The sequence below is a fragment of the Hymenobacter monticola genome, from assembly GCF_022811645.1.
GTDB lineage: Bacteria > Bacteroidota > Bacteroidia > Cytophagales > Hymenobacteraceae > Hymenobacter > Hymenobacter monticola.
On sequence record NZ_CP094534.1, the window covers coordinates 4,818,025 to 4,933,367 of the forward strand.

General features: G+C 62.1%; 98 protein-coding genes, 1 other RNA gene and 1 riboswitch (2 of these 100 only partly in view). Of the genes, 59 read left to right on the top strand and 40 right to left on the bottom strand.

Going from position 1 to position 115,343, the window contains the following annotated elements; all coding sequences use genetic code 11:
• From pseH to MTP16_RS20205, 7 genes are all read left to right on the top strand, one after another.
• A protein-coding gene (gene pseH, locus MTP16_RS20175; RefSeq protein ID WP_243513160.1) for a UDP-4-amino-4,6-dideoxy-N-acetyl-beta-L-altrosamine N-acetyltransferase crosses the window boundary here: on the top strand, positions 1-211 show its 3' portion. It extends 335 nt beyond the left edge of the window; only the last 211 of its 546 coding nucleotides appear in the window; its start codon lies off the left edge, out of view; its stop codon occupies positions 209-211.
• Positions 212-253: 42 nt separating this feature from the next.
• A complete protein-coding gene (locus MTP16_RS20180; protein WP_243513161.1) occupies positions 254-664 on the top strand; it encodes a MaoC family dehydratase in 411 nt (136 codons plus the stop codon).
• A 54-nt stretch (positions 665-718) separates the two neighbouring features.
• Positions 719-1,762, top strand: coding sequence for a pseudaminic acid synthase (gene pseI / locus MTP16_RS20185; protein WP_243513162.1), 1,044 nt, complete (start codon positions 719-721; stop codon positions 1,760-1,762).
• A 123-nt stretch (positions 1,763-1,885) separates the two neighbouring features.
• Complete coding sequence (locus MTP16_RS20190; protein ID WP_243513163.1) at positions 1,886-3,211, top strand: glycosyltransferase family protein; 1,326 nt, start codon at positions 1,886-1,888, stop codon at positions 3,209-3,211.
• A 30-nt stretch (positions 3,212-3,241) separates the two neighbouring features.
• Positions 3,242-5,320 (top strand): LamG-like jellyroll fold domain-containing protein, encoded by a 2,079-nt coding sequence (locus MTP16_RS20195; protein ID WP_243513164.1) that lies wholly within the window; start codon positions 3,242-3,244, stop codon positions 5,318-5,320.
• Between the two features lie 30 nt (positions 5,321-5,350).
• Entirely contained in the window at positions 5,351-6,757 is a 1,407-nt protein-coding gene (locus tag MTP16_RS20200; RefSeq protein WP_243513165.1) for a DUF7033 domain-containing protein, read from the top strand.
• Positions 6,758-6,833: 76 nt separating this feature from the next.
• On the top strand, positions 6,834-8,324 hold the full coding sequence (locus MTP16_RS20205) for an oligosaccharide flippase family protein (protein ID WP_243513167.1): 1,491 nt from the start codon (positions 6,834-6,836) through the stop codon (positions 8,322-8,324).
• A gap of 48 nt (positions 8,325-8,372) precedes the next feature.
• On the opposite strand, the gene MTP16_RS20210 is transcribed toward MTP16_RS20205, so the two are convergent.
• The 6 genes from MTP16_RS20210 to MTP16_RS20235 all read right to left on the bottom strand — a co-directional run bounded on the left by MTP16_RS20210 (position 8,373) and on the right by MTP16_RS20235 (position 19,052).
• Positions 8,373-11,522: an efflux RND transporter permease subunit gene (locus MTP16_RS20210; RefSeq protein WP_243513168.1), complete on the bottom strand. Its 3,150-nt coding sequence runs from the start codon at positions 11,520-11,522 to the stop codon at positions 8,373-8,375.
• 211 nt (positions 11,523-11,733) lie between these two features.
• Entirely contained in the window at positions 11,734-14,895 is a 3,162-nt protein-coding gene (locus MTP16_RS20215; protein WP_243513169.1) for an efflux RND transporter permease subunit, read from the bottom strand.
• A 114-nt stretch (positions 14,896-15,009) separates the two neighbouring features.
• Positions 15,010-16,089, bottom strand: coding sequence for an efflux RND transporter periplasmic adaptor subunit (locus MTP16_RS20220; RefSeq protein WP_243513170.1), 1,080 nt, complete (start codon positions 16,087-16,089; stop codon positions 15,010-15,012).
• Positions 16,090-16,200: 111 nt separating this feature from the next.
• The gene (locus MTP16_RS20225; protein WP_243513171.1) at positions 16,201-17,508 is read right to left on the bottom strand and encodes a TolC family protein; all 1,308 of its coding nucleotides are present in this window, start codon (positions 17,506-17,508) and stop codon (positions 16,201-16,203) included.
• 124 nt (positions 17,509-17,632) lie between these two features.
• Complete coding sequence (locus tag MTP16_RS20230; RefSeq protein ID WP_243513172.1) at positions 17,633-18,469, bottom strand: DUF937 domain-containing protein; 837 nt, start codon at positions 18,467-18,469, stop codon at positions 17,633-17,635.
• Positions 18,470-18,713: 244 nt separating this feature from the next.
• A complete protein-coding gene (locus MTP16_RS20235) occupies positions 18,714-19,052 on the bottom strand; it encodes a tetratricopeptide repeat protein (RefSeq protein ID WP_243513173.1) in 339 nt (112 codons plus the stop codon).
• Between the two features lie 153 nt (positions 19,053-19,205).
• Between MTP16_RS20235 and MTP16_RS20240 the strand changes: the two genes are divergently transcribed.
• The 4 genes from MTP16_RS20240 (at position 19,206) to MTP16_RS20255 (ending at position 22,506) form a co-directional block, all read left to right on the top strand.
• On the top strand, positions 19,206-19,946 hold the full coding sequence (locus MTP16_RS20240; protein ID WP_243513174.1) for an electron transfer flavoprotein subunit beta/FixA family protein: 741 nt from the start codon (positions 19,206-19,208) through the stop codon (positions 19,944-19,946).
• 118 nt (positions 19,947-20,064) lie between these two features.
• On the top strand, positions 20,065-21,042 hold the full coding sequence (locus MTP16_RS20245) for an electron transfer flavoprotein subunit alpha/FixB family protein (RefSeq protein WP_243513175.1): 978 nt from the start codon (positions 20,065-20,067) through the stop codon (positions 21,040-21,042).
• 216 nt (positions 21,043-21,258) lie between these two features.
• On the top strand, positions 21,259-21,891 hold the full coding sequence (locus MTP16_RS20250; protein WP_243513177.1) for a bifunctional nuclease family protein: 633 nt from the start codon (positions 21,259-21,261) through the stop codon (positions 21,889-21,891).
• Positions 21,892-21,975: 84 nt separating this feature from the next.
• The gene (locus MTP16_RS20255) at positions 21,976-22,506 is read left to right on the top strand and encodes a YfiT family bacillithiol transferase (protein ID WP_243513178.1); all 531 of its coding nucleotides are present in this window, start codon (positions 21,976-21,978) and stop codon (positions 22,504-22,506) included.
• A 101-nt stretch (positions 22,507-22,607) separates the two neighbouring features.
• Here MTP16_RS20255 and MTP16_RS20260 read toward each other — a convergent pair whose 3' ends face one another.
• Together MTP16_RS20260 and MTP16_RS20265 are read right to left on the bottom strand one after the other, a co-directional pair.
• Entirely contained in the window at positions 22,608-23,423 is an 816-nt protein-coding gene (locus MTP16_RS20260; RefSeq protein WP_243513179.1) for an ABC transporter ATP-binding protein, read from the bottom strand.
• A 96-nt stretch (positions 23,424-23,519) separates the two neighbouring features.
• On the bottom strand, positions 23,520-24,251 hold the full coding sequence (locus MTP16_RS20265) for an MlaE family ABC transporter permease (protein WP_243513180.1): 732 nt from the start codon (positions 24,249-24,251) through the stop codon (positions 23,520-23,522).
• A 100-nt stretch (positions 24,252-24,351) separates the two neighbouring features.
• On the opposite strand from MTP16_RS20265, the gene MTP16_RS20270 reads away from it, so the two are divergent.
• Complete coding sequence (locus MTP16_RS20270; protein WP_243513181.1) at positions 24,352-25,074, top strand: SDR family oxidoreductase; 723 nt, start codon at positions 24,352-24,354, stop codon at positions 25,072-25,074.
• A gap of 102 nt (positions 25,075-25,176) precedes the next feature.
• On the opposite strand, the gene MTP16_RS20275 is transcribed toward MTP16_RS20270, so the two are convergent.
• Complete coding sequence (locus MTP16_RS20275) at positions 25,177-25,920, bottom strand: GIN domain-containing protein (protein WP_243513182.1); 744 nt, start codon at positions 25,918-25,920, stop codon at positions 25,177-25,179.
• 81 nt (positions 25,921-26,001) lie between these two features.
• On the opposite strand from MTP16_RS20275, the gene MTP16_RS20280 reads away from it, so the two are divergent.
• From MTP16_RS20280 to gldG, 4 genes are all read left to right on the top strand, one after another.
• Positions 26,002-26,697 (top strand): SDR family oxidoreductase, encoded by a 696-nt coding sequence (locus tag MTP16_RS20280; RefSeq protein ID WP_243513183.1) that lies wholly within the window; start codon positions 26,002-26,004, stop codon positions 26,695-26,697.
• Positions 26,698-26,785: 88 nt separating this feature from the next.
• Entirely contained in the window at positions 26,786-27,694 is a 909-nt protein-coding gene (gldA, locus tag MTP16_RS20285) for a gliding motility-associated ABC transporter ATP-binding subunit GldA (RefSeq protein WP_243513185.1), read from the top strand.
• Between the two features lie 150 nt (positions 27,695-27,844).
• Positions 27,845-28,570 carry a gliding motility-associated ABC transporter permease subunit GldF gene (gldF, locus tag MTP16_RS20290; RefSeq protein ID WP_243513187.1) on the top strand — a complete coding sequence of 242 codons (726 nt, stop codon included), beginning with the start codon at positions 27,845-27,847 and terminating at the stop codon, positions 28,568-28,570.
• Complete coding sequence (gene gldG, locus MTP16_RS20295) at positions 28,570-30,300, top strand: gliding motility-associated ABC transporter substrate-binding protein GldG (RefSeq protein WP_243513189.1); 1,731 nt, start codon at positions 28,570-28,572, stop codon at positions 30,298-30,300. Before gldF ends, gldG begins: the two co-directional genes overlap by 1 nt.
• A 4-nt stretch (positions 30,301-30,304) precedes the next feature.
• Here the strand turns inward: gldG and MTP16_RS20300 are convergent, their stop codons facing one another.
• The gene (locus tag MTP16_RS20300; protein ID WP_243513191.1) at positions 30,305-30,742 is read right to left on the bottom strand and encodes a BLUF domain-containing protein; all 438 of its coding nucleotides are present in this window, start codon (positions 30,740-30,742) and stop codon (positions 30,305-30,307) included.
• 242 nt (positions 30,743-30,984) lie between these two features.
• Between MTP16_RS20300 and dnaN the strand changes: the two genes are divergently transcribed.
• Positions 30,985-32,109: a DNA polymerase III subunit beta gene (gene dnaN, locus MTP16_RS20305; protein WP_243513193.1), complete on the top strand. Its 1,125-nt coding sequence runs from the start codon at positions 30,985-30,987 to the stop codon at positions 32,107-32,109.
• A gap of 120 nt (positions 32,110-32,229) precedes the next feature.
• Positions 32,230-32,565 carry a gliding motility protein GldC gene (gene gldC, locus MTP16_RS20310; protein WP_196288272.1) on the top strand — a complete coding sequence of 112 codons (336 nt, stop codon included), beginning with the start codon at positions 32,230-32,232 and terminating at the stop codon, positions 32,563-32,565.
• A 118-nt stretch (positions 32,566-32,683) separates the two neighbouring features.
• Here gldC and MTP16_RS20315 read toward each other — a convergent pair whose 3' ends face one another.
• The 5 genes from MTP16_RS20315 to MTP16_RS20335 form a co-directional block, all read right to left on the bottom strand.
• Positions 32,684-33,232, bottom strand: coding sequence for a hypothetical protein (locus MTP16_RS20315; RefSeq protein WP_243513195.1), 549 nt, complete (start codon positions 33,230-33,232; stop codon positions 32,684-32,686).
• A 131-nt stretch (positions 33,233-33,363) separates the two neighbouring features.
• On the bottom strand, positions 33,364-33,903 hold the full coding sequence (gene dcd, locus MTP16_RS20320; protein WP_243513197.1) for a dCTP deaminase: 540 nt from the start codon (positions 33,901-33,903) through the stop codon (positions 33,364-33,366).
• A 143-nt stretch (positions 33,904-34,046) separates the two neighbouring features.
• Positions 34,047-34,946, bottom strand: a complete 900-nt coding sequence (locus MTP16_RS20325) for a hypothetical protein (RefSeq protein WP_243513199.1) — start codon at positions 34,944-34,946, stop codon at positions 34,047-34,049.
• Positions 34,947-35,079: 133 nt separating this feature from the next.
• A complete protein-coding gene (hemL, locus tag MTP16_RS20330) occupies positions 35,080-36,381 on the bottom strand; it encodes a glutamate-1-semialdehyde 2,1-aminomutase (protein WP_243513200.1) in 1,302 nt (433 codons plus the stop codon).
• A gap of 131 nt (positions 36,382-36,512) precedes the next feature.
• Positions 36,513-38,261 (bottom strand): ABC transporter substrate-binding protein, encoded by a 1,749-nt coding sequence (locus tag MTP16_RS20335; protein ID WP_243513201.1) that lies wholly within the window; start codon positions 38,259-38,261, stop codon positions 36,513-36,515.
• A 145-nt stretch (positions 38,262-38,406) separates the two neighbouring features.
• On the opposite strand from MTP16_RS20335, the gene MTP16_RS20340 reads away from it, so the two are divergent.
• Entirely contained in the window at positions 38,407-39,084 is a 678-nt protein-coding gene (locus MTP16_RS20340) for a DUF1361 domain-containing protein (RefSeq protein WP_243513202.1), read from the top strand.
• Here MTP16_RS20340 and MTP16_RS20345 read toward each other — a convergent pair.
• The 3 genes from MTP16_RS20345 to MTP16_RS20355 all read right to left on the bottom strand — a co-directional run bounded on the left by MTP16_RS20345 (position 39,079) and on the right by MTP16_RS20355 (position 40,657).
• Positions 39,079-39,540: a hypothetical protein gene (locus MTP16_RS20345; protein WP_243513203.1), complete on the bottom strand. Its 462-nt coding sequence runs from the start codon at positions 39,538-39,540 to the stop codon at positions 39,079-39,081. The two genes, MTP16_RS20340 and MTP16_RS20345, sit on opposite strands and share 6 nt — an antisense overlap.
• Before the next feature lie 91 nt (positions 39,541-39,631).
• Positions 39,632-40,147, bottom strand: coding sequence for a DUF1648 domain-containing protein (locus tag MTP16_RS20350; RefSeq protein WP_243513204.1), 516 nt, complete (start codon positions 40,145-40,147; stop codon positions 39,632-39,634).
• A gap of 90 nt (positions 40,148-40,237) precedes the next feature.
• The gene (locus MTP16_RS20355) at positions 40,238-40,657 is read right to left on the bottom strand and encodes a DUF1810 domain-containing protein (protein WP_243513205.1); all 420 of its coding nucleotides are present in this window, start codon (positions 40,655-40,657) and stop codon (positions 40,238-40,240) included.
• 289 nt (positions 40,658-40,946) lie between these two features.
• Here MTP16_RS20355 and MTP16_RS20360 point away from each other — a divergent pair, with 289 nt between their 5' ends.
• Positions 40,947-43,967 carry a M1 family metallopeptidase gene (locus MTP16_RS20360; protein WP_243513207.1) on the top strand — a complete coding sequence of 1,007 codons (3,021 nt, stop codon included), beginning with the start codon at positions 40,947-40,949 and terminating at the stop codon, positions 43,965-43,967.
• A 62-nt stretch (positions 43,968-44,029) separates the two neighbouring features.
• Here MTP16_RS20360 and MTP16_RS20365 read toward each other — a convergent pair whose 3' ends face one another.
• The gene (locus MTP16_RS20365; protein WP_243513209.1) at positions 44,030-44,401 is read right to left on the bottom strand and encodes a hypothetical protein; all 372 of its coding nucleotides are present in this window, start codon (positions 44,399-44,401) and stop codon (positions 44,030-44,032) included.
• 147 nt (positions 44,402-44,548) lie between these two features.
• Between MTP16_RS20365 and dgt the strand changes: the two genes are divergently transcribed.
• Complete coding sequence (dgt, locus tag MTP16_RS20370; protein WP_243513211.1) at positions 44,549-45,934, top strand: dGTP triphosphohydrolase; 1,386 nt, start codon at positions 44,549-44,551, stop codon at positions 45,932-45,934.
• Between the two features lie 300 nt (positions 45,935-46,234).
• On the opposite strand, the gene MTP16_RS20375 is transcribed toward dgt, so the two are convergent.
• Both MTP16_RS20375 and guaA read right to left on the bottom strand, forming a co-directional pair.
• On the bottom strand, positions 46,235-46,921 hold the full coding sequence (locus MTP16_RS20375) for a type 1 glutamine amidotransferase (protein WP_243513213.1): 687 nt from the start codon (positions 46,919-46,921) through the stop codon (positions 46,235-46,237).
• Between the two features lie 171 nt (positions 46,922-47,092).
• Complete coding sequence (guaA, locus tag MTP16_RS20380; protein ID WP_243513214.1) at positions 47,093-48,628, bottom strand: glutamine-hydrolyzing GMP synthase; 1,536 nt, start codon at positions 48,626-48,628, stop codon at positions 47,093-47,095.
• A 217-nt stretch (positions 48,629-48,845) separates the two neighbouring features.
• Here guaA and ffs point away from each other — a divergent pair.
• The 9 genes from ffs to MTP16_RS20425 all read left to right on the top strand — a co-directional run bounded on the left by ffs (position 48,846) and on the right by MTP16_RS20425 (position 54,819).
• Positions 48,846-48,943, top strand: an RNA gene (gene ffs / locus MTP16_RS20385) — signal recognition particle sRNA small type.
• Between the two features lie 162 nt (positions 48,944-49,105).
• A complete protein-coding gene (gene fsa / locus MTP16_RS20390; RefSeq protein WP_243513216.1) occupies positions 49,106-49,762 on the top strand; it encodes a fructose-6-phosphate aldolase in 657 nt (218 codons plus the stop codon).
• A gap of 83 nt (positions 49,763-49,845) precedes the next feature.
• Entirely contained in the window at positions 49,846-50,049 is a 204-nt protein-coding gene (locus MTP16_RS20395; RefSeq protein WP_196288256.1) for a fructose-6-phosphate aldolase, read from the top strand.
• Between the two features lie 4 nt (positions 50,050-50,053).
• Positions 50,054-50,737, top strand: a complete 684-nt coding sequence (locus MTP16_RS20400; RefSeq protein ID WP_243513217.1) for a cell division ATP-binding protein FtsE — start codon at positions 50,054-50,056, stop codon at positions 50,735-50,737.
• A 51-nt stretch (positions 50,738-50,788) separates the two neighbouring features.
• Positions 50,789-51,682 (top strand): glycosyltransferase family 2 protein, encoded by an 894-nt coding sequence (locus MTP16_RS20405; RefSeq protein ID WP_243513218.1) that lies wholly within the window; start codon positions 50,789-50,791, stop codon positions 51,680-51,682.
• Positions 51,683-51,724: 42 nt separating this feature from the next.
• Positions 51,725-52,873 carry a DegT/DnrJ/EryC1/StrS family aminotransferase gene (locus tag MTP16_RS20410; protein WP_243513219.1) on the top strand — a complete coding sequence of 383 codons (1,149 nt, stop codon included), beginning with the start codon at positions 51,725-51,727 and terminating at the stop codon, positions 52,871-52,873.
• Between the two features lie 69 nt (positions 52,874-52,942).
• Positions 52,943-53,215 (top strand): hypothetical protein, encoded by a 273-nt coding sequence (locus tag MTP16_RS20415; RefSeq protein WP_243513220.1) that lies wholly within the window; start codon positions 52,943-52,945, stop codon positions 53,213-53,215.
• Positions 53,216-53,228: 13 nt separating this feature from the next.
• The gene (locus MTP16_RS20420) at positions 53,229-54,269 is read left to right on the top strand and encodes a Gfo/Idh/MocA family protein (RefSeq protein WP_243513221.1); all 1,041 of its coding nucleotides are present in this window, start codon (positions 53,229-53,231) and stop codon (positions 54,267-54,269) included.
• A complete protein-coding gene (locus MTP16_RS20425; RefSeq protein WP_243513222.1) occupies positions 54,262-54,819 on the top strand; it encodes a hypothetical protein in 558 nt (185 codons plus the stop codon). Before MTP16_RS20420 ends, MTP16_RS20425 begins: the two co-directional genes overlap by 8 nt.
• A 240-nt stretch (positions 54,820-55,059) precedes the next feature.
• Here the strand turns inward: MTP16_RS20425 and MTP16_RS20430 are convergent, their stop codons facing one another.
• Positions 55,060-56,004 carry a DUF3078 domain-containing protein gene (locus MTP16_RS20430; RefSeq protein WP_243513223.1) on the bottom strand — a complete coding sequence of 315 codons (945 nt, stop codon included), beginning with the start codon at positions 56,002-56,004 and terminating at the stop codon, positions 55,060-55,062.
• Between the two features lie 161 nt (positions 56,005-56,165).
• On the opposite strand from MTP16_RS20430, the gene MTP16_RS20435 reads away from it, so the two are divergent.
• From MTP16_RS20435 to MTP16_RS20460, 6 genes are all read left to right on the top strand, one after another.
• Entirely contained in the window at positions 56,166-56,618 is a 453-nt protein-coding gene (locus MTP16_RS20435) for a BLUF domain-containing protein (protein ID WP_243513225.1), read from the top strand.
• 51 nt (positions 56,619-56,669) lie between these two features.
• Positions 56,670-59,666: a PD-(D/E)XK nuclease family protein gene (locus MTP16_RS20440; RefSeq protein ID WP_243513227.1), complete on the top strand. Its 2,997-nt coding sequence runs from the start codon at positions 56,670-56,672 to the stop codon at positions 59,664-59,666.
• Positions 59,667-59,682: 16 nt separating this feature from the next.
• Positions 59,683-60,699: a hypothetical protein gene (locus tag MTP16_RS20445; RefSeq protein WP_243513228.1), complete on the top strand. Its 1,017-nt coding sequence runs from the start codon at positions 59,683-59,685 to the stop codon at positions 60,697-60,699.
• 31 nt (positions 60,700-60,730) lie between these two features.
• Positions 60,731-61,192, top strand: coding sequence for a nucleoside deaminase (locus MTP16_RS20450; protein ID WP_243513229.1), 462 nt, complete (start codon positions 60,731-60,733; stop codon positions 61,190-61,192).
• A gap of 431 nt (positions 61,193-61,623) precedes the next feature.
• A complete protein-coding gene (locus tag MTP16_RS20455; RefSeq protein ID WP_243513230.1) occupies positions 61,624-62,163 on the top strand; it encodes a TetR/AcrR family transcriptional regulator in 540 nt (179 codons plus the stop codon).
• Positions 62,164-62,308: 145 nt separating this feature from the next.
• The gene (locus tag MTP16_RS20460) at positions 62,309-64,099 is read left to right on the top strand and encodes a chloride channel protein (RefSeq protein WP_243513231.1); all 1,791 of its coding nucleotides are present in this window, start codon (positions 62,309-62,311) and stop codon (positions 64,097-64,099) included.
• Between the two features lie 117 nt (positions 64,100-64,216).
• Here the strand turns inward: MTP16_RS20460 and MTP16_RS20465 are convergent, their stop codons facing one another.
• The gene (locus tag MTP16_RS20465; protein ID WP_243513232.1) at positions 64,217-65,407 is read right to left on the bottom strand and encodes a cation:proton antiporter; all 1,191 of its coding nucleotides are present in this window, start codon (positions 65,405-65,407) and stop codon (positions 64,217-64,219) included.
• A 112-nt stretch (positions 65,408-65,519) separates the two neighbouring features.
• Here MTP16_RS20465 and MTP16_RS20470 point away from each other — a divergent pair, with 112 nt between their 5' ends.
• Positions 65,520-66,746, top strand: a complete 1,227-nt coding sequence (locus MTP16_RS20470; protein ID WP_243513233.1) for a BaiN/RdsA family NAD(P)/FAD-dependent oxidoreductase — start codon at positions 65,520-65,522, stop codon at positions 66,744-66,746.
• A 107-nt stretch (positions 66,747-66,853) separates the two neighbouring features.
• Here the strand turns inward: MTP16_RS20470 and MTP16_RS20475 are convergent, their stop codons facing one another.
• Entirely contained in the window at positions 66,854-67,126 is a 273-nt protein-coding gene (locus tag MTP16_RS20475) for a hypothetical protein (protein ID WP_243513234.1), read from the bottom strand.
• Positions 67,127-67,315: 189 nt separating this feature from the next.
• Here MTP16_RS20475 and MTP16_RS20480 point away from each other — a divergent pair, with 189 nt between their 5' ends.
• From MTP16_RS20480 to MTP16_RS20520, 9 genes are all read left to right on the top strand, one after another.
• Entirely contained in the window at positions 67,316-68,764 is a 1,449-nt protein-coding gene (locus tag MTP16_RS20480) for a diadenylate cyclase (protein ID WP_243513236.1), read from the top strand.
• Positions 68,764-69,666 carry a class I SAM-dependent methyltransferase gene (locus MTP16_RS20485; protein ID WP_243513237.1) on the top strand — a complete coding sequence of 301 codons (903 nt, stop codon included), beginning with the start codon at positions 68,764-68,766 and terminating at the stop codon, positions 69,664-69,666. The genes MTP16_RS20480 and MTP16_RS20485 overlap by 1 nt, the downstream gene beginning before the upstream one ends.
• Before the next feature lie 49 nt (positions 69,667-69,715).
• Entirely contained in the window at positions 69,716-70,153 is a 438-nt protein-coding gene (locus tag MTP16_RS20490; RefSeq protein ID WP_243513238.1) for a hypothetical protein, read from the top strand.
• A gap of 12 nt (positions 70,154-70,165) precedes the next feature.
• Positions 70,166-70,846, top strand: coding sequence for an SCO family protein (locus tag MTP16_RS20495; RefSeq protein WP_243513239.1), 681 nt, complete (start codon positions 70,166-70,168; stop codon positions 70,844-70,846).
• 88 nt (positions 70,847-70,934) lie between these two features.
• Positions 70,935-71,327: a c-type cytochrome gene (locus MTP16_RS20500; RefSeq protein ID WP_243513240.1), complete on the top strand. Its 393-nt coding sequence runs from the start codon at positions 70,935-70,937 to the stop codon at positions 71,325-71,327.
• 221 nt (positions 71,328-71,548) lie between these two features.
• Positions 71,549-72,490: an enhanced serine sensitivity protein SseB C-terminal domain-containing protein gene (locus MTP16_RS20505; protein ID WP_243513241.1), complete on the top strand. Its 942-nt coding sequence runs from the start codon at positions 71,549-71,551 to the stop codon at positions 72,488-72,490.
• Between the two features lie 204 nt (positions 72,491-72,694).
• Positions 72,695-74,053, top strand: coding sequence for a M20/M25/M40 family metallo-hydrolase (locus MTP16_RS20510; protein ID WP_243513242.1), 1,359 nt, complete (start codon positions 72,695-72,697; stop codon positions 74,051-74,053).
• 62 nt (positions 74,054-74,115) lie between these two features.
• Complete coding sequence (locus tag MTP16_RS20515; protein WP_243513244.1) at positions 74,116-74,961, top strand: hypothetical protein; 846 nt, start codon at positions 74,116-74,118, stop codon at positions 74,959-74,961.
• A gap of 83 nt (positions 74,962-75,044) precedes the next feature.
• Positions 75,045-75,815 (top strand): slipin family protein, encoded by a 771-nt coding sequence (locus tag MTP16_RS20520; RefSeq protein WP_243513246.1) that lies wholly within the window; start codon positions 75,045-75,047, stop codon positions 75,813-75,815.
• A 95-nt stretch (positions 75,816-75,910) separates the two neighbouring features.
• Here MTP16_RS20520 and MTP16_RS20525 read toward each other — a convergent pair whose 3' ends face one another.
• Entirely contained in the window at positions 75,911-76,768 is an 858-nt protein-coding gene (locus MTP16_RS20525) for a DUF2911 domain-containing protein (RefSeq protein ID WP_243513248.1), read from the bottom strand.
• A 128-nt stretch (positions 76,769-76,896) separates the two neighbouring features.
• Between MTP16_RS20525 and MTP16_RS20530 the strand changes: the two genes are divergently transcribed.
• From MTP16_RS20530 to MTP16_RS20540, 3 genes are all read left to right on the top strand, one after another.
• On the top strand, positions 76,897-78,402 hold the full coding sequence (locus tag MTP16_RS20530; RefSeq protein WP_243513250.1) for an SDR family oxidoreductase: 1,506 nt from the start codon (positions 76,897-76,899) through the stop codon (positions 78,400-78,402).
• Positions 78,403-78,578: 176 nt separating this feature from the next.
• The gene (locus MTP16_RS25935) at positions 78,579-80,453 is read left to right on the top strand and encodes a prolipoprotein diacylglyceryl transferase family protein (RefSeq protein ID WP_262922647.1); all 1,875 of its coding nucleotides are present in this window, start codon (positions 78,579-78,581) and stop codon (positions 80,451-80,453) included.
• Positions 80,454-80,509: 56 nt separating this feature from the next.
• On the top strand, positions 80,510-81,202 hold the full coding sequence (locus tag MTP16_RS20540; protein ID WP_243513252.1) for a hypothetical protein: 693 nt from the start codon (positions 80,510-80,512) through the stop codon (positions 81,200-81,202).
• Positions 81,203-81,205: 3 nt separating this feature from the next.
• Here the strand turns inward: MTP16_RS20540 and MTP16_RS20545 are convergent, their stop codons facing one another.
• Entirely contained in the window at positions 81,206-83,791 is a 2,586-nt protein-coding gene (locus tag MTP16_RS20545) for a type IA DNA topoisomerase (RefSeq protein WP_243513254.1), read from the bottom strand.
• A gap of 102 nt (positions 83,792-83,893) precedes the next feature.
• A complete protein-coding gene (locus MTP16_RS20550) occupies positions 83,894-84,523 on the bottom strand; it encodes a hypothetical protein (RefSeq protein ID WP_243513256.1) in 630 nt (209 codons plus the stop codon).
• Between the two features lie 175 nt (positions 84,524-84,698).
• Here MTP16_RS20550 and MTP16_RS20555 point away from each other — a divergent pair, with 175 nt between their 5' ends.
• Positions 84,699-85,118, top strand: a complete 420-nt coding sequence (locus MTP16_RS20555; RefSeq protein WP_243513258.1) for a secondary thiamine-phosphate synthase enzyme YjbQ — start codon at positions 84,699-84,701, stop codon at positions 85,116-85,118.
• A 241-nt stretch (positions 85,119-85,359) separates the two neighbouring features.
• A complete protein-coding gene (locus MTP16_RS20560; protein ID WP_243513260.1) occupies positions 85,360-90,786 on the top strand; it encodes a beta strand repeat-containing protein in 5,427 nt (1,808 codons plus the stop codon).
• An 80-nt stretch (positions 90,787-90,866) separates the two neighbouring features.
• On the opposite strand, the gene MTP16_RS20565 is transcribed toward MTP16_RS20560, so the two are convergent.
• The 3 genes from MTP16_RS20565 to MTP16_RS20575 form a co-directional block, all read right to left on the bottom strand.
• Positions 90,867-91,505 (bottom strand): HD domain-containing protein, encoded by a 639-nt coding sequence (locus tag MTP16_RS20565; protein ID WP_243513261.1) that lies wholly within the window; start codon positions 91,503-91,505, stop codon positions 90,867-90,869.
• A gap of 53 nt (positions 91,506-91,558) precedes the next feature.
• Complete coding sequence (locus tag MTP16_RS20570) at positions 91,559-92,278, bottom strand: hypothetical protein (protein WP_243513262.1); 720 nt, start codon at positions 92,276-92,278, stop codon at positions 91,559-91,561.
• A 172-nt stretch (positions 92,279-92,450) separates the two neighbouring features.
• Positions 92,451-93,308: a hypothetical protein gene (locus MTP16_RS20575; protein ID WP_243513263.1), complete on the bottom strand. Its 858-nt coding sequence runs from the start codon at positions 93,306-93,308 to the stop codon at positions 92,451-92,453.
• A 265-nt stretch (positions 93,309-93,573) separates the two neighbouring features.
• On the opposite strand from MTP16_RS20575, the gene MTP16_RS20580 reads away from it, so the two are divergent.
• Entirely contained in the window at positions 93,574-94,272 is a 699-nt protein-coding gene (locus MTP16_RS20580; protein WP_243513264.1) for a hypothetical protein, read from the top strand.
• A 292-nt stretch (positions 94,273-94,564) separates the two neighbouring features.
• Here MTP16_RS20580 and MTP16_RS20585 read toward each other — a convergent pair whose 3' ends face one another.
• Positions 94,565-95,287, bottom strand: a complete 723-nt coding sequence (locus MTP16_RS20585) for a hypothetical protein (protein WP_243513265.1) — start codon at positions 95,285-95,287, stop codon at positions 94,565-94,567.
• A 363-nt stretch (positions 95,288-95,650) separates the two neighbouring features.
• Here MTP16_RS20585 and MTP16_RS20590 point away from each other — a divergent pair, with 363 nt between their 5' ends.
• From MTP16_RS20590 to MTP16_RS20600, 3 genes are all read left to right on the top strand, one after another.
• On the top strand, positions 95,651-96,085 hold the full coding sequence (locus MTP16_RS20590) for a YsnF/AvaK domain-containing protein (protein ID WP_243513266.1): 435 nt from the start codon (positions 95,651-95,653) through the stop codon (positions 96,083-96,085).
• A gap of 59 nt (positions 96,086-96,144) precedes the next feature.
• Positions 96,145-97,092 (top strand): YsnF/AvaK domain-containing protein, encoded by a 948-nt coding sequence (locus MTP16_RS20595; RefSeq protein ID WP_243513267.1) that lies wholly within the window; start codon positions 96,145-96,147, stop codon positions 97,090-97,092.
• A gap of 98 nt (positions 97,093-97,190) precedes the next feature.
• Positions 97,191-97,673: a hypothetical protein gene (locus tag MTP16_RS20600; protein WP_243513269.1), complete on the top strand. Its 483-nt coding sequence runs from the start codon at positions 97,191-97,193 to the stop codon at positions 97,671-97,673.
• A gap of 89 nt (positions 97,674-97,762) precedes the next feature.
• Here the strand turns inward: MTP16_RS20600 and MTP16_RS20605 are convergent, their stop codons facing one another.
• The 4 genes from MTP16_RS20605 to MTP16_RS20620 form a co-directional block, all read right to left on the bottom strand.
• Positions 97,763-99,211, bottom strand: coding sequence for an amino acid permease (locus MTP16_RS20605; protein WP_243513279.1), 1,449 nt, complete (start codon positions 99,209-99,211; stop codon positions 97,763-97,765).
• A gap of 143 nt (positions 99,212-99,354) precedes the next feature.
• Entirely contained in the window at positions 99,355-100,374 is a 1,020-nt protein-coding gene (locus tag MTP16_RS20610; protein ID WP_243513280.1) for an LLM class flavin-dependent oxidoreductase, read from the bottom strand.
• 140 nt (positions 100,375-100,514) lie between these two features.
• Positions 100,515-101,510 carry an ATP-grasp domain-containing protein gene (locus MTP16_RS20615; RefSeq protein ID WP_243513290.1) on the bottom strand — a complete coding sequence of 332 codons (996 nt, stop codon included), beginning with the start codon at positions 101,508-101,510 and terminating at the stop codon, positions 100,515-100,517.
• 360 nt (positions 101,511-101,870) lie between these two features.
• A riboswitch (SAM riboswitch) is annotated at positions 101,871-101,965 on the bottom strand.
• Positions 101,966-102,056: 91 nt separating this feature from the next.
• On the bottom strand, positions 102,057-104,021 hold the full coding sequence (locus MTP16_RS20620; protein WP_243513291.1) for a TonB-dependent receptor plug domain-containing protein: 1,965 nt from the start codon (positions 104,019-104,021) through the stop codon (positions 102,057-102,059).
• A 200-nt stretch (positions 104,022-104,221) separates the two neighbouring features.
• Here MTP16_RS20620 and MTP16_RS20625 point away from each other — a divergent pair, with 200 nt between their 5' ends.
• The gene (locus tag MTP16_RS20625; RefSeq protein WP_243513292.1) at positions 104,222-106,699 is read left to right on the top strand and encodes a M1 family metallopeptidase; all 2,478 of its coding nucleotides are present in this window, start codon (positions 104,222-104,224) and stop codon (positions 106,697-106,699) included.
• A 121-nt stretch (positions 106,700-106,820) separates the two neighbouring features.
• Here the strand turns inward: MTP16_RS20625 and MTP16_RS20630 are convergent, their stop codons facing one another.
• The 5 genes from MTP16_RS20630 to MTP16_RS20650 all read right to left on the bottom strand — a co-directional run bounded on the left by MTP16_RS20630 (position 106,821) and on the right by MTP16_RS20650 (position 112,327).
• Positions 106,821-107,570, bottom strand: a complete 750-nt coding sequence (locus tag MTP16_RS20630; RefSeq protein WP_317244077.1) for a carbonic anhydrase — start codon at positions 107,568-107,570, stop codon at positions 106,821-106,823.
• Positions 107,571-107,803: 233 nt separating this feature from the next.
• A complete protein-coding gene (locus MTP16_RS20635) occupies positions 107,804-109,453 on the bottom strand; it encodes a SulP family inorganic anion transporter (RefSeq protein WP_243513296.1) in 1,650 nt (549 codons plus the stop codon).
• A 266-nt stretch (positions 109,454-109,719) separates the two neighbouring features.
• The gene (locus MTP16_RS20640; protein WP_243513298.1) at positions 109,720-111,114 is read right to left on the bottom strand and encodes a sensor histidine kinase; all 1,395 of its coding nucleotides are present in this window, start codon (positions 111,112-111,114) and stop codon (positions 109,720-109,722) included.
• A 233-nt stretch (positions 111,115-111,347) separates the two neighbouring features.
• Positions 111,348-112,028: a response regulator transcription factor gene (locus MTP16_RS20645; protein WP_243513300.1), complete on the bottom strand. Its 681-nt coding sequence runs from the start codon at positions 112,026-112,028 to the stop codon at positions 111,348-111,350.
• A gap of 104 nt (positions 112,029-112,132) precedes the next feature.
• On the bottom strand, positions 112,133-112,327 hold the full coding sequence (locus tag MTP16_RS20650; RefSeq protein ID WP_243513302.1) for a hypothetical protein: 195 nt from the start codon (positions 112,325-112,327) through the stop codon (positions 112,133-112,135).
• Positions 112,328-112,766: 439 nt separating this feature from the next.
• Between MTP16_RS20650 and MTP16_RS20655 the strand changes: the two genes are divergently transcribed.
• The 3 genes in view from MTP16_RS20655 to MTP16_RS20665 are tightly spaced (at most 24 nt apart) and all read left to right on the top strand, a layout consistent with a single transcriptional unit that may run on beyond the window.
• On the top strand, positions 112,767-113,360 hold the full coding sequence (locus MTP16_RS20655; RefSeq protein WP_243513303.1) for a (2Fe-2S)-binding protein: 594 nt from the start codon (positions 112,767-112,769) through the stop codon (positions 113,358-113,360).
• A gap of 24 nt (positions 113,361-113,384) precedes the next feature.
• Positions 113,385-114,410: an FAD binding domain-containing protein gene (locus tag MTP16_RS20660; RefSeq protein WP_243513304.1), complete on the top strand. Its 1,026-nt coding sequence runs from the start codon at positions 113,385-113,387 to the stop codon at positions 114,408-114,410.
• Positions 114,407-115,343, top strand: the 5' portion of a protein-coding gene (locus MTP16_RS20665; RefSeq protein WP_243513305.1) for a xanthine dehydrogenase family protein molybdopterin-binding subunit. The gene runs 1,304 nt beyond the window's last position; the window shows 937 of its 2,241 coding nt (coding positions 1-937); its start codon is at positions 114,407-114,409; its stop codon lies beyond the right edge, outside the window. Before MTP16_RS20660 ends, MTP16_RS20665 begins: the two co-directional genes overlap by 4 nt.

The window sequence follows — 115,343 nt, forward strand, 5'->3', positions numbered from 1 at the left end:
GCGCAAGCTGAACAAGCTGCTTTGTGAGGTATTTGTGAGCAACGACAAGGTGATTGCCATGCACGAGAAGTTTGGCTTTCGGCGCGAGTCGTATTTTCGCCAGCACATCTACAAAGACGGCGCCTTTCACGATGTAGTAGGCCTGGCCATGCTGCAGCGCGAGTGGCAGCAGTTGCGCGAGGGCCTCAGGGCCCGGTTTTTGCGGGCCTGAGCGCGGTCCCGGCCCGCTTCCGTTTCTCCCCAACCTCGCGCCATGCCCCTGGCTCCCGGCGATACCGCCTCCCTCAGCAAAACCATCACCGAAGCCGACGTGCAGCAGTTCGCCGCGCTCTCGCTCGACACTAACCCGCTGCACCTCGACGAGGAGTACGCCCGGGAAGCACGGTTTGGGCGGCGCATCAGCCACGGCATGCTCTACGGGGCGCTGGTGAGCGCCGTGATTGGCACGCAGCTGCCCGGGCCGGGCACCATTTACATCAGCCAAAGCTTCACCTTCCTGAAGCCGGTGTTTCGCGAAGACGTCATCACGGCCACCGTGACCGTGACGGCAGTGGAAGCCGCCCGCCGGCAAGCCGTGCTGCGCACCGACTGCCACAACCAGCACGGCACCCTGGTGCTCACCGGCGAAGCCCGCGTGCTGCTGCCCCCTGCCGCAGGCCAGTAAGCGCCGAATGGGCGGCGCGGCGCCCGTTACCTTTGCGTTCTTGCTTTTTTGCTCATGACTGAGATTACCATTGGCGGCCGCTTGGTCGGCCCGGCCCACAAGCCGTTCATCATCGCCGAAATGTCGGGCAACCACAACCAGAGCCTCGAGCGGGCCCTGGCTTTGGTCGATGCCGCCGCCGCGGCCGGCGTCGATGCCCTCAAGCTGCAGACTTACACGGCCGACACCATTTCGATGGACACCGGCTTTGCCATTGCCGAGCAGGGCCAGTCGCTGTGGGAGGGCCAGAACCTCTACAAGCTCTACCAGGAGGCGCACACGCCCTGGGAATGGCACGCCGAACTGTTTGCCCGCGCCCGGCAGCACGGCCTGCTAGCCTTCAGCTCGCCGTTCGACGAGACGGCGGTGGACTTTCTGGAGACGCTCGACGTGCCGGCCTACAAAATTGCCTCTTTCGAAAACGCCCACTGGCCGCTGCTGCGCAAAGTAGCCGCTACCGGCAAGCCCGTGATAGTGAGCACCGGCGCCGCCACCCTGGCCGAGATTGACGACGCCGTGCGGGTGCTGCGCGGAGCCGGCTGCCGCGAACTGGTGCTGCTCAAGTGTACCAGCACCTACCCCGCCTCGCCCGCCAACACCAACCTGCGCACCATCCCGGTGCTGGCCGAAACCTTCGGCTGCCCCATCGGCCTGAGCGACCACACCATGGGCGTGGGCGCGAGCGTGGCGGCCGTGGCCCTGGGCGCCTGCGTCATTGAGAAGCACTTCACCACCAGCCGTGCCGAGGGCGGCGTCGATTCCGCCTTCTCGCTGGAGCCGCACGAGCTGAAGCTGCTGGTGGAAGAAACCGAGCGCGCCCACCAGGCGCTGGGCGGCGTGCAGCTCTGCGTTCAGCCCAACGAGGAGAAAAGCCGCCTCTACAAGCGCAGCATCTACGTGTCGAAGCCCATTGCGGCCGGCGAAGAATTCACCACCGATAACCTGAAAATCATTCGCCCCGGCGACGGCCTCTGGCCCCGGCACTGGGACACCGTGCTGGGCCGCCGGGCGGTGAAGGACCTCAAACCCGGCACGCCGCTTACGTGGGAAGCCATTTAGGGTAAGAGGGTATGAGGGTATGAGGGTAAGAGGGTAAGAGGGTAAGAGGGTAAGAGGGTAAGAGGGTAAGAGGGTAAGAGGGTAAGAGGGCTTACTTTAACCAGGATTTGAGGTTTTGCACGCATGTCGACTACGCCAACAGAAACAACTCCTACCCCCATACCCGCCCACCCTCCTACCCTAGTCAAGCGCCTGCGCGACATCCTGCAGCTGCGCTTCTCCGACGTGTATGCCGACCTGCCCGCGGCGGCCATGGCCAGCATTTCGCCCGCCAACCCACTGAAACGGCTGGCGCGAGTGCTGGCCTACGCGAGCTTGCGGCTGGTGGGCAACGTGTTTCGGCCCATCCGCAACCCCGACAACCTGCACGGCCAGGTGTGGCTCTACGTGGTGAGCGCCAACAACTATGATGCGCTTTCTTTCATTAAAGCCGCGCGGACCGATGCTGTGCTGCTAGCCGGGCAAGCCAAAAACATTGGGCGCTACAACGGGGCCGTAAACCGGCTATCGCTGCGCCGCAAGCTGCTGTACTACTGGCAGTTTCCCTGGGCTTTCATCGGGCTGCTGCGTTCGGAAGGACGGCGGGCGTGGCGGTACTTCGATTTTATTTTCTACGCCATTGGCTATTACGAGGTGTACCGGCGGGCTTTGCGCCATTACCGCCCGCGCGCCGTGGTGTTTTCCAACGACCACAACGACGACTCCCGCTCGCTGCTGCTGGCCTGCCAGGCCGAGGGCGTGCCCACGGCCTACATTCAGCACGCCAGCGTGAGCACGAGCTTCCCGCCCCTGGGCTTCGACCTCAGCCTGCTCGAAGGCCAGGACGCCCTGGACAAGTACCGCCAGTGCGGCCCGGTGCGCGGCCGGGTGGAGCTGGTGGGCATGCCCAAGGCGGACGCTTTTTTGGGCCAGAAAAACACGCAACCGGCCGTGAAGCGGGTAGGCTTGGCCTGCAACGTGCACGACCCCGTATCGGCTCTCACCGAAACCCTCTCCTACCTGATGGCGGAGCTGCCGGGCCTGACCTTCACCCTGCGCCCGCACCCCAGCGACCCGCGCGATTTTCAGCCGCTGCGGCGGGCGCTGCCCCTGCTGCAATGGTCTGACTCCAAGCAGGAAAACGTGTTTGCTTTCCTGCAAAAACACGACGCGCTGATTGCCGCCGATACCTCAACCCACCTGGAAGCCATCCTGCTGAATCTGGCCAGTATCTACTTCCAGTTTAGCGGTAATGCTGCCATCAACGATTACTACGGCTATGTGGCCCACGGCCTGATTGACGCGGCGCAGGACCTGCCCGCGTTGAAAGCCCTATTGCTTCAATACCAGGCAAGGAAGCCGACCGACCTGTTCCGGCGCGCTTCCTATTACAACGCCACGGTAGGAACGGAGCACGAAGACCGCAGTCAGGAACTAGCGGCCGATATTATTACGAAATGGATGCGGTAGCTTTAGCATTTCCACCGCTGCCCCTGCACCGTGCTTCTACCATTCTTCTACATATCGGCCACCGGTTGGGTCCGAGGGCTGTGCGCCATTGCACTGCTATTGCTTTGTGTGCTGCGCTTTGGCTGCCCGCAGGCGTGGGCTCAGGCACGGTCGTTGCCAGGCTCCGGCAACTCGCTGTTTTTTAACGGCATCGACAGCTACGTGGATTGCGGCCCCACCAATCGGGCAATTCGGGACCAACTGGTCCTCACCGTCTGGGTAAAGACTCAGAATTCAGGTTATCAATGCGTGGTCAGTAAGTTTTCGGACGGCCCGGCCGAGGACAAAGGGTTTTTCCTGTACACCTCGGGCGGCAAAGCGGGCTTTAGCGGCCGCAACGGCTCGGGACGGCTCATGAGTTCGGGCCTGTCCACCTCGCGCATCGACGACGGACGCTGGCACCACTTGGCGGGCATTTGCAGCGGCAACCCTTGGCGGTGGCAAATTGTGGTCGATGGCATTCTGGAAAACACGGGCAACTACTCGAACGCGGGCACGTTGGAGTTAGCGAGCACCGCGCCGCTGCTCATCGGGTGTGACTACGTAGCAAATGGACACTATTTCGAGGGAGAGATTGATGAACTAAAAATTGCTTCGGCTCCATCTAACGATTACAGTATACGCCTGTCCATGTGTTCCAAGTACACCACGGCACCGCAGACTATGTGGTTCAACTACCGCTTTGACATGAGCGCCGGCACCACCCTGGTCGACAACGGGTCGAGACCGGCCGATGGCACCCTCCACAACTTTGGCAATAACCCGTGGCGCACCTCGGGCGCCCCGATTGGGGACCGGACGCTGGCGGTGTATGGAGACTTATTAGCACCGCTTCCGCTTAACCAGCCCTGGCGCATGGAAACAGCGGAGGGCGACAGCATCATTATTGATAACATTTCACCTTCCACCCGAGGAATCCATATCTACCTGGTCGACGAGCCGCCTTCCATCCTGCCTTCGGGCCCCTCGGGCGGAGCTTATTTCGGCGTTTTCACGGTTGGAGACCCAAGCGCCAATAGCTACACCCTCAGCATCAGGCCTGCCGGCGGGGCGGGCTGCCGCAATGCTTACACCCGGCTGAGCAACGACAGGCAGTGGTCCTTGCCTGCCCAGCTGCCCTCCAGCCGCGACCGGCTGCTGATACCCACCACGGTCTACCGCAGCGAGCATATTCTGACGCGTGGGCCTGAAACCCTGGCAACCATCAGCGGTGATTCCGTGGCCTGCGCGGGCGGCCGCGCAACGCTGGCCGTAGCGGGCGCAGGCATCACGGGCATTCGGTGGAACACCGGCGCAACCACTCCTACCCTCAGCGCGGGGCCCGGCGCCTACACGGCCGTTGTCACTTTTGCCTCGGGCTGCTCGCGGGTGTTGCAGCACATCGTGCGGAGCATCACCCCGGGCTTAATCATCACCGGAGATTCCACCCTCTGTCCGGGCCGGGCTACCTCCTTAACGGCGCTAGCCGCCCGCGCCACTTCCTACCGCTGGAGCACCGGGGCCACCACGGCCACGGTGCAATTAACCCAGTCCGGCACTTACACGGTGACGGCAACCTACCCTGGGGGCTGCACAGTATCGGCCCGACGCACCGTGCGCCTGAATACAGAACTGGTTCCAACATTCACCCTCGGCGTCGATACGACCCTGTGCGAGGGCGAACAAGTGCTGTTGCAGGGGCCGGCCGGTGCTTCCTACCGCTACCAGTGGTCGGACGGCTCGACCAACCGGCAACTGCTGGCGCAGGCAGCCGGGCGCTACACCTTGCGGGTGAGCACGGCCTGCGGCGAACAAAGCGCCAGCCGCACCGTGGCTGTGGCCTCCTGCCTGAAAGTGCCCAACATTATAACCGCCAATGGCGATAAGCACAACGACCGGTTCACGGTGCAGGGCCTGAAGGGCGAGGGCTGGGTGCTGGACGTATACAACCGTTGGGGCCGGGCCGTGTTCCAGACGGCCAACTACCACAACGAGTGGGGCGCCGACGCCGCGCCCGGCGTGTACTATGTGCTGCTGCGTCGGCCCGCCACGGGCTTCGTGTACAAGGGCTGGCTGGAAGTAGTCCGCTAGCCGCACACCTGGCGGCTATCTTCGCGCCCTATGGCAGCCCCGGCACTTTCCGCACCACCGCTTCCGGCCACGCCGACGGTTACGCCCGCGGTGCGGCTGGCTTACGTGCTGCAGCATTTCTGGCAGGCGTACCCAGCCGCTCAGCAAGTGCCCATTGGCTACGAGCCCGCGCCAGCGGGCGTGACCGTACTTGCCGGGGCAGGAGCCTTTTTTTCCGGAACGAACCCCTACCCGCCCGCTCCGCATTGGCGCGATTGGGCCGGTCAGTCCATCCCTTTTTTCTTCGATGCTGCTCCTGGTGCGCCGTTGTTCACGCTACACCCCGGTGCTGTCACAGTGCATACCGACCTTATTTCGGCGGCTTTCTACCTACTCAGCGGCTGGCAGGAATACTTCTCGTCGGAGCGCGACCGGCACGGGCGCTTTCCCTATGCCGCCAGCGTGCAAAAGCAGTATGACTTCGTGACCGTGCCGGTGGTGAACTACTACTTTGACGTGCTGAAAACCGCCGTGGAGCACGTTTCGGGGCAGAAGCTGCCGCCGCGCCGCTGGGCTGATGATGCGCCATTTGGGGCCTTTATCACCCACGACATCGACAACCTGCACAGTGCCTGGAAAGCCCCGGCGAAAGCGGACCTCAAGCGGGGGAATCTTTGGGGTTTCGCACGAAAGATGTGGCAGCATGTCACGCAGCCCGATGCCTGGGACAACCTGGAAGCCGTGGCCGCTGCCGTGGCGGCGGACGGAGCGAAGTCGACTTTTTTCGTGCTGCCCGCCCGCCAGCCGGGTGCAGACGGCACACCCAATGCCGATTACCGGCTCGACGACGCCCTTTGGAACCGCTTTCACCGGCTCGCCGCTGCTGGTCGGCACGAAATAGCGTTGCATGGCAGCATTGGCACGGCTGTGAGTGCGACGCAGCTTGGTGGGGAAGCACAAGATTTCCTGCAAGCCCGCGCGCTTTTTCCCTTCGGCAACCGGTTTCACTACCTCCGCTGGGAGCCCCGGCTGACCCCGCAACTACTGGAAGCGGGCGCAGACGCGCTGGAAATTGGCCCCAAATACGATTCTACGCTGGGCTTTGCCGAGCATTTTGGTTTTCGACACTCTTATTGTCACCCGTTCTACCCCTTCAATTTTTCTACGGCCGAGGCACATAGCTTCTTGGAAATTCCGCTGAATGTGATGGATGCCACGCTGCACCACCCCCACTACCTTCAGCTTCAGGCCGATGAAATTTTGCCTGCCCTCCGGCCCATGCTGCAGGAAATCGAGCGCTTCGGGGGGGTAGCCACGGTGCTGTGGCACAACGACCATTTCGACCCTGCCAACGACACCACCGGCCCGCGCCAGTTTGCCGAGATTGTGAAGCACCTGCGGCAGCGCGGCGCGGCGTTTCTGACGGGCTGGGAAATATGGCGGCAGTTTGAGAGTTAAGCATGGCGGTGGAACTGCACCGCCATTGCCGCGTTTGCTCGGCAGTCATTTATTTGTTCACTTACCTACATACCGCTTGGGCATCGTTCTTCGCCAGGGTATCCGCAACACCCTGATTTCCTACGTCGGCCTGGCCATTGGCTTCGTCAACACCATTCTGATAATGCCGCGGCTGCTTTCGCCGGCCCAGATTGGCCTGACGGCCAGCGTGCTGCTGCCGCTGGCCACCGTGGGCGCGCAGGTGGCGTCGTTTGGGTTTGCCAACATGGGCATCCGGTATTTTCCGTTTTTCCGCAACCAGGGGCGCAATCACGCGGGCTTTTTTCCTCTGCTGCTGGGGCCGCCGTTGCTGGGGTTCGTGGTGGTGGCACTGGCGCTGCTGGCGGGCAAGCCTTTGCTGCTGCGCTGGTACGACGCGGCCGATGCGGCCCTACTGGCGCCGCACTACCTGGCCGCCATTGCGCTAGCGGGCTGCATCATGCTGGGCTCCTTGCAGGATGCCTACCTGCGCTCGCTCTATCACACCTCGTTTTCCTCGTTTTGCCAGGAAATTCTGCTGCGGCTGGTGCTGGTGGGCGCCGCCGTGGCCTACAGCCAGGGCTACCTCAGCTTCCACGGCTACGTGCTAGCCTATGTAGGGGCCTACGCGCTGGTAGCGGTGCTGCTGGCCATTTACCTCGCGGCCATAGGCGAGTTGCACCTACGGCCCACGCGGGCGGCGCTGCGCATCAAGCCCCTGCGCGAGATGCTGGGTTTTGGAGCTTTTGTGCTGCTGAGCAACATCTCAGGCACAGTGCTGCTCAACATCGACAGCCTGATGGTGGGCGCCAAAGTGAGTTTGGCGGCAGCCGGTATCTACCTCATTGCCACCAACGTGAGCACGGCGCTGGTGCTGCCCTTTCGGGCGCTCTACAAAACGGCCTTTACACTCATTGCCGAATACTGGAAAGAAGGCGATATGGCCAAAATGGCCGACTTCTACCGGCGCAGCACCCGCATCAACACGCTGCTGGGCTGCTACCTGGCGCTGGGCATCGGGCTGAATTTGCCGTTCATCTACGGTCTCATTCACAAGCCCGAGTACGCGGCCGGCACCGGCGCCGTACTATTGCTCCTGGCCGGCCGGCTGTTCGACGGCATCACCGGCGTCAACGGCATCATCGTGGCCACCTCGCCGCGCTACCGCTTCGATTTGGTGTTCAATGTCTCGCTGGCCGCCGCTGTGGTAGTGCTCAACTGGCTGCTGATTCCGCGCATCCAACTGGAAGGCGCGGCCCTGGCTTACTGCATTGCCCTGGTTAGCATCAACACGGCCCGCACCTGGTTTGTGTGGCGCAGCTACGGCATGCAGCCCTTCGATGGGCAGGTTCTGCGCATTCTGCTGGTGGCAGCTGGGGCCGGCTTTGTGGCCTGGGCCCTGCCCGACACCGGCAACGCCTGGCTCACCCTGCTGCTGCGCGGCGGCGTGCTCACGGTGCTGTATGGCGCCGGCGTGCTGCTCACGGGCACCGCCCCGGAGGCCGTGGCTCTGCTGAACAAGATGCGCGGCCGGGACCTTACCCCCTGACTCCCCGCTTTTTGGGAGAGGAGTCAGAGGGTGAGGTCCCCCGCCAGGTTAGGCCCCTACCAACACCGGCTCCGCCTTGCGCCGCCGCTTGGGCGAGGGCCCGTTCTGGTTCATTTCGCGGTAGAAGAAGGCGAAGATGAGCGGGAAAATGAGCAGCGTGAGCACCGTGGCCGTCACCAGTCCTCCGATGACGACGATGGCCAGCGGCTTCTGCGTTTCGGAACCGATGCCGGTGCTGAGGGCGGCCGGGAACAGGCCTATCATGGCCATGAGGGCCGTCATCACTACCGGGCGCACGCGCGAGGCCACGCCGGCCAGCAGGCTGTCGGTCAGGCTCATCTTCTTGCGCAGATTTTCCTTGAACACGGTGATGAGCACAATGCCGTTCTGAATACATATCCCGAGCAGGGCAATGAATCCGATGCCGGCCGAAATGGAGAAGTTGACGCCCGTGATGTGCAGCGCTGCGATACCGCCGATGAGCGCAAACGGCACGTTGGCCAACACCAGCGCCGCGTCCTTGCCGTTGCCGAAGGTGATAAACAGCAAAATGAAAATGATAACCAGCGACACCGGCACCACCTGGCCCAGGCGCTTGGTGGCCCGCACCTGGTTCTCGAATTCGCCGGCCCACTCGATGCGGTAGCCCTTGTCGAGCTTGATGGCCTGTTCCATTTTCTGCTGCGCCTCGGCCACGGTGGAGCCCATATCCCGGTCGCGGATGCTGAACTTCACGGCAATGAAGCGCTGGCCGTTGTCGTGGTACACAAACGCCGGGCCGTTGCTGGTACCAATGTCGGCTATTTCCTTCAGCGCCACCTTGCTGCCACGGATGGTGGGCACGCGCAGCTCGCCGATTTTGCCTTCGGTGTCGCGGGCGTCCTTGGGGTAGCGCACGGTCACGTCGAACTTACGCTCGCCCTCGTAAATCTGGGTGGCGGCCTTGCCGCCCACGGCCATTTCCACCACGGTTTGGGCGTCGGCAGTTTGGACGCCGTAGGCGGCCATGCGGGTCTGGTCGAGCTTCACGCTCATTTCGGGCTGGCCCAGGTTGCGCAAAATGCCCAGGTCCTTCACGCCGCGCACGCTGCTGAGCACCCGCATCACCTCGTTGGCCTTGCCATCAAGCTCCTTGAGGTCGTTGCCGAAAATCTTCACCGCCAGCGCCGCGTTGATGCCGGCCACGGCCTCCTCCACGTTGTCGATGATGGGCTGCGAGTAGTTGAAAATGATGCCGGGGTATTCCTTCAGCTTCTTGTCCATCTCGTCAATCAGCTGCTCCTTGGTGATGTTGCGCTTCCACTCCTCTTTAGGCTTGAGGTTGACCTGCGCCTGCACGTAGTAGATGCCCGAGGGGTCGGTACCGTCGTTGGAACGGCCCGTCTGGCTCAGCACCGACACCACTTCCGGGAACGACCGCAGGATGCGGCGGTAGTTGGCCGCCATCTTGTTGGTCTCGGTCAGCGAGGACGACATCGGCAGCTTGGTTTCCACCCACAGCGCGCCCTCGTTTAGCTCCGGCAGAAACTCCGAGCCCAGGAATTTAAACGAATACAGCCCGGCCACCACCAGCCCCATCGCCACCCCGAAACTCAGCAGCTGGTGGCGGTAGGTGAAGCCAAAGGCCTTGGTCACAATGTTGTCGAAGAAGGTCACAACGGGGTTGTGCTTCTCCTTCACGTTCTTGTTCAGCAGCAGCGAGCACAGCACCGGCACCAGCGTCAGTGTGAGAATAAGCGCGCCAATCAGCGCGAAACCCAGCGTGTAGGCCAGTGGGCTGAACATCTTCCCCTCCACCTTCTCAAAAGCGAAAATGGGCAGCAAGCAGGTCAGAATGATGAGCTTGGAGAAAAACACGGCCTTGCCCAACTCGCCGCCGGTCTTGCGAATGAGCCCGAGCTTGGCCAGCTTATTAAACTTCTCCATGCCCACCTTTTCCGCTTTGTGGTCGAGCACCACGAAAATGCCCTCCACCATCACCACCGCCCCGTCGATAATAATGCCGAAGTCGATGGCGCCCATGCTCAGCAAGTTGGCGCTCATGCCCTTCAGGCGTAGGCACACAAAGGCAAACAACAATGCCAGCGGCACTACCACCCCCACCGTGAGCGTGGTCCGCCAGTCGGCCATGAAAATCAGCACAATGAACGTCACCAGCACAATGCCCTCAATCAGGTTGTGAATCACGGTGTGCGTGCAGTGGTCCATCAGCACGTCGCGGTCGTAGAAGGTTTTGAGGTACACGTCGTTGGGCAGCACCTTTTCGTTGAGCTCCGCAATTTTGGCTTTCACGCGACTCAGCACCTCGGCGGGGTTTTCGCCCTTGCGCATAATCACGATGCCCTCCACCACGTCGCTCTGGTCGTCGAGGCCGGCCTGGCCCACGCGGGGGGCGTTGCTTTCGGTCACCTGGGCCACGTTGCGCACCAGCACGGGCACGTTGTTCACGTCCTTGACGATGATGTTGCCGATGTCTTCGGGCTTGGTGAGCAGGCCGATGCCGCGCACCACGTAGCTCTGCGAGTTCTTCTCAATCACGTCACCGCCCACGTTCAGGTTGCTCTTCTGCACGGCGTCGTACACTTCCAGCGGGGTCATGTCGTACTTGACCAGCATGGCGGGGTTCACGCTGATTTCGTACACTTTACGCGTGCCGCCGAAGGCCGCGATGTCGGCCACGCCGGGCACCGATTTCAGCTGCCGCTCCACCGTCCAGTCCTGAATGGCCAGCAACTCGTTGGTGCTACGGCCGGCGCGGCTCTGCACCGTGTAGCGGAAAATCTCGCCCGTGGGCCCGTACGGCGGCTGCACGTGGGAGTCGCAGCCGGACGGCAGGTTCACGCCGCTCAGCAGGTTGTTCACCTGCTGCCGGGCGAAGAAATCCTCCACGTTGTCCTCGAAGTTTATCTTGAGCACCGACAAGCCGAACATGCTGATGCTGCGCATGTTGCTCTTCATCTGCACCGAGTTCATGGCCACCTCAATCGGCGTGCTCACGAAGCGCTCTACCTCCTCGGCCGAGCGGCCGGGCCAGAGGCTCACGATAATCATCTGGGTGTTCGTCACGTCCGGAAACGCCTCGATGGGTGTGTGCACGTAGCTGTAGGTGCCTCCGGCCACCAGCAGCGCCGTCATGAAGAAGACAAAAAAGCGGTTCTTCAGCGAGAAGGCAACAATGCCGGAAATAAACTTATTCATGAACGAAATCGGGTGGGACCAGGCAGAGAATGAGAATCTGGTGAAAAGTTGATGAAAAATCCATGAGGGTTAGATGAAGCCGCGGGGCATAAAAAAGCCCGCTGCCTGATGAGGCAGCGGGCTTTTTCTTGTAGCGTGGACTCTGCGAGTCCGCGCATCGTTCGCGAAAATCAGGTTGCATAGGGCGCGGACTCGCAGAGTCCACGCTACACTAAGCACCTACTGTTTGGCGGCTGCCGGCACGTTCGGCCGCCAAGTCGTCGCCATAGTGCGTGTGCTCAGCGCGGTAAAAGCGCTCGAACACCAGCGGGAAGATGAAGAGAGTGAGAATGGTACCCGTTATCAGCCCGCCAATCACCACAATGGCCAGCGGCTTGCTCGTTTCAGAACCGATGCCGGTGCTGATGGCGGCCGGCATCAGGCCGATGGTGGCCATTAGCGCCGTCATCACCACGGGCCGCACCCGCGAAATCACGCCTTCGTTGATACTGTGGTCAAGCGTGTGCTTCTTCACCAGGTTTTGCTTGAACACGGAGATGAGAATAACGCCGTTCTGAATGCAGATGCCGAACAGCGCGATGAAGCCAATGCCGGCCGAAATTGAGAAGTTGGTGTGGGTGAGCAACAGTGCCGCGATGCCGCCGATGATGGCAAACGGCACGTTGAGCAGCACTAGCCCGGCGTCTTTCAGGTTGCCAAACAGAATGAACAGGATGAAGAAGATGAGGCCCAGCGAGATGGGCACCACCTGCGTGAGGCGCTGCGTGGCGCGGCGCTGGTTCTCAAAGTCGCCGGTCCATTTCTGCTCGTAGCCGGCGGGCAGTTGCACGTGGCGATTCACCTTTTCCTGCGCCTCGGCAATGGTGGAGCCCATGTCGCGGCCGCGGATACTGAACTTGACGGCGGCAAAGCGGCGGTTGTCGTCGCGGTAAATGAGGCTGGGGCCCGTTACGGAGCCGATGTTGGCAATTTCCGTGAGCGGAATGGTTTTGCCCGACTGCGTGGGCACCATCAGGCCGCTGATTTCGGTGGGCGTCTGGCGGAACTGGGGCTCATAGCGCACGCGGATGGGGAATTTGCGCTCGCCCTCGTAAAGCTGGGTGGCCTCTTTGCCGCCCACGGCCATTTCCAGCACCGCCGCCGCGTCCGACTTGCTCACGCCGTAGCTGGCCATGCGGCTTTCGTCGAGGTCGACGTGGAACTCGGGCTGGCCGATGTTGCGCAGCACGCCCAGGTCGTCGATGCCTTTCACCGTTTTCAGCACCTCGTACACCTCGCGGGCCTTGGCTTCGAGCGTGGCCAGGTCGGTGCCATAAATTTTCACGGCAATGGAGCCCTTCACGCCCGAGGCAGCCTCTTCCACGTTGTCGGTGATGGGCTGTGAGAAGTTGAAGTCCACGCCGGTATACTTGTCGAGCTTGGCCTTCATGCGCTCCACCAAATCCTCGCGGTACACCTTGGATTTCATCTTCTTCTCCACCTCCGGCGTGTGCTTAAGCTGCACCAGGAATTCGTTGTTGTAGAAGCCCGTCGGGTCTGTTCCGTCGTTGGGCCGGCCGGTCTGGCTCACCACGTCGCTCACCTCAGGGAAGCTCAGGAAGTCGCGCCGCATTTGGTTGCACAGCTCATTGCTCGATTGCAAGCTAATGCTCAGCGGCAGCTGGGCCCGCACGTAAATCGAGCCCTCGTTCAGCTCCGGCAAAAACTCTGAGCCCAGAAAGGAGAACGAATACAAGCCCATTGCCGTCACGGCAAAGGCAATGACCAGGCTGGCCGTTTTGCGGGCATAGGTGAAGGCGAAGAAGCGCGCCGCGCCCCGATTCACGGCCCGCACGAAGAAGTTTTCCTTCTCCTTCACGTCCTTTTTCAGCAGGATGCTCACCAGCACCGGCACCAGCGTGAGGGTGAACAGCAGGGCGCCCAGCAGAGCAAAACCCAGCGTCCAGGCCAGCGGGCTGAACACCTTGCCTTCTACTTTCTCAAAGGAGAAAATGGGCAACAAGGCCGTGATAATAATGGCTTTGGCAAAGAAAATTGATTTGCCCATGTCGCGGCCCGACTTCTTAATCAACCCGAGCTTGGAGAGCTTGTTGAACCGCTCCATGCCCATTTCGTGCGCCTTGTGGTCGAGGGCCACAAAGAGGCCTTCCACCATTACCACCGCGCCGTCGATGATGATGCCGAAGTCAATGGCGCCCATACTCAGCAGGTTGGCGCTCATGCCGCGCAAACGCAGGCAGATGAAGGCAAACAGCAGCGCCAGCGGAATAATCACCGACACAATCACCGTCGTGCGCCAGTCGGCCATGAACAGGAATACAATGAGCGTCACCAGCACTATTCCTTCCAACAGGTTGTGAATCACCGTTTCCGTTGAGAAGTCGATGAGCTGCTGCCGGTCATAGAAGGTTTTCATCTTCACGTCGGGCGGCAGGATTTTCGCGTTCAGCTCGGCCACCTTGTCGTGCAGGCGGGAAATGACCTCCGAGGGGTTTTCGCCCTTGCGCATCACCACGATGCCTTCCAGTTTGTCGTCCTCAAAGCCGCGGCCCACCTGGCCCAGGCGGGGCAGGGCGCTTTCGGTCACCTTCGCCACATCGCGCACCAGAATGGGCACGTTGTTCACGTTCTTAATCACCGTGTTGTTGATGTCGCCAATGTTATTGAGCAAGCCGATGCCGCGCACCACGTAGTTCTGCTGGCCCTGGTTGATGACGTCGCCGCCCACGTTGATGTTGGAGCGTTGCACGGCGTTATACAGGTCAAGCGGCGTGAGGCCGAAGTCCTGCAGCTTACCGGGGTTCACCGCGATTTCGTAGGCCTTCACCTCGCCGCCGAAGCTGTTCACGTCGGCCACGCCGGGCACGGCCTTCAGGTTGCGCTCAATCACCCAGTCCTGCAGGGTTTTCAGCTCGCGCACCGTTTTCGTCTTGCTTTCCAGCGTGTAGCGGTAGATTTCGCCGGTGGGGCCATACGGCGGCTGCACGTCGGGCGTGATACCGTCGGGCAGGTCCACCTCGCGCAGCAGGTTGTTTACCTGCGGCCGGGCGAAGGCGTCATCCACGCCGTCGTCGAAAATCACCTTCACCACCGACAAGCCAAACAGGGTGGTGCTGCGCACCGAGGCCTTTTTCTGCACCGGGTTCAGCGCGATTTCGATGGGCACGGTCACGAACTTCTCCATCTCCTCGGCCGAGCGGCCGGGCCACTGCGTGATGATGGTGATTTCGGTATTGGTCACGTCCGGAAACGCCTCGATGGGCGTGTTCCGGTAGCTCACCACGCCCATGATGACGACAGCCAGCGTCAGCAAAAAGACGAAGCCTTTGTTCTTGAGCGAGAAAGCAATGATGCCTTGAATGAACTTATTCATTTTCAGTTCTTAGCAATGAGGATATGATGAAGAAGGAGTCGACTTTAACGGCAACAGTGACCCTGGGCATGGCCGCAAAGCCTGCCCAGAATCACTGCCGAATGGGGAGTTGGGTTAGTCGTTCAGCTCGTCGTACACGAGCAACTGGTCTTTGGCAATGACTACATCACCGGGCTTGAGGCCGGTGCTCACGTAGCTGTAGTCGCCCACGGTTTTGGTGAGCGTTACGGGGCGGGTTTCCACGTGGGTGCGGTCGCGGTACACCATCACGAAGTTGCGGTCCTTGTCAAACACCACCGATTTGGCGGGCACGGCCAGGGCCTTGGCGCCTTCGGTGTTTTCTACGCGTACCTGCGCATACATTTCGGGCTTAAGCAGATAGCCGGGGTTGTCGAGGCGCACGCGCACCTTCATCACCTTGCTGTCGGGGTCCAGCACGTTGAACACCTTGTCGATTTTGCCCCGGAAATGCTTGTCCGGGTAGCTCAGCGTGGTCACGTCGGCGTCGTAGCCCACCTTCACCTTCGAAATGTCCGACTCAAACACGTTGGCCATAATCCAGACGTCATCCAGGTTGCTCACCGTGAACAAGTTGCCCACGTTGTCGTTGTTGAACTGCTCGTGCTCCGTCGCGTTTTTCTCGGTGATGAAGCCCGAGATGGGCGCCTTCAACTCGTACACGCCGTCCTTGCCCACGCCGTACACGCTCAGCTGCTTGCGGTTTTTGCCCACCGTGCCGCGGGCCTTGGTCACTTCGGCGCGGGCCAGCACCACGTCGCGCTCCGAGTTGAGCCCGGCTTTGTACATGTCCTCGGCCACAGCCAGGTTTTTTCGGGCAATGTCATAGTCAGAAGTAGCGGCCGTGGTCTGGTTCTGCACATCGGCAATCTCGCTCGACTTGATAACCGCCAGCACCTGGCCCTTGGTCACCTTGTCGCCGAGCTGCACTTTCAGCTGCTCCACCACGCCGCCCACCAGCGGGTACACCTTCACGGTGTTGTCGCCGTCCGATTGGATTTCGCCGGTCAGCACCAGTTCGTCCTGCACCGGGCGCAGGCGCACTGTGTCCAGCACAATCTGCGACATCATGGTGTCGGAAAGCTTAAAGCCCTCCTTCTTCTCTTCTTTGACTTCGGGTTTGGAGCAGCCAACCAGCGAAACGGCGGTGAGCAATGCAAGAAAGGTGCGGTTCATTATTTGAAGCTGTTAGCTACTAGCGCTTAGCCGTTAGCTTTTGATGAGGTACAGGAAAATGGATTGGCAGAAAAGCCAACGGCTTAAGGCCATCAGCTAATCACTCCCGCCTTATTGGTCGGCCCGGAACACCGGCTTGCCAACGGCAAAATTCAGCTGCTCGAAGGCCCGCACGCGGTTAGCTCGTAGGGTGTTGAGCTGCACCAGGTTGTTCTTATAGGACTCAAAAAAATCGAGGTATTCCACCACGCTCAGGATGCGTTTGGCGTAGCTCTGCTCGATGCCCACCATCAGCCGCGCAAACGGGGCAGTGTCGCGGTCAGTGTTCTGGAAAAGCTCGTCGTTTCGGGCCGCCAGTTGATAAGCCTGGTGCACTTCGTTTTGCACCACCAGCTGCTGCTGGTCCACTTGCAGCTTGCTGGCCGCCACCTGGGCCTTTGCCGCCTGAATGTTGCCCTGGTTGCGGTTGAAAACCGGCACGGCCACGCCCAGCGTCAGGGCGCTGTAGTTGTTGATGTAGTTGCCGGCCTTGTCGTAGGTGTAGCCCACGGTGAGGTCGGGCGCGGCCAGCTTCTGCTGCAGGCGCAGGCTAAGGTTTTGCTGCTCCAGGGTGGCGCGGCGGGCGTTCAGGTCGGTGCGGCGCACCAAGGCCGTGTCCACCAGCGCCTGCTCCGGGTAGCCGTTCAAAGTCAGGTCGCGGGTGCGGCGCGTATCCACCAAAGGCACGTACTGGCTGCCGGTGGCATCGCGCAGCAGCACGTGCAGGTCCGTCTGGTCCGAGGCCACGTCGTTCAGCAACGTCTGTCGCTCACTCTGCAGCGTGAACAAGAAGGCGCGCAGGCGAATCACCTCTTTCAGCGCAATGTTGCCCTTTTCATACTGCGTCTGGTACAAGCCCACGGTGCGCGTCAGCGAAGCTATTTCGGTGGCGTAGGCCCGCAACGTCTGCTGTTTGAAGAATAAGTCGTAGTAGGTAGTGCGCAACTGGTAGCGCAGGTTGCGCAGCAGGTCCTGCAGGTTGTACTGCTCCACCACGGCGCCCTGCTGGGCGGCCTGGCCGGCCGCCTTGCGCCGGCCGGCCAGCGAAAACAACTGCTGAACACTTACCACCGCCTCGCTGGCGGCGGTGCCTTCGGGCACCGTGGGCCGGGTGATGCGGCGTCGCAGCACGTCCTGCTCCACATATATCGTTGGGTTGTCGATGAGCCGGGCCTGCACGGCTTGTGCTTGGGCCACGGTCACATTGTACTGCTGGGCCAGCACGGCCAGGTTGTTCTGGAAAAAGCGTTGCTCGGCATCGGGCAGCGAGAGCCGCACGGTATCAGCTGGGGCGGTGGCCGCGGGCTGGGCTTGGGCCGCTGCCGAACCGGCGGTCAGTAACACGGCCCCCAGCAGGGCAATAAAATGTAGACGAAACATACTCAGCGTTGATTACCCGACAAAGATGAAGGGGCACGCATGAGGATAAAATGAATGATTCTATAGGGCCGCGAACAGGCATAGATACTCGGTGAACCACCCGTTTTGCGGGGCCAAAGCGTGCTTAGAACAACCCCAGCTCCTTTGTTTCGAGCGGGCGGGGCCCGGTTTCGCCTTCCATCTCCTGGCTCACGGCGTTAGCCGGCAGCTGCACCATGGCCGGGTGCGCTGGGGCCTCGTTACCGGCTGCAGTTTCGGCCAGCACGAAACAGAGCATTACCACCCCTCCCACCAAGGCCACCAACGCGCCGTAGCGGCGCACGGTCCAGTCCACCGCCGAACCGGCCCGTTCGCGCATCACCGATGTCAGACTCCGCGCAGGAGGCACCGGCTGCTTTGCCCCGGTAGCCAGGCCGCTCAACCAAAGCAAGCTTACCAGCCCCTGCAGCCCCGCAGGCAGCATGGCCCGCACCGGCCCTTTCAGAGCGGCCAGCTCGGTTGCCAGTCCGGCCGCTTGCAGCTGGCGGCTGGCAGCATATTGGCCCAGCAGGGCCGGCAGCACCGTGCCCACCAGCCGCAGCAAGGTATCGGCCGATTCTGCCCGGATGCCCGCAAATGCTGTAATCGGCTCCACCAGCACCCGGCTGCCGGTGCCAAACAGTTTTTCCAACACGTCGTGGCCCTGCACCAAGCCCGTGGCAGCGCTGCTCCCCATCACCCCCAGTACGCCGGTGGTGGTACTCACATTATAATGCGTGCCCAGCCAGGCCTGGCGGCTTAGGTTGAAAACGGCCTGACGGGCCCCGGCCCCGGCTTGGTTTACCAATCCGCAGAGCACCAGGGGCACTATTCCTCCCAACGCCTTGCTTACGCTCGACTCTGCTTCCCCAAGCCGGCTCGCCACATGACGAACCAGCTCGCGCGAAAAAGCAGCTTTGACGATGTCGAGCAAGCTGGGCATTCTTTATGAATTAGAATGTATCGTGAATAATTTTAACCGAACTTATTTCAAGTAAAATAACTACAGAAAAAATGCACATTCGCGCTTTTCCCGTTGAATAGTACGCTTTGGCGGCCCAACAGTTGAATATAGCCGCCTAAACCTCTTTTCACCCTGTTGAAAAACCTTGCCCGAGGCGCAAAAGGCTGTCAAGCCAATCAACAACTGTTCAGGTTTAAGTCAGCCTTGGGGCGAACCTTGTCGTTTAATCGTCTTCATAGTCCAGCCCCAGGCAGCTGTTTAGTGCCTGCAGCAGTTCGCTGGCGGCGTGCTGCTGGCCGGCCTTGCGAGCCACCACGAGGCCCGTGCGATACACTTTTTCAGCTTCATCTTTCCGGCCAAACTGCTCCAGCAGCTTGCCGGCGTGGTAGTAAGTGCCCACGTAATCGGGGTGCTCGGCCAGTAGTTTCTGGTAGAATTCCCAGGCGCGCTCCGGCTCCTGGGCCCGGTATTCGGTGGCCAAGGCGTAGATGGTGAAGGCGTCGGTGGGGTCGTCCTGGTAGAAAGCGAGCAACTGTTGCAAACGGGTGGGTGGCGTGTTCATCAGGGAGGGAGTTTTGTTTACCTTTGGGGCAAAAATGCGGCTTTTCTACGGCAATTCTGCTTTATTGATTGGCTTTTGGAAACCGTAGAGCCCCTGCTGGTTGTTATGCATGCAGCCTTTTTTCACTGATTCCGCCACCCAAACCCTCTTTCAATGAAGTTTCTGGTTTGTATTTCCAACGTGCCCGACACGACCACCAAAATCACCTTTACGCCCGATAACAAGGAGTTCAACAAGGCCGGGGTGCAGTTCGTGATTAACCCCTGGGACGAATACGCCCTCACCCGCGCCATCGAGCTGAAGGAAGCGGCCGGCAGCGGCACCGTCACCGTCCTCAACGTGGGCGAAGCCGACACCGAGCCCAACATCCGCAAGGCCCTGGCCATTGGCGCCGACGACGCCATCCGGGTGAACGCCGCGCCGACCGACGCCTACTTCGTGGCCGAGCAGATTGCCGCCATCGCCAAGGAAGGCGCCTACGACGTGATTCTGATGGGCAAGGAAAGCATCGACTACAACGGCTTCCAGGTGCACGGCATGGTGGGCGAGATGCTGGGCATCCCGACCGTAGCGCCGGCCATGAAGCTGGACCTGAGCGGCAACACCGCCACGCTGGAGCGCGAGATTGAAGGCGGCAAGGAGATTGTGACCGTGAACACGCCTTTCGTGGCCTCGTGCCAGCAGCCCATGTGCGAACCCCGCATCCCCAACATGCGCGGCATCATGACGGCCCGCACCAAGCCCCTGAAAGTGGTGCCCGCCGTGGGCGAGCCCGCCCGCACCCAGGTGCAGGAGTACGCGCTGCCGCCCAAAAAGCAGGGCGTGAAGCTCATCGATGCCGAAAATGCCGGTGAGCTCATCAAACTGCTCCGCAACGAAGCCAAAGTAATCTAGTTTAGACACGAGACAGTGAGACACGAGAAGTGAGACAGCGTCAGCTTGCTCCTCCTCCAAAGCCGACAAAGTCCGCTTGTCTCACTTCTCATATCTTACCATCTCACTTCTCTAAGAAATGTCTGTATTAGTTGTAGTTGAATGCGCCGATGGCGAAGTAAAAAAGTCGTCGCTGGAGGTGGCCTCCTATGGCGCGCAAGTGGCCGCGCAGCTGGGCACCACCGCCACGGCCATTGCCGTGGGCGAGGCCAATGAAGCCAACCTGGCCAAGCTGGGCGAGCAGGGCATCGCCAAAGTGCTGTACGACGCCGAGCCCCGCCTCAAGGATTTCGTGAACAACGCCTACACCAAGCTCATCGCCACGGCGGCTGAGCAGGAGCAGGCCAAGGTGATTGTGCTGGCCAACAGCAACATCGGTGCGGCCGTAGGCTCGCGCCTGTCGGTGCGCCTCAAGGCCAGCCTGGCTACCAACGTGGTGGAACTGCCCAAGACGGATGGCGGCCAGTTTGTGGTGAAGCGCGGTGCTTTCTCGGGAAAGGCGTTTTCGGACGTGGTGCTGAGCGGCGACCGCAAAATCATTGCCGTGAAGAAAAACTCGACCGAAGCCCAGCACGAAGCCGGCAAAACGGCCGAAGTAGCCAGCTTCTCGGCCCAATTGTCGGACGCTGATTTTGCCGATGCCCCCAAGCAGGTGGTGATGCAGGACCAGGCCGGCGGCGTGCTTCTGCCCGAAGCCGAGCGCGTGGTATCGGGTGGCCGCGGCATGAAAGGCCCCGAGAATTGGAACCTGATTGAGGACCTGGCCAAAGCCCTGGGCGCGGCCACGGCTTGCTCCAAGCCGGTGAGCGACGTGGACTGGCGCCCCCACCACGAACACGTGGGCCAAACGGGCATCACCGTGTCGCCGAACCTGTACATTGCCTGCGGCATTTCGGGCGCCATCCAGCACCTGGCCGGCGTGAACAGCAGCAAGGTCATCGTGGTTATTAACAAAGACCCCGAAGCTCCGTTCTTCAAGGCCGCCGACTACGGCATCGTGGGCGACGTTTTCGACGTGCTGCCCAAACTGACGGCCGCGGTTAAGGCGCTGAACTAAATTGCATTTGATGGATTTGGGGGCCTGAGCCACTGCGTTTCGTCAGAAATTCAGGGCTTGGGCCCCCAATCTTTTTTCGGCTTTCGCGTATTACAAGGCAGGTTTTGGGCGGTCAATGCCCGGACTTTTCTTTATTTGCACGTACATTCTTCCTACCGGCCGCGGCCGGGCCCCTGCCCTCTCTCCAACGCCCCGAAGACACACCGCACCATTCCCTTGAAAAAAATCCAGCTTGAAATCCTGGGCCTGTCGTCCAGCCAGTCGCAGTCTGGCTCCTTTGCCCTGATTCTGGGCGAAAAGGGCGGCAACCGCCGCTTGCCCATCATCATTGGCATGTTTGAAGCCCAGAGCATCGCCATTCAAATCGAGAAAATCAGCCCCAACCGGCCCCTCACCCACGACCTGTTCAAGTCGTTTGCGGAGCACGTGCACGTGGTGATTCTGGAAGTGATTATTTCCGATTTGAAGGAAGGCGTGTTCTACTCGCGCATTGTGTGCTCCGACGGCGCCACTACCTTCGAAATCGATGCCCGGCCTTCCGATGCCATCGCCATTGGCCTGCGCTTCGGCGTGCCGATTTATACCGTAGAGAGCGTGCTGAGCGAAGCTGGTATCATCCTCTCCGACCTCGACGAGGCCGAGGGCGAAGCCGACGACGAGGACGATGAAGACGAAGAAGACGACGACGATACGCCCCGCTCTGGCAGCCGCGCTCAGCTTGAGCCGCGCGAACCCAGCGGCCAGGTGTCGCTTGATGAGCTGACCAAGATGCTGGCCCAGGCCTTGGAAAAAGAAGACTACGAGAAAGCCGCTAAGATTCGCGACGAGTTGAATAAGCGCAACGGCTAGTCCTCCCTCGTTTAAATTGATTGCGCTTCCGTGTAAAAAAGCGCCGCCTCTGCCCGAGGCGGCGCTTTTGCTTTATTTGCGGCCATGAATCCAACCGACGACGCCCTCAAGTACCCCATCGGCCGGCCGCAGCTCCCGACCGCCCCCCTAACCGCCGCTGAGCGCACGGACCTCATCCAGCAAATTGCTGATTTGCCGACCCAACTCACCGCCGCGGCCAAGGCCGTGGACGGCGTGGGCCTGGAGCGCCCCTACCGCCCCGGCGGCTGGAACGGCCGCCAGGTTATTCACCACGTGGCCGACTCGCACATGAACGCCTATGTGCGCTTCCGGCTGGCACTCACGGAAGATAACCCCACCATCAAGCCTTACGAAGAAGCGGCCTGGGCCGAGTTGCCCGACGTGGCGGCCTCGCCCATCACCGTGTCGCTCACGCTGCTGGAGGCGCTGCATTCGCGGTTTGTGAGCTTGCTGCACCACCTCACCGATGAGCAGTGGCAACGCACGTTTTATCATCCGGGCAACCAGCGCACGTCCACGCTGGAGCAGACGCTGGCGCTGTATGCCTGGCACGGACGGCACCACCTGGGGCATTTGCAACTGCTGTTGGCGTAAAAGCGAGTACCCCGAAGCTCCTGCTTCGGCCCGTTGAACAATTGATGTTCAGGCGGGCCGAAGCAGGAGCTTCGGGGTACTTGTTTTAGTGGCGCAGACTTTTAAATGCCGCCGCCGGACTCGCTTTCTTCGGCGAAAGCGGCCATGCCGCCTTCGGTTTCTTCATCCACGCGCTTAGCGGCGCGTACCAGACTGCTGCTGAAGATGAAGTCGCGCAGTTCGGGCACAGTGGCATTGAGGATTTCGTCTTTGGTGCCGTCCCAGAGTTTTTTGCCCTGGTGTAGGAAAATGATGTGCTCGCCGATTTCAATCACCGAGTTCATGTCGTGGGTCACGATGACGGTGGTGATGTTGTATTCGTGCGTGATTTCGTGAATCAGCTCGTCAATCTTGATGCTGGTGGCGGGGTCGAGGCCGGAGTTGGGCTCGTCGCAGAACAGGTAGGTACACTGCGGCGCAATGGCGCGGGCAATGCCGACGCGCTTTTTCATGCCGCCCGAAATTTCGGCAGGCATCTTTTTCCCGGCATTCTCAAGGCCCACGCGCTTGAGGCAAAACTCAACCCGCTCGCGGCGCTCCTCCGGGCTCATTTCGGGCGTCAGCATCTGGAGCGGAAACTCCACGTTTTCGGCCACGGTCATTGAGTCGAACAGGGCCGAGCCCTGGAACAGCATGCCGATTTTGCGGCGGATTTCCTGGCGGATGTCAATCTTGCTGTTGGTGTATACGGTGCCATCGAAGGTGATGGAACCGATGTCCGGCTTCATCAGGCCCACGATGCACTGCAGGAGCACGCTTTTGCCCGTGCCCGAACCGCCGAGCAGCAGGTTGCACTTCCCCGTTTCGAACGTGCACGTTACGCCCTTAAGCACTGGCGTGCCGTTGAATGATTTTTCGAGGTTGGATACTTCAATCATGGTAGTTGACAGTATGTGGTTGTCAGTTTTTATAATTATTCGAGTTCAATTGCCTATACCTGAATGAAAAACGGCAACGAACAACTGACAACTAAATCAGAGCAGCAACGCCGCCAGGGCGAAGTCGGCGATGAGGATGGCGATGATGGAGTTGGTCACGGCACCGGTGCTGGCCGCGCCGACTTCGAGGGCGCCGCCGGTGGTGAAATAGCCTTTGAAAGACGAGATGCCCGATACGAGGAAGGCAAATACTACCGCTTTGATAAGGGCAAAAAGGATGTTATAGGGAATGAAATCGGTGCGAATGCCTTCGATGTAGTCCTGGGCCGTCATCACGCCGGTGAGGGTGCCGGCCAGGTAGCCGCCCATGATTGATAGCAGCATGGCCATGATGACCAGCATGGGAAACATCAGCAACGCCGCTAGAATGCGCGGCAGCACCAGGTAAGACGTTGAATTAATGCCCATTACTTCGAGGGCTGAAATCTGCTCGGTGATGCGCATGGTGCCCAGGCCGCCGGCGATGCTGGAACCCACTTTGCCGGCCAGCACGATGCTGGTGATGGTGGGCGCGAGCTCCAGAATGGTCATTTCGCGCACCATGTAGCCGATGGTGGACTGCGGAATGAGCGGGTTGGTGAGGTTGTAGGCAATCTGCACGCAGGTAACGGCCCCGATAAAGGCCGACACGATGGAGACGATGAACACCGAATCGACCCCGATGAGAATGGCTTCGTCGATGGTGCGGTTCCAAAGCACCCGGAACCGCTCGGTGCGCGTGACCATGCCGCGCAGGAAAAGGACGAACGAGCCGAAAGTTGTTAGCATGAGGTATTGTTGAGAATTAAAAACCGAAGTTTGGGCCTTGGGGTTGCCACTAGAGACGATTACGGCGGCCCGGGACTTTACGTAAAACCAAGCGAAAACAGTGCAAACGAACGAAAAATTAATTGTCGTGACTGGCGGCAGCAAAGGTATTGGCCGCGCCATCGTATCGCGCTTTCTGCGGGCCGGCTACCCGGTGGCCACGTGCGCCCGCTCGGCCGCCGACCTGGCCGCCCTCACAACCGAAATGGCAGCCGATGTTCCCGGGGCTGCCCTGCACACGCAGCCGGCCGACCTCAGCCAGCCCGCCGACTGCGTCCGCTTCGCCGCTTTTGTGCTCAGCCTGAACCTGCCCGTGGAGGTGCTGGTGAACAACGCCGGTGCTTTCGTGCCCGGCCGCCTGCAGGACGAGCCCGCCGATGGCTCGCAACTACGCCAGATGCTGGCCGTGAACCTGCTCAGCGCCTACGACGTGACTTTGCCCCTGCTGCCTGGCTTCATTGCGCGCGGGCGCGGCCACATTTTCACCATCTGCTCCACGGCCAGCATCACGGCCTACCCCAACGGCGGCTCCTACGGCATTGCCAAGCACGCCCTGCTGGGCTTCACCAAAAACCTGCGCGAGGAGCTGAAGCCGGCCGGTGTGCGCGTGACGGCCGTGCTGCCCGGCCCCACCCTCACGGCCAGCTGGGCCGGCGTGGAGTTGCCCACGGAGCGGTTTGTACAAGCCGAGGACGTGGCCGAAGCGGTGTTTGGCACTTATTCACTCTCGCCCCACGCCGTGGTAGAGGAATTGCTGATTCGGCCGCAGCTGGGGGATTTGTAGAGACGCATAATTGCGTCTCGTGGTTGAACGATGACGTGTGAACGGTGCGGTGCCAGTCGTTCAACGACGAGACGCAATTATACGTCTCTACATTGTGCTGCCTTATTCCGCCTTCTTGCTGCCCCGGCCCGTCACCCGGATGTCGGTGGTAGCGGGCGGACCGCCGTAGTAGAGGGTGCCGTTGCCGGCCACGGTGCCGCCCACGATGTCGAGGGCGCGCACGTGGGCATCGCCGTCACTGTCGCGGGTCATGGTGAAGAAGCAGCGGCGGGCCGTCAATCCTTGCGCAAACAGGCGGCCGGAGCCGCCGAGGGTGAAATTCGTTTCGGTGGTGGAGCCGCGCACGGTGAGGTCGCCCAGCTCGTACTGGTCAAGGAAGAGCTGCTTGGCACGCACGGTGAGGTCGTAGTCGCCAGCGCCAATGAGGTGGAAGAAAATGGTATCCTGCACGAACTCGCCCACGGTGCTGCCGTTGCCCTGGCCGCGCAGAAACACGTTGGTGATGTGCGGCAGGTGCAGCGTCACTTCACGCGGCGAGTCGTAGCTGCGGGCCCAGTTGCACTTGCTGGTGTTGGCGATTTCGAGGCTGTTGCCCTTGCGGGTGAATTCGATGTCGCCAATCAGGTTCTCGCCGGCGCGCACTTCGGCGTAAGTTTGGCTGTCTTGCACCAGGCGCAGGTCCACATTGTCGAAAGCGGTGACGGTGGTGAGCCCGTCGGCCACTTCGCGGCGCTCGGTGATGATGGTGCCCGTGCTTTTCAGGCAATCGGTGCCGTGGCCAGGGCCGCAGGTGCTCAGGCCCACCGCCAAGGCTATGCCCAGCGCGCCTCGCAGCAGCCCGCGCATACTTCCAAACCCACCCAGGCCGCTAACTTGCGGCCGCAAACTCACGTTGCGCATATTTAGCCTTACTTTTCTCAAAGATAAATGGACCTAACCGGTAAAGTTGCCATCGTGACCGGCGCCAGCAAAGGAATTGGCCGCGCCACCGTCGAAGCCCTGCTGGCCCGCGGCGCGGCCGTGGCCGGCTGGGCCCGCAGCGCGCCTGAGGGGCTGGTGCACGACCGTTTCCAGTTTTTCGAGTGCGACGTGCAGGATGAACATTCCATCGCCGAAGCCTTCACCAACACCCAGCGCGAACTGGGCCCCGACATTCACGTGCTGGTGAACAACGCTGGCCTGGGCATCATGGGCGACGTGGACGGCTTCAAAACGGAAGACTGGAAGACGATGTTTAATACCAATGTGCTAGGCACTTTCCTGTGCACCCGCGCTGTGCTGCCGCAGATGAAAAAGCAGCACGCGGGCCACGTCGTAAACGTGGCCTCGCTGGCCGGCACGGCGGGCACCGCTGGCATGAGTGGCTACTGCGCCACCAAGTTTGCGGTGCGCGGCTTCTCAGATGCCTTGTTTAAGGAGCTGCGCCCGGCCGGCATCCGCGTGACCTGCGTTATGCCTGGCTCGGTCGAAACCAACTTCAACGGCAACGACCCCGGCCCCGCGCCCGACCCGCACAAGATGCAGCCCGAAGACATTGCCGCCGCCATTGTGCACGCCATCGAAGCGCCGGATACGACCATGATTTCGGAAATCCAGCTGCGGCCGGCGCAGGTCAAAAATTAGTGCTTGGTGCACGGTGCTTCGTGCTTGGCACCAATAAGGCAAGCACTAACAAACCAAGCACCACGCACCAACAACCAAGCACCAACCTATGGTAGAAATCGAAAACCTGACCAAAACCTACGGCACTCAAAACGCCGTGGACAACATCAGCTTCACGGCGGGCAAGGGCGAAATTGTGGGCTTCCTCGGGCCGAACGGCGCGGGCAAGAGCACCACGATGAAAATTGCCACCGGCTACCTTCCCCCCACCGCCGGCACCGTGCGTGTGGCCGGCCACGACGTGCTCACCGACAGCCTGGCCGTGCGCCGCCACGTGGGCTACCTGCCCGAGCACAACCCGCTCTACCTGGACATGTACGTGCACGAGTACCTTGAATTCATCGGCTCGGTGCACGGGCTAAGCGGGGCGGGCCTGCGCAACCGTGTGGCCGAGTTGGTGCGCCGCGTGGGACTCAGCCGGGAGCAGAACAAGCAAATTGGCGCGCTTAGCAAGGGCTACCGGCAGCGCGTGGGCCTGGCCCAGGCCATGATTCACGACCCTGACGTGCTCATCCTCGACGAGCCCACCACCGGCCTCGACCCCAACCAGATTTTGGAAATCCGCCAGCTCATCCGCGAAGTGGGCGAGGATAAAACCGTCATTTTCAGCACCCACATTCTGCCCGAAGTCACGGCCCTGTGCTCCCGCGTGCTCATCATCAGCCGCGGCAAGCTGGTGGCCGACAGCCCGGTGGCCGAGCTGGCCGCCCGCGCCGCCGGCGAAACCATTGTGCGCGCCGAGTTTGAAGGCGCGGTTGACACCGCGAAGCTGGCGCAATTGCCCAATGTGCGCAACGTGGAGCTTGGCCCCGGCGGCGCGGTGCTGCTACGGACGGCCCCGGGCACCGATGTGCGCGCGGCCGTTTCGCGCCTGGCAGGCCAGGAAGGCTGGATTCTGCTGGGGCTGCGGCAGGAGCACCAGAGTTTGGAAGAAGTGTTTGGGGAGTTGACGAAGTAGAACAATTTAATCGCCTGTCATCCTGAGCTTGCGAAGGACCTTACGACGGGCGTACAGCTTGCAGTAAATCATTTGATTTATTTGACATCAGCCTGAAAAAGCAGACTTGACAAGGTCCTTCGCTGCGCTCAGGATGACAAACGATTAAAGATGCTTACCATCCTTCAAAAAGAATTCAATGCCTTCCTGAACTCCCCCGTGGCCTACGTGGTACTGGGGGTTTTCCTGGTGGCAACGGGCCTGTTCGTCTGGGTTTTCCCCGATAGCAGCGTGCTCGACTACGGCTACGCCGACCTGCAGACGCTGTTCAACCTGGCGCCGTGGATTTTCCTGTTCCTGATTCCGGCCCTCACCATGCGCACGTTTGCCGAGGAAAAGAAGGCCGGCACCATTGAGCTGCTACTGACACGGCCGCTAACGGACGGGCAGATTATCGGGGGCAAGTACTTGGCCTGCCTGCTGCTGGCGCTGCTGGCGCTGGTGCCCACGCTGCTTTATTACTACTCGGTGTACAAGCTGGGCAGCCCCGAAGGCAACATCGATTCGGCCGCGACGGTGGGTTCTTATCTGGGGCTGGCGCTGCTGGCAGCGGTATTTGCGGCCATCGGCGTGCTGGCCTCAGCCCTCACGCGCGACCAGATTATTGCGTTTCTGGTGGCAGTGGTGGGCTGCTTTCTGGTGTATTCGGGCTTCGATTCGCTGGCCTCGGTGCTGCAAGGCAGTTCGGCCTACTACGTGAGCCAGCTGGGCATTGCGGCGCACTACCGCGACCTGAGCAAGGGGCTGGTTGATTCGCGCGACCTGGTTTATTTCTTTAGCGTAGTGGCCGTGGCGTTGCAGGCCACGCGCTTAGCCTTACGGAGCCGCAACTGGTAATGGAAAATACGTTGACTACTCCATCGGCTTCGGCGGCAGCCCCATCTTCGCGCAAGCAGCGCGACCTGCTCACGTTTGCCGCCATCATCGGCGGGCTACTGCTGTTCAATTTCATTGCCCAGCGCCTGTTCTTCCGGCTCGATTTGACCGAGGAGAAGCGCTACACCATGTCGCCAGCCACCAAGCAGCTGCTGCGCGACCTCAAGCAGCCGGTCACCGTCACGGTGTACCTCACCGGCGATTTCCCGCCCGCCTTCCGCCGACTGGAGAAGGGCGTGCGCGAAACCCTGAACGAATTCCAGGTGTACGGCGGGGCCAATCTGAACTACATTTTCATCGACCCCAGCGCCGGTAGCACCGAAGCCGCGCGCAATGCCTTCTACACCTCGCTCTTCAAAAAAGGGCTGAAACCCACCAACCTCGGCGCCACCGAAAACGGCAAGCGCGTTGAGAAAATCATCTTCCCCTGGGCGGTGGTGAGTGTGGGGGGAAAAGAAAAAAACGTGCTGCTGCTGCGCGGCAACCAGGCCGCCCCGGCCGATGTGCGCCTCAACCAAAGCATCGAAGGGCTGGAATATGAGCTGGCCAGTACCATTCGGGCCCTGGTGCCGGCCCTGCGTAAGCGCATTGGCGTGGTAGAAGGCCACGGCGAGCTGACCAACGTGCAGGCCGGCGATATCCTCGGCACCTGGCAACAGCAGTACGACGTGTTTCGCGTGACGCTGAGCAAGGTGAAAGACCTTAGCGCCCTCGACGCAATTGTGGTGGCCCAGCCCAAAACGCCCTATTCCGAAGACGACAAGTATAAGCTCGACCAGTTTATCACGCAGGGCGGCCGGGCCCTGTTTTTTGTGGATGCCCTACGGGTGGACCTCGACAGCGTGAGCCGCAACGGCGTGGCCCTGGCGACGCCCTACAACCTCAACCTCGACGACCTGTTCTTCAAATATGGCCTGCGCCTGAACCAGAACCTGCTGCTCGACCTCAACAGCGGACAGATTCCGCTCGTGACGGGCATGGACGGCAACAAGCCCAAAATCGAGCCCATGCCCTGGCAGCTCTACCCGCTTATCAACCGCTTCAGCCCCCACCCCATCACCCGCAACCTTGATGCGGTGTATATGAAATTTGTGAGCAATATGGACACGGTGAAGGCCACCGGCATCCGCAAAACGCCGCTGCTCAGCACCTCGCGCTACACCCGCGTGCTGCCCGCCCCGGTGCCCATCAACTTCAACGACGCCCGTCTGGAACCCAACCCCAAGCTTTATCAAAAGGGCTTCCAGCCGGTGGGCTACTTGCTCGAAGGCCAGTTCACCTCACTCTTCGCCAACCGCGCCCGACCCGGCACCCTGCAGTTCCAGCCCGAGAAGCCGGCCAACGCCCGGCCCAGCAAAATTCTGGTCGTGTCCGATGGCGACTTCATCCGTTCCGACGTGGACCCCAAAACCGGCAACCCCTACCGCCTGGGCTTCGACCGCCTCGCCAACACCGAATTTGCCAACCGCGAGCTGGTGCTCAACGCCACCGACTACCTGCTCGACGAAACCGGCCTCATCGCTGTGCGCGGCAAGCAAATCACCCTTCGCCCCCTCGACAAGGTGAAGCTGGCCGAGCAGCGCCGTCGCTGGCAGTTGCTCAACATCGGCGCGCCGCTGGCCTTACTGGCTGTGTTCGGGGCTGTGCGGGCGTGGCGGCGCAAGCGGCGCTATGCATCATTTGCGGCGTAGTTGCTTAGAACGAAATCACGTCGTCGACCACGAAGGTGGATAGCACGGCATGCAGGCCGGCATCAGTGTGCTGGCTCGGCTGGTTCAGGTAGCCGTCTTTTGCGGGGTCGACATAGCCTTGCAGGTGGATAAATTCCTCGGGTTTCAAGGCTTTGAAGCCCATGGACCACTGCGAAAAATGGCGCCCTGCAATGGGACCGTCGGATAGTTTCACCACCCGGCCGTGTCGCGCATCCTGCGCAATGCGATTAAAAATATAGTACACTTCCTCCTTCGGGCCTTCCAGCACCTGCATGATGTCGCCGTTGCTATAGAGCAGGAGCCCGGTCAGGTCGTGCCCGTGGTTCCAGGCGCGCGACTGAGCAAGCAGTGCAGTCAATTCGGCTTCGTTTAGCCCGGTGGTAGCCGCGCTTTGGTACACTAGGTGGTGTAGCGTGGTCATGAAGAAAAGGTATACATTGAAGCAACAAATAACTTCGCTTGCCGGAATGTGCACAATGGCTGAGGTTAAATTAATCAGTTCATTGGTCTTACCCAACAATGAGTGCAAGCCTGTTTCGGGCAGACATTTCCCCTGCTGCTTTGTGCCGTAAAACGTCTTCTGCCAATCCCCACGCTCGCTTCCAAACGCCAGCCCCACCGCCTATCTTTGCCCTCCCTTAGCCCCAACCCTAGCCTCGCACCATGAAATTCATAGTATCCTCCTCCGCACTGCTCAAGCAGCTGCAAAGCATCAACGGCGTGGTTACGAACAACCCCGTGGTGCCCATTTTGGAGAACTTTCTCTTTGAGATTGAGGCCGGTAAGCTCACCATCACCGCCTCCGACCTGGAGACGAGCATGATTACCGAGCTGCCCGTGGAGGCCCGCGACACCGGCCGCATTGCCGCGCCCGCCCGCATCCTGCTCGACACCCTTAAGAACCTGCCCGACCAGCCCGTGACCTTCACGCTGGACGAGGAAACCTACACCATCGAAATCAGCTCCTCGAACGGCCGCTACAAGCTGGCCGGCGAGAACGCCGCCGACTTCCCCCGCGTGCCGGTGGTGAAGGGCTCGGCCCCGATTGAGATGCCGTCTTCGTCGCTGTCGCGCGCCATCAACAAAACCATCTTCGCGGTGAGCACCGACGAGCTGCGCCCGGCCATGACCGGCATTCTGGTGCAGCTTTCGGACGCGCAGGTGACCTTCGTGGCCACCGACGGCCACCGCCTGCTGCGCTACCGCCGCCAGGACGTGGGCGCCGGCCAAACCGCCAACCTCATCATTCCGCGCAAAGCCTTCAACCTGCTGAAAGGCACGCTGCCCTCGGAGGCCACGCCGGTGAAGATGGAGTTCAACCAAAGCAACGCCTTTTTCTCCTTCAACCAGATGCGCCTCGTGTGCCGCCTGATTGACGAGCGGTACCCGGACTACGAGAACGTAATTCCGGTGAGCAACCCCAACAAGCTGATTATCAACCGCGCCGAGCTACTGAATTCGGTGCGCCGCATCAGCATCTACTCCAACAAAACCACCCACCAGGTGCGCCTGCGCCTGGCCGGCTCCGAGTTGGTGGTTTCGGCCGAGGACCTGGATTTCAGCAACGAAGCCAAAGAAACGCTGGCCTGCCAGTATGACGGCGAGGACATGGAAATCGGCTTCAACGCCCGCTTCCTGATTGAGATGCTGTCGAACATCGACTCCGAGGAAATCACCCTGGAGCTGAGCACGCCCAACCGCGCTGGCTTGCTCATGCCCACCACCCCCGACGACAACGAAAGCATCCTGATGCTGGTGATGCCGGTGATGCTGAACAACTACGTTTAACCTTTTGCCTCTAAAACTGTCATCCTGAGCGCCGCGAAGGACCTTATCCCCGCCGAACGATTTTCGTTCTAGCTTGATAAGGTCCTTCGCGGCACTCAGGATGACAACTTTTTACCCCTTATGAAAAAATCAGAAATCCGTTTCAGCATCGCGCTGGATGACAATAAAGTACCCGAAGCCATCAGCTGGTCGGCCACCGATGCGGGGCCGGATATTCACTTCGCCAAAGCCATCAACATTGCCCTGTGGGACCGGGAGCAGGTGGGCACCATGAAAATCGACCTCTGGACCAAGGACATGCCCGTGGACGAGATGAAGCGCTTCGTGGTGGATAACATCGGCTCGATGGCTGAGAACATTGTGACGGCCACCGACGACAAGGAAATGGCTACCCGCATGCGGGCCCTCTGCAAGGAATTGTCGGAGTACCTCGACAAGCAGGAACAAGGCCAGTAAGCCCATAGGGTAGCTTCAGCTTGCGCCTTTACTTACACTCCGAATGCAAAAAGCCCCGCCGGCAGTGCCAGCGGGGCTTTTCTATTTTACGACGCAAGCCAAAGCGAATACGCTAACCTTAACGGGCATTGCGACCCAAATTGCCAGCGGGGCGATTAGGCCGGTCGGCTGCGGGCGTGATGGTAGCGTCATTGGCGCGAGCAGGAGCCGGGTTCTGCACCGAGTTGGTGAGCAGGATGCTGGCCGACTGCGCGGCGTAGTCTTTATCGTACTTATAGTAATTGGAGCGGGACCCGAAATAGCTGCTGTACTGGTCATTGCTGAGCACAGCCATCAGTTCCTGGTCACGCTCTTTGCACACGCCGTTGCACTCTTGGTCAATCAGGCGCTGGTTGCCGGCGTTTTTGCGCTCGATGGCGGCCATCTTAGCCACCTTATCAGCGTTGATGGCGCGGAGTCTGGTGGCTTGGTAGTTGTTCAGGTGCAGGTCGCGCACCATGTGGTTGCTGAGCCGGTCGGCCCGCTCGGCCACGGGGTTGAGGCGGGGGCTGGACTGGGTTTTGTCCTGCGGCTGCACGGTAGACGTGCGGGGGGCTTGCTGGGCAGCGGCCGAGCCGCCGGCCAACAGGGCCAAAAACAAGGAAGCAAATGCTGTTTTCGTCGTCATCGTCGTAGGGGCTTTGGTAACACTTACGCAAGGACCGGGCCAGAGGAAAGGAAGCCCAGCGTAGGTTTTAAACGTAGCTTCCGCGCTTCCGGTTCGGTTTTATCCGGTTTACATAGCCCCAGTCGAATATGCTACCACTGGTTTTTCCACATCATCGACTCCACGGGTTTGTCGCTGCGGTCGTTGTATTTGGCGTTTTGCTTGCGGTTGTAAAACGTTTCTACATCGCCCTGCACGGTGAAATAAATGAGCTGGCCAATGGGCATGTTGCGGTATACCCGCACGGGCATTGATACGCTGATTTCCAGCGTCCAATGGTTACAGAAACCCACGTCGCCCTTGCCAGCCGTGGCGTGAATGTCGATGCCCAGGCGGCCCACGCTGCTCTTACCTTCGAGGAAGGGCACGGTGGCGTGGGTTTCGGTGTACTCCTGCGTCACGCCGAGGTAGAGGCGGCCGGGCTCCAGCACGAAGCCTTCGTCTTCGGGGATTTCGAAGGTATCGATTTCGTTGTGCTTGCGCGCGTCCAGCACTGCGTCGCGGTAGGTGGACAGGTACTTGCCCAGGTGCACGTCGTACGAATTGGTACCCAGGCAGCTACGGTCGTAGGGCTCGATGACGATGGTGCCTTTTTCGATTTCCGCAAGGATTTGCTGGTCGGTAAGAATCATGTAGTTGGGGCGACGAGGTTGAGGACCGTCATGCAGAGCGCAGCGAAGCATCTCGCGTGCGAAAGTGGTTCAAACGATTGGATGGCGTTGCGCACGCGAGATGCTTCGCTGCGCTCTGCATGACGAACTGCCGGACTGCCTAATTAGTCATCGTCGTGATGGCGGGTCGGGCCACTGGGCTCTAGGTCGTCGTCCTCGTCGTCCTCGTAGCTGTCTTCGCGCAGTCCTTGTGAGCGTTCGGGCCGCAGCCGGCTGGCGAAGCTGCGCGGTTCGGGTTCGGGCTCCGGGTCGGCGGCCAGGTTGTTGATGCGGCGGCTCATGGCCGGCAACACGCTGGTAGTGAGATACAACAAGGTCAGCAGACTACCCAGGCTGAAGAGCAGCGTGAAATAGTCGAGCCAATCGTGGCGCGGGGCAGCGCCGGGCGCTTCGGCTACCACGGGCGTGCTGGTGAGGGGCGCTTCCTCGGAGCGGACGGGCGCCTCTACTTCTTCGCTGCCGGCGTTGGCGGTGGTCAGCGGAGCTGATACGGGTGCCTCGGGCTGGGCTTCGGTTTCGGCGGCTTGGGCGGCGGGGCCGGCGGGTTGGCCGGAATCGTTGAACTGGGCGCTGGCCTGCTGGATGAGGCGCTGCTCGGCCCGGATGAGGGCCACCCGCTCGTCGCGCGGCAGGTTGTGAATGAAGAACTCGAAGTTCTTGTCGAGCAGCACCGATTTCAGCTGTTTCTCAAACTCCGCCAGCGTCATGGGTCCGTTGCCGAAGCGGTTTTTGTATCGCTCGGCAATGCCGTTGTAATTCATAAACAGCTGCTTGAGCGCAGCATTGGTGCCGAAGCCGTCGAACTGCCGGCGGGCGGCGGCGGTGCGCAGCGTGAGCGGAAACTTGCCCCGGGTGAACGACTTGTCGTACACCGTTTCCATGGTGCGGAAGTTCAGTTCATCGATGGTTTTGTCGAAGAGGCGCTTGTTGGCCTGAGCGGGCGTTTCGGCCTGCGCCAGCGGCCCGAGGAGCAGCAGCAAGGCCAGCAAAAGCTGTTTTACCATGGGGCAAAGTTATGGCGCAAGGTTTCGCAAGGTGAAAAAAGGTTTCGCAAGGTTCGAGCACATGCTCATTATCCTTCGAAAAAAGACGTAGCCGGCCCTTGCGAAACCTCTTTTCACCTTGCGAAACCTTGCGCTATGCGGCGCGATGGGCTTCAATCAGCGACTCGCGGCAGGCTTTCAGGTACATTTCCACCAGCTCGTCGGTGATGGCCGTGGATACGAACAGGGCCTCAAACTGTGAGGGCGCCAGGTAGATGCCGCGCTCCAGCATGGCATGGAAGTAGCGGCCGAACGCGGCCGTATCGCACATCTTGGCGTCGTCGAGGTTGGTGACGGGCTCGCTGGTGAAAAACAGGCTGAACATGGAGCCCACGCGGTTGACGGTGTAGTTCAGGCCCAGCTCGGCGCCAATCTGGCGGGTGCCGTCGGCGAGGCGGGCGCTGCTGGCTTCGAGGGCCGTGTAGAGCTCGGGGTGCTCGTGCAGGTAGCGCAGCTGGGCCATGCCCGCGGCCGTGGCCATGGGGTTGCCGGAGAGCGTGCCGGCCTGGTACACCTTGCCGGCGGGCGCCACGCAGTTCATGATGTCTTCGCGGCCACCGTAGGCGCCCACGGGCAGGCCACCGCCAATGATTTTGCCCAGCGTCGTCATGTCGGCCGTGATGCCGTAGAGCTCCTGCGCGCCGCCCGGCGCGAGGCGGAAGCCGGTCATTACCTCATCGAAAATAAGAACGATGCCGTGCTCGGTGCACAGGTTGCGCAGGGCTGGCAGGAAGTTTTCGGCCGGGGCCACGAGGCCCATGTTGCCCACCACGGGCTCCAGGATGAGGGCGGCAATCTGGCCGGGGTTGGCGGCAATGAGGGCTTCGACGGCGGGCAGGTCGTTGTAGGGCGCGGTGAGGGTGTCCTGGGCTACGCCCTGCGTCACGCCGGCCGAGTCGGGCTCGCCGGCGGTGAGGGCGCCGCTGCCGGCCGCAATCAGGAAGGCGTCGCCGTGGCCGTGGTAGCAGCCTTCAAACTTGATGATTTTGTTGCGGCCCGTGTAGCCGCGGGCGGCCCGAATGGCCGACATGCAAGCTTCGGTACCCGAGTTCACGAGGCGCACTTTCTCAATGCTGGGCACCATCTTCCGAATCAATTCGGCCATCTCTACCTCGCGGTTGGTGGGGGCACCGAAGCTGAGCGAGTGCGGCAGCGCCTCCCGCACGGCATCGAGCACCACCTCGGGGGCGTGGCCCAGTATCATCGGGCCCCAAGAGTTGATGAAGTCGACGTAGCGGTTGCCGTCCACGTCGGTGAGCCAGGCACCGTGGGCGCTCTGCATGAACACCGGCGAGCCGCCCACCGAGCGGAAGGCCCGCACCGGGGAGTTGACACCGCCGGGAATAAGGGTTTTGGCGCGTTCGAAGTGGGCAGCGGATGTGGTGAGGTTGAGCATCTAAATAAGGGGTGAGTTTTGAATGTTGAGGGTTGAGTTTAGAAGGACGAGTTTGAAAGCGGAGTGAAGGCGGGCACAGCCGTAACCGGCCGCAAAACTCAACCCTCAACATTCAAAACTCAACCCTTCAATCACCGCAGCACCTGCAGCTCCAGGTTGCTGAGCTTCACGATGGGCACCACCTGGTTGTCGTGGGCGCCATTGGCGTAGTTTATGCCGTCGAAGATGGCGCCGGACGTGAGGCCGGCGCTGGATAGGCTGGTCTGAAAAGCGGGGCCGTACTGGAACAGCGCGGTGCCGAAATACATCAGCAGCTCAAAGCCCTGGCTGGCAAAAAGGGACGGCGGTAGGTGCTGCTTTTGCAAGTAAAGCTGCCGGAACCGACGGAAACCTGGGCCTTGCTCGTCGTAGTACTTGGGCTGGATGAAGTACACGCCCGGCGCCCCGAGCTGCGACACGTCGAGGCGCGGGTTGTCGAGCCAGGAGCCGGGGGCCAGCAGCGGTACGCGCGTGGCGGCGGGCTGCTGCTGCCACTGCGTGAAAGTGTAGGGCCCGAGCCGGCGGTTGTCGGAAAACACCATCAGGTGGCTGGCGTTGGGCAGGTCGAGGGCAGCAAAGGCCGTGCTCAGGCTTTCGTCCACGTCGGGATTGAAGCGGCGGAGCAGGCCGATTCTGCCGCCCTGGGTTTCGTACTCGGTCTTGTAATTATTGGCAAAGGCGGCGTCGTCTTTGCTGTCTTCGTGCAGCAGCACGCCGGGCTTTCCGCCGCCAAACGACGTGAGCGCAAACTGCGCGGCCACCCGCCCCTGGGTGGCGGTGCTGGGCGAAAACAAGTAGTGCCAGGGGTTGTCGACCACCAAATCGCCGTCTTGCGAAAGTGGATTTACGCACACAATCTGGTGCTCGCGGGCGTAGCGGCCCAGCAGCTTGGCCCCCGACTTGTATATCGGCCCGATAAGCAAATCCATGCCCGCCAGCTCGGGCAGGGCCAGCACCTGCTTCAGGGTCAGGGTGTCGGCACCGGTGTCGTAGGCATAAAGCTGAAGCGGCCGGCCGGCGCGCTGCAGGCTGTCCTGGGCCAGGCGCAGGCCGGCGTAGAGGTCGGTTACAAACTGGTTTTTGCGCACCGTCTGCCAGCTGGGGTCGCTGAGTTCGAAGGGCAGCAGCACGGCCACGTTGTAGCTGCTTTTCTTGGCAACGGTGCGCGGGCGTGGCGTGTAGCGGCTGCGGTCGAGGCTGAATTTGGTGATGAGGTCGTTGAGCTGGCCCTGGTCGGCCTCGGTGTAGGCACCGCCGAACACCAGGCGGTCGGCATAGGCGCGGCCCAGGGTGGCGTCGTCGGGGTAGCGGCGCAGGTTGCGCAGCCAGGTGTTGCGCTCCTTGATGCGCGGCAGGTAGGTGGCCTTCATGGCCTCGCGCTCGGGCCCAAACTTGCCGGCGGGCAGCAGTGACAAGGTTTTCAGGGCCGTGTCGTAGTCTTCCTGCTCGAAGGAAACCTGGCCTTGCAGCAGCAGCGCGTCGGGCAGGTTGGGGTAAGTGGGGTACTCGGTGCGCAGCAGGTTAAGCAGCTGCTCGGCCTCGGGCCACTGCTTGAGGCGGGCGGCAGCCACGGCGGCCAGGTAGGCGGCATCGGCCCCGCGAGCGAAGCGGGCGGTGGGCTGGGCCAGCGGCTCCAGCTGGGCCAGGGCAGCGGCGTAATTGCCCTGGTCGAGCTGGGCTTTGGCGGTGCGGTAGCGCGCGGCCGGGTCGGCGGCGGGGGCAGCGGGACGCGGGGCGGCGGGGCGGGGTTTGGCCGGCGTCTGGGCCAGGGCGGGTGCGCTCAGCAGCAGGCCGGCCACCAGCCACTTAAAGGAAGTATGCCGCGTAAAAGGAAATAACATCAAGCCAGGGAAAGCGCTTTCTTACAGGGAAAGCAACGCAAAATTAGCCACAAAAGCGGGCGTCCGGCCCGATGCAGCACCGCGGCCTATACGCAACCCCGGGCCCGGGGCGTTATCTTTCCTCTCCTAACCCTTGCCGCCTGCCGTGTTGCTCACCTCCGCCCTCCCCCTCTCGCGCACCCGCCTCACGCTCATGTTCGTGCTGGCCGCCTCGCTCACGCTCAGCTTCCTGCTGGTAGTGGGCCGCGTGGTCATGACGGGGCACCTCACTTTCCTGTTCCTGCTCTGGAATCTGTTCCTGGCCGTTATACCATTCGCTTTGAGCACTTTGCTGGGCATTTCCAAGGGCCCGCTGCAAACGCGCATGCTGGTGCCGGTTGGCGCGGCGTGGCTGCTCTTTTTCCCCAACGCGCCCTACATCCTCACCGACCTGTTCCACCTAGACTCGCGCCCCGGTGTGCCGCTGTGGTACGATTTGGCCCTCATTCTGACCTGCGCCTGGAACGGTCTGATGCTGGCCTACGCCTCGCTGTCGGACATGCAGCGTCTGGTGCAGGAGCGGCTGGGCTTCTGGGCGGGCTGGGGGTTTGCCACGGTAGCGCTGCTGCTCAGCAGCTTCGGCATCTACCTGGGCCGCTATCTGCGCTTCAACTCCTGGGACGTGCTAACCAACCCGCTCACGCTGTTCTACGACATCGTGAACCGCATTCTGCACCCCTTCTCCTTTCCGGGTACCTGGGGCGTGACGTTGGTTTTCGGGCTGTTCTTGCTGGTGGGCTACGGCACGGTGCGGCTGCTGGGCCGGGCGCAGGCCGAATCATAGCTTCTTAAAATGGGAGAAAAGCGGGTCTTTATGAGCCATTCTAATACCTGACCCATCTTTTCTGACAATTACTGCCCGTCCAGGCAAATCAGATTGACGCTGCCTTGAAGTCAAGCCTTCCGGTTTTACTCGCGTTGACAAAAAGCCAACATCCCAGTTGTCCTCATCTTCACTCAGGCAAAATGCTTTAGGATGAAGGGTGTTATGTCTTCGAGAAAGCATCACATCCAGCTTTTTCTCAAGGCCATCGAACAGCTCATAACTCAATTTGGACTTATCTGCAGGCGTTGATGTGTAGCCGTTTTCTTTGATGAACTCCTCCGCCTGAATTATCGCCTGTGCTTTAGTCACACCATTCTGTGATTGCAGGCCAAAGGAATTAACTGCTAATCCCGCAACAATTGCGAAAGGAATTATAAAGGCTGGGATAGCCTTGAGCATTATTGGGTTGGCCATTATAATCAAGTTGCATTATAGACTCCCACAACGAATTACGAAGCTGCCAATTTAGCCTCGTGCGTCAATAGATATAACTCAATAATTTGTTCTATCTACCTTCCCTCACTACCGTCCACCAATACCATAGGCCCGACGGCCCCAGCAACAACCCCAGCGAAACAGGCAGCGACCACATCCCCAGCTCCGCGGCTCGCCCGGCAGCCACTTGCCCCGTTTCATGCAGCATCTGCAGAAACACCAGCACCAGTCCGATTCTGAAACCGCGGGGCACCCGGATGGCACCGCGGTATTGGCCAAGCGCATTGGCCGGCGTGATGGTGACGGAATAATTCAGCTTGTGCGGGGATTTGTTCACGGCGTTAGTTACCGCCGTCATAGCCGCAAACAAAGCGGTGGCCACCAGCGCCATTGCCACCAGGGTGCCCTTTTCGCCGTAGCGGTCGGGTTGGCCTGCGCCGTTGAAGTGGACGGGGATGGTATCGGGCAAATAGATGAAGTACCACATAGTCAAGGCCCACAGCAGGGCCAGCGCGCCCCAGGCGGTTAGGTCGGCAGCGCGTTCGGCTGCCGTTGGGGGCACTGCAATTTTTGGTCTGCTTTCCATGCGGCAGTGGGGATGGTGGCTGCGGTTGTATCGGCTGTTTTATCGCCACTAGTAATCAGGCGTTACCAAACGGCCGCTACCAACACGGCCTCAATCAGCAAGGAGGCGCAGCGTTTTCTCATCCCGGGAGCCGCCATAAAACTTATCCAGCACCTGCTGGAAAACCGACGGCGCGTCAGGCAATGCCGCAAACAGCGTCATCGAAGATTTGAGCTTCATGTCATCGGGGCTGCCGAAAATGGCGTAGGCGTCGTTCGATTTCAAGCCCAGCAGCGCGGCGCTGATTTCCCGCAGCCGCTGGCCCAGCACCGGGTGCGCGGCGTATGCCTCGGCCTCTTGCTGGTCTTTTATGGCAAAGAAGCGAGCGGTTTCGCTCAGCCCCAGTCCCTGGATTTGGGGGAAGACGTACCACATCCAGTGGGTGCGTTTGCGACCATTCTTAATTTCAGCCAAGGCGTCGTGGTAGTTGCTGGCTTGTGCGTCGAGGAATCGGGCTAAGGGATTGTTCATGCTGTTTCGTTGGAGTCATCTGGCGGTTCAAAACTGGTACGGATAATAAACGGCAAGAAGCCAGCATCAATCGAAACCAGTGTTTCATCCGTGGCTTTGGGCAGGTTACGCGAGGTCATTAAACGACGGACGGGGCCTGTCCCGGCTTATCGGTGATTGTAATCATTGCAATGGCGCCAACTTCCGGACGGAGGCCGGCCCCGCCCCTGCGTCGTTTAACGACGCCCAGCCAACCACTCCCCCACACGCGCCGTAGCTTCGTGCCTGCTAAAAGACGCCCTTCGCTCGCATGAACAAACTCCTACCGCTCGGCCTGCTGGCCCTACTGCCTGGCCTGGCCCTGGCCCAACGCCCCGCCAAGTCCAAAACCAAGCCGGCCGCGCTGCCCAAAGCTGCCACTGGCCCCTATTTCCAGCAGGAAGTCAATTATTCCATCGATGTGAAGCTGGATGATAAAACCCACCAGCTGCGCGGCCGCGAGGAACTGACCTACCTCAACAACTCGCCCCAGGCCCTCACCTTCATTTGGTTCCACCTCTGGCCCAACGCCTACCGCGACAACAACACCGCCTTCGGCCGCGAGCAGAAGCGGCAGGGCAGCCGCAAGTTTCTGTTTGCCAAGCCCGACGAGCGGGGCTTTATCGACAGCCTCGCCTTTCAGGTGAACGGGCAGCCGGCCAAGCTCGAATTCGACCCCGAAAACCCCGACATTGCCAAGCTGCTGCTGCCACAGGCGCTGGCGCCGGGCGCCACGGCCACCATTGCCACGCCGTTTCGGGTGAAGGTGCCGGGCTCGTTTTCGCGGATGGGGCACGTAGGGCAGAGCTACCAGATTTCGCAGTGGTACCCCAAGCCGGCGGTGCTGGACCGGCGCGGCTGGCACCCCATCCCCTACCTCAGTCAGGGCGAGTTTTACTCCGAGTACGGCTCGTTTGACGTGAGCATCACCCTGCCCAGCAACTACACCGTGGGCGCCACCGGCGTGCTGCAAAACCCCGACGAGCAGGCCCGGATGGCCGGCCTGGCCGCGGCCACGGCCGCTAAGAAAACGGCCGACGACTTCGGCAAGGACCTGGCTTTCCCGGCCTCGGCGCCCACCACCAAAACCCTGCGCTACAAGCAAGACCGGGTGCACGACTTCGCCTGGTTTGCCGACAAGCGCTTCAACGTGTTGCGCGACTCCGTGCAGCTGCCCTCGGGCCGCGTGGTGACGTCGTGGGTGCTTTTTACCAACCGGCAGGCCGAGCGGTGGATTAAGGGCCTGCAGGAAGTGAATGACGCCCTCACCAACTACTCGAAATGGGTGGGCGAATATCCCTACGCCAGCGCCACAGCCGTGGACGGTGCCCTGACGGCCGGCTCCGGCATGGAGTACCCCATGGTGACCGTGACCGAGCCCGACGCCATTGTGCACGAGGTGGGCCACAACTGGTTCTACGGCATTCTGGGCTCGAATGAGCGGGACTTTCCGTGGATGGACGAGGGCATGAACACCTACGTGCAGACCCGCGTGGAGGAACTCACCAACCCGCAGGCCAGCATGTTGGCCGACCTCCAGAAAATCAAGCCCGTGGCCAACGCCTTCGGGCTCGAAAACCTGCCGGGCCCGGCCCTGAGCATGCTGCCCTACCAGATGCTGGCCACCCGCGGCCTGGCCCAGCCGGTGCAGGGCCCCACCTCGGCCGACTACACCCAAATAAACTACGCGGCCACTGTGTACTACAAAACGGCCGTGGCCATGAAATACCTGGCCGGCTACTTGGGCCAGGAGAAATTCGACGCCGCCATGCACCTCTACTACACGCGCTGGCAGTTCAAGCACCCCTACCCCGAAGACATGCAGGCCATGTTTGAGGAAAGCACGGGGCAAAAGCTGGGCTGGTTTTTCCGCGACTTCCTGACCACCGCCCAGCCCTACGAGGCCGACCTAAGCGCTGTGGCCGTGTTCAACGACGTGGTGAAGGTGCTGGTGCGCACCGAATCGGAAAAGCCGTGGTCGGTGCCCGTGTCCACGGTCGACGCCCAAAATAACATCCTCGAAACCCTCTGGACCACGCCCTTCGGCAACACCGACCCCAACGCCGACGAGGAAGTAACCAGCCAGCTCAATTTCAAGCGCGACAACGCGGTGGCCGTGGTGGTCGACGCCGGCTACCTGGCCCCGCAGCTGAATCGTCGCAACGACCGGCTGCGCCTCGAAAACGGCCCGCGCGACCGGTCGGAGCCCATTCGCCTGCGCCCGCTGTTCAGTGTGGAGCGCTGGGACAAGGCCACCGTGAACTGGCTGCCCGTGGTGGGGGCCAACACTTCCGATAAGTTCATGCTTGGGGCTGCCTTCTACAATAGCCTCATTGCACCCAAAAAGCTGCAGTACCTGGCCATGCCCATGTACAGCTTCAACCGCAACGAGCTCAACGGCATCGGCCGCCTGCAGCTGAACTCGCGGCCCCAGCGCGGCGCCCGGCAGTTCATCACGGCCCTCACCGTGCAGCGCTTCGAGCGCTATTTCAAGACCGAGCCCAGCTTCACCTTCGTGCTGCCGCACCGCATCGGCTACCTGCCGCAGCACCAGATTCAGGTGGCGTTTACGTCCGTAACGGACCAGGACCGCAACCGCACCAGCAGCATCACCACGGGCGAATACTCGGTGCGTCACGACAACGCCATCAACAGCTGGTCGGCCAACGTGGAGCTCAACCACCTGCTGGGCAACGCCAGCGAAAGCAACGACCGCGGCGCCATATTGCTGCGGGCCTCGGCGTCGTTGCAACACTTTTATGCGACAAACAAGCGCTTACAGCTTCGCCTCTTCGGCGGCCGCTTCCTGCAAAGCAGCACCAGCACCGGCTTCGTGCTGGGCCTGAGCGGCAGCCCCGACTACCGCCGCCAAACCGCCTTCCTCGACCGCCAGCAGATTTCGCACACCGTCACCGCCCAGCTGCACCAAACCGACAACCGCGACGGCGCCTTCAAGGCCTTCCTGCCCGTGTCCAGCCAGCGCTGGCTCAGCGCCCTCAATGCCCAGATTGACGTGCCCGGCCTCCCGCTGGCCGTATTCGGCGACCTCGGCGCCACCAGCGAAACACAGTTTCTGGCCGGCCGCAGCACCTCGCAGCGCCTGTTCTACGACGCCGGTTTCACGCTGCCGGTGGTGCGCAGCATCTTCGAGATTTACGTGCCCGTGGCCGGCTCGCAGTTCAACAACGGCCTGCCCGGCAGCCGCCAGGAATTCACCGACGGTATTCGTTTCGTGCTGAACCTAAACAAACTCAGCCCCTTCCGCCTGCTGGACGAGAACTTGACGCGTTAAATGTTCCGGCAATTGTTTCTGGTGCAAAGCCGTAATTAGCTGCGCACCAGAAACAATTGTCGTTACGCGTCTTCGGACGAATCCAGAAATAAATACAGGGATTTAATTAAGCCGTTTTCAACAATAGCCACATCCGAGCCGGTGGCAACGGGCGCAATTCCAGCGGCGCCAAGCTGCCAGGTAACGAGTTGCACGGAGCTATTGGCCTGTGCGGGCTTAATTAATTCGAATTTAAATTCCAGTGACCATCCGGCCTGCAACTTGGTAATAAGCTCATTTATCGCCTGATGCCCCGTGATGGGTTCAGCGCCGTGCCCCTCGAAAAAGGCCATATCGGGAGCATAGACGCCGGGCATTGCGGCCAAACGGCGGTTGACGTCCCGGTCATTCCAAATCACCAATAGGCTGTCCTCAATTAGTTGGGCTGCGTTCATTTTTAATTCGAATAATTAATTCAACATGTTGCCAGCGTCAATATAGCAAATGGGGTTGCATAGGCGCGGCTAGCTCTTCCGGACTCTTCACGCGGAGACCTGCCCATTTCACTATCCCTGCGTGTTGTCCGCCACTACTTTTGCCTCATGCCCGCCGAAACCCTGATGCAGTGGCCGCGCCTGCTCTCGCCGCGCCGCTTCCCCGACCAGCAACTCAGCACGCCCAATGTGCTGCCCGAGCGCGGCGACTTCGTGCGCGACTACGACCGGGTGGTGTTCAGTTCGGCCTTCCGGCGCCTGCAGCGCAAAACCCAGGTGATGCCCCTGCCCGAAACCGACTTCGTGCACACCCGCCTCACCCACTCGCTCGAAACCGCCGTGGTGGGCCGCTCCCTGGGCCGCCTCGCCGCCCGCCACCTCATGGAAGCCGACGCGGAGCTGGCCCGGCAACTGCCCAACCTCGACCAAGACTGCGGCGATATCGTGTCGGCCGCCTGCCTGGCCCACGACATCGGCAACCCGCCCTTCGGCCACTCCGGCGAAGACGCCATCAGCAGCTACTTCCTCAGCGCCGCCGCGGCCCCGTACCTGGCGCAATTGACAGCCGCCGAAGTGGCCGATTTGCAGCATTTTGAAGGCAATGCGGCGGGCTTCCGCATCCTCACGCACACCTACGCGGCGCACAGCAGCGGCACCGCCGGCCTGGGCCTCACCTACGCCACGCTGGGCGCCTTCACCAAGTACCCGCGCCCCAGCCTGGTGCCCGACGCCGCCAAAGTAGGTGGCGCTTCCGAGAAGAAATACGGCCATTTTCAAACCGAAGCTGCGCGCTTCCAGCACGTGGCCGCCGAGTTGGGCCTGCTGCCCAAAGACGCCGCAGCCGGCTTCTACCACCGCCACCCACTGGCCTTTCTGGTCGAAGCCGCCGACGACCTTTGTTACCGCATCATCGACTTCGAGGACGGCCTCAAGCTGGGCCTCATCGCGCCCGAAACCGGCTTGCCCCTGCTCAAAAAGATGCTCAACGACCCGGCCGGCCGCAAGGGCAGCGTGCAGTGGCACGACTGGCGCGAGGAGCTGGGCTACATCCGCGCCCGCCTCATCGGCAAGCTGGTGGCCGAGCTGGCGGAGCTGTTTGCCCGGCACGCCCCCGCCATTCTGCGCGGCCAGTACGACCAGTCCCTCATCAAAGAGCTCAGCTGCTGGGCCGATTTGCAGGAGGTGCAGCGCATCAGCATTAACCAACTCTACCGCAGCCGCCCGGTACTCGAAATTGAAGCCGCCGGCTTCGACGTACTCGGCGGCCTGCTCGACGCCTTCCTCTGCGCCATTTTCGACGCCGGTCAGGGCCACCGTAGCCGCAAGCTGCTCCTGTTGCTCCCCGAGCAATTCCGCGCTGAAAGCCACCAAGCTGATGTGTCAGCTTACGAAAAGATTTTGCTGCTCACCGATTTCGTAGCCGGCATGACCGACCAGAACGCGCTGAGCTTGTACAAGACCATTAAGGGGATTGAATTGCCGAAGGGGTTTTAATGCGCGGTCAAAAGATTAGGGATGCATGAATACCATTATCCAAATTGGTATCATCAGCAGAATCATTATCCCGCCCACTACCGACGCCCATCCTAGTCCAAGCGCAAACCGCACCTATTTATTTTTCGCGTTAAATGCGAGCCTTCGATACCCAAGCCAGACGACTAGGCCGAACGTGCCTAGAATTAATAATGCAATAAATGGATACAGATTATCTATACTCATATCATCACGTTGCTTTAAACCCGAGGCAACAGATTTTCACCTTTTATCCAATTAAGTAGCTTTTAGAAGTTTCTTCTAGCCTTCCTCATGCAATTTAACCAGATTTTCCAGCAGCGCCTCCAGCAGCTTGCGGCCCTTCCAGACTGATTTCAGCTTCCCGCGAATCTGCTCTGCCGTCTGCACAAATTCCTGCTCCTCGGCCTGCTCATGCCCCTCAAGCTCCATCAGTTTCTCGACCATGGGTACCGTCATTTCGGGGTGAAACTGTAGCCCAATCACCCCATCGCCCCACACAAAACCCTGCGTAGCCGTGCCCGCCGACATGCCCACGCGCATGGCGCCCGGCGGCACCGTAAACGTATCCAGGTGCCAGTGCAGCACGGTAGCTTTCTCGGGCCACCCGCGCAGCAGCGGATGCTCCAGCGACTTGGCCGAAAACCGCACCGTCCAGAAGCCGATTTCCGGCGCGTGATTGGGCCACACTTCGCCGCCCAGCGCCTCGGCCACCAGCTGCGCCCCCAGGCAAATGGCCAGCGTGATTTTGCCCACCCGCAAAGCCTCGCGGATGAAGGCTTTCTCGTCGCGCAGCCACGGCAGATAGTCCTCGTCGTGCACGCTCATAGCGCCGCCCAGAATCAGCAAGCCGTCGAAATCACCCAGCACCGGAAACACCGCGTTGGGTTCAAAAAGCTTCGTGAATGTGAGCGTATGGCCGTGCGCCGCCAGCCAGTCGGCCGCGTGGCCGGGGCCTTCGTCGGGCATGTGTTGGAGGCAATGGAAATGCATAGTCCTTAAGAAAGAATACAAAAATAGAACGTCATGCTGAGCGCAGCCGAAGCATCTCTAACGCACGAGTAATTTGATTTACTTCCGCGGTAGAGATGCTTCGGCTGCGCTCAGCATGACGTTCTATGTTCCTAGATTACCTGTCGGCTATTCCCACTCAATAGTAGCCGGCGGCTTGCTCGAAATATCGTAGACCACGCGGTTGATGCCGCGCACTTGGTTGATAATCTTGTTGCTCACCTCGGCCAGGAAATCGTAGGGCAGGTGGGCCCAGTCGGCGGTCATGCCGTCCACGCTGGTCACGGCGCGCAGGGCCACTACCCGCTCGTAGGTGCGCTCGTCGCCCATCACACCCACGCTTTGCACGGGCAGCAGCATGGCGCCGGCCTGCCACACGTGCTCATACAGGCCGTGCTGCTTCAGCAGGTTGATGAACACGCCGTCGGCGCGCTGCAGCAGGTCCACCTTCTCGGGGGTGATGTCGCCGAGGATGCGGATGCCCAGGCCGGGGCCGGGGAAGGGGTGGCGGTTGAGGATTTCAGCCGGCAGCTCCAGTGCCGCGCCCACTTCGCGCACCTCATCCTTGAAGAGCATGCGCAGCGGCTCCACAATTTTCAGGTTCATCTTCTCGGGCAGGCCGCCCACGTTGTGGTGGCTCTTGATGGTCACGGCCGGGCCCTTCACCGACACCGACTCAATCACATCCGGATAGATAGTGCCCTGGGCCAGCCAGCGGGCGCCCTGCACCTTCTGCGCCTCGCGGTCGAACACCTCGATGAACGTGCGGCCAATGGCCTTGCGCTTGCCCTCGGGGTCGCTGATGCCGGCCAGGGCGGCGTAGAATTCGGGCGCGGCGTTCACGCCGGTCACGTTCAGGCCCAGGCCTTCGTAGGCTTTGAGCACCGTGGCAAACTCGTCCTGCCGCAGCAGGCCGTTATCCACGAAGATGCCGTGCAGGCGCGGGCCGATGGCGCGGTGCAGCAGCAGGGCCGCCACGCTGCTATCCACGCCGCCCGAGAGGCCCAGAATTACCTGGTCGTCGGGGCCGATGGTGTGCTGTAGCGCTTCGACGGCCGAATCCACGAAGTGGTCGGGCGTCCAGCTTTGGGCGCACTGGCAGATGTTTACCACGAAGTTGTGCAGCAGCACCTTGCCTTCGGTGGAGTGCGTCACCTCGGGGTGGAACTGGATGCCGTAGGTTTCCTGGCCTTCGATTTTGAAGGCGGCCACGTCCACTTCCGGCGTGCTGGCAATGATGTCGTAGCCCGCCGGCAATACCTTAATGGTGTCGCCGTGCGACATCCACACTTGCGAGTCGGTGTGCATGTCGGTGAGCAGCGCCGAGCCCCCGTCCAGCGACGTCAACCGGGCGCGGCCGTACTCGCGGATGGTGGCGGGCAGCACCTCGCCCCCGCCCTGCTGGGCCAGCAGTTGCGCGCCGTAGCACACGCCCAGCACCGGCACGTGGCCGAGCAGGTGGCTCAGGTCGGGGTTGGGCGCGCCTTCCTCGCGCACCGAGCAGGGCGAGCCGGAAAGAATAACGCCCCGAATATCGTCGCTGAGGACGAGGTTCGGGGCGTGGGTGTAGGGGTGAATTTCGCAGAACACGTGCAATTCGCGGATGCGCCGGGCTATCAATTGCGTGTACTGCGAGCCGAAATCGAGGATGATAAGTCGTTCCATGGTGCAAAGCTAACCACGGATTCGAGCGGATTTTACGGATTTCACGGATTTTGTGGACGCCACCGTTCGGCTCCCAGGTTTTTTCTGGCATTGCCCATCAGTGCCATTTTCAAAAGAATCAACCGCTTACCAGCCCTGCGGCCGCCCTATCCGGCGCACCCGCTACAAAATCCGTCCACTCCGTGCTGAATCCGACGAATACGTGCTTACCTTTGCAGCGGCAAGTCAGAACGACCAGCTCCTGCTGAACTCCCCCAGGACCGGAAGGTAGCAAGGGTAGGTGGTTGTAGCGGTGCGATTTTGGCTTGCTTTTTTTTGCCCTTTCGCGTCGGCCCCGATGCTGCTCTGTTCCGCAATTTGGCGGGCGTATGAGTAGCTTTGGGGCCGATTCTTTTTTGTCGGTAGTCAGTATCAGGTAGTCGGTTTTCAGACCGCAATACCTAACCACTGGCTACTTAATACTGACTACTCATTCCCATGAAATTCTTTCTCGACACCGCCAACCTCGATGAAATCCGCGAAGCCGTAGAGCTGGGCGTCCTCGACGGCGTGACCACCAATCCTTCGCTCATGGCCAAAGAAGGCATCAAAGGCCTCGATGCCGTGATGGCCCACTACCGCCAAATCTGCGAGCTGGTGGACGGCGATGTGTCGGCCGAAGTCATTGCTACTGACTTCGATGGCATCGTGCGCGAGGGCGAGGCCCTGGCCGACCTGCACCCCAACATCGTGGTGAAAGTGCCCATGATTAAGGAAGGCATCAAGGCCATTAAGTACTTCGCCGACAAAGGCATCAAAACCAACTGCACGCTGGTGTTCACCGCTGGCCAGGCCCTGCTGGCCGCCAAGGCCGGCGCCACTTACGTGTCGCCCTTCGTGGGCCGCCTGGATGACATCGGCCACGACGGCCTGCAGCTCATCGAGCAGATTGTGCAGATTTTCAGCAACTACGGCTACCCCACCGAAGTGCTGGCCGCCTCGGTGCGCCACGTGCCCCACCTCATTCAGTGCGCCGAAATTGGCGCCGACGTGGTGACCTGCCCGCTCAACGTCATCACCGGCCTGCTCAACCACCCGCTCACGGACAAGGGCCTGGCCACCTTCCTGGCCGACCATAAAAAAGTAAATTCTTAGGGTTGAATGTTGAGGGTTGAATGCCCTCAATGCTCTTGATGGATAACTCAACCCTCAACATTCAACACTCAAAATTTCCCGCCGTGTACATCATCAAAGTAAAAGGCAAGGCCAAAATTCCGGATTACATCCAACTGCGGGACGAGGCTTTCGTGCTGATTGCCTACTTCCGGGCCGACCGGCCGCTGAAGGACCTGCACCGCTACGGCCTGGAAGGCAAGGAAACCGAGCTGGCGGCGGTTATTTCGGGGCTGGAATTTGGCAAACTGCAGCCGCTGAGCTTGTAAGAAGATGACCGAAAATGTGATTGAGCTGCACGACGCCACCATTATGCAGGAGGAGCAGGCCGTGCTACAGGGCGTGACGTTCGCGCTGGAAAAGGGCGCCTTCTGCTACCTGGTGGGCCGTACCGGCTCGGGCAAGTCGTCGCTGCTAAAAACACTGTATGCCGACCTGCCGCTGCAAAGCGGCATGGGCACCGTGGCCGGCTTCCCGCTGGCGAAGCTGCCGGCCAGCAAGGTGCCGTATCTGCGCCGCCGGCTGGGCATTGTGTTCCAAGACTTTCAGCTGCTTTCGGACCGCACGGTGGCCGAAAACCTCCTGTTTGTGCTCAACGCCACTGGCTGGAAAGGCAAGGCCAAAAAGCAACAGCGCGTGAGTGATGTACTTACGCAAGTAGGCCTCAACGGGGCCGCCAACCGCATGCCGCACCGCCTCTCGGGCGGCGAGCAGCAGCGCGTGGTCATTGCCCGCGCCATGCTCAACGAGCCCGTGCTGCTGCTGGCCGACGAGCCCACCGGCAACCTCGACCCCGAGGTATCGGACAGCATTATGCGCCTGTTTGCAGAAATAAACAACGCCGGCACAGCCATTTTGATGGCTACGCACAACTTTCAGCTGCTGGAGAAATACCCCCACCGCGTGCTCACCTGCAAGGACGGTGAACTGCTGGATTCGGCCCGGCAGCCGCAATAGCCAACCCGTCCGGCAACTCGTTGGCATTTGCTCACTTCATTCTCACTTGCAATGACCGTTGGCCTCTCCGTGCTGATTCCGGTTTACAATTGGGAAGTGGAGGCCCTGGTGCGGGCGCTACTGGCGCAACAATCCGACTGGCCCGGCCCGGTCGAAGTCCTGCTTTTCGACGACGGCTCCCGGCCTGAAATCCTGACTGCCAACCGACCACTGGGCGCGCTGCCTTGCGTGCACTACCGCGAACTGCCGCGCAACGTGGGCCGAGCCGCCATCCGCAACCAGCTGGCCGCCGCTGCGCAACACGAGTGGCTGCTGCTGCTCGACAACGACAGCCTGCCGCCCGATGCGCAGTTTCTGGCCCGCTACGCGGCGGCTGTGGACCGGGCCGAGGTAATCATTGGCGGCACCCGCTACCGCGCCGCGCCGCCGGCCGACCCGGCGTTGCACTTGCGCTGGCTGTATGGCCAAGCCCGGGAGGCGCGGCCCGCCGCCGTGCGCCAAGCCGCGCCTTACGGCCAGCTTACCATCAACAACGCGCTGATTCGAACCGACGTTTTTCGTCGGTTTGCGCTGGATGAGGGCCTGAGCGGCTACGGACACGAAGACACCAAATTCGGCCTGGCGCTGGCAGCAGCGGGCACACCGCTGCTGCACATCGACAACCCCGTGCTGCACGAGGGCTTGGAGCCGGCCGTCGTTTTCCTGCAAAAGAGCGAACAAGCCGTGCGCAATCTGGCCCAGTTGTACCGCACCGAAAGTCTGGGCACCGAGTCGCGCCTGCTGCAAATGGCCCTGCGCCTGAAGCGACTGGGGCTGGCCGGAGCCGCCCGTGCGACACTAAGCGTGACGGCTCCGGCACTACGCCGGCAGCTGCTCTCGGCGCAGCCCCAATTGCGGGCTTTCGACCTGCTGAAACTGTTCTGGCTGCTGCGGGAGTTGGCCTGAGTTTGCCCAGTATCTTTGGCAGCTCCAGTTCCTGATGCTGCTGTGATACTTCCCGCCCCGCCCTCCCCCATCCTATTGCTCGATTTGGCCGCTGAACACGCGGCCCTGCAGCCGACCCTCAACGATGCCATGCAGGAGGTGCTGGATTCGGCGGCTTTCATCCAGGGTCCGGCCGTGGGGCAGTTTGCCGCGGAGCTAGGTGCGCACCTGGGCGGCGTGCACGTGGTGCCCTGCGCCAATGGCACCGACGCCCTCACCCTGGCCCTGATGAGCCTGGAGCTGCCTGCTGGCGCCGAAGTCATCACGCCTGCCTTCACCTACGTGGCCACGCTGGAAGCGGCGGCACTGATGGGACTGCGCCCGGTGCTGGTGGACGTGCTGCCCGACACGTTCAACATCGACCCGGCGGCTGTGGAAGCCGCCATCACGCCGCGCACCGGCGCCATTGTGGCGGTGCATCTGTTCGGCCAGTGCGCCGATTTGGAAGCCCTGCGGGCCATTTCTCAGCGGCACGGCGTGGCTCTGATTGAAGACAACGCGCAGGCCTTGGGCGCCACCTTCCAAATGCCGAATGGCGAGACGGCTTTTGCCGGCGCGGTAGGCGAAGTAGGCACCACGTCCTTTTTCCCCTCCAAAAACCTCGGCTGCCTCGGCGACGGCGGCGCCCTGCTCACCCGTGAAGCTGCCCGCGCCGCGCTGCTTCAGCAGCTCGCCAACCATGGCCAGAGCCAGAAATACCACCACCAGCGCATCGGCCTCAACTCCCGCCTCGACACCTTGCAAGCTGCGCTGCTACGCGTGAAGCTGCGGCAGTTGCCGCACAACACGGCCGCCCGCCAGGCCGTAGCCGCCCGCTACGACGACGCGTTGGACGGCGTGGCGGGCGTTGTAATTCCGGCCCGAGACCCGCGCAGCACGCACGTCTTCCACCAATACACCATTCAGGTGACGGACTCCGGTCGGCGCGACGACTTGCAGCATTTCCTCAAAAGCTGCGGCGTGCCGACCATGATTTACTACCCGCTGCCGGTGCACGCCCAGCCGGCGTATGCCTACCTGGGCTACCGCGCGGGGCAGTTTCCGGTGGCGGAACAGTTGTGCCAATCGGTACTGTCGCTGCCGATTCATCCGCTGCTGGCGGTGGCGCAGCAGGAGTATGTTGTCCATATATTGACGCAAGCGTTGGCATAAGTATCCACTCAAGTGAGAGTCTATCACAAGGCCACATTTTGTTTTTGTGTCATTCTGGGCCTGTGCTCGGTGGCAGGATTCATTACATTACTTATTATTGGCCACGATGTATCCGATTCTCATTCACAGGGCTATTTGCATGATGCTGCTTTAGGAAACTTTGTTCTCTGGCTTTTAGTACCGCCTTACTTGCTCACGGCTGGCTGCTTTTTAAAGGAGTTGCTGCTGTTAAAAGAGCAGCTTCTGAAGTCGGACAAATCGATAAACAAAGCCGTTATTGTATTTGGTGTCGGTATGATACCGCCACTTGGTTTCCTAGGTATGCTTTCAAATTTATTCTAGCCCTTTACAACGCTTGACGAATTCATTACCCGTCCGCTTCGCCATTTGCGGCGTGGGCCACATTGGCCGCCGCCACGCCGCGCTGGTGGCCCGCCACGACGGCGCCGAGCTAGCCGCCCTGATTGACACCCGCGCCGACCTGCAGCCCGGCCTCGCCGCCGAGTTTCCCGGTGTGCCCTTCTTCACTTCGCTCGAAGAGTACCTGCAAACCGGCCCTGCCGCCGACGTACTCACCGTGGCTACGCCCAACGGCCTGCACGCTCCGCAGGCGGTGGCGGGCCTGCGCCACGGCCTGCACGTCGTCATCGAAAAGCCCATTGCCCTGCACAAGGCCGACGCCGAAACCATCGTGCACACGGCCCTGCAAACCGGCCGGCTCGTGTTTGGCGTGATGCAGAACCGCTACTCGCCCCCGGCCGCCTGGCTCAAGCAGGTGGTGGATGAAGGCCGGCTGGGCCAGGTGTTTCTGGTGCAGCTAAACTGCTTCTGGAACCGCGACGCGCGCTACTACAAGTCGGGTGGCTGGAAAGGCACCCAAACCCTCGACGGCGGCACGCTCTTCACCCAGTTCAGCCACTTCGTCGATTTGCTGTACTGGGTGTTTGGCGACATCACCAACATTGGGGCCCGCTTCCGCGACTTCACCCACGAAGGACTGACCGAGTTCGAAGACAGCGGCCTCGTCACCTTCGACCTCGTGCGCGGCGGAAGCGGCACGCTCAGCTACAGCACCGCCGTGTGGGACCGCAACCTCGAAAGCTCCCTCACCGTGGTGGCCGAGCGCGGCAGCCTGCGCATCGCCGGCCAGTACATGGACAAGGTAGAATACTGCCACCTCGAGGGCTACGAAATGCCCGAGCTGCCCGCCACCAACCCCGCCAATAACTACGGCGCCTTTCAGGGCTCGGCCGCCAATCACGTGCAAGTCATCGAAAACGTGGTGGACACCGTGCAGCGCCGCAGCTTCGCCACAACGAATGCGCTGGAAGGGCTGAAAGTGGTGGAAATCATTGAGCGGATTTACGCGCTGCGTCCCATAATAAAACATGGCTAACTACACCCTTCTATCGCTGTGCCTTCTGAGTTGCTTAAACCTTGCTTCAGGCAGCTTCAAACATCTGTCCAAGCCACTGTCAGTCCGCGCTGTAACCGTTCTGAATCGGTCGACAAACAGCAAAAAATATACGATTAGTACTGCGACTAAAACTGCATTTAGTCAGGCGCAACAGGCCAACCACAAAAGGCTGACAATTCTTGACAAAACAGGTTTCACGCAACGTGGCAACCGCATTACGCTGAAAACGGGCAACAGCAAAACTGTTCAATTGCTAAGCAAACCCGTTGCGCAATACGAGGAAGAAGGTGCAGAACTCAGCTACCAAGGCAAGCTGACTTACCTCCGTAAATACGTGTTACAAGTTGTGTATTACGAGTCATCTGCTTGTTTATTAATTGACCAAACTTCTGGAAGAATAGATACATTGCAAAACATCCCGACGCCAAGCCCCACGGTACGGCGGGTGGCGGCCGTACCCGTACGAGGGTGCTCCGAATGGAGTAGCCGTTTACACCGTACAAGCAGGAAGGTTGAAAAAAGAATTTAGCCTTGAAACCCTGAAATGGATGCCCTATGGCCTGGCATGGAAGGATGACAAAACTATTTTGCTAAAATGCCTCGCTACTTCGGAGGAAGACAAGATAAATAGCACTGCTGCTCAGGTAGCGTTGTTAAAGCAGAATACCAAATTCTTCTACTTGCGGGTCGACATTAAGTAATAAAAAAAGGCAGCCTATTTACCTACTTGAGCGGTGTGCTATTCGGCAAGCAAAGGCCTGCACGCTGTCTACTTCTTCGCGTCCGCGAAATTCTGCACCGCATACGCCACCCCGATGGTCAGGCCCTGCGAGTATTGCAAGCCGTGGTCCTGGTCATAATCATAGAGCGCGATGCCGGTGAGGGCCACGTTCACATATTTACCCACTTTGGCGGTGAGGCCGAGGTCGAGGCGGTGGTCGATTTCCTGCGGGTTGATATTTTTGTAGTTGGCAAACAGCAGGTAGCGGGCCTTGAGGTTGACGTTGGGGCTGATGTTTTTATCAAATTCGGCCAGGATTTGGGCGGCCAGGATTTCCCAGCGGGTGCTGTGGCCGGGGTTCACGCCGTAAGGCGTGTCGCCGAGGATGGCCACGAACCGGTCGGCGCGGTTTACCACGGTGAGGCGCGGGGCAAATGGGGCCAGGCGCAGGTGGAAGTAGGGCGCCGGGCGGTATTCGAAGCCGTAGGCGGCCGTGAGGAAGGCGGGCGCGAAGAAATCCGACGTGAGGCGGGCGCGGTCGAGGCCAGCGGCGTCCTGGTCGTACTTGTAGCCGGGCGCGAATTGGGTGAGCAGGTTCAGCGACACGAACATGTTCCATTTCTCGCTCATGGCCCAGCCGTACTTGGTGTCGAGAAACAGCCGGTCCTGGTTTTTGCGGTAGCCCAGGCCCTTGGTTTGGGAGAAGGCGAACAGGAAATCGGCTTCGTTGTCGAAGCTATGGGCTCCGGTTTTGCGGTTGGCTTTGGCGTTAGCCAAGGCGTTGAAGCCGATGGTGTTGACGCCGCCGCCGCGCCAGTTGGTGCTCAGCAGCGACTCGTTCAGTCCCAACCCGGTTTTGAGGCTCTTGCGCCAGAGCGGCTCGGGCGCGGGGGCCGTCGGCACAGGGTCGGGGATTACGGTAGGCGTGGTTTGGGCGCGGGCCATGACGGCCAGCAATTGCAGCCCCAAGGCAACCGGTAGCAGCAGTTTCATATTAGAGATAGAACATTTTAGAACGGAAAAACGCTATAAGCACAACAAATGAATGCTGGTTGTCTGGACAGCTGTTTTAAGCCGAAAGATAACAGAGCCCTTTGCCAGTCAGCCGTTACCTCTGGCTTCGTTCACACCGATTCACCGCCATTCCGGTACGCATGGGACTTTATCAGCTGTTGTATCAAAGCGAGGCGCTCATGGCTTTCGACACGCCGGAGCTGCTGGCCCTGCTACACCAGTGCCGTACCCGCAACGCCGCCCAGAATATTACCGGGTTATTGCTGTACGCCGCCGACGGGCGGTTTATGCAGCTTTTGGAAGGCGAGCAAGCAGCTGTTCTCTCCCTTTACCACCAGCGCATTGCCCGCGACCCGCGCCACTTCAAGTTCCGGGTGTTGAGCGAAGGCCCGTGCCGGGAGCGCACGTTCGACTCCTGGGCCATGAGCTTTCGCCCGGCACCGGGCCAGGATTTTCGGGAGCTGCCGGGCTACGTAGCGCCCGACGACCCTTCCCGGCTGGTGCCCCGGCCCCACACGCAGCTGGAATTCATTGCCTTGCTGCTCGACTTCCTCATCGAACACGAGCGGGTGCCCTGGCTAAACAAGCCCTGAACGCCGGGCAGCGCCTGGGTTGCCGCCTGTCTGGCGGGTATCTTTACCGAAATGACTGCCCGCCCTGCCTCCTACCCCGCTGTTGCTCCCGCCCCGCCGGCCGCCGGCACTTTTCTGGCCACCATTGCCCGGGAACTGCTCGACCGCTACGGCTCCGGCCCGCTCGATGAGCTGTCCGACATCGTGGTGGTGGTGCCCACCCGCCGGGCCGTGGTGTACCTGAAGAACGAGCTGGCGCTGGCCTTGCCCGGCGCGGCCCCGCTGTGGGCCCCGCGCGTGGCCGCCATGGAAGACTACATGGTGGAGCTGGCCGGCGTGCAGGTCGAAGAGCCCATTGCCCTGCAGCTGCTGCTGTATGACATCCTCAAAGGCATCGACACCAAGCTCGACTTTGACCAGTTTGTGGGCTGGGCCGGACTGCTGCTCAACGACTTCTCCAACCTCGACCAGAACCTGGCCCCCACCCACGAAGTCTTCGACTACCTCACCGAAGCCAAGGCCTTGGAGCGCTGGGACATCAGCGAGCTGCCGCCCAAAAGCCAGGCCGCCGCGCACTCCTTCGGCTTCTGGAACCAGCTGGAGCGCGTATACCACGAGCTGAAGCGCCGCATGCTGGGCAACCACCTCGCCTACCCCGGCCTGGCCTACCGCCGCGCCGTGGAAAAGCTGGAAAAGGCCCTGAAAGACCCCGCCGCGCCCGAGCCCGCCCGCCACGTGTTCGTGGGCCTGGGTAATTTGTCGGCCTCGGAAGAAAAGCTCATCCGCCTGCTGCTCAACGCCGGCCGGGCCGAAGTGCGCTTCGACGCCGACCCATTTTACCTCGAAAAGAACTCGCCCAACCGCGCCGGCCAGCACCTGCGCCGCTACTTTGAGCGCTGGAAGCTGCCGCTCGATAACTTCGGCGGGGGCGTGGAGTACCTGCGCGGTACGCCCCACCACGTGCGCTATCTGGGCGTGGCTAACCCCAGCATGCAAGGCAAACTGGCCGGCCAGCTCCTGGCCGAAGCCCGCCGCAACCACCCCGACGCCACCGTGGCCGTGGTGCTGCCCGACGAAACCCTGCTGCTGCCCGTGCTGCACGGCCTGCCGCCCGACGAGGTGCCCGACTACAACGTGACCATGGGTCTGAGCTTCCAGGCCACGCCGCTGTTCAACCTGGTCGACTTGCTGTTCGAGGTGCACCTGACGGGCATTCGGGAAGGCAGCCAGGAAACCGGCTACGGCGTGCCCCGCTACCACCACCTGGCCGTGAGCAAGCTGCTCTCGCACCCCTTCCTGCGCCGCTACCAGCAGTGGCAGGACCGCCAGGCTGACGAGCCCCAGTACCACGGCATCTTGGACCAGATTTGCCGCGAAATTGTGCGCGTGAATGCCGTGCTGCTGCCCGCCTCGGAGTTGCTGAAGATGGGCGCCCACCACCCGCTTATCGAGGCCCTGTTCAAAACCTGGAACAACTGCGACGACATCATTGCCGCCTGCAACACGCTGATTGATTTACTAAAACAAGTATATGCCGACCAGCAGGGTGGCATCGAAGCCGAGTACCTCTACCTGTTCTACACCCTCGTCAAGCAGCTCGATTCGGCCTTCGACTGCCGCGAGCAGCGCCTGTCGGTGCGCTCGTTTCGCCGCTTCCTCTACGAGCAGATGGGCCGCACCCGCCTGCCTTTTTCGGGCGAGCCGCTGGCCGACGTGCAGGTGATGGGCCTGCTTGAAACCCGAGCCCTCGATTTCGACCACCTCATCATCCTCAGTTGCAACGAAGGCGTGCTGCCCGCGCCCAAAAAGCAGCAGTCGCTTTTCCCCTACGACGTCCTCACCGAGTTTAAGCTCCCCACCTACGCCGACGCCGAGGCCATCACCGCCTACAACTTCTGGCGCCTGCTCCAGCGCGCCCAGCGCGTCGACCTCGTGCACGTGCTGCCCGGCGCCGAGGGCATCAAAAGCGGCGAGCGCAGCCGGTTTTTATTGCAACTGGAAAACGACCTGTTGCTCCAAAACCCGCAGCTCACGCTCGAAGACCTGACCGTGACGGTGGAAGGCCCGGAAACGGAAACGGGCGTGGACCAGTACGAGGGCGACCTCATTCTGGAAAAGGACCCCGAAATGCTGGCCGCCCTGCGCGGCGTGCTCGAACGCAACATCTCGCCCTCCCGCCTCAACGACTTCCTGGCCTGCTCGCTGCGGTTTTACTTCTCGAAAGTGGCCCGCTTCCACGAAACCGACGCCGTGGAGGAAACGCTGGAAGCCAGCAGCTTCGGCACCATGGTGCACGAGGCGCTGGAAAAGTTGATGGAGCCCTTCGCCCAGGACGCCCGCCCCATCACGGCCGACGACATTCCCGAGCTCATCCGCCAGGCCCCAGCCGAGGTGCAAAAGGCCCTGCGCCAGGAAGAAACCGAAAAGCACGCCCGTGCCGATGAAGGCCTCAACCACGTGTACGGCCAAGTGGCCAGCCGCCTCGTGGTGCGTCTGCTCGAAAGCCTCACCGAGCAGCCCGGCCTGCTGCCCATCCGCTTATTTGGCTTGGAAAAAGAGCTGGCCGCCACCGTTTTCGTGGACGTGCCCGGCCAAACCGAGCAATTGGCCGTGCGCCTGTTCGGCTTCGCCGACCGCGTGGACGAGCTGCCCGACGGCCGCCTGCGCGTGGTCGACTACAAATCGGGCAAAGTGGAGCGCCGCGACCTGCAGCTGCGCGGCTCCGGCAACAAGCTCAGCCCCGCCGAAGCCGTGGACCGCCTCCTGCACGAAGCCAGCAGCAGCGCCGACAAAGTGCGCCAGCTCTGGCTCTACCGCCTCATGCTGGCCCACACCGCCCACCGCGAAACGGCCGATACCTCCATCCTCTCCCTGCGCAACATCAACGAAGGCCTGCTTTCCGCCGACCTCAGCTTCCTCACCGAAGGCGGTGAAGACTTCGTAGCCGTTTCCGAAGGCCTGGTGCGTAAGATTGTGCTCCGCATCCTCGACCCCGCCGAGCCCATCCGCAAAACCGACGACTTCACCAAGTGCGAATACTGCCCGTACAAAGGCATTTGCGCCCGCTAGTGCCCGCTTACCCCGCATGAAGTACCTCCTGAGCTGTCTGTTATGCCTGCCCGCGTTGCTCACGCTGGCGCAGAAACCGTCGTTCACGGTGCGCCCCATTTCGTTGCCCAAGGAGCTGGAATTCTACGACAACCAGTTCTCCGGGCTTGCCATCAGCCGAGGCCGGCTGTTTTTGCTCTCGGAGAGCCGGCTGCAAGACAAGGCCGAAGCGAAGCTCTATACGGTGCAACTCAGCGACCTGGACCGCAAGCTCCGGGACACCACCTTCGTCTTGCCTTACCAGAAAATCAAGCTCCTGGGCTTGTCCGCGTTGCAGGCCCGCATGAAGGCTGCCGGCCAGGAATACGAAGGGCTTGAAGCGCTGATGATTGCCAGAGATGTCGTCTACTTATCCATAGAAACCACCACGCCCTCAGCCAATTGCTATCTGCTCAAGGGCCGCCTGCAAGCCCGCACCGTGGCCCTGGACACCACCTTTCTGTTGGCGCTGCCCAAGCCGCCCGCCCCCGACGGCTCGCACATCTACAACGCGGGGTTTGAGGCCGCCGTCACAGCGAAAAAGGAATTGGTGGCTTTCTTCGAATACAACTCCTTTCCCGGCCAGAATTACGCCTACGGCTTTCGCAAGCCGCACCTTGCGGCTAATTCGACCATGGACAAACTGCCTTTCAACCCTTTGCCCTTCCGCATCACCGACGTTACGCCGGTGGGCGGCAGCCACTTCACGGCCATCAATTATTTCTTCAAGGGCGGGGGTGGCGACTCCATCTACCGCGTTCCCGCCACCGACGTGGCCAATACCAAGCTCATTACCGGGCCGGGCGGCTTCAAAAGCTACTGCCGGCTGGTCGATATCACGCTGAAGAATAATCGATTCACCTGGCAGCCTTTGTGGGAATTTCCCGAACAGTACATGGCCTATAACTGGGAAGGCCTCGCGGCTTACAAGCACGGCTACTTCGTCATCAACGACAAGTACATCCCCAGCCGTCCCTATCGCACCACGCTGCTCTACCTGCAAAGCAGCCATTAAGCATCACCAACTCCCACTCCCAAAAGCAATTATGCAAACCCCCGACTCCTCCGCCCGCAAAGACGAATTCATGCAAGCCGCCATCGACGAAGCCCGCCTGGGCCGCTCGCAGGGCGGTATCCCCATCGGCTCGGTGCTCGTGCGCGACGGCAAAATCATCGGCCAGGGCCACAACAAGCGCGTGCAGGAAGACTCCGCCATCAAGCACGGCGAGATGGACTGCCTCACCAACGCCGGCCGTCAGCGCAGCTACCGCGACACCGTCATCTACACCACGCTGATGCCCTGCTACATGTGCGCCGGCACCATCGTGCAGTTCAAAATTCCGAAGGTGATGGTGGGCGAAAGCCGCACCTTTGGCGAGTCGCGCGCCTTTTTGGAAAGCCACGGCGTAGAAGTGGTGGACCTCGACCTACAGGAATGCGTGGACATGATGAACGAATTCATTGAAGCCGAGCCCACGCTTTGGAACGAAGACATCATGGAGCTGTAATTTATTCGACTGAGGCAAAGTTTGGTGAGTATGCACTTACCGATAGTGAGCTAACACTTATACGGATTTAGTACATCCTCACCTACCTTTGTTTCGCAATCAGTCAAAAAGGTTGACCGATTCGCCAATTCCCACGTCCTCTTTCGCTAGGTGTATCCCACCCCACCTAGGAAAACATCGGTTGAATACGTTCGGGTCTCCGTCCTAGGAGCTACGTTATGCGGAATTCAACACGCTACAGCCGGTTAAGTCGACTTCGCTCGATTTAACCGGCTGTATTGTTTTGCGGTGTTCAGGCGGGGAGCCGTTGAGTGCATCATCTGGCCGCTGACGTGGTAAATGCTTGCCGTTGGCCTTATCTTGCCGCCATTCCTGGCCATAAGGCGGTTTAGCAGAGGAGATTTAGCAGTTTTAGATTATTCGGTTGGGCGATGACCAGTCATACCAAGATAGAGCAGGCAGCCCTGCAGCTTTTCGGCGAGCGTGGCTACGACAGCACCTCCACCCTGCTCATTGCCAAGAGCGCCGGCGTATCGGAGGCACTGCTGTTTAAATATTTCCAAAGCAAGGAAAAGCTGTTTGAATACCTCATCAAGCAGGGCTTCCGGCGCATCGTGGAAGCCAACCGCGGCATCCTGACCGAGCAAAACCCGCGCGTGCTGATTGAAAACGTCATCGACCTGCCCTACAAGCTGGTGCACGACGAGCCCGACTTCTGGAAAATGCAGGACAAGGAATTTAACCGGCCGCTGGTGCAGAAATATTTCCAACGCTTCATGAGCCCGATTGATAGCCTGCTGCAGCAAGCCTTCAAGGACGTGGGCGCCGACGACGCGGAAATGACCACGCAGCTGCTGCTGCTCATCATCCAAAGCCTGTGGCGCAACCTGCTCTACGAGCACGACCCCCACCTCCAGAAACTGGGGGACCACCTGAAACGCACCTATCTGCAGCGCACGCCGGCCAAATAGCGGTTACCACCCGGGCGGCATCGGTTTCAGTAAATGCTGGTTATGAATAGCGCATATGGCCCCACGGCAGCGCTTTTCCTATAGCAGGCATCTGCTGGCCTTTTTTTTGCGTTGGTATTATTGCGCCAAACTCTCGCTGCCGTTTATGTCCCACCACCACGCCGTTCACCGACTGTTGCGTCCGCTGCTGGTTTGGCGGGCCCGCCACATCAGCGAACGCATGTACATGCTCCTTTTGAGTGTGTTGGTGGGCGGCGCAGCCGGTCTGGCGGCGGTGCTGCTGAAAAACTCGGTGCATTGGGGGCAGGAAATGCTGCGCGAGGGCATTTCGGAACCCAGCCGGGTGTTTGCGCTGTCCGTCTACCCGGTGGTGGGCATCACGCTCACGGTGCTCTTTACCAAGTTTTTTCTGGGCGGGCAGCTGGGCCGGGGCATCGGGCCCATCATCTACAACACGGCGCGCGAGGGCAGCGTGGTGCCGCGCTCCAAGCTGTACTCGCAGCTGGTGACGGCTTTTCTCACGGTCACGTTCGGCGGCTCGGCCGGTACCGAGGCGCCCATTTCCGTCACGGGCGCGGCCCTGGGCTCCAATGCGGGCCGGGTGCTGCACCTCGACCGGCGGCGGCGGCGCCTGCTCACGGGCTGCGGGGCGGCGGCAGGCGTGGCGGCCATCTTCAACTCGCCCATTGCGGGCGTGCTGTTTGCGGTTGAAACCATTCTGCTGGAACTGCCGGCGCAGTATTTCATTCCGCTGCTCATTTCCTCGGCCACGGCCACGGTGGTGTCGAAAGCGCTGTACGCGGGCCAGCCGTTTGTGCTCATCACCACCAGCTGGCCGGTCGACGCGGTGCCGTTTTATGTGCTGCTGGGCTTGTTTACCGCGTTTTTCTCGGTGTACATGATTCGGACCTACCATTGGTTCGACCATTTTTTTGAGCGCTGGCCAGGGCTCGACTGGCGCAAAGTTCTGGTGGGCGGCGCCGCCCTGGGCGGGCTTATCTTCCTGTTCCCCACGCTATATGGCGAGGGCTACAACACGGTGGAGCTGCTGCTGCGCGGCCACTCGGAGCACCTCACCGACAGCAGTATTTTCTCGGTGTATCAGGACAACAATCCCTGGCTGCTGCTGGTACTCGTTCTGTTCAGCATGATGCTGAAGGTGGTGGCCACCAGCATCACGGTGGGCAGCGGCGGCAACGGCGGCATGTTCGGCTCGTCGCTGTTTTCGGGGGCATTGGCGGGGTTCTTCTTCGCCCGGCTCATCAACCTGAGCGGGCTGGTGCATATTCCGGAGGTGCATTTCATTGTGCTGGGCATGGCGGGCACGCTGGCCGGCGTCATCCATGCGCCCCTCACGGCCATCTTCCTCATTGCCGAAATCACGGGCGGGTATGCGCTATTTGTGCCGCTGATGGTGGTAACCAGCTCTTCTTACCTCATCACCAAGTACTTCGAGCCTTACTCGGTGTACACGCGCAAGCTCACCCTGAAAGGAGTGGACGTGTACGCCAACCGCGACCGGGGCCTGCTGGCCCAGCTCGACCCGCGCAAGCTCCTGGCCACCGACTTTATTCCGGTGCGGCCCAGTACCACACTGGGCGAGCTGGTGGATATTTTCCGGCACTCTTCGCGCGACCTTTTCCCCGTGGTGGCGGCCGGTGGCCGGCTGCTGGGCGTGGTCAGCCTGAACTCGGTGCGCGACGCTCTGTTCGACGACGCGCACTACAGCACCACCCGCGTGCGCGAGCTGATGAAGGATGCCCCCGTGGTGGTGGGCCCCGCCGATGACCTGGAGCACACCCTCAGCCTTTTGGACCGCTACGGCTACTGGGCTTTGCCAGTGTGCGAAGAGGACGGGCGCTACCTGGGTTTCATTCTGAAAACCGACATTCTGGCCCGCTACCGGCGGCAGCTCATCCAGGAAAGCGAGGCGTGATGCTTGATTAATCGTCTGTCATCCCGAGCGCAGCGAAGGACCTTACCACGCCCGAACGATTTGTTCAGACATGATAAGGTCCTTCGCTGTGCTCGGGATGACAGACGTTTTTTCAAGTCAGTACTCCCCCAGCTCCGGCGCTTTGCGGGCCAGTTGCAAGCCCACCATCATGAGCAGGCCGGTGAGCAGAATGACGACGAAGAGCATGTTTTCGCTCACTTCGCCAATGAGCAGGCGGGACGGGATGCTGTAAAATAACAGCACGGAAATGAGGCCTTTGGGCGCGATGAACAGCTCGGGAATGAGGTCGGTTTTGGCCACGTAGCGCAGGTACACGTAGCGCACCAGCGTGAGTACGCCCACAATGAGGGCACCCTGCAGCAGCAGGCTTACGCTAACTAAGTTACTCAGCGTGATGGAGTAGCCAAAGAGCAGGAAGAAAAACGTGCGTATTAGGAAAGCCGATTCGGCGGTGATGCTTTTAAGCTGGTGCAACTCGCCGGCCAGCTGCTCGGGGTGCAGGAAACGGCGCAGCAGCGGGTGCTTGAGGAGTTGGTCGGCGTTGTTGACGGCCAGGCCGAAGGCCAGCACCAGCACCAGCGACGAAAGGTGCAGCTTCTTGGCAATGCTGTAGATGAGCACCAGAAAGGCAAACAGCAAAAAGAACTTTACGTGCGAGCGCAGCCGTCCCAGCAGCCAGGCGAGCAGCGCGGTGCTGAGCACGGCCACCACAGCCACGGCCAGCACGTCGCGCCCGAAGGTGACAATGGACCAGCCCTGCGCGAAATCATCCTGCAAGATGAAGTTGAACAGCATAATGCCCACGATGTCGGAAAACGTGCTTTCGTAGATAATGAATTCCTGCTTGGCGCCGCCGAGGCCGGCCACGCTGGGGATGGCCACGGCGCTGCTCACCACGGCCAGCGGCACGGCGTTGAGCAGGCAGCTTTGCCAGCGGGCGCCCACGTAAAAGTGCAGCAGCGCCGCAATGGCCGCTACCTGCACCCCCATGATGAGCACCGCCGCCAGAAACGAGCGCCGGATGAGCGGGGCCTTGTCGCGGGTGAGGCGCAGGTCGAGGGAGCCTTCCAGCACGATGAGGATGAGGCCCACGATGCCGAATAGTTGCAGCATCACCGGCGGCACGGCCACGGCCACGCCCCAGTAGGTAGCAGCCTGGCTCAGGGCGATGCCGGAAAGGAGCAATAGCAGCACCGACGGCACCTTGGTAGCCCGTGCGGCCAAATCGAACACGTACGACAGCAGAACCGCTAAGCTCAGGCCGATAAGAATGGTATAAGGTCCCATAGATGCTGGGCTAACGGCCGAGCTAGGGCCGGGGTTAAGCCCGCGCGCGCCGAAGCTGTAACTTTGGATGCCATTCAAAGGCCCCCGATGGTCATTTTCCCTTCCTCTCTGTATGCATAAGCCTTTGGGCGAAGTGGCCATTATCGGGGGCGGGCCGGCCGGGCTCATGGCCGCCCAGCGCCTGGCCGAGGGCGGCGTAGCCGTGCGCGTATTCGAAGCCCAGGGCACCGTGGGGCGCAAGTTTCTGGTGGCCGGGCACGGCGGCTTCAACCTGAGCAACGCCGAGGACTTGACCAGTTTCGCCAGCCGCTACGGCGCGGAAGAAACCCGCTTCCAGTCGTTGCTCAGCCATTTCTCTCCCGCCGACCTGCGCGCCTGGGCGGCAGACTTAGGCATTGAAACCTTTGTGGGCACCAGCGGCCGCATCTTCCCGGTGGCCGCCCACAAGCCGGCCGATTTGCTGCGCGCCTGGCTGGGAAGATTGCGCGGGTTGGGCGTGGAAATCCATACCCGGCACCGCTGGCTGGGCTTCGCCGGCGCCAGCGGGCTGCGCCTGCGCGAGGAGGCATCCGGCCGGGAGTTCACCATCGAGCCCGCCGCCACGGTGCTGGCGCTGGGCGGCGCCAGCTGGGCCAAAACCGGCTCCGACGGCGCCTGGGTGCCGCTGCTGCAGGAGATAGGCGTGCCCGTCGTCCCTTTTGCGCCGGCCAATTGCGGTGCGGAAGTGGCGTGGTCAGACTTTTTCAAAGCGAAGGTGGGCCGGGCTCCGCTCAAAAACATCAGCCTGCGGGTGCATGATGGCCCCGCGGTACGCGGCGAAATCATGCTCACCGACTACGGCGTGGAGGGTACGCCGGTGTACGCCCTCACGCCGCAGGTGCGCCAAGCGCTGCAAAGCAACGGCCCGGCCACCCTGTTGCTGAATCTAAAACCCGACCTGGCCCCAGCCGCGCTATTGGCCAAGCTGCAGCAGCGGCGCGGCGCGGCTTCCTTGCCCGATTTTCTGCGCAAAACCCTGAGTCTGGCCCCGCCAGTCCCTACCCTGCTGCGCGAATTGGCGCCTACGGCTTCGGCGGGCAACCCGGAAGAGCTGGCGGCCCTGCTCACGGCGGTGCCACTGCCCATTAGCGGCTTGCGCCCTTTAGACGAGGCCATTTCCACCGCTGGCGGCATCGGGTTTGAGGCTCTGAACGAGCACCTGATGCTGCGGCAGCGCCCCGGCACCTTTGTAGCCGGCGAGATGCTGGACTGGGAGGCGCCCACCGGCGGCTACTTGCTGCAGGGCTGCTTCAGCACCGGTGCCTGGGCCGCGCAGGGGGTGCTGCGGCATTTGCAGTAAGCCAATTAGTTACAAACAGGACCAAACTATCCCGCATCGGCTGGCTCCCCCTCAACTTTTGGGTAAGGGGCCGGGGGGTGAGGCCCCACGCCTGAACAAAGCACTTTCTACTGCTCTTTTTTCACCTTGCCCCGCGCTTTTTCCTGTTCCTCGGCCTCCCGCAATATCTGGCGGGCTTCGCCGAGCAGGCGGCGGCCGGGGTTTAGCTCGTCGCGGGCAATGAGGGCGAAAAGCATGAAAAACGACGCAATGGGCACCAGCCAGCCCAGGGCAAACCACAGCCAGAACGAGCGGCCGCGGCTGTGGGCGCAGTAGCCGGTGAGAATGGGAATGAAGGAGATGGCCACCGCCATCACGAAGAGCATGTCGACGAAGAGCATAGGCGGATGGGGTTGGCGGTGAGGGGCCGACGAAAGGCGTCGGCGGTAGCCCGAATATACGGTTTTCCGGGCCGGCAGAGAAGCGCTAAAACCGAAAATTTGTTTTAAAACGCCACTTTCCGGCGCTTATTTCCGTAGTTCGGCCTGAAGTCGGGGCCGCGACGTGGCCCGGCCGTCTTGAATCTGCCCATGTGGGAACACCAAAGTTTGTTTCGCGTTTCGGCCCAACTCTTTGCGGAGGGGGTATTTAACCTGCTCGACCGCAACCTGCGGCCCGAGGTTTTCCTTCTGGGCTTTGCTTCCGCCAAAGAAGCCGACGAGCCCGAAGCCGTGGTGGTGGAGCCCCCCACGGCGCGCTACGTGCCGGCCGATTTTCGGGAGGTAAAAAACAACGCCGCCGCCCTCGAGGCCGACACCGGACCGCAGGGCTCGGTGTACCACCTGCACCCCAACGACCACGACCGGTTTGAGAAGCAGCACTGGTACGAGCTGGTGTGCCGCGCCACCGAAACCACGCTCAACGCCATCACAACCGAGCGCCATGAAAACCGCCGCTCCTTCTGCTCGGTGCCGGTGAGTTTGCAGGGCTACCTCGTGACGGTGGTGCTGCAGCTCTCGGCCGACTGCTACGACGGCTACTACGCGCTGCCCAAGCCCGGCAGCGGCCGCCCCGCCAACCTGCCCCACGCCGCGGTGATGGAGTTTCTGCACGACTGCGGCCGCGCCCTGCGCGAGGCCGACACCGCCGACAACGACCAGCCCGTGCTCGACCGCGACTACAACGAGCTGCTGCGCTCGGCCGGGCGCCGGTTGATGCTGCGCGTGGCGCCGGCCGGCACCCACGGCCTGTACGACGCCTGCAACGGCGTAGCTGCCCTGCGCCACGAGGGCGACGAAGGCATTGGTACCATGCTGATTAGCCGGCGCCTGCACCCGGCCATCGTGCCCGTGCTCACGCTCGAAACGCCCGTGCCCATGCGCGACCACCGCTCCATTCGCAAGCTGCTGGAGCTGAGCGAGGGCCACACGGCCCTGATTTCGGACGCCTCGCACGTGTTTGGCCTGGGCCAGCTGGTGCCGCAGTCCGACTCGCAGTTTGAGCCGCTGGTGACGGTGCATTTCACCAACCACTACAGCTGGGAAATGAGCCACGCCGGCCAGGTGCTGATGCGCGTGGTGAGCAACACGCCGCGCCTGCCCCAGGGCCGCGTGGCGGCCGAGAACTTCGCCCGCGTGGTGCGCATCGTGTTTCCCAACCTTGATGTGGACAGCACCGACTACCTCTGGGACCTGGCCCAGAAAGCCACCACCCAGCCCAACGGCACCATCCTCGTCATCACCACCGGGGCGGCGCAGGAGGCCCAGCGCCTGGCGCGGCAGTGCTTCCGGGTGGTGCCGCGCATCATGACGCCCTCGGTGCTGCGCCTCGTCACCAACATCGACGGGGCGGTGCTCATCGAGCCCAACGGCATGTGCCACGCCATCGGTGCCATCCTCGACGGCCTGGCCACCGAGAAGGGTGATTCCTCGCGCGGCTCGCGCTACAATTCAGCCCTGCGCTACGCCCACAGCAGCAAATACCCCGTGCTGGCCGTGGTGGTGAGCGAAGACGGCTGGATTGACTTGCTGCCCAGTTGATGCCGGCAGCAGAAATTGCCACCGAATTGGTTAGGCTGGAGCAAAACCCAGCCATCCGCGAGGAGCTGAATTTTGCGGCCCGGGCCGATGCGCTGGATTATCTGGAATTTCACCTCATCGACCGGCTGGCGAGCTTGGGTACCGACATTGGTCCGGCGGCCGGCGTTGGGCTACTTCAGCAAAGAGCGGAGCGCCTGCAGCAGCAATTAGAAGCTATTGATGCGGCGCTGTTTCAGCGTCTCCGGGTCGAAATCCGGGCCGGGTACCACCGGGGCGCAGCTTTCCGGGCGCTAGCGGAGCAATGCGTGGGCTTTCCCATAGCAAGCCGCCGGTTGCATGCCCCAGCGGCGGGGTACGATGTGCTGGATGAGTTCACCAATGGCCTGTTTCAGCTGCGGGCGCTGCCGCTAGAAACGACGGCCCGGGAACCGGAAATGGTGCACTACCAGAAAACGCCGACGCGCATCGTTTTTGAGCTCGTTGAACAGGCCGCCTTTGCTAAAGAAGACGTTTTCGTGGATGTGGGCGCGGGTCTGGGGCACGTACCGCTGCTGCTGAGCCTGCTGAGCGGCGTAAGGGCCCGGGGCATTGAGCTGGAACCGGCCTACGTGGCAATAGCGGCCGGGTGGGCTGCTGATTTAGGGCTGTCGCGGGTTACATTCAAGCAAGCCGATGCCCGCTGGGCCAACTATTCCGAGGGCACTGTTTTCTTCCTGTACACGCCTTTTGGGGGCCGCATGATGGCGGAGGTCATGGAGCGGCTGCGGGCCGAATCACAGCGCCGCCGCATCACGCTGTTCACTTACGGGCCCTGCACGCTGGAGGTAGCCCGGCAGCCCTGGCTGCAAGGCGTCGGGGCTGGGGAAATGAATGCCGACCGGCTGGCGCAATTCAAAAGTTGAACGCGCCGACTGCCGGGGTTGTGCTCGCCTTGAGCCGTACCTTTGGGGCGTGAAAACCTTCTGTAAAATCTCACTGCTGGCCACGCTGGCCGCCTGCACCTCGCCCAACAAGCCGGTTTCGGAAAACGGCGGCCCCTCGCCGGCCAGCGCCGCCGAAATAGCCCTCATGAGCAAGCACGATTCGTTGATGGCCCAAACCGACCAGCTCATGAGCCTAAAAGGCAAGCTTTCGGGCTACCACACCGAGGCCGCCGCGCCCTACATCCACGGCCTGCAGGCCGCCGATGCGGCCATGATGGGCTGGATGCATCAATACAAGGCCCCTGATAGCACGGCCACGGCCGAGGCCCGCTTGGCGTATTTCCAACAGCAGCAGGAAAAGCTCAAAGCTGTGCAGGGCCGGTTCCGCTCGTCGCTCGACTCGGCCAACCGCTTCATGAAGCAATACCCGCCCGCTGGCGAGGTGGCGCCCACTTCCTCTAAATAACCCTCGGTTAGCATGTTATTGAATCGCCTTTTGCTCCTGGCCGGGCTGGCCACCACGCTGGCCGCGCCGGCCTGCACCGAAAAACCCAAAGAAGCGGCCCGCCTACCCATCCTGGGCGAGCGCGACGTGGTGCCGCGCGCCGACGGCGGCCCGGCCGACACCGTGTACCAGACCGTGCCTGCCTTTCAGCTCACCAACCAGGCCGGGCAGCCGGTCACGAACCAGACCTTCGCGGGCCGCGCCTACGTCACCGATTTCTTTTTCGCCACCTGCCCTGGCATCTGCCCCAAGCTGCAAGGCAGCCTGCTGAAGGTGTACCAGCCGCTGGCCGCCGACCCGCGCATCGGCTTCCTGTCCATCACCATCGACCCGCAGCACGACAGCACCGCTGTGCTGAAAGACTACGCCGAGCGCCTCGGCGTGCGCACCGCCGACCGCTGGCACTTCGCCAGCCTCGGCGACCGCGCCAAGACCTTTGAACTGGCTAACCACCTGCTCACCGGCGTAATGCCCGACAGCCAGGCCCCCGGCGGCTTGGCCCACAACGGCGTGCTGGCTTTGGTGGACGACCGGGGGTACATCCGCGGCGCCTACGATGGCCTGAATGCGGAGCAAGTAGCTAACCTGCAGCGCGATATTCCGGTGCTACTGGCCGAGATTGAGGGACGGAAGAAGGGCGTGGCCAAGCAGTAGCTTTAGCGCATTGAAACATAAGTAGCACGTCATGCTGAGCGCAGCCCAAGCATGACGTGCTTTGTTTTATCACCCCCTTCAACAACCCATGCCCCGCCCTTACGCTCTCGCCCTGCTGGCCTTGCTGGCCCTGCCCGGCTGCTTCAGCAACAACCGCCACCAGGGGCAGCGCCTCTACGCGCAGCACTGCGCCTCCTGCCACGGCGACCAGGGCCAGGGCCTGGCCCGCCTGATTCCGCCGCTGGCCGGCTCCGACTACCTCGCCACCCACCGCGCCGAGCTGCCCTGCCTGCTGCGCCACGGCCAGAACGAGGTGATTGTGGTGAACGGCGTGGGCTACCACAACATCATGCCCGGCAATAAGGCCTTAAGCCCTGCTCAGCTTACCAACCTGCTGAACTACGTGGAAAGCCACTGGGGCAACGAAGCCGCCCCCCGGACCATCAGCGACGTGCAGGCGCAACTGGACAAGTGCCCGTGAGGGGTTATCAATCAACGTCATGCCGAACGCAGCCGAGGCATCTCGCGTGTAGCAGTAACTCTTTTCGATTGGATTACGACTGCACGCAAGATGCCTCGGCTGCGCTCGGCATGGCCGTTCTCCTACTTTTCATTCGTCTTATTCCGCCCACATTTTACCCGCCCAAAACCCGTTTTTCGGCGTAGATTGCGCTTCCAATTCACCCGCTTGCATATCCAGTTATGGGCCTGTTAGACTTCCTGAAAAATAAACCCGCCGAAACCCCGGCCACCTCCACTCCTGCCACCCCCAACGCCGCGCCCGGCGCCGCCCCGGCCGACAAGCCCGCTGGCGGACCCCGCTATCAGGGCTCCAAGTACGTGGCACCGCCTGAGCCGGCCGCACCCGCCCCGCCCGTGTACCAGATTCCGGAGCCGCAGCCCCTGCCTTTCGAGCCCGAAAACGTGCTGGAGCAGCTTCTGCTGCTGGCCGCCACCGATGAGCAGGCCCGCCCGGCCTTCTACCAGGCCCTGTTGCAGGAAGAAATCCTGATGATTCTGGCCCCGATGGAGGGCATTGAGCCCGGCGAGGTAACGCTCAGCGAAGGCCAGGAAATCCAGCTGCAGGTACTCAACGATGGCAAGCTGCCCATCTTCAGCTCAGTGGCGCGCCTCACCGACGGCGGCATCGACAACGGCCCGGTGCCTTACGTACGCATCCCCGGCCACGCTTTTTTCCAAATGATTCAGGGCCAGGACTGCGTGCTAAACCCCTTCTCGCCCGCCGGCAAGCTCCTGCCCAAAGACGAGTTGGCAGCCCTGCTCAACGGCCAGCTTACCGGCCCGCTCTCGCCCGAGGGCGGCGACGCCCAGGTGCTGCTCAGCCAGCCCGCCGAGTACCCCCAGGCCATTGCCGACGGCGTGGCCGCCTGGGCGGCCACCCAGCCCCACATCGAAGCCGCCTACCTGGCCCAGATGCAACTGGCCAACAACCCCGACGTGCCGCGCCTGCTGCTGGCCTTCATCAGCAACAACCCCGACCCGAGCTTCATGCAGGAGCTGGGCCCCGTGCTCGAAGGCAAAACCAATGTGTACCAGTTCATTGACTTAATGCTGCTGGACATGAATTCGGAAGAAGGCGTGAACCCCTATTTCCGCACCATTGAGCCGTTTTATCAGAAATAAGTAGAAAATCAAACTCCCCTCCTTGCCCAGGAGGGGATGTTTTCGCGCCAGCGAAAACGGGGGTGGTTGTGGCGTGCGCGCCGGCCGGACATTTTCCGCCGAATGCTGCAGACGTCTACAACCACCCCCGTTTGGCTTTCAGCCAAACATCCCCTCTTTGGCAAGGAGGGGAGTTTTCGTTCCATATCTCCCTACCTTCCCTCCATGAAACTCGCCGCCGTCCTCCTGGCCCTCGCGCCCTTCGCCGCCTTCGCTCAAAAGCCTGCCCCGCTCCTGCCGCCCGCCGACCCGGCCATTCAAAAGCTGGTGGATGAGATTTCGGCCAAAAACCTGGAGGCCGACATCCGCAAGCTGGTTTCCTTTGGCACCCGGCACACCCTTAGTGACACGCAGAGCCCCACGCGCGGCATCGGCGCGGCCCGTAACTGGGTGCGCGACGAATTCCTGAAATACAGCAAGGCGGGCGGCGGGCGCATGACCGTGGAAATGGACACCTTCACGGTGAAGCCCGACGGCCGCCGCATCAACCGGCCCGTGCTCATGGCCAACGTGCTGGCTACTCTGCCCGGCACCGACCCGACGGACACCCGCGTCATCCTGGTGAGCGGGCACATCGACTCGCGCGTGACCGACGTGATGAACGCCACCGCCGACGCGCCCGGCGCCAACGACGACGGCTCCGGCACCGTGCTGGTGATGGAGCTGGCCCGCGTGCTGGCTGGCCAGAAGTTTCCGTGCACCCTCAAGTTTGTGGCCGTGCAGGGCGAAGAGCAGGGCCTCTACGGCTCGGGCCACCTGGCCGAGCGTGCCAAGAAAGAAGGCTGGAATTTAATTGCGATGCTCAACAACGACATCGTGGGCAACTCCCACGGCTTCGACCCCGAAATCAGCGACGCCACGCAGGTGCGCGTGTTCAGTGAGGGTGTGCCAGCCAACGAGACGCCTGAGCAGGCCAAAGTACGCCGCCAGCTCAGCTCCGAGAATGACGCGCCCAGCCGCCAGCTGGCCCGCTTTATTCAGCGCGCGGCCCAGCTTTACGGCCGCGGCCACAAAGCCACCCTGGAGTACCGCCCCGACCGGTTCCTGCGCGGCGGCGACCACACGCCCTTCAATCAGCAGGGTTTCGCAGCCGTCCGCTTCACCGAGATGAACGAGGATTTCACCCACCAGCACCAAGACCTGCGCACCGAAAAAGGCCGCGCCTACGGTGACCTGCCCGAAGGTGTGGACTACGCCTACCTGCGCCGCAACGCGGGCGTCAACCTCGCCACCATGGTGGCCCTGGCCAAAGCCCCGGCCGCGCCCGCCAAGGTCGAAGTCCTCACCGCCAACCTCACCAACCGTACCGAGTTGCGCTGGCAGGCGCCCGCCGCCGGCCCCAGGCCCAGCGGCTACGTGGTGCTGGTGCGCGAAACCAGCGCGCCGCAGTGGCAGCAGCGCTTCCCGGTGGCGGGCCTCACGGCCGACCTGCCCATTAGCAAGGACAACTTCATATTCGGCGTGGCAAGTATTGATGCGGCCGGGCACGAGAGCGTAGCCGTGCTGCCGGTGGTGGGGCGGTAGGCGACAACGCTCTCTGCCTTGATGTTTGAAGCAGGTTTCACGCTGCTAAATCAACGCATATTATGAAGCCGCGCTTTGCACGAGCCATCGTTCTCCTTTGCCTGCTCTATTGCAGGGCCGCTCTGGCGCGGGTCGAGGCGCAGTGCAGCACGAGTCCCTGGATAACTGTGTGGCCGGACCTGGAAACCAAGCTGATTCAGCCGCGGCAGGTGTTTCTGTTTTCCGGCAGCTACTCTGGGGGCAAGTATTCGCTGGAAAAAATGCTGCCGCAGTTCGGCACTGCCATCCGCGCCACCCTTTGGTCGGCCCACGATTCGGTGGACCTGCTGGTGCTCGGACATTTTGAGTACACGGGCACCGATGCCTGGGACGCGCATTCGCAACTGCTGTTGCAGCCGAGCCGCCCCCTGCTGCCCGACAGTGTGTACGAGCTGCGGGTGGCCCGCGCCGACGAGAACCTGTACTTTCTGTTTCGCAACGGCCAACCCAAGCCCGGCCAGCGGCGCGCCACGGCCTACCGCTGGCAAGTGAGCGCCGTGCCCGACGAGCAGGCCCCCGCGTGGGTTGCCACGCCAACCGTGCAACAAGCGAAATATGAAGCCAACAGCGAGGGAATCGAAAACTACGTGATGTTTTCCTATCCGCTGCGCGACGCATCGCCCTGCCTGTTGCGGGCCACGGTACGCCACGTTTCGAGCCGGTTGGAGTCCCGGTTCATGCTGCAGACCTGGCACGACCGGCTGCCCATCGGCTGGTTCACCTGCGGCGGCAACGTGCGCCTAAAGTCGGAAGAGGCTTACACCGTTTCCTTCGAGGCCATCGACGCAGCGGGCAATCGGGCCGTTGCCACCGGCACCCCCATCCCCTTCCGAGCGCCCATAAAAGTGGCGTGCTGCTGGGGTAATTAATTTTTCAGGCCAAAGCCGGCCCGTTGTAATGCCGGCTTTGCCTGACCGATATATCCCCAAATTCTCACCAACTCCAACCCATCATGTCACTGCTCGCCATTGTTCTCCTGATTGTTGCCTTGCTTCTTTCCGGCATCCGCGTGGCGCAGGAATACGAGCGGGCCATTGTGTTTCGGCTAGGCCGGTTTGTAGGCACGCGCGGGCCGGGGCTGTACTGGATAATTCCTTTTTTCGAGCGCCAGCAAACCATCGATATTCGCACCAAAACCGTGGATTTGGAACAGCAGGAAACCATCACCAAGGACAGCGTGACCATCAAGGTGAACGCCGTGCTGTGGTTTCGGGTCACGAACCCGGCCGATGCCATCATCAAGGTGGCCAATTTCAACCAGGCGGTTTACCAGCTGTCGGTCACGGCCTTGCGCAACATCATTGGGCAGCACCAGCTGGATGAGATGTTGCGCGAGCGCCAGCAAATCAACGCCGCGCTGCTGCAAATCGTGGACGCCGCCACCGAGAACTGGGGCGTGAGCGTGGAGCTAGTCGAAATCAAGGACGTGGAAATTCCGGAATCCATGCAGCGGGCCATGGCGCGCGAGGCCGAAGCCGTGCGTGAGAAGCGCGCCCGCATCATCAAGGCCGAAGCCGAGTTGGAGGCCTCCATCAAGCTCACGCAGGGCGCCAAGCAGATGGAAGAAAGTCCAATTGCGCTGGAGCTACGCCGCATGCAGATGCTCTCCGAAATCGGCATCGACAACAACACGACGACGGTGGTGCTCATCCCGTCTGAGTTTACCAACGCCGCCAAGAGCTTCACGCAGATGGTGGAGAAACACGACAACCCGGGCGAGTAACCAAGTTGTAGAAATTAAAAACGCCTGTCATCCTGTGCTGCGCTCAGGATGACAGGCGTTTTATTTCAGAAGAAGTTCAACCGACGGCAAACAGCTTATTTCTTCGCGCCGGCCGCGGCCAGCACCTCTTGGTTCAGGCGCGTGTATTCGGCTTTGGAAACTTCGTTTTTATCGGTCTGCACGAGCTCCAGCGACTTGTTGGCGGCTTCGATGGCTTCTTTGTTCTTGCCTTGTTTCTGCAGCAGCTTGGCCTTCCAGTAGTAGCCGTAGTAGCTGGGGCTGGCCTTAATGGCTTCCTCAACCCAGCCCAGCGCGGGCGTGAGGTCTTTGCCGGTGTTGAAATAATATTGCGCGGCCGTGATGTAGGGCTTCTTTTCGCCCTTCATGGCGGCCTCAATCTGGCCCATCACAATGCGGTCGGGGTCGGCGGTGAGGGGCAGCGCCACTTGGGTGCGGTCCCAGGTCACGACGAGGTCGGCGGCGTTGGGGCGCAGGTTTTCCACGGTGAGCGACATGGTTTCGACGGGGGCAGAAAGCTTGCTCGGTTTGGCTTTCACACGCAATACATCGAGGGCCTGCTTGTATTCATAGGTGCCCCACTGGGCTGTGTCGCGGTTCAGGATAAAGGTCCATTCTTTCGCGTCGGGGATGGTGAGCAGGGCGTAGGCGCCGGCCGGCACCGTTTGGCCGTTGATTTTTACCTCCTCGCCGAACCGCACCTTGGTAATGGTGTTGGCGCCGGTGCGCCACACCGTGCCGTTGGGCACGAGGCTGCCAAACGCCGTGCGCCCCCGCAGCGACGGCCGCGAATACGTGAGGTCGATGTAGGAGGTGGAAAAGCGCTGCTGGATGTGCGTGGTGGGGCTCAGGGGCGGGATGCTGAGCTTGGTTTGGGCCTGGGCGGCCGTGGCCAGCAGCAGGCCACTGGTGAGCATGGCTATAAAGTGTTTCATGTTGCTAAGGATGGAGCATTGCCTTGAAAGTTGCGAAGGCCCTCGTCATTTTTCTCGCGGGCCCCGAACAACTCGGCGGGCGCGCCGTTCAGCTGAAGCAGGTTACTTACCTACTCTGAATCAGCTGCATGAAAATTCTGCTCACCGGCGCCACCGGCTACATTGGCCAGCGCCTGCTCCCTTTGCTGGCCGCCGACCACGAGGTGGTGTGTCTGGTGCGCGACGCCCGCCGGTTCGCCCTCGCCGACCTGCTGCCCGAGGCCCTGCAAAGCCGCGTCACGGTGGCCCAGGGCGACCTGCTCAAGCCCGACTCGCTGGCCGAAGTGCCCACCGACATCGACGCGGCCTACTACCTGGTGCACTCAATGAGCGGCGGCAGCGCCAACTTCTTTCAGCTGGAGCAGCAGTCGGCCCACAACTTCACCAAGTTTCTGGATACCACCACGGCCCGGCAGGTCATCTACCTTTCCGGTATTGCCAACGACGAGGGCCTGAGCAAGCACCTGCGTTCGCGCCGCGCCGTGGAAACGGTGCTGGGCGAAGCTCAAAAAGCAAAGCTGACGGTGCTACGGGCCAGCATCATCATCGGCTCGGGGTCGGCCTCGTTTGAAATCATCCGGGATTTGGTGGAAAAGCTGCCCGTGATGGTGACGCCGCGCTGGCTGAACTCGCGCTGCCAACCCATTGGCATTCGAGATATTATGTTTTACCTCACGGCCGTGCTCGACAACGAAGCCTGTTTCGGCCGCGCCTTCGACGTGGGCGGACCCGACGTGTTGACTTACCGCGAGATGCTGCTGGGCCTGGCCGCCGAGCGCGGCTACCGGCGCTGGATAGTGACGGTGCCTGTGCTCACGCCGCGGCTGTCGTCGTGGTGGCTGTACCTGGTCACGAGCACCACGTTTTCGCTGGCCCAAAGCCTGGTCGAAAGCCTGAAAAACGACACCGTATGCGACCCCGCCAAGAGCATCAGTCGGGTCATTCCGCATACGCCCATGAGCTACCGCGCGGCGCTGGCCCTGGCCTTTCAACGCATTGAGCAAAACGAAGTGGTGAGCAGCTGGAGCGATGCCGTGAGCAGCGGCACCCTGCGCCAGAACTACATGGACGCCATCCAAATCCCGAAAAACGGCATGTTCTTCGACCGCCAGTTTGTGCCCTTCGCGCGGCCCGTGGCCGAGGTGCTGGACAACATCTGGCGCATCGGCGGCGACCGGGGCTGGTACAAAACCGACTGGCTCTGGCAGATTCGGGGCCTGATGGACAAGGCCGTGGGCGGGCCGGGCCTGCGCCGGGGCCGCCGCTCTCCCTCGCGCCTGCGCGCCGGCGACCCGCTCGATTTCTGGCGCGTGCTGGTGGCCGACAAGCCCGGCCGCCGCCTGCTGCTCTACGCCGAAATGAAACTGCCCGGCGAGGCCTGGCTGCAGTTCCGCATCGTGGACCAGCCCGACGGCACCCACGCCCTGGAGCAGCTGGCTGCCTACCGCCCGCGCGGCCTGGCCGGGCGGCTGTATTGGTACTCGGTGCTGCCCTTCCACGGCATCATTTTCAAAGGAATGTCCCGGAACATTGTCGCGTACCAAGAGTCGGCGGTTCGTCCATCAGCCACGGCGCAGCCGGTCAAATCATCATAATTCGCGTGGGGGCAAAGTCTGAATATTTCAACATTATCGATTGAATATCAAGACTATATATGGCTTTGCATTCAATAGCAAAGTCTAATAATTACATAAATCGGTTTGTGTCTCTCTGTAGTAAGAGGATAGGTTTAGGGGTCGCTATCCACAGCGGCACTCAATCTGCCCTTTCTATGCACATACCTTACACGCCGGGCCACGATTACTACACGCCATTTTACCTGCTGGCCACGCTCACCAACGTGCTGCTGCTACTATGGGAAGGCTGGCGGCGGGGCTTCCCCTTGCGCCCCTGGCTGACGTTGGTAGCGGCCAGTAGCCTGGCGCTGATTTTGGGCAGCAAGCTCATCACCCACCCCGTGGGTGAGTGGGCGGCCGTGCTCTTCACCAACGCGCCCGCCGATACGGCACGCTCCATTCTGGGCGGCGGGCTGGCGGCGGGGCTTACGGTGGTAGCCTTGCGCCGGTGGCTGGGCCTGAGCTGGGCGGTGCTCGATGCCCTGGCCCTGCCCCTGTGCGCGGCCCTGATGGTGCAGTGCGTGGGCTGTGTGCTCACGGGCTGCTGCTTTGGGGTGACTACCACGGGATGGGGCCTCACCTACGCAGCGGACACGTTGCCGTGGGCGGCACAGGTGCTGCGCGGCGCCCTGCTCGCCCACGCCGCCCACAGCCTGCCGGTGGTGCCCACGCAGCTGTGGGCGCTGGCATTGTGCGCGGCCGTGGGCGGCGTGCTGCTGGCCACCCGGAAGCGGCGCTGGCCAGTGGGCTCCTGGTTGCTGTTGCAAACCGGGCTGCTGCTGCTGGGGCGCTTTGGCCTCTCGTTCTGGCGCGATGCGGTGGGGGAGCCGCTGGCGGGCACCGTGCATAGTGTCCTGGGTGGGCAGTGGCTGGGGCTGCAGTTTTTGCTGCTGCCGGCGGGGCTGCTGGCGCTGGGGCTGTGGTTGTGGCGGGTTCGGCGGAGAATGGCAGTTGAGGACGCCGTTGTTGCTACCAGCGGCCAGGGGCGGCGGCTCTGGGTGGTGGCGGGCTTGCTGGGCAGCACGGCGCTGCTGGGGCCGGCGGCGCTCACGCTGCCCGAAGTGCTGGCGGTGAAGGGCTTGCTGCTGGTGGTGCTACTGGCGGAGGCGGGCGCGGCTCTGGTTTCGGCGGTCAACGCCAATGCGCGCGAGTGGCGCCTGGCCGGGCTGCCGCTCAGCGGAGGGCTCATCGTGCTTATCCTTGTCACGACGGCCCAGACACCCGCACCCGAGCAGGCGCCGCTCCCGGGCCAAGGCCCCACCCGCACCCTGACCGTGACGGGCGGCGTGCTGGGCAACCAACACGAAGCCTACGAGCGAATTCAGCTTAATAACACCGGCTGCAGCGGGAGCCAGCAACTGGCCCTGCAACAGCAGGTAGCGGCGGCGGGCGGCGAGGTCGCGTTTGAAACGTCGGGCCTGACCAATGCCTTTGGCCAGCCCATCGACAAAACCACTACCTGGGGCGGCGGCCTGTGGGTGGGTCGGCAGCGCATCGACGCCCAGCCCCTACCCGGCCAATCCGGCAGCTATGCGGGCATCACCGACCGGGACACCACCTTCCGCCCCACCCTGGTCGATGTGCACGTTTACAAGCAGATTCACCGCGAAAGAGGCTGGCGCAGCTTCGACGTGCGCCTCGGTCTGCACCTGGGCCAACTCGGCTACTTCAGTTACTTCGGCGACGGCGAATCGCGCGAAAGCACCCTACTCATGCCCGAGGTGATGGTGCGCCTGGGCCATCCGGACCTCCTGTTTGGCCAGGCCGACTTTTGCTACGGGGCCGAGAACGTGCTGGGGGCTTACACCTCGCGCCTGGGGGTGGGCTCGGGCCTGGGCATGCGCAACGGGCCGCAGCTGCTGGTGGGCTACGCGCACTCGCCGCACTACCCCACCCCCAGCATGGGCTTTGCCAGCGCCCTGCTGCGCCTGCCCAGCCACCCCAGCCTCAGCCTGGAGCCCTACGTAGCCACCGATTTCGGCCGGCACAACAGCGTCAGCCTGAAGCTGAACTACCGCATTGGGCGCTAGATGCCTCCCGCGCAATCAACTTTTCATACCAATGCCTCATAAGCCCTTCCCGCGTCATGAAATTATTGGTGCTTTTTATTCTGTCAGTTGTGGCAATGGGTCTGACAGCCTGCCAACTCTTTCAAGAGCCCACAACCACCACCGTGTCCGGCACTATTCGCAATAAATATACCCAACAGCCCCTGGCGGGAGTACCGATACGGGTTCGCCTTTGGCACTACGGCCTGGGAATGTCCTGGACCGATTCCATAGCCAGAACGCGCTCTGATGCGGCCGGGCACTACAGTGTCACATTCGATGCCACGGCCCGGAGCGGGACGTATCGCGTGGATTTTAAAGAGGCCCGTTACTTATGGGATTTAACCGACTACCGGGGCTTTGACAGTCACTCGTTTTTAGACGGCGCTTCATTTCCAGCAAAACAAGCCACTCAGGTTGATTTTGACGCCACTCCCTTCGTGCCGGTGCGCATTATCGTGGAAGCCGATAAGCAGGGCTCCTCCACGCTGACGGCTGATGCTTTTGCAAACGAGCAAGCCGGACAAAGCTATTTTCACCCCTTCACCTTGGTAGATACTGCCCGCACGATTTCCCGCGTCAGTGCTAACCGGGTTGCTTATTTCGTCCCTAACTGGCAGTATGATTTGGTGGTGTGGCGGTCGCCGGTTCCGCCGGCAAGCTTTGGTACTTGGGTACGGTTCAATCGGTTCGTAGGATATAACGACACCACTGTCATCCGCCTCCACTAGCCGCTACCCAAACACCGGCACCACGCGCCCGTCTTCCACCTTCAGCGCGGCGTCGTACTTCTTGCCGGTTTTGGCCGAGATGAAGCCCTTGATGACGCTGGTTTCGCCCTTGCGCAACAACTGTTTGAGCTGGGTTTCGGTGAGCTGCTTGCCGCCCCACTCGAAGGCCACCCGAAACTGGCAGTCTTCGCGGAAGCGCGAGCAGCCGTAGGCCGCCTTGCCCTTGAGCATGGTGCCCAGCTTGCACACCGGGCACGGAATCAGGCCCGAGTCGGGCGCGGCGCCCGGCTTGGGCTCGGCCACTTGCAGCAGCATGGGCTGGAAACTGGTATCGAGGCCAATGGCGGCGTCGAACTTCTGGCCGTCGGCCCCAACGAAGCCTTTCATCACGGGCGTGCGGCCTTTGGCCAGCAGGGCCTTCACCTGCGGGTCGCTCAGCTTTTTGCCGTGCACCTCGGCCGGCAGGCGAAAGGTGCAGCCCTCGCGGAAGCGCACGCAGCCAAAGGCCGTTTTGCCGCGCACCACATGGCCGGTTTTGCAGGCCGGGCAGTAGCCCAGGCCGTTGGCGCCGGGCAGCGTGGCCGGGCCGTGGGGCGTGGCGGGGCGGCCACCGGTCATGCCGGCTGGCACCTTGCTGCCGCCCGCCGCGGCCGAATTTTTCGCCTGCTGCACGGCCAGCTCGGCGCTGCCCGAGGTCACCATGCGGCCACGGCCATCGTTCTTCACCTCGGCCACCATCTCCTGCACCAGGCCCGACAACTCGCCCAAAAAGCCCTCCGACGACAGCTCGCCGCGCTCAATCTGGCGCAGCTTATGCTCCCACTGGCCCGTGAGTTCCGCCGATTTCAGGGTGGGGTTGCGGATAAGGCCAATGAGCTCCACGCCGGTGGGCGTGGGCACGATGCGCTTTTTCTCGCGCCGGATGTAGTTGCGCTTGAACAGTGTTTCGATGATGGCGGCGCGGGTGCTGGGGCGGCCGATACCGTTTTCCTTCATGGCCTGGCGCAGCTCCTCGTCGTCGATGTTGCGGCCGGCGGTTTCCATGCCGCGCAGCAGCGTGGCCTCGGTGTAGTCCTTGGGCGGCTGGGTCATCTTGCTTTCCAGGCGCGGCTCGTGCGGGCCGCTTTCGCCCTTCACGAAGTTGGGCAGCACCGTCGATACCGCGTCGTCATCAGCCTCGGCCGCCGCACCGGCGGCACCCGGGGCGGGTGCCGGTTTGGGGGCCGCCTGCTGGGTGGGGTCGCCGTACACCACGCGCCAGCCGGGGTTCAGAATCTGGCGACCGCGCACGCGGAACGGGCGCTCGGCGGCTTCGGCCAGCACGGTGGTGTTGCTCACCTCACAGTCGGGGTAGAAGGCGGCGATGAAGCGGCGCGCGATGATGTCGTACACGCTGGTTTCCATGCCGCCCCCGGGGCCGGCCGCGCCGGTCGGGATGATGGCGTGGTGGTCGGTGACTTTGTTGTTGTTGAAGACCTTGGGCGTCTTCGGAATCTTGGTGGCCAGCAGCGGCTTGGTCAGCGCGTCGTAGCCGATGCCGCGCAGAATGCCGGGGATTTTAGCATACTGGTCATCGGGCAGAAAGGTGGTGTCGACGCGCGGGTAGCTTACGGCCTTTTTCTCGTACAGCGCCTGAACGATTTTGAGCGTGTCCTCGGCTGACAAGCCCAACTGGTTGTTGCACTGCACTTGCAGCGAGGTCAAATCGAACAAGCGCGGCGGGGATTCGCGGCCTTTCTTAATCTCCACGTCCGTGACGCGCAGCGGGGCCGGGCGCACCGCTTCCAGCGCTTCTTTTGCTTCCTCCTCGGTCACGAAGTAGCCCAGGGCGCGCAGGCGGCTCTTGGTATCGGGCGCGGCGTCGGCATCTTTGGCCTTGTCGGGCGCGGCCATGTGGCTGAACAGGGTGCCGCGGTACTCGGTCTTCAGCACCCAATATGGCTCGGGCCGGAAGTTCTGAATTTCGTGCCAGCGCTCCACCAGCAGGGCCAGCGTGGGCGTTTGCACGCGGCCGATGCTCAGCAGCTGCTTGTCCTGGTAGGTGGTGTACTTGAGGGTGAAGAGGCGCGTGGCGTTGAGGCCCAGCAGCCAGTCGCCCACGGCGCGGCTTTTGCCGGCCTGATAGAGTGAGTCGAACTCCTTGGCGTCGCGCAGGTTGGCAAAGCCTTGGCGGATAGCCTCTTCCGTTAGCGAGGAAATCCAGAGACGCTTCACCGGCTTGCGGCACTTGGCCTCCTGCAGCACCCAGCGCTGAATCACCTCCCCTTCCTGCCCGGCGTCGCCGCAGTTGATGACTTCGGTGGCTTCGTCGACCAGCTTTTTAATGGTATTGAACTGGTTGACGACGCCCGCGTCGCGGCGCATGAGCTTGATGCCGAATTTGTCCGGAATCATGGGCAGGTTGTGCAGGCTCCAGCGCTTCCACTCGGGCTGGTAGTCGTCGGGCTCCTTAAGCTGGCAGAAGTGGCCGAAAGTCCAGGTCACCTGGTAGCCGTTGCCTTCCATGTAGCCGTCCATGCGGCGGGTGGCGCCCAGCACGTTGGCAATTTCACGGGCGACGCTGGGCTTCTCGGCAATGCAAACTATCACGGAATTCTCGGTTGATTTAGGGGCTGCGCCGACGGGTTTTCGGCGTGGAGAATCAACAAAAGTAACCGGAGAAAAGGTCGCTGTAACGCAGGGCGACTCTATTTACTTAGGCAGCTGGTATCGGTTTCGATAATAGAGCCCAATCATTATCCAAATCACGGCCAATCCTTTATAAATCCCAACTACATAATGCCCGGCGAGGGTAGCCATATCCTCGGAAACCAGCTTGCGATAACCGCCCTGAATAGCAATGCCTAGCGCAAACAACAAGGCCGCCAGTGTGACAATGGCCACCATATTGGGATTTTCAGTAAACGTTCGAAAGCCTTGGTACTCCACCAGCCAGACTATCGCTAAAATCAGGACGTCGGCAATGGTATAGCTCATCTGACTGGTCAGGCCATCAGCCAAGTTACCATTGAGCATCAGCGTGAGCACGAACATGAGTAGCAGTGGGCCTCGCGACACGGTGAACTCGCTCCGCTGGTCCAGAATAGTGTCCTTGCTTGTGCTGCCCAACAACTGTTCGCCAATGCTTTGAAAACGCCAGCGGCTGCGGGTAAGCTGATACCCCAACACCACCAAAAAAGCGCCCAATACTGCTACTACCGGAATCTCGATGGCAATAGGGCCGGCGGCTGCCACCACCGCTATTAGCACCACCGCAAGTAAAGAGGTTAAGAAGTAGTAATTGACGAGCAAGACAAAAACGTGGCTTAGGAACTTACGCATGCGGCAAAGTACCGAACAGGACCCGCAAACTTGGTTACGTGTGCCGTCCGGCTCTGCAATCGATATTCACCGCGATGCATCAGCCCCAAAGGCTGCGGCTTATAATGTTCGGCGGTGCACCAATTGTCGAGCAAGCCACGTGTATGCCATTCAAGCACTTTCTTCCGATTGCATTATGATATACCAAAAGCACTTCCAACTGCCGGCCCTGCGGCGCGGCTTCCACCTCATCACCGAACAGGTGCTGCGCGAGCTGCCGGAGCTGGCGCGCGTGCGGGCCGGCCTGCTGCACGTGTTTATTCAGCACACCTCGGCCAGCCTGTGCCTCAACGAGAACGCCGACCCCACGGTGCGGCACGACTTCGAGCAGTTCTTCCACCGCCTGGCGCCGGAGAATGCGCCCTATTTCCGCCACAACTCCGAAGGCTCCGATGACATGCCGGCCCACCTCAAAGCGGCGCTGTTGGGCAGCAGCGTCAGCATCCCGGTCGCGAACGGCCGGCTGGCGCTGGGCACCTGGCAGGGCATTTACCTAGGCGAGCACCGGGAGCACGGCGGCCGTCGCTCAATCATGCTCACGCTGATGGGTGACTAAAACGGGGGATGTGTGCTGCTACCGGGCCTGGATAGATGTTTCCAACGCTCATGGAAGCCGCTGCGATGCAAGGGCTTAAAGCCTTGGCAGGGACATTCATTCGCAGAAAATTTATCTTTTCAAATGCTATGTATACATCAAGCCCATTTTGTGCATAGCTTTCCGACGTTTCTTTCCATCCACCACCCCTAAAGCTTATTCTTTCACCCATTTACCCCTTTTTCCCCTTCATCCATTCTTTATGCTAAAACCTTTTACCGCTTTATCCAGGCTGGCGCTGCTGGCGCTGGCTGGGGCGTTTGCCCAGCCGTCGTGGGGGCAAACGTACACCCCGGTGGCCCTGACCGGGTTCACCCACGACATCATCGCCAACGGCCCCGGGGCCGTGAGCGCCAGCACCACCGCCGACATCGACGGGGCGGCGGCCACCGGCGGTACCGGCTACACCCTGATGGCCCAGGACTACGTGGGCCCGGGCGGCCAGGTGCCCAACACCGCCACCTACCCCGCGTCGACACACCCGGCCCTGGAAAACAGTGGCCTGATTACCAGCGCGCTCAACAGCGCCATTACCTACCAGTTGGCTTCGTATTCGGCCAATAACGCGCTGCGGCTATACGGAGCCAATGCCTCGGGCACGCTGTCGTTTGCCACGCCCCGGGCAGCTTCGGAACTGTACGTTATTGGAACTTCGGGCAACGCCAACAGCACGCTTGATGTCACCGTCAACTTTGCCGATGGCAGCAGCCAGCTCTTTTCGGGCCAGGTGATTGCCGACTGGTTTGCCTCCGGCCAGCCCAACGTGGTGCGCGAAAAGCTGGGTCGCGTGAGCCGCGGCGACAACACGGTGCAGTACACCGGCACGCCCGTGGGCCCGCGCTTTTATCAGCTGAAGCTGGTGCTGAACGCGGCTAATGTGACGAAAAACATCACCGGCGTCTCCTTTACGAAGGCGGCCGCGGCCGGCAACACCGTGCTGCTGGCCGTGACGGCCGGCGTGCTTCCGGTGTGCGCGGCAGCACCCACGGGCCTGACAGCGGCTGCTACCACCACCAGCGGCGGCACCACGGCCCTGACGACGGCCTGCTCTTCTACCAGCATTTACCTGTCGGTGGGCGGGGTGCCGGCCAATGCGGGCTACACCTACCAGTGGCAGTCTTCTGCCAACGGCACCACGTACACCGACATCAGCGGTGCCACCAGCCCCACCTACACGGCCACGGGCCAAACGGCGGCCACTTACTACCGGGCGCGTGTAACCTGCCTGTACGACGGCACCGGTGGCACGGCGGTGTCTTCGGCACCCGTGCAGGTGGCCCAAACGGCTTTCGATAACTGCTACTGCACGCCCAGCAGCAGCAGCGGCTGCGGCACCTATGCCCAACTGCTGAAGGTAGAAATACCCGGCACCACGCTGTCGAACACCTCCACCTGCGCCGCTTCGCCCTACTACACCAACTACACTACGGGCGCTGCCACCACAGCCACGCTCAGCCCCGGCGCCAGCTACCCCATGTCCATTACGCTGGGGCGCTACACCAAGGCCGGCCTCTGGATTGATTACGACCACAGCGGCACCTTCGACGCCTCGGAATACCTGGTGGTCGGCACCAATTCGACGAACACCTCGGGCAGCACCGCCACCGTGACTCCTACGCTGGTCATTCCGGCCACGGCCCTGACGGGCACGACCCGCATGCGGGTGCGCACCCAATACTTCCTGGCTTCGACCACCTACCCGCTGGACGGCACCAGCGCCTGCATCAGCACCACGTACGGCGAAACCGAGGACTACACCATCACCATCGCGCCTTCCACGGCTTGCACAGGCACGCCGCCGGCCATCACCGCCACGGCTTCGGCCGGCACGGTGTGCAGCGGCACGGCTTTCACGCTCACGGCCACCGGGCCGGCCGCCGGCACCACCGGCCTCTCCTACCAGTTCCAGAGCAGCCCGGCCGGCGCTAATACCTTTACTAACCTGGGCGCGGCGCAAACGGCCGGCATCTACTCGGTAGCCAGCCAGACGGCCGCCACCGACTACCGCGTGATTGTAACCTGCACGGCCAGCGGCCAGTCGGTTACGTCGGGCGTGGCCGCCGTGGCGCAGAGCCCCTTCTTAAACTGCTACTGCACGCCGGTAACCTCGGGCACCGGCACCGACGGCGTCACCAACGTGACGCTGGCCCCCCTGGTTAGCGCTTCTTCGGCTACCAACACCTCGCCCTACTACACGGACTACTCCGCTTCGCAAACGGCCGGCACGCTCCAGATTCCGACCCTCTTCCAGGGCGGTACCGCGTCGGTTTCGGTCACGATGGGCTCCGATGGCACGCAGTACAGCGGCGTGTGGATTGATTTCGACCGCAGCGGCACCTTCGATGCCAGCGAGTTCTTCACGCTGGGCACCAGTGCCGGTGCCAACGGCACCTCGGTGATTCCGGTCACCATCCCGGCCGGGGCCCTGACGGGCCAAACCAAAATGCGCGTGCGCGGCGGCAACGACCTGGTGCTGCTGGCCTCGCAGTCGTGCACGGCCGCTTCCAGCGCTACCAACTACGGCGAAGTGGAAGACTACCTGGTGAACATTGCCGCCCCGGTGGCCTGCACGGGCACCCCGCCCACAGCCACGGCCACGGCTTCGGCCACTACGGTATGCAGCGGCACCGGCTTCACCCTAAATGCCACGGGCATTGCCGCTGGCACCACGGGCCTGAGCTACCAGTGGCAGAGCAGCCCGGCCGGCGCCAACACCTTCACTAACCTGGGCACGGCCCAGGCCACGGCGGGCTATTCCATCGCCAGCCAGACGGCGGCCTCCGACTACCGCCTGGTGGTAACCTGCACGGCCAGCGGCCAGTCGGCTACTTCGAGCGTGGTAGCCGTGGCCCAGAATTCGTTCCTGACCTGCTACTGCACGGTGGTGAGCACCGGCACCAACGAGTACATCAAAAGCGTGACGCTGCCCGGCACGCCCGGCTTCACCAACGCCACCAACGCCAACTCGACCAGCGGCTACGGCGACTTCACGGCCAGCACCGCCAACACCACCACGCTGGTGCAGGGCGTGACCTACACCAACGGCGCCAGCTTCATCGTGCGCTCGAACAACGCCAACTCGCAGGGCGGCCTCTGGATTGACTACGACCACAGCGGCACCTTCGACGCCTCGGAGTACACGCTCATCGGCTCGTCCAGCCTCACGGCCACGGATGTGACGTTCCCCGTCACGCTGACGGTGCCCGCCACGGCCCTGCTGGGCCCCACCCGCATGCGGGTGCGCTGGCGCAACGGCGTTTTCGCCGCCACCGATGCCTGCGTTTCGGGCAGCACCACGTGGTACGGCGAATCGGAAGACTACACGGTGACCATTGCCGCTTGCACGGCCAGCCCGTCGGCCTTCAACTACGGCACGGCCACGACCTTCTGCGTATCGGGCACCACCAATCCGGCCGTGGTACTCGGCACAGGCTCAACGGCCGGCACGTTCTCTTCGTCGGCGGGCCTGACCATTGATGCCACCACCGGGGCCATTACGCTCAGCAGCAGCACGCCTGGCACCTACACCGTGACCAACACCGTGCCCGCCAGCAGCACGCAGTGCGGCTCGACGGCTACCACCACCGTCACCATCACGGCAGCGCCTACGGCCGACTTCAGCTACGGCACGGCCGCTACCTATTGCGTATCGGGCACCGCCAACCCGACCGTTACGCTCAGCACGGGCGCTACGGCCGGCACGTTCTCCTCGACGGCGGGCCTGACGCTAAATGCTACAACCGGCGCCATCACGCTCAGCAGCAGCACGCCCGGCACCTATACGGTGACCAATACCGTAGCGGCCGCCAACGGCTGCGCGGCCGTAACCAGCACGTCCGTCGTGACCATCACGAACGCTCCCACGGCGGCCTTCACTTTCCCAGCGGCTGCTACCTGCGCCGGCAGCACCGCCACGCTCACGCCCACGCTGGGCACGGGCGCCATCGCGGGCACCTACTCGCTCCCCACTGCCACCGGCCTTTCGGTGAATGCCGCCACGGGCGTTGTAACCGTAGGCCCGACTGCTGCGGCGGGCACTTACACCGTGACGAACACCGTGGCCGCGGCCAACGGCTGCGCCGCGGCCACCAGCACGGCTACGTTCACGCTCACAGCGCCCAGCACGGCCACGTTCAGCTACCCAGCTGCTACCTACTGCCTGAGCGGCACCACGCCGCCTACGCCCACCATCACCGGCACTACGGGCGGCACGTTTAGCTCCACTTCGGGCTTGAGTATTAACGCTACGACCGGCATTATCAGCTTGAGTGGCAGCACGGCCGGCACCTACACCGTGACCTACGCGGTGAGCGGTGCCTGCGGCAGCAGCAGCACCCAGAGTGTGACCATCACGGCTCCGGCTGCGGCCACGTTCAGCTACGGCACGACGTCGACCTACTGCGTGAGCGGCACCACGGCTCCGGCCGTCGTGCTCGGCACCGGTGCCACGGCCGGCACGTTCACTTCGACCACGGGCTTGACCCTGAATGCCACGACGGGTGCCATCACGCTGGCTTCCTCGACGCCGGGCACCTACACCGTGACCAACACCGTGGCCGCCGCCAACGGCTGCGCCGCCACTACGGCTACTACGACCGTGACCATTACGGCCGCTCCGGTCGCTGCGTTCAGCTACGGTACCGGTACGGGCACGCCTACCTTCTGCGTGAGCGGCACTACCGACCCGACGGTCATTTATGCCCCGGGCGCTACGAGGGGCGTGTTCACTTCAACCCCCGGCCTTTCGATTCTCAACTCTGGTTTGATTGTACTGGCAACTTCGACGCCGGGCACCTACACCGTGACCAGCACGGTAGCAGCAGCTGGTGGCTGCGCCGCTACCACGGCCACGACGACGGTGACCATCACGGCCGCGCCGGTGGCCACGTTCAGCTACGCCACGGCGGCCGGCTGCGTGGGCAGCACCAGCGCCGCTACGCCCACGCTGGGCACGGGGGCTTCGGCCGGCACGTTCAGCTCAACCACGGGCCTGACGATTAACGCCACGACCGGCGCCATCGACCTGGCTACTTCGGCGGCGGGCACCTACACCGTGACTAACACCATTGCTGCAACCGGGGGCTGCGCGGCAGCCACGGCCACGACGACCTTCACAGTGAACCCGCGCCCGGCCACGCCCACCATCTCGGTGGCCTATAACGGCTCGACCACTACGCTCACCTCGAGCGCGGCCACCGGCAACCAGTGGTACCTGGGCACGAACCAGGTGTCCGGCGCCACCGGCCAGACGCTGGTGCTCACCGGCCTGCCCGCGCAGCTCGGCTCCTACACCGTGACCACCACCAATGCCAACGGCTGCGTGTCGCTGCCCTCCAGCCCGCTGGTGGTAACTTCCAACGCGAAAGCTGCGGCCGGCACCTCGCTCACCGTGTACCCCAACCCCACCACGGATGGCCACCTGCTGCTGGCGCTCACCGGCTACCGCGAGGCGGTGACGGTGCGCGTGCTGAATGCAGTGGGCCAACGGGTGTACGAAGGCACCGTGGCCACCAACGCCTTGGGCCAGAAGCAGGCCCTCGACCTGAGCGCGCTGCCCAGCGGGGTCTACATCCTGCAAGCCAGCACGGCTGGCGGCAGCATGGATGTGCGCCGTATCGTGCGCGAATAGCGTCCGTAATACAGTCGGTTAAATGGAAAGCCTGTCGCACTGCGACAGGCTTTCTTGTTTTAGTGCTGGGATGAATATGGCTACAGCCCGCCCCGGTCCCAGGCGTCAATCTCGGCCTGCAGGTTGCGGCGGGCGGCGGCGTCCAGCTCGGCGCGCAGGGCGGGGGTGCGGAAGAGGACCGGCGCGGCCAGCATGTTGGCCAGCACCTTGCGGCGGCCGGGGCGGTAGAGCAGGTCGGGCACGAGGCGGTATTCCTGCCGCACCTGGCGGGCGTAGGCCCAATAGTCCGCCTCCGGGGCGCCGAGGATGCTCAGGTCGGCATCGAGAAAAAACAGCAGGTCGGCGTCGTTGGGGGGTTGGGGCTGGGTGTGGTCGGCGGTGCGCTCGATGAGCAAGGCCACGCGCTGTTGCCGCGTGGGCTCCAGGTCCGAATGCTGGAGAAACGCGAGTGCCTCGGCGGCGCTGCGGGCTTCGTTGTCGGATTTCAGGGCGTTGTACACGGCATCGTGGTACCACACGGCCAGCTGCACCACCACGGGGTCTTGCAGGTCGGCCGTCTCCACCCGGTCCAGTAGGTTCTCGATGTGCTGCAGGGTGTGGTAGTGGCGCGTGGGGGCCTGGTAAGCAGCGCTCAGCCGCTGGATTTCGGCTTCGCGCCGGGCGGCGTCGGGCACAAGCGAGGCGGTGAGGCGGTGCCAGCGGGCGGCGAGGTCGGTCATCGATGCATCGGAATGGTTTTCCAAATGACGCACTTTTGCATGTATCGCCTCTGCTACGATTGCACCGCCCGCAGCTCGCGGTACAGCGTTTGGGCCAGGAAGCGGGCCTCGTCCAGCCGCGAGGCGTCGTAGCGCTGGGTGTCTTCGGCAGCGGGGGCGGCGTCCCACTGGTGCAGCTCGGCCAGGGTGGTGAGGCGGCTCAGCGACTGTTGCACCACGCCGTCGAGGCGGGCGCGCAGGGCTTCGGGCAGTTGGAAGCCCGTGGCCAAGGCGGCCTGCAGGCGCAGCAACTCCTGGGCCACCAGCGCTAGGTCTTTCAGCAGGGCGCCCTCGGCCGGGGTGAGCTGGCGGGGGCGGCGGTCGATGATGCAGAGGCTGCCCACGCCCAAGCCTTCGGGGGAGCGCAGGGCCTGCGCGGCGTAGAAACCAAGGTTGAGGTGCTGGGCCACGAAGGGGTTGACCAGCTCGCAGGGCTGGGCCACGAGGTCGCGGAATTCGGTGAGGCCTTCGTGGAGAATGGCCACCGAGCACATGCTGTCTTCGCGGCTCACCACCTGCGCATCGGGCAGGCCCTCGTTGCCGATGAACACCACGTCGTCGGCCCGCACGAGGCTCACCAGGGCAATGGGGATGTCGAAGAGCCGGGCCACGATGCTCACGAAGTCGTTGAACACCTCCTGGCCAGGCGTGCCCAGTACCTGGTAAGGCTGCAGGGCTTCCAGGCGTTCGTGTTCGTGCGAGGGGAGCAGGCCGGGGTACTTTAATGAATCCATACAGCAAAAAACAGCTACAATCGGTCAACTAACTGCTGAGGTTGGCGAATGGAGCGGACTGGCCTGCAAAATGCTGCCGTTACTCGGTGGACGCGCCCAGGTAACGAGCAGTAAACCGTCAGGACTGAAAAAGGATTGGGCAGTGCCGGTAGAATCGCGGCCAGTCGGTGCCCTACCGGCAGCCCCCGCGCCGTTCGGCCGCTGCCAGCGCCGCCGAATCGGCCGGGGCCAGGGCACCGCTTTCGGCCAGCGCGGTGCGCAGATTCTCGCCGTGCTGGTTGGGCAAGCAGGGGTTGAGGCCGGCTTGCAGCAGCAGGCGCAGCACGGCCCCCGGGTGGCGGGGCCGCTGGTAATGAGCCAGGGCAAAGCCCACGGGCTCGATGAGGCTGCCGTCGGCGCGCACCCAACGGGCGTTGGGGTGGGCGCCGTGGCGCAGCAGCAGGCCCACCAGCGCGGGGCTGGGCTTTTCCTGGAAAAGGGCGTGGTAGAGGACGGGCTGCCCGTCCATGAACTGGCTTTTTTCGGTTTCTACCTGGTTGGGGTCGGCCCCGCTCCAGAGCAAGGCCTGCGCCCAGCGCACGTCGTTTTTCCGCACGGCCTCGTACAGGCTGCCGCGCACCAGCCCCAGCCCAGCCACGGTCGCCCAACCGGCCAGTACCACCGTGGCCGTGGCGGCCACCCGCCAGCGCCCGCGGCCCCGGCTTGCCTGCCAGCCCAGGGCCAGCAGTAGCTCGGCGCCGCACACCAGCGCCGACACCAGGTAGCCGGTGCCACTCATCCAAAACAGCACCCCGTGCGCCGCCACCGCCGCCAGTCCCACCCGCAGCCAGCGCGTGGCCGGCGCTGACGCTGGCTGGCCCTGGGCCACGTAGCCCACCCAGCTCAGCCAGAAGCAGCAGGGCGCCAGAAAAAAGGTGAGCAGGCTCAGATAAGGGACGGCGGCGGTGAGCAGCGCCAGCGCCAGCCCCGCGTAGAGCAGGCGGTCGGCCCATTGCAGCAAGCGGCTTTCGGTGGGTGGCGTGGGCGTCATGCGGGGGCGGTGGGCGAAGGGTAGCCTATGGCGCAAGCAAGGTTTCGATGAACAAAGATGGAACGGCACGAGGCTTCGACCAGTGTGTTTCAGCGTGAGCCAGGGGCAAATGCTAATGTCCTTAAAAAGAGCCTGCCATTGTTCGCAATGGTCAATAATGGCGTTTTTAGGTCTTAGCACAAAGTCTAACAGCGCGGTATTTTGGTTTGTGTCGTCCTCAAGCGGATTCTTACATTCGGCTTTCACTCACTAATCCGCCCCGCCCATGCTCCGCTTCGTGTCGCTCCTGCTACTGGGTGTGCTGCTTCTGGGCAGCGCCGCGTGTAAAAAAACGGAGCCAGTTGAGATTGACGGCGTGTCATTCGTTGATGGGCTTCCGTATTATCATTTCATTGACGCAGACCGCCAGTGGTTTAGTGAGGTGCCTGGTACCGTGTGGACGTTTGAAAATGGACGAGGCGTCCAGCGTCGCTACACCGTATCAATTACCCAGCACCTACAAATCAAGAATAAGATTCGCATCAGCGGCATACTCAGCGACTCCTATAAATTGGTCAGCTACTACGATGAAGCCATTTTTGCGCTCACAAATGTGGACGCTACCAGTTCTGACTCAGGTGGACGGTTTGAGTTTTATACCGACCCCACCGTTACCCCAAACCACCAACCCGTTTCGGGGCAGAGCCGGCTCCGGGCACAGGCCAACTGGTTCGCTTTTTTGGGCACAGAAAAATGCATAACCGACTATTATCATCCGAAAAACGACCAATTGAGCGGGCCTTTCGAGCAGCTTGCCAGCCGTGGGACATCTTATTCAGAAGTTGCCAGATTTTCTGTCTTTCCTCGCGGACAGAGCGCCCCTCCTTCTGCGCCTACTAGCCTGTTTGCGCTGTATTACGACCATCAGCATGGGCTGATTCGGCTGGTGGATTGGGCTGGCGACGTATGGAACCGCGTCCCCTAAGGGCGGTGATGCAGCCCTGCTTTGTGCGTTTGCGAAGGGATGGGTGGCGCGCGTACCGTGTCCATTTTCACGCTGCCAAACCTTCAGTACGCGCGCATTGTCCCCATTTCCACCCGTCCCGGCACACGGTACGCGCGTACTGCCGCCACTTCCACACGGCAATGCCCTTGGTACGCGCGTACCGCCACCTGCGCAACTCGACGAAGCCCTTGGTACGCACGTACCACCCCCCTTTCTGCACATAAAAGCCCTTGGTACGCGCGTACCAAGGGCTTTCCTGCTTTTGAGAAACTTAGGCTTCGGGGGTGCCTTTGGCAGCCTTGGGGACCCTGGAGCCACCCGTTTTACCAGGTTTTGACACCAGCGCCTTACTCAAATCGAAGAATGCGGCCACGCGCTCGGGCTTTTCGGCATGCTCGGCCAGCAGGGTGGCGTAGGCCCGAAACAGGGCCACGCAGGTGGCCTGGCGGCCGTCGTGCAGGTCGATGCGCTGGGTGCCGGCGGTTTTGGCCAGGCCGTCGGCGCGTTGCAGCGCGGCCGTGAGGGCTGCTTGCACCGTGCGGCCTTCGGTGCGCACGGGCGAGGTGAAGGCCGTGGGGCGGGCGTCGAGGGCGTCGAGGAAGGCGGCGAAGGCGTCTTCTACCTGGGCCTGGCTGCTCTTGGTGAGGGCGCCGCGGCCCTGCGGGAAAAGGGCTTTCAGGTCGGGGCTACCCGCGTCGTAGGTGGGGATGATGACCTTGCGCTCCACCTTCTTCACGTAGGCTTTGAAGTCGGCCAGGGCCTGGGCCACCGTGACGGTGGCGGCCTGCCCCTCGCCCGAAAGCTGGCCGGCATGGGCGGCGCGGTAGTCGGTGAGGGCCACTTCGAGTGCGTCGGCCAGGGCGCTGTACTTGCCTTTGGTCTCCTGCCGCAGGGCTTGCAGGGTGAAGGCGGCCATGTCGGCGAACTGGTCGCGGTTGAGGCGCAGGTTGGCGAAGAAATTGTCGAACCGGGCGGCGTACTTGGGCTGGGCCATGCGGTAGAAGGGGGGTTGGTGAAAGCGGCTGGGCACTTTGCCAAGCTGGGCGGTAAGGTAGCAGGAATCCGGACATGCCGTGCACCGGCCCGCCAGCTTGTTAGGAGAATGCCAAAATTCTTTATAAAAAAATACCAACGGCTAGCGGCTGCCGGGCGCGCCGTGAAACAAGCCCACACCCGAGCCCAACGGTGGGGCCGGTAGTAAGGTAGCGGTCAACCCACCCGGACGCAGCTCCTTCCCGGGTAAGCCCGGCCGTGGCCCGTAGTCGGCCGGAAGGCACCGCCGGACTACGGTCCCGCTTGTCGTAAAAACCTCAACCATTGGCCTGAACCCCGCTTTTTGAGCGCCGTACCACCGGCCATGCAGCCCACCGACCCCACCCTGCCGCCCGTTCCCACGCCCCTCGCCGCCGCCGTCATCCCGGTGATTGAGGAGTCGGCGCGCATCGAGAAAGAGGTGGTGGAAACCGGCCGCGTGGTCATCCGCAAAACCGTGCACCACGAAACCCAGACCGTGGACGTGCCCACCCAGGAGGAGCAGGTGCAGGTGGAGCGGGTGCCCATCAACCGCGTGGTGGACACCCCGCCTGAGGTGCGCCACGAAGGCGACACGATGATAATTCCGGTGCTGCGCGAGGAGGTGGTCGTTACCACCCGCATTGTATTGGTGGAGGAGCTGCACGTGCGCAAGCGCACCCTCACCCTCAGCCATCCCCAGGAGGTGGAGCTGCGCCGCGAGCACGTGAGCTACGAGCGCATCGAGACGCCCCCGCCGGCGTCCGAAACGGCTTCCTGATTCCAACGTCTTTCGACATTTCCTTTCCTTCCTTTCCACATTTTCCTTTCCCCAGTACCATGGCCCAAACCGTAGTAGGCTTGTTCAATAGCGCTTCAGAAGCGCAGCAAGCCGTTCAACAACTCATGTCCGCCGGCTTCGTGCAAAGCAACGTCGACGTAGCCGCCCAGGATGCCCGCAACGCCCAAACCGTGATTGGCGGCGGCAGCAGCACCAGCGGCCGCAACAACGACCCCTCGGACTACACCAACAGCAGCGGCACCTCCGTGGAAGGCGCGGCCGACGCCACGGCCCGCACCGCCGGCCGCGCCGAAGACGGCATCAGCAACTTCTTCAGCAACCTGTTTGGCGGCGACGACAACGACGACGCCCGCGCCTATACCTCGGCCACCCGCAGCGGCCGCTCGGTCGTGACGGTGCACGCCGCCTCGGCCGATGAAGCCGAGCGCGCCCGCGACCTCCTCGACAACGCCGGGGCCATCGACGTGCACGAAGGCTACACCCGGGGCGCCTACGGCATGACGGGCAGCGCGCAGGGCTATGCTGCGTCCGGCACGCAGGCCACCGGCACCGCCGAGGGCGCCCAGAAGCTGAACATCATCGAAGAAAACCTGCAAGTGGGCAAGCGCGTGGAGCAAACCGGCGGCGCCCGCATCCGCAGCCGCATCATTGAGAAGCCGGTGGAAGAGCACGTGCGCCTGCGCGAAGAGCACGTGAACATCCAGCGCCGCGACGTGAACCGCCCCGCCACCGCCGCTGATTTCGAAGCCTTCAAGGAAGGTGAAATCAGCGTGACGGAATCGGCCGAGCGCGCCGTGGTGGCCAAAGAAGCCCGCGTGGTGGGCGAGGTCAGCATCGGCAAAGAAGTGACCGAGCGCGAGGAAACCGTGCGCGACACCGTGCGCAGCACCGACGTGCAGGTGGAGCAACTGGGCACCAACCAAACCGGTACCCGCTCGGCCGAGGACGATGCCTACAACAGCGGCACCGGCACCACCAACCGCTAGGCTCCCCTATCGTAAGCAAAAAGGCGGCTGCATGTGCAGCCGCCTTTTTTTGTTGCCCGCCGCTAGGCGGGCATTTCACGCCCACAAACTACAGCGCCATGTCCCGCACCGTCGTCGGCTTATTCAACCACGTTTCCGCCGCTCAGCAAGCCAGCGCACAGCTACTCGCCGCCGGCTTCCCGCAAGCCAGCATGCACCTCGCCACCTCCGATACCCTCCGCGCCGAGCACCTCTCCGCGCCAACCGAGGCCACCGAAGCACCCACCGAGCCACTGGGCACGGGCTTTATCCGCTTCTTCACCGACCTCTTCGCTGGCAACGAAAACGCCGATGCCGATGCCCACACACACGCTGCCGCCACCCACGCCGACAGCGCCGTCCTGACTGTGGTCGCGACTACTGAGGCCGATGCCACTCGCGCCCGACAGATGCTGGAGGCCGCCGGCGCCGTGGACGTGTACAAGCAGGCCGCGCCGCGCGGCCCGGCTGGCGCCGGCGATGATGTGGTGGATTTGGAAGGCCGCCTGGGCCGCGTGCGGGACAGCGACGAGCTGGATGCCAACGGGCTGACCACGCATTAGAACGAGTACCCCGAAGCTCCTGCTTCGGCACGTTGAACGAATGACGTTCTGACGCGCCGAAGCAGGAGCTTCGGGGTACTCGTTCTGTTTTATTCCGCCTTCTGCGCCAGCCGCAGCTTGCTGTGCTTGCGGCCGTACCCATAGTAGATGGCCATGCCCAGCGCCAGCCACACAATGAGGCGCAGCCACGTTTCCCAGGGCAGCGAAGCCATCATCACGAGGCACACGAGGATGCCCAGAATGGGCACCACCGGCACCCAGGGCGTGCGGAAGCTACGCGGCGCGTCGGGGTTGGTGCGGCGCATAATCATCACGCCCAGGCACACCATCACGAAGGCCAGCAGCGTGCCGATGCTCGTCATTTCGCCCACCACCGAAATGGGCACGAAGCCCGCAAACAGCGCAATGAACGTGCCCAGCAGCAGCGTCGACTGCGCAGGCGTGTTGAAAACCGGGTGCAGGCGCGAGAACACCGGCGGCAGCAGCCCATCCTTCGACATCGAGAAAAACACCCGCGACTGCCCCAGCAAATCGACCAGAATCACGGAAGTATAGCCCACCAGAATGGCCAGAATCACGGCCGACGACAGCCAGGCGTAGGGCGTTTTCTCAATGGCCACGGCCACCGGCGCCGCGTTGTCTTTGAACTCGGTGTAATTGGCCAAGCCCGTGAGCACGTGCCCAAACAACACGAATAGCACCGTGCACACTGCCAGCGAGCCAAGAATGCCCACCGGCATGTTGCGCTGCGGGTTCTTGGTTTCCTGGGCCATGGTGGCCACGATGTCGAAGCCGATGAAGACAAAGAAGATGACGCCCGCCCCGCGCAGGATACCGCTCAGCCCGAACTCGCCGAAGGTGCCGGTATTGGCCGGGATGTAGGGCTGGTAGTTGGCCGGGTCGATGTACTGCCAGCCCAGCGCGATGAACACCAGCACCACGGCCACCTTCAGGGCTACCACCAGCGCATTGAACCAGGCCGAGCCCTTGGTGCCGCGCGTCACGATGGCCGTAATGGCCAGCACGATGAGCATGGCCGGCACGTTCACGAAGCCGCTCACGGTGCTGCCGTCGGCCAGCGTGGCCGACTCAAACGGCGACATCACCAGCCGCGCCGGAATGTGCAGCCCGTACTTCCCCAGAAACTTGATGAGGTATTGCGACCAGCTGATGGCTACCGTTGCCGCGCCCACCGAGTACTCCAGCACCAAGTCCCAGCCAATAATCCAGGCAAACAACTCGCCCATGGTGGCATAGGAATAGGTATAAGCCGAGCCCGACACGGGCACCAGCGCGGCAAACTCGGCGTAGCACAGCGCCGAGAAGGCGCAGCCCACGGCCGCTACCACGAAAGAAAGGGTAACGGCTGGCCCCGCGTTGTTCGCCGCCGCAATTCCGGTAAGCGAAAACAAGCCTGCTCCTATAATAACGCCAATGCCAATGGCAATGAGGCTGATGCCGTTGAGGCTACGTTTGAGGGTGTTGCCGCCCGTTTCGGCCGCTTCGGCCCGAAGCAGCTCTAGTGATTTTTTAAGCATGTAGTTATTGAGCGCGCCGGTCGGCACGCGTATTAATGAACTGTCATGCTGAGCGCAGCGAAGCACCTTACCACGACGCGACGATTTGTGCGAACGTGATAAGCTGCTTCGCTGCGCTCAGCATGACAGACGAAAGGCGTTACTCACGCCAGCACCTGAATAACCGACTCCGAAAACCGCTCCATCTCCTCCAGCTGCGGACTGGCCTGCAATAGGAAAAAGTCTACGCCCACTTTCTCGAACTCCCCAATCCGGTCCTGCAGCTGGGCGGGCGTACCCGTCAGGCCCGTGCGCAGGCCGCGGTTCGACACCGAGTAGTCCTGCAGCGACACTTGCTGCTCCAGCTGCGTGCCGGCCAGCCACTGCTGGTAGTTGCCGTAGCCCGAGGCCGAGGCCTGCACGTTGGTGATGCGGTCCAACTCTTTTTTTACCTCGAGCTCGGTGTTGCGCACAATGGAGTAGCCGGCCACCCCAAATTTCATCGGCGGCAGGCCTTTCTGCTCGCGGCGGCGGCGCATATCGGCAATGCGGGCGCCTATGAGTTCGGGCGAGTCGCCGTGCATTACGTAGCCGTCGCACTGGGTTGAGATGAGGTCCTTGGCCGCTTCCGATTCGCCGCCGGCGTAGAGGAACGGCGCCTTGACAGGCTTGGGCTGCAGGATGTTGTCGGCCACTTGGTAGTACTTGCCCTCGTAGCTGAAATGGTCCTGCGTCCACACGTTCTTCACCACGTCGAGCCACTCGCGGGTGCGGGCGTACCGGTCGTCGTGCTGCTCGAAGTGCAGGCCGTACTTCGTGGCCTCGTCGCGCCACCAGCTCGACACCACGTTCAGCGACAAGCGGCCGGGCGCAATTAAATCAATGTTGGCGGCCTGCTTGGCCAGCAGCGCGGGGTTGTGGAAGGTGGGGCGCACGGCCACCATGATTTCCAGCTGCTCGGTCACAGCAGCCAGCGCGGCGGCCGTGCTCCAGGCTTCCAGCGACGGTGCCTCGGTGCCCTTGATGTCGTTCAAATACAGTTCGGCGATGAGCGTGAGGTCGTAGCCCCAACCCTCGCTGCGCTGCGCCAGCTGCTTCACGTAGCTCCAGTCGGTGGGCATCTGCTCGTCCTCGACGTTGCGCAGCCAGCCCCCAAAAATGGGCATCCAATATCCAAATTTCATGGCAGTTTTCTTATTGCCAACCGTCATTGCAGCGCACAGCGAAACACCCTCTCCCGGTGAGTATTCTTCGCTGCAACGAAGCGGCGAGGATGCCTCGCTGCACGCCGTGTTGACGGTTAACCTATTTCTTGATAAGCGGCTTAAGCCGTTGCCAACTCGACTTGCACGGCCGCCGGCACCGCAGCCGGCAGCTGCGTTTCGAGGTAGTCTACGAAGCGGGCGTAGGGGTCAAAACCCACCACGTTCACGGCATCGGCCACGAAGTTGGAAAGAGCGTTGATGTCGTAGAACAGCACGTCGCCGGTGCGGTCGTCGATGAGGTATTCGATGCCGCCCACGTCGATTTTGGCGGCGGCCACGATGCGCTCCACGGCGGCAATTACCTCAGCCGGCGGCGTGAAGGCTTCCACCTGAATCCCTTTTTTCGGCGCCTCCGTGAGGCAAAACTCGGCCGACTGTTCCTCCGGAATCTGGCAGATTTCGGCCGGGCACAGGTTGAAGCTCTCGCCGGTGGTGTACACCTTCATGGCGTAGAGGAACTTGCCGTCCAGCGTTTCCACGCGGTGGATGTTGCCGCCGCGGGGCGTCACGTACTCCTGCACCAGGGCAGTCTGGTCAATGCCGAGGTCTATCTGGTTGGCGTCCACGGCCGCTTGCAGGCCCTCAATGGTGTCGAAGCGGATGATGCCCGCGCCGCTGCCGCCGATGTTCACCTTCACCACGATGGGGAAGCGCAGCTCGCGGGCCGCGTCCACGGCGCGCGAGGCGTGGTTGATGACGCGCGAGGCCGGGTACTTCAGCCCCAGCGACTCAAACAGCGAGAGCTGCCGGGCCTTGTTGGTTTCGATGCTGGTGGCCACCGAGCCGTTGATGATGCGCGTGCCGATGCGCTCCAAATGCGTGGCGTAACCGGCCGTGTGGAAGATGCCCTGTCCGTGCCCGCGCAGGTAGGCCGAGGAGCTCATGCGGTTCACCACCAGGCTGTAGCGGCTTTCTTTTTCCGAAGGGTTGAAGAGGTGGTGGGCGGCGTCAATCTTCTCGTAGGGCAGTCCGCGGCGGTCCAGCTCGGCAAAGAGCGGCTTGAACCATTCGGGGTGCTCGAAGTAGATGCCAATGGGCTTTTGAACAGCAGACATACTTGGAAATAAAGTAGTTGAAATACAGGCAAGCGGGCACGCTGCTCAACGCAGGTGGTGAACTGGCAAAGCCCGAAATGAGAGGAGGATTTGGCCGCCCAGCGCCTTGCGCCAGGCCACGGCCGAACAAGGATGAGAAACCTCGACGGATATGCGCAACACCGCAGCCGCACATGGCGGCCCGGCGAAGCCAATATGCTCCGGTTTCGGTTTAGCTACCCGCGATGAAAAAGAGGCACCGGGTTAAGCCAGGCAACAACAGCAACAACACGCCATGCCAGCCCGGTGCATCAGCGCCAGACGGGCATTAAAAGCTGTAAAAATTGCGGGTTGGTTGTTGGAGGCTTCCACGGCAACTTGTTTTTATATGGTCAGGAATTGGCACCGTTTCAGGAATATCCCAGATGGTTGCCGACGCGTCGTAGAGCCTGTCTCTCAGCGTCTCTGTATAAAAACAATCCTTTGGGGAGAAAGAATTGATACGGCAAAGATACAGCAAGGCCCTTCGATTTGTTCAAACCGAGGGGCCTTGCTATGAAAAACGGGTTATTTCCGCAGCGCCAGTCGCAGCCCGCCCATCAGCCAGCGGGTGGGCATCTGAGCGCCCAGCAGGTCGGAATACTTCTCGTTGAACAGGTTCTGCACCTGGCCCGTGAGCCACAGCCGCTGAGGCAGCAAGGCCACTTCGAGCCGGGCGTTGAACACCGTGTACTCGGCGTTATTTGTGCGGTTGATGGCTGCGGCAGTGCTGGCGTCGCGCTGCTTCCAGAGGCCGCTGAGGCTGCCGTTCACACGCTTTGAGGTTAGGCTGACTGTGCCTGACACTACCTGGCGGGCAATGTTGGCGAGGTACTGCGAGGCGATGTTGTCGGCATTGCTCACCTTCACCAGCATATAGCCCACGCTGCCGTCAAAGCGGGTGGTAGGTGAGAATTGGCGCTGGTACACCAGCTCCGTTTCCAGGCCGCGGGTAGTCACGTCGAACAGGTTTTGGGCGTAGCGGTAGGTGGCGGCGGGGTTGAGGTTGGTGAGGCCGCTGGCCTCGATGACGCGGGCGCCGGGCGTGGGCACGTAGTCAATCTGGTTGTTGCCCTTGCGCAAAAAGCCGGTGGCTTTCACCGTGAAACCGGGCAGCGAGCGGTAATCGGCGCCCGCCTCGTAGTTCATCGTGCGCTCGGCCTGCAAGCCGGCGTTGCCCACGTTGAAGCCGCTGGGCACGGTGCCAGCCCGGCCGTTGGCGTTATAGCGCTCGGTGAAATCGGGCGCGCGAATGGCCCGGCCGATGGCGCCGCGCACGGTCAGCTCCTCCCCTATCTGCTGGCTCACGTTGAGCTGGGGCACCACTTCGGTGCCGTAGGCCTGGTCGTGGTCGAGGCGCAGGCCGCCGGTGAGGGCTAGGCCCGCCGTGGGCGTGAGGGCCACCACGCCGAAGGCCGCGTAGTGCCACTGGTCGTGGTTGCCGCGGTCGTTGCTGACCACCGAGCGGTGGTCGGCCTGGCCGCCCAGTGTGGCCCGCAGCTTGTCCGTGAATTGCTGCTGGTGGCTGAGCAGCACGTTGGTATAGCGCGTGAGGTGGTCGCTGGCCACCGAGGTGGGCGTATAGAGGTAGTAATCGGTGCTGCGGCTGGTCGACACCTGAGCCTCGGTGCGAGCCCGCTCGTTGTGCTGGTAGCGCAGCTGGCCCTGGTACCAGTCCTTATTGGTGGTTTCGCGCGAGAGGTCGCCGATGGCCGTGGTGTAGAAATACTGGGCGCTGTAGTCGCGCCGGTCAAGGCTGGCGCGGGCAGCGGCGCTGAGCTTGGGCGTCAGCTCATAAGCGGCCGAAAGCGAGTAGGTTTTCAGGTCGACGTCGCTGCGCTGGGTGCCGGGGTAATCGCGCAGCTGGCCGTCGGTCTTGTTCAGCAGGATGCCGCCGCCCAGGCGCAGCTTGCCGGACGCCAGGAAGCCGCCGGTGTTGGTGTGCCACAGGTTGTACTCGCCACGCATGGTGGTGCTGGTCAGCTCGGCCTCGTGGCGCCGCTCGGTGGCGGCGAAGGTTTTGGTGACGATGTTGATGACGCCGCCCACGGCGTCGGGGCCATAGAGGGCCGCGCCAGCGCCGCGGATGATTTCAATTTGCTCAATCTCGGCCGGCGTGATGGGCATGTAGGCGCCGAAGTGGCCGGTCAGCGGGTCGTTGAGTCGCATACCGTCAAGCAGGAAAAGCACCTGGTTGAAGGTGCTGCCGCGCATGCTTACATCGGCCTGCGCGCCGAAGCTGCCGCGGCTCTGAATTTCCAGCGCCGGCAGGCAGCGCAGCAAGTCATCGATGGAATTGACGGGGTAGCGCGCCACGCTGGCACCGGAAATGACCGTGACGGCGTGCCCAGTCTGGTTGCTGGGCTGGGTGAGGCGCGAGGCAAAAACGGTGACTTCGCGCAGGCTGCGGGCGCTGTCGGCGGGCGTCTGGGCCAGCGAGTTATAGGCGATGAAAGAACAGAAAAGCGGTGTAGCGTAGCGCGTCAGTCGCATGCATTGAGGCCTTGATGAGGGTGCAAACTTACTGTAGCGTGGACTCTGCGAGTCCGCGCACCGCGCCGCTCGTCTGCTGTTCGAGGTTCTGGCGGGCGCGGACTCGCAGAGTCCACGCTACTTTCGTAGCCCCGCAAGCAACCCCGGCGTTCCGGTTCGGTCCTTCGCGCGAACTCACCATTTCACTCACCGAAGTTTTAATGAAGCATCTTCACCTGCTGGGCCTGCTCGGCCTCGTAGCCAGCAGCGCCGCCTACGCCCAGGCGCCCGGCGCCAAGCCGGAATCGCCCTACCGCGCCTCCGCCACCAAGATTAACGACCTGGTACACACCAAGCTCGACGTACGCTTCGACTACAAAAAGCGCTACCTCTACGGCAAGGAGTGGGTCACGCTCAAGCCCCACGCCTACCCCACCGACTCGCTGCGCCTCGATGCCAAAGGCATGGACATCAAAACGGTGGCCCTGATGAACGGCGGCCAGCAAACCCCGCTCAAGTACGACTACGCCGACGGTATGAACCTGCGCATCAACCTGGGCCGCATGTTCAAGCCGGGCGAGGAGTACACCATTTACATCGACTACACCTCCAAGCCCGACGAACTGAAGGTGCAGGGCTCGGCCGCCATCACCGACGCTAAAGGTCTGTATTTCATTAACCCCGATAGCACTACCGCGGGTAAGCCAGTGCAAATTTGGACGCAGGGCGAGACGGAAGGCTCCTCGGCCTGGTTCCCCACCATCGACCGGCCCAACCAGAAAACCACCGAGGAAATCTCGATGACCGTGCCCGCCAAGTACGTGACGCTGAGCAACGGCAAGCTGGTGAGCAGCACGCCCGCCGGCCCCGGCCTGCGCACCGACGTGTGGAAAATGGACCTGCCCCACGCGCCCTACCTCTTTATGATGGCCGTGGGCGACTTCAAAAAAACCACCGACACTTGGCGCGGCAAGGAAGTGAGCTACTACCTAGAGCCCAAGTACGCGCCCTTCGCCAAGCAGATTTTCGGCAACACCACCGACATGCTGGAGTTCTACTCCAACCGCCTCGGGGTGGAGTACCCGTGGAATAAATACGCCCAGATTGTGGCCCGCGACTACGTGAGCGGCGCCATGGAAAACACCACCGCCACCCTGCACGGCGAGCAGGTGCAAATGACCGACCGCGAGCTGCTGGACCGCCCGTACAGCAGCGAATCGGTGATTGCGCACGAACTGTTTCACCAGTGGTTTGGCGACTACGTAACGGCCGAAAGCTGGAGCAACATCACCGTGAACGAGTCGATGGCCGACTTCTCGGAAGGCCTTTACGCCGAGCACAAGTACGGCCGCGACGCCGCCGATGCCCACTACTACACCTACCTGCGCCGCTACCTGAGCTCGCCGCGCGACGCGGCCAAAACGCTGGTGCGCTTCCACTACGACCAACAGGAAGAAGTATTCGACTTGGTGAGCTACCAGAAAGGCGGCGCCATCGTCGACATGCTGCGCACCTACCTGGGCGACGACGTGTTCTTCGCCGGCCTGCAGAAATACCTCCAGGACAATAAGTTCGGCAACGGTGAGGCGCACCAGATGCGCCTGGCGTTCGAGGCCGTTTCGGGCCAGGATTTGAACTGGTTCTACAACCAGTGGTACTACTCGCCCGGCCACCCCGTCGTGACCATCGACTACGCCTGGGACGCAGCCAAGAAGGTGCAGTCCGTGACCGTGAAGCAGACCCAGCCGGGCACGCCCTTCCGCCTGCCCTTCACCATTGATTACTACGTGGGCGGCAAGGTGATGCACCAGCCCGTGACCATGACCCAAGCCACCCAGACCTTCAGCATGCCCCTGGCCGCCAAGCCCGAGCTGGTGAACGTGGACGCCAGCAAGAAGCTGCTCTGGAACAAAACCGACAACAAATCGGCCGCCGAGCTGGCCTACCAGTACAGCCACGCCCCGCTGTATGTGGACCGCCGCGAGGCCGTGGCCGCCGCTGCCAAGGACCAGGCCACCAACGCCGCCTCGCGCGCCGTGCTGCTGGCCGCCCTGAACGACAAGTTCTACGCCATTCGCGGCGCGGCGGCGCAGTCGTTGAAAATGGACGACAAAGCGGTGGCCAAGGCCGCCGCGCCTGCCCTGCGTAAGTTGGCCGCCACCGAGAAAAACACGATGGTGCTGGCCCAGACGCTCACCTCACTGGCTCAGTTGAAGGACAAGAAGGACGAGAAGCTGTTCAACCAGAACTTCAACAGCCAGTCTTACAGCGTGCAGGCCGCCGCGTTGCGGGGCCTGGCCGCCGTGCAGCCCGCCCAGGCCCTGGCCCGCGCCAAAACCCTGGAAAAAGACGACAACGCCGCCCTCGCCCAGGCCGTGACGCAGGCCTATGCTCAAGGTGGCGGCGCGGCCGAGTGGGCTTACGTGCGCGACAAGTTCGACGCGGCCCGCCCCAATAGCCAGTTCGGCATGATGGAATCTATTGGCACGATGGCCGGACGCCTTAATGATGCCACGGCCATCACCGAAGGCGTGACCCGCCTTAAGACGATGGGCGTGAAGTACAAGATGTACGGGGCCGATAAACCCGTCATCGAGCAACTGAAAGCCATTGCCGACAAGCAGGCCAAAGGCCCCAACGCCGCCCTGGCCAAGGAGCAAACCGACAAAGCCATTGCCGAAATCCAAGCGGCTAAGTAGCCGTTGCTGCTTTGGCCGTTTCGGGTCATAAAAAAAAGCCTGCCGCGCATTGCGGCAGGCTTTTTTGTGAGCGGTGGGTTGGGAAACGCCTGACCGTTTTTAAATCAACTTAAATAGTTTCTTACTTCTTCGCCTTCGTTTCGAAGCCCGGTACTTCCTCGGCCGGGTCCTCGTTGGGGCCCTCGTAGGTATTGGCCTGTTTGTCGTCTTTCTGGGTCGGCTCGGGGGCGACGGCCTCGGTGGCGTAAATGGATTCGATTTCGTGCATCACCTTTTCGCTGCTGATTTCGAGGTCTTTCAGTACGCCGTCGGCGATGTCGTACACGAGGCCGTGCAGGCGGGGCGGGTTGTCGCCGCGCATGGCGTTCTGGATGATGTTGGTTTTGGCCAAGTTGCGCACCTGCTCAATCACGTTGAGCTCCACGAGGCGGCGGGCGCGCTGCTTGTCGTCCTTGATGCGCAGGTACTCGGTTTCGTGCGCCCGAATCACGTCACGGATGTTCACCAGCCAGTTGTCAATCAGGCCGTACTGCTTGTTGCTGGCCGCCGCGGCCACGCCACCGCAGCCGTAGTGGCCCACCACCATGATGTCCTGCACGCCCAGCACTTCCACGGCGTATTGCAGCACGCTCAGCAGGTTCATGTCGGTGTGCACCACCAGGTTGGCAATGTTGCGGTGCACGAACATCTCGCCCGGGCCTGTGCCCGTGATGCCCGACGCCGGCACCCGCGAGTCGGAGCAGCCGATGAACAAGTACTTCGGCTGCTGGCCGTTAGCCAGGTTCTTGAAAAAGTTGGGGTCTTTCGCGTTGCGGTCCGAAACCCACTTCTTGTTGTTCTCGAGGATTGTGCTGATTCCAGCCATAAGCATGAAAAAGGGTAAGTTGACAGTCCGCGGCAAGCGGTGCCAAGGTTATACGCGCCGTTGCCAAAGCCGGCTGTCGGTCACGGGTTGAGGACGGCAAAGGTGACGCCTAAGCTGGGAGAGAGAATTTTTGATTGAGACTGCAAGAACGTGTACCCCGAAGCTCTGCTTCGGACCATTGAACGATTCCTGACGCGGGCCGAAGCAGGAGCTTCGGGGTACACGTTCTGCCAGCCTGCTTAGTGCGTGCCCAGCGCCACCTGCCGGATGCCGCGCAGCTCCAGCGCAATGCCGCGCGCCGGGGCCGCCTGCCGGAAAGCCTCGATGGCTTCGAGCACGTCGTGGTCGATAACATCGGAACGCGAGCCGTCGAGGATGACGCGGCTATTATGGGGCAGCTGTTCCAAGGTGGTCACAATGCTGGCTTTATTGAGAAAAGACACGTGCTCAGGCAGGCGCAGGTGCAGCGGCGCATCGGGCGTTTCGGACCGGTCGTCGGAGTCGTCCCGGCGCAGGTAGGAGCCGGCCTTGGCGTTGTCGCGCAGAATGAAGAAGAAGCCCAGCACCAGCCCAATGCTCACGCCCTTGAGCAAATCGGTGAACAGCACCGCCACAATGGTGATGATAAACGGCACGAACTGCTCGCGGCCCAGCTTCCACTGCTTGCGGTAGAGGGCCGGCGGCGTCAGCTTGTAGCCCACCAGCAGCAGCACGGCGGCCAGCGCCGAGAGCGGAATCAGGTTCAGCACCGCGCCCAGAAACAACAGGCTCGTGAGCAGCAGCAAACCGTGAATAAAGGCCGAGAGCTTGGTTTGGGCGCCGGCCGCAATGTTGGCCGACGAGCGCACGATAACGGCCGTGAGCGGCAGGCCGCCGAGCAGCCCACTCACCAGGTTGCCGGCGCCCTGGGCCAGCAGTTCGCGGTTGGTGGGCGTGTGGCGCTTCTGCGGGTCGAGGTTATCCACGGCTTCCACGCTGAGCAGGGTTTCGAGCGAGGCCACCACGGCAATGGTGAAGGCCACGCCGTAGGTGGCGGGATTGCGCAGGGCGCTGAAATCGGGGAAGGTCATCTCGCTGGCCAGCTGGCCCAGCGACGTCAGCACCGGCAGCTTCACTAGGTGTTCGGCGCGCACCTGCAGGTCGGGCGCAAAGCGTTTCAGCAACTCGTTGATGGCCACCGAGGCCAGCACGGCAATCAGTGCGCCCGGCACCAGCCGCGCCCACGACTGCCGCTTAATCGGGCCCGTGTTCCACAACAGCAAAATCACCAGCGACACCACGCCCACCAGCACCGAGCCGGGGCTCAGGCCCTTCATGGCCGCGCCAATGGCCGAGAAGGTGTTCAGGCCATTGAACTGCAGAAAGTTCATGTCCTCATAATAGTCGGAATCCGCCCCAAAAAAGTGAGGTATTTGCTTCAAAATCAAAATAATACCGATGGCCGCCAGCATGCCGCGAATAACCGCTGCCGGGAAATACAGGGCGATGATGCCCGCCCGCGCCAGCCCCAATCCAATCTGAATGACGCCCGCAACGGCCGTAGCGGCCAGCACCGCCGGCCACGAGCCCAAGGTGGAAATAGCCGACAGCACCACCACCGTGAGGCCCGCCGCCGGCCCGCTCACGCTCACCGCCGAGCCGCTAAGCAAGCTCACCAGCACCCCGCCCACGATGCCCGCAATCACGCCCGCCAGCAGCGGCGCCCCCGAGGCCAGCGAAATGCCCAGGCACAGCGGCAGCGCCACCAAAAACACCACCAGCCCCGACGGTGCATCCTGCCCAATGGTACTGAACAACGACGGCTTGGGGGGAGTGGGCGCGGCCGGGCTGGGCGATGGGGCCGCAATGGGGGTCCCGGTGCGGGATGGGGAAGAGACTACCTGGGTCATGGCTAAAACACTCGTGGCCCTTGCAGTCCCACCAAGGAACCGACAGGAAACACAGGCACAAGGTTACCCAAGCCCTATTAAGACGGAATTAAAGGCGAATTAAAAGGGAATTAAAACCAGCCCCTATTCAATCGAAGAAGTCGAAAAACAAGTCGTCATGCAACGGCTACGTCCGGCATGGCGCGTGGGTAGTAATCAAAATCGTTGCAATGAAGTGAAGGGCATGCCTCAGTTGCGCGCGGCATGTTGCTCCTGAACGCCAGTCTTTAACTTGGCACCGGCCACTCCAACCACACCTGTGTGCCCTGGCCCAGCTCGCTTTCCACCCGTACCATGCCGCCGTGCAGGGCCATGATGCGCGCCGTGAGCGGCAGCCCGATGCCGTGCCCCGGCACCGACCGCGCCGACGCCGCCCGAAAAAACGGCACGAACACCTGTTCCAAATCGGCGGCCGAGAGGCCAGGGCCTTCGTCGCTTACCAGCAGCGTGAGGTGTTCGCGGGTACGGGCCAGGGTGGCCGTCACGGTGCCGCCGGTTTCCTTCGAAAACTTGCAGGCGTTGTCCAGCACGTTGAGCACGGCCGAAAGCAGCAGCGCCTCGTTGCCGCGTACCGTGAAGTATTCGGTTTCGCCAAAATCCAAATCGACGCGGCAGGTGGCGTGGCGCCGCAGCAGCTGCTCGTGCGCGTGCAACAGCAGCTCGTCGAGCCGCACGTCGGTCATGGGCACCTGCGAGGGGTCGTCGGAGGCGCGGGCAATTTGCAGCAGGCCGTTGGTGAGGCTGTTGAGCTGGCGGGCCGAATCGAGGGTGCTCTGCAGCACGCGCCGGTATTCGGTGGGTGAGCGCTCGGCCTGCAGCAACGACACTTCCAGCTCGCCGATGAGGGCCGTGAGCGGCGTGCGCAGCTCGTGCGAGGCATCGCGCACGAAGGTGCGCTGGCCCACAAAGGCTGCTTCCAGACGGTCGAGCAGGCGGTTGAAGCGCTGGGTGAGCAGGCCAATTTCGTCGGTGGTTTCGCCGGTACGGGTCAGGCGCTGGCTAAGGTCGGTGGCCGTGATGCCGTCGACCTCGCGCACCATGCGGCGCAGGGGCCACAGCGCCTGCCCGGCAAACACCCAGCTGCCAATGCCCATCACGGCCACCGCCGCCAGCAGGCCGCCCACCAGCAGGTGCCGCAGCTCGCGCAGCTGCTGGCGGCTGTCCTCGTCCACCGACGAGGCCACCACCACCAGCGGCCCCAGCCGGGCGTCGCGGTAAAGCAGGCCCACGGTTTCGTGGTAGTTGGTTTCGGGTTCCAACACGGCTTGGCCGGTGCGGCGCACTTCGGCCAGCCAGGCAATGGGCACCGGCCGCGAGTCCCCCTGCCCTTCCCGGAATACCAGCCGGTTCTGAGCGTCGTACACCCGGCCCTGCTCGGCGGGCAGCGTGCGGTAGAGCTGGCGCAGGTAGTTGCGGTAGGAAGCCTCCTCGCCGGCATTGTCGGGGCCGTGTTGTCCGGCCACGTAGGCGTGCCCCACCACCATGGTGCGCCGGAACAGGCTCTGAGTGAACAGCTCCCGCCGCGATTCCTGCGTGGCGAAGTAAATGGCCAGCGCAAACAGCAGCAGCGTCACGGCCAGAATGGTCCCGAATTGCAGGGCAAGGCGCAGGCGAATGGTCATAGACGATTGGCAGTAGAAAGGGAATCAACTGTCATTGCGAGGGCGCAGCCCGTGGCAATCCGTCCTCCCAACGCGACTAGACCCAAAGACGTGAATAGCGTTTTCAAGCCTGATTCATTACAACTCACCCCTTTGCTGAAGAGCATCATGAAAAGCTTTGTCACTTCCTAAGGCTGGTCGCGCTGAGAGGACGGATTGCCACGGGCTGCGCCCTCGCAATGACAAATAAGTGTTTACGCCTCCGTTTTCATCACGTAGCCCATGCCCACCAGCGTGTGTATCAGCTTGGGCTCAAACCCCTTGTCCACTTTCTTGCGCAGGAAGTTGATATAGACGTCAATCACGTTAGAGCCCGTATCAAAGCTTAAATCCCAGACGTGCTCCAGCAAATCGGCCCGCGACACCACCCGGCCCTGGTTGCGCAACAGGTATTCGAGCAGCGCAAACTCGCGGGCGGTGAGTTGAATGGGCTGGCCGGCGCGCTCCACTCGCTTAGCGGCGGGGTCGAGGGTGAGGTCGGCGAGGCGCAGGGGGGCTTTGGGCGCGGGCGCTTCGGTGCGGCGGCGCACCAGCGCGCGGATGCGGGCCAGCAATTCATCGAAGGCGAAGGGTTTGACGAGGTAATCGTCGGCGCCGGCGTCGAGGCCGCGGATTTTGTCGTCCGTCTCGCCCAAGGCCGTGAGCATGAGGATGGGCACGCCGGGGTCGTGGGCGCGCACCTGCCGGCACACTTCCAGGCCGCTGAGGCCGGGCAGCATCTGGTCGAGAATCAGGCAGTCGTAGTGCGTGGTTTGGGCACGGCTGAGGCCCAGCAGGCCATCGGAGGCCAGGTCCACGGTGTAGTCCTGCTCCGTCAGGCCCTGGTGCAGGAAGGCCGCCACGGAGGGCTCGTCTTCAACTAAAAGGATTTTCATGGGACCGGAAGGTAGCGCTTGCGCCGCAGAAAAGCCGCCGGCTTCCCTCCCCCACACGGGCCGGCCCCGGGGCTGCCGCCTCAACGCCGAGCCAGCCGCTCGTGCTAAGAATTAGCAGCGGCCAGTTCGCCAGAAGCCGCGTTCGTTGATTTAGCGCTCTGACTATTAGCTGGCTTGCTTTGCTCCGTCTGCTGCATCTCGCCCAAGGGGGCGGCTTGCCAGCGAATGCCAACCAAAAGCACCGCGCACAGGAAAGTGGCTAGGTAAAAGCGGAAGTAGCGTTGGAAATTTTTCAGCATCGTTAGAGGCGAAAAGGAAATTCATAAAGCCTTGCGTATTCCTTTTCCCATACAAAATTACCTTTTCACCACGCGGGCTGCTTGACTTATGGCTAAATCCAAAGAGTTACCCCGCGAATCCTGCCATTTCCTCGTTGAATGGCCAGCGCTAGGCGATAACCCGGAGGTGAGTAAACACTTCCCACCACCAAAGGGCAAGGCGCTGTATTTCTGTCGATATTACGCTGTAGCATTTGTGCAAAGCATCTTACCAGAAGTTTTTGATTTTCCTCTATGAAACCATTATTCAGACTTTATCACTTGTATAACAATTACTTCACTATTTATAGCTGAGCTTATTCATTGTCAATCATTTTGGAACAGGGTTACCTGACAAAACACTGACGTAGCATGACCGTAGGCAAATAGCAACGCCCGCAAATTCTAAGCTATTCGCCCTATGAGCCAAGTTACCCAAGTACCGCTCGGCCGCGCCCCCGTGGCCCTGGCCCCCACCCAGCCCGTCAGCCTGAACATCAACGGCCAGGCCCACACCCTGCACATCGCGCCCTGGACCACCCTGCTCGACGCCCTGCGCGAGTACCTCGACCTGACCGGCACCAAAAAGGGCTGCGACCACGGCCAATGCGGCGCCTGCACCGTGCTGGTCGACGGCAAGCGCATCAACTCCTGCCTCTCGCTGGCCGTGACGCACGAAGACTCGCGCATCCAAACCATTGAAGGGCTAGGCACCGAGGGCCAGCTGAGCCCGCTGCAGCAGGCTTTTATCGACCACGACGCCTTCCAGTGCGGCTACTGCACGCCCGGCCAGATTTGCTCGGCCCAGGGCCTCATCAACGAAGGCAAGGCCCGAACCGAAGCCGAAGTGCGCGAGCTGATGAGTGGCAACGTTTGCCGCTGCGGCGCCTACAGCAACATTCTCAGCGCTGTGATGGAAGTGCTTAACAACGAAGGATTAGTCCTAGAGGAAAAGGCGTGGTCGGCCGGCGCTACCACGCAGGACATGGCCCCGGTGGAGCCGCCGAAAAAATAATCCTTCACTCCTCATTTCAGTAAGATGAACCCTTTCACTTTCACCCAAGCCACGGCCGTGGCGGGCGCCGTGCAGGACAATGCCGCGCACGACAACGCGGCCTACCTCGGCGGCGGCACCAACCTGATTGACCTGATGAAGGAAAACGTGGCCCACCCCACGCACCTCATCGGCCTCAAAAAGCTGGGCCTCGACACCATCGAAAACCTGCCCGACGGCGGCCTGCGACTCGGCGCTCTCGCCACCAACGCCGACACCGCCTACCACCCCGAAGTAGAAAAGCGCTACCCGCTGCTGAACCAGGCCATCTTGGCGGGGGCCAGCCCACAGCTGCGCAACATGGCCACCGACGGCGGCAACCTGATGCAGCGCACCCGCTGCTACTATTTCTACGACCTGGCCACGCCCTGCAACAAGCGCGAGCCCGGCTCCGGCTGCTCGGCCATCGGCGGCTATACCCGTGTGCATGCCATTCTGGGCGCCAGCGAGCATTGCATTGCCACCCACCCTTCCGATATGTGCGTGGCCTTGGCCGCCCTCGATACCACGGTGCGCGTGAGCGGGCCCAACGGCGAGCGCACCATCAAGTTTGAGGATTTCCACCGCCTGCCCGGTGACCAGCCCGAGCGCGACAACACCCTGGAGCCCGGCGAGCTCATCACCGGCCTCGACCTGCCCGCCAAAGGCTTCGAGAAGAACTTTAGCTACCTGAAGCTGCGCGACCGCACCAGCTACGCCTTCGCGCTGGTGAGCGTGGCGGCGGCGTTGGAGCTGGACGGCAATACCATTAAAGACGCCCGCCTGGCGCTAGGCGGCGTGGCCCACAAGCCTTGGCGCGATAAGGAAGCTGAGGCCCTGCTCATTGGCCAGCCCGCCACGGCCGAAACGTTTGGGCGCGCGGCCGCCAAGGTGCTGGCCGGCGCCAAAGGCCAGGGCACCAACAACTTTAAGATTGAGCTGGCCAAGCGCGCCATTGTGCGCGCCCTCAAGCAAGCTACTGAAATGAATCAGGCGTTCGACGCCAACGCCTTCCAAAACTCCAACCCATGAGCCACACCACCGACTACATCGGCAAACCCACCAACCGCGTCGATGGCCCGGCAAAAGTGGCCGGCACTGCCAAGTACGCCGCCGAATTCAACGTGCCCAACCTGCTCTACGGCTACGTGGTGAGCAGCCCAATTGCCAAGGGCAAAATCACGAAAATCGACGCCGCGCCGGTGCTGGCGCTGCCGGGCGTGCAGCAAGTATTCTCGCACGAAAACGTGCCCTCGCTGGCCTGGCTCGACCGCAGCTACAAGGACGATGTGGCGCCCGGCGGCTCGCCGTTCCGCCCGCTGCACTCGGCCGAAATCAAGTTCAGCATGCAGCCCGTGGCACTGGTAGTGGCCGATACGTTTGAGCTGGCCCGTTACGCAGCTTCCATTCTACATATTGAGTACGAGGAGGAAGCGTTTAAAACCGAGCTGGTGAAGCACATCGACGAGGCATTTGAGCCCGGCCGTGGCAAAACCGGCTACAAGCCGCCGAAGTCGCGCGGTAACTTTGGCAAGGGCTGGAAGGAGGGCGTGGCCCACATGGAAGCACAGTACTCGCACCACGCCCAGCACCACAACCCCATGGAGATGTTTGCCAGCACCGTGGAGTGGCTGGGCGATAAAAAGCTGAACATCTACGACAAAACGCAGGGCGCCTTCAACAGCCAGCAGTACGTGATGAAGATTTTCAGCCTGAGCAAGGACCAGGCGCGGGTGGTGTCGAAGTACACCGGCGGCGGTTTCGGCTCGGGGCTGCGGCCGCAGTACCAGTTGTTTCTGGCGGTGCTGGCCTCGTTGGAACTGAAACGTTCGGTACGGTTGTCGCTCACCCGCCAGCAGATGTTCAGCTTCGGCCACCGGCCCGAAACCCTGCAGCACGTGGCCCTTGCCGCCGCCGAGGACGGCTCGCTCACCGGCATCAACCACTTCGCGGTGGCCGAAACCT

Bases quoted from the DNA above. Each gene is read 5' to 3' on its own strand.
- MTP16_RS20345 (WP_243513203.1), bottom strand. From the start codon at position 39,540: ATGGCCAACCCAATAATGCTCAAGGCTATCCCAGCCTTTATAATTCCT.
- fsa (WP_243513216.1), top strand. From the start codon at position 49,106: ATGAAATTCTTTCTCGACACCGCCAACCTCGATGAAATCCGCGAAGCC.
- MTP16_RS20650 (WP_243513302.1), bottom strand. From the start codon at position 112,327: ATGCTGAAAAATTTCCAACGCTACTTCCGCTTTTACCTAGCCACTTTC.
- MTP16_RS20325 (WP_243513199.1), bottom strand. From the start codon at position 34,946: ATGGTAAAACAGCTTTTGCTGGCCTTGCTGCTGCTCCTCGGGCCGCTG.
- MTP16_RS20215 (WP_243513169.1), bottom strand. From the start codon at position 14,895: ATGAATAAGTTCATTCAAGGCATCATTGCTTTCTCGCTCAAGAACAAA.
- MTP16_RS20630 (WP_317244077.1), bottom strand. From the start codon at position 107,570: ATGCTTATGGCTGGAATCAGCACAATCCTCGAGAACAACAAGAAGTGG.
- MTP16_RS20595 (WP_243513267.1), top strand. From the start codon at position 96,145: ATGGCCCAAACCGTAGTAGGCTTGTTCAATAGCGCTTCAGAAGCGCAG.
- MTP16_RS20225 (WP_243513171.1), bottom strand. From the start codon at position 17,508: ATGTTTCGTCTACATTTTATTGCCCTGCTGGGGGCCGTGTTACTGACC.
- MTP16_RS20355 (WP_243513205.1), bottom strand. From the start codon at position 40,657: ATGAACAATCCCTTAGCCCGATTCCTCGACGCACAAGCCAGCAACTAC.
- MTP16_RS20360 (WP_243513207.1), top strand. From the start codon at position 40,947: ATGAACAAACTCCTACCGCTCGGCCTGCTGGCCCTACTGCCTGGCCTG.
- MTP16_RS20500 (WP_243513240.1), top strand. From the start codon at position 70,935: ATGCCCCGCCCTTACGCTCTCGCCCTGCTGGCCTTGCTGGCCCTGCCC.
- MTP16_RS20605 (WP_243513279.1), bottom strand. From the start codon at position 99,211: ATGCTTAAAAAATCACTAGAGCTGCTTCGGGCCGAAGCGGCCGAAACG.
- MTP16_RS20505 (WP_243513241.1), top strand. From the start codon at position 71,549: ATGGGCCTGTTAGACTTCCTGAAAAATAAACCCGCCGAAACCCCGGCC.
- MTP16_RS20585 (WP_243513265.1), bottom strand. From the start codon at position 95,287: ATGGCCCAGCCCAAGTACGCCGCCCGGTTCGACAATTTCTTCGCCAAC.
- MTP16_RS20200 (WP_243513165.1), top strand. From the start codon at position 5,351: ATGGCAGCCCCGGCACTTTCCGCACCACCGCTTCCGGCCACGCCGACG.
- MTP16_RS20470 (WP_243513233.1), top strand. From the start codon at position 65,520: ATGCATAAGCCTTTGGGCGAAGTGGCCATTATCGGGGGCGGGCCGGCC.
- MTP16_RS20550 (WP_243513256.1), bottom strand. From the start codon at position 84,523: ATGCGTAAGTTCCTAAGCCACGTTTTTGTCTTGCTCGTCAATTACTAC.
- MTP16_RS20350 (WP_243513204.1), bottom strand. From the start codon at position 40,147: ATGGAAAGCAGACCAAAAATTGCAGTGCCCCCAACGGCAGCCGAACGC.
- gldC (WP_196288272.1), top strand. From the start codon at position 32,230: ATGAAAAAATCAGAAATCCGTTTCAGCATCGCGCTGGATGACAATAAA.
- MTP16_RS20520 (WP_243513246.1), top strand. From the start codon at position 75,045: ATGTCACTGCTCGCCATTGTTCTCCTGATTGTTGCCTTGCTTCTTTCC.
- gldA (WP_243513185.1), top strand. From the start codon at position 26,786: ATGGTAGAAATCGAAAACCTGACCAAAACCTACGGCACTCAAAACGCC.
- MTP16_RS20655 (WP_243513303.1), top strand. From the start codon at position 112,767: ATGAGCCAAGTTACCCAAGTACCGCTCGGCCGCGCCCCCGTGGCCCTG.
- MTP16_RS20485 (WP_243513237.1), top strand. From the start codon at position 68,764: ATGCCGGCAGCAGAAATTGCCACCGAATTGGTTAGGCTGGAGCAAAAC.
- dcd (WP_243513197.1), bottom strand. From the start codon at position 33,903: ATGATTCTTACCGACCAGCAAATCCTTGCGGAAATCGAAAAAGGCACC.
- dgt (WP_243513211.1), top strand. From the start codon at position 44,549: ATGCCCGCCGAAACCCTGATGCAGTGGCCGCGCCTGCTCTCGCCGCGC.
- MTP16_RS20465 (WP_243513232.1), bottom strand. From the start codon at position 65,407: ATGGGACCTTATACCATTCTTATCGGCCTGAGCTTAGCGGTTCTGCTG.
- MTP16_RS20245 (WP_243513175.1), top strand. From the start codon at position 20,065: ATGTCTGTATTAGTTGTAGTTGAATGCGCCGATGGCGAAGTAAAAAAG.
- MTP16_RS20365 (WP_243513209.1), bottom strand. From the start codon at position 44,401: ATGAACGCAGCCCAACTAATTGAGGACAGCCTATTGGTGATTTGGAAT.
- MTP16_RS20235 (WP_243513173.1), bottom strand. From the start codon at position 19,052: ATGAACACGCCACCCACCCGTTTGCAACAGTTGCTCGCTTTCTACCAG.
- MTP16_RS20480 (WP_243513236.1), top strand. From the start codon at position 67,316: ATGTGGGAACACCAAAGTTTGTTTCGCGTTTCGGCCCAACTCTTTGCG.
- MTP16_RS20640 (WP_243513298.1), bottom strand. From the start codon at position 111,114: ATGACCATTCGCCTGCGCCTTGCCCTGCAATTCGGGACCATTCTGGCC.
- MTP16_RS20435 (WP_243513225.1), top strand. From the start codon at position 56,166: ATGGGACTTTATCAGCTGTTGTATCAAAGCGAGGCGCTCATGGCTTTC.
- MTP16_RS20560 (WP_243513260.1), top strand. From the start codon at position 85,360: ATGCTAAAACCTTTTACCGCTTTATCCAGGCTGGCGCTGCTGGCGCTG.
- MTP16_RS20460 (WP_243513231.1), top strand. From the start codon at position 62,309: ATGTCCCACCACCACGCCGTTCACCGACTGTTGCGTCCGCTGCTGGTT.
- MTP16_RS20645 (WP_243513300.1), bottom strand. From the start codon at position 112,028: ATGAAAATCCTTTTAGTTGAAGACGAGCCCTCCGTGGCGGCCTTCCTG.
- MTP16_RS20525 (WP_243513248.1), bottom strand. From the start codon at position 76,768: ATGAAACACTTTATAGCCATGCTCACCAGTGGCCTGCTGCTGGCCACG.
- MTP16_RS20590 (WP_243513266.1), top strand. From the start codon at position 95,651: ATGCAGCCCACCGACCCCACCCTGCCGCCCGTTCCCACGCCCCTCGCC.
- MTP16_RS20240 (WP_243513174.1), top strand. From the start codon at position 19,206: ATGAAGTTTCTGGTTTGTATTTCCAACGTGCCCGACACGACCACCAAA.
- MTP16_RS20280 (WP_243513183.1), top strand. From the start codon at position 26,002: ATGGACCTAACCGGTAAAGTTGCCATCGTGACCGGCGCCAGCAAAGGA.
- MTP16_RS20445 (WP_243513228.1), top strand. From the start codon at position 59,683: ATGAAGTACCTCCTGAGCTGTCTGTTATGCCTGCCCGCGTTGCTCACG.
- MTP16_RS20580 (WP_243513264.1), top strand. From the start codon at position 93,574: ATGCTCCGCTTCGTGTCGCTCCTGCTACTGGGTGTGCTGCTTCTGGGC.
- MTP16_RS20430 (WP_243513223.1), bottom strand. From the start codon at position 56,004: ATGAAACTGCTGCTACCGGTTGCCTTGGGGCTGCAATTGCTGGCCGTC.
- MTP16_RS20510 (WP_243513242.1), top strand. From the start codon at position 72,695: ATGAAACTCGCCGCCGTCCTCCTGGCCCTCGCGCCCTTCGCCGCCTTC.
- dnaN (WP_243513193.1), top strand. From the start codon at position 30,985: ATGAAATTCATAGTATCCTCCTCCGCACTGCTCAAGCAGCTGCAAAGC.
- MTP16_RS20455 (WP_243513230.1), top strand. From the start codon at position 61,624: ATGACCAGTCATACCAAGATAGAGCAGGCAGCCCTGCAGCTTTTCGGC.
- gldG (WP_243513189.1), top strand. From the start codon at position 28,570: ATGGAAAATACGTTGACTACTCCATCGGCTTCGGCGGCAGCCCCATCT.
- MTP16_RS20335 (WP_243513201.1), bottom strand. From the start codon at position 38,261: ATGTTATTTCCTTTTACGCGGCATACTTCCTTTAAGTGGCTGGTGGCC.
- MTP16_RS20635 (WP_243513296.1), bottom strand. From the start codon at position 109,453: ATGACCCAGGTAGTCTCTTCCCCATCCCGCACCGGGACCCCCATTGCG.
- MTP16_RS20450 (WP_243513229.1), top strand. From the start codon at position 60,731: ATGCAAACCCCCGACTCCTCCGCCCGCAAAGACGAATTCATGCAAGCC.
- pseI (WP_243513162.1), top strand. From the start codon at position 719: ATGACTGAGATTACCATTGGCGGCCGCTTGGTCGGCCCGGCCCACAAG.
- MTP16_RS20575 (WP_243513263.1), bottom strand. From the start codon at position 93,308: ATGACGCCCACGCCACCCACCGAAAGCCGCTTGCTGCAATGGGCCGAC.
- MTP16_RS20405 (WP_243513218.1), top strand. From the start codon at position 50,789: ATGACCGTTGGCCTCTCCGTGCTGATTCCGGTTTACAATTGGGAAGTG.
- MTP16_RS20400 (WP_243513217.1), top strand. From the start codon at position 50,054: ATGACCGAAAATGTGATTGAGCTGCACGACGCCACCATTATGCAGGAG.
- MTP16_RS20210 (WP_243513168.1), bottom strand. From the start codon at position 11,522: ATGAATAAGTTTATTTCCGGCATTGTTGCCTTCTCGCTGAAGAACCGC.
- MTP16_RS20615 (WP_243513290.1), bottom strand. From the start codon at position 101,510: ATGTCTGCTGTTCAAAAGCCCATTGGCATCTACTTCGAGCACCCCGAA.
- hemL (WP_243513200.1), bottom strand. From the start codon at position 36,381: ATGCTCAACCTCACCACATCCGCTGCCCACTTCGAACGCGCCAAAACC.
- MTP16_RS20620 (WP_243513291.1), bottom strand. From the start codon at position 104,021: ATGCGACTGACGCGCTACGCTACACCGCTTTTCTGTTCTTTCATCGCC.
- MTP16_RS20660 (WP_243513304.1), top strand. From the start codon at position 113,385: ATGAACCCTTTCACTTTCACCCAAGCCACGGCCGTGGCGGGCGCCGTG.
- MTP16_RS20555 (WP_243513258.1), top strand. From the start codon at position 84,699: ATGATATACCAAAAGCACTTCCAACTGCCGGCCCTGCGGCGCGGCTTC.
- MTP16_RS20265 (WP_243513180.1), bottom strand. From the start codon at position 24,251: ATGCTAACAACTTTCGGCTCGTTCGTCCTTTTCCTGCGCGGCATGGTC.
- MTP16_RS20495 (WP_243513239.1), top strand. From the start codon at position 70,166: ATGTTATTGAATCGCCTTTTGCTCCTGGCCGGGCTGGCCACCACGCTG.
- MTP16_RS20540 (WP_243513252.1), top strand. From the start codon at position 80,510: ATGAAATTATTGGTGCTTTTTATTCTGTCAGTTGTGGCAATGGGTCTG.
- MTP16_RS20315 (WP_243513195.1), bottom strand. From the start codon at position 33,232: ATGACGACGAAAACAGCATTTGCTTCCTTGTTTTTGGCCCTGTTGGCC.
- MTP16_RS20440 (WP_243513227.1), top strand. From the start codon at position 56,670: ATGACTGCCCGCCCTGCCTCCTACCCCGCTGTTGCTCCCGCCCCGCCG.
- MTP16_RS20600 (WP_243513269.1), top strand. From the start codon at position 97,191: ATGTCCCGCACCGTCGTCGGCTTATTCAACCACGTTTCCGCCGCTCAG.
- MTP16_RS20260 (WP_243513179.1), bottom strand. From the start codon at position 23,423: ATGATTGAAGTATCCAACCTCGAAAAATCATTCAACGGCACGCCAGTG.
- MTP16_RS20255 (WP_243513178.1), top strand. From the start codon at position 21,976: ATGAATCCAACCGACGACGCCCTCAAGTACCCCATCGGCCGGCCGCAG.
- MTP16_RS20475 (WP_243513234.1), bottom strand. From the start codon at position 67,126: ATGCTCTTCGTCGACATGCTCTTCGTGATGGCGGTGGCCATCTCCTTC.
- MTP16_RS20180 (WP_243513161.1), top strand. From the start codon at position 254: ATGCCCCTGGCTCCCGGCGATACCGCCTCCCTCAGCAAAACCATCACC.
- MTP16_RS20375 (WP_243513213.1), bottom strand. From the start codon at position 46,921: ATGCCCGACGAAGGCCCCGGCCACGCGGCCGACTGGCTGGCGGCGCAC.
- MTP16_RS20530 (WP_243513250.1), top strand. From the start codon at position 76,897: ATGAAAATTCTGCTCACCGGCGCCACCGGCTACATTGGCCAGCGCCTG.
- MTP16_RS20570 (WP_243513262.1), bottom strand. From the start codon at position 92,278: ATGGATTCATTAAAGTACCCCGGCCTGCTCCCCTCGCACGAACACGAA.
- MTP16_RS20190 (WP_243513163.1), top strand. From the start codon at position 1,886: ATGTCGACTACGCCAACAGAAACAACTCCTACCCCCATACCCGCCCAC.
- guaA (WP_243513214.1), bottom strand. From the start codon at position 48,628: ATGGAACGACTTATCATCCTCGATTTCGGCTCGCAGTACACGCAATTG.
- MTP16_RS20230 (WP_243513172.1), bottom strand. From the start codon at position 18,469: ATGCCCAGCTTGCTCGACATCGTCAAAGCTGCTTTTTCGCGCGAGCTG.
- MTP16_RS20610 (WP_243513280.1), bottom strand. From the start codon at position 100,374: ATGAAATTTGGATATTGGATGCCCATTTTTGGGGGCTGGCTGCGCAAC.
- MTP16_RS20220 (WP_243513170.1), bottom strand. From the start codon at position 16,089: ATGAACCGCACCTTTCTTGCATTGCTCACCGCCGTTTCGCTGGTTGGC.
- MTP16_RS20275 (WP_243513182.1), bottom strand. From the start codon at position 25,920: ATGCGCGGGCTGCTGCGAGGCGCGCTGGGCATAGCCTTGGCGGTGGGC.
- MTP16_RS25935 (WP_262922647.1), top strand. From the start codon at position 78,579: ATGCACATACCTTACACGCCGGGCCACGATTACTACACGCCATTTTAC.
- MTP16_RS20515 (WP_243513244.1), top strand. From the start codon at position 74,116: ATGAAGCCGCGCTTTGCACGAGCCATCGTTCTCCTTTGCCTGCTCTAT.
- MTP16_RS20300 (WP_243513191.1), bottom strand. From the start codon at position 30,742: ATGACCACGCTACACCACCTAGTGTACCAAAGCGCGGCTACCACCGGG.
- gldF (WP_243513187.1), top strand. From the start codon at position 27,845: ATGCTTACCATCCTTCAAAAAGAATTCAATGCCTTCCTGAACTCCCCC.
- MTP16_RS20625 (WP_243513292.1), top strand. From the start codon at position 104,222: ATGAAGCATCTTCACCTGCTGGGCCTGCTCGGCCTCGTAGCCAGCAGC.
- MTP16_RS20425 (WP_243513222.1), top strand. From the start codon at position 54,262: ATGGCTAACTACACCCTTCTATCGCTGTGCCTTCTGAGTTGCTTAAAC.
- MTP16_RS20565 (WP_243513261.1), bottom strand. From the start codon at position 91,505: ATGACCGACCTCGCCGCCCGCTGGCACCGCCTCACCGCCTCGCTTGTG.